At 44.5% G+C, this 115343-nt stretch carries 130 protein-coding genes and 1 other annotated feature (1 of these 131 running past the window's edge); of the genes, 102 read left to right on the top strand and 28 right to left on the bottom strand.

The genetic code is table 11. The features are described from left to right. The 4 genes from BLT91_RS16270 to BLT91_RS16250 form a co-directional block, all read left to right on the top strand. Window positions 1–1059 carry the 3' portion of a Bug family tripartite tricarboxylate transporter substrate binding protein gene (locus tag BLT91_RS16270; RefSeq protein ID WP_090822729.1) on the top strand. It extends 9 nt beyond the left edge of the window, so 1059 of the gene's 1068 nt are visible here — the last part of the coding sequence; the start codon falls outside the window, past its left edge; it ends in the stop codon at window positions 1057–1059. A 73-nt stretch (window positions 1060–1132) separates the two neighbouring features. Beyond that, a complete protein-coding gene (locus BLT91_RS16265; protein ID WP_090822727.1) occupies window positions 1133–1591 on the top strand; it encodes a tripartite tricarboxylate transporter TctB family protein in 459 nt (152 codons plus the stop codon). 55 nt (window positions 1592–1646) lie between these two features. Then, the gene (locus BLT91_RS16260; protein WP_090822725.1) at window positions 1647–3173 is read left to right on the top strand and encodes a tripartite tricarboxylate transporter permease; all 1527 of its coding nucleotides are present in this window, start codon (window positions 1647–1649) and stop codon (window positions 3171–3173) included. A gap of 277 nt (window positions 3174–3450) precedes the next feature. Next, window positions 3451–3693: an HPr family phosphocarrier protein gene (locus BLT91_RS16250; RefSeq protein WP_090822720.1), complete on the top strand. Its 243-nt coding sequence runs from the start codon at window positions 3451–3453 to the stop codon at window positions 3691–3693. A 46-nt stretch (window positions 3694–3739) separates the two neighbouring features. Here the strand turns inward: BLT91_RS16250 and BLT91_RS16245 are convergent, their stop codons facing one another. Beyond that, complete coding sequence (locus BLT91_RS16245; protein WP_090822718.1) at window positions 3740–3946, bottom strand: YrzA family protein; 207 nt, start codon at window positions 3944–3946, stop codon at window positions 3740–3742. A gap of 172 nt (window positions 3947–4118) precedes the next feature. Here BLT91_RS16245 and BLT91_RS16240 point away from each other — a divergent pair, with 172 nt between their 5' ends. The 6 genes from BLT91_RS16240 (at window position 4119) to BLT91_RS16215 (ending at window position 13897) form a co-directional block, all read left to right on the top strand. After that, on the top strand, window positions 4119–5870 hold the full coding sequence (locus tag BLT91_RS16240; protein WP_090822716.1) for an ABC transporter ATP-binding protein: 1752 nt from the start codon (window positions 4119–4121) through the stop codon (window positions 5868–5870). After that, a complete protein-coding gene (locus tag BLT91_RS16235) occupies window positions 5857–7656 on the top strand; it encodes an ABC transporter ATP-binding protein (RefSeq protein WP_090822714.1) in 1800 nt (599 codons plus the stop codon). Before BLT91_RS16240 ends, BLT91_RS16235 begins: the two co-directional genes overlap by 14 nt. A gap of 111 nt (window positions 7657–7767) precedes the next feature. Beyond that, window positions 7768–10002 carry a GDYXXLXY domain-containing protein gene (locus BLT91_RS16230; RefSeq protein ID WP_090822712.1) on the top strand — a complete coding sequence of 745 codons (2235 nt, stop codon included), beginning with the start codon at window positions 7768–7770 and terminating at the stop codon, window positions 10000–10002. 57 nt (window positions 10003–10059) lie between these two features. Beyond that, entirely contained in the window at window positions 10060–10926 is an 867-nt protein-coding gene (locus tag BLT91_RS16225; RefSeq protein WP_090822710.1) for a DMT family transporter, read from the top strand. A 48-nt stretch (window positions 10927–10974) separates the two neighbouring features. Then, window positions 10975–11195 (top strand) — a binding site (T-box leader). Between the two features lie 53 nt (window positions 11196–11248). Then, entirely contained in the window at window positions 11249–13135 is a 1887-nt protein-coding gene (locus BLT91_RS16220; protein ID WP_090822708.1) for an arginine--tRNA ligase, read from the top strand. 132 nt (window positions 13136–13267) lie between these two features. After that, window positions 13268–13897: a hypothetical protein gene (locus BLT91_RS16215; RefSeq protein WP_090822707.1), complete on the top strand. Its 630-nt coding sequence runs from the start codon at window positions 13268–13270 to the stop codon at window positions 13895–13897. 43 nt (window positions 13898–13940) lie between these two features. Here the strand turns inward: BLT91_RS16215 and BLT91_RS16210 are convergent, their stop codons facing one another. The 3 genes from BLT91_RS16210 to panD all read right to left on the bottom strand — a co-directional run bounded on the left by BLT91_RS16210 (window position 13941) and on the right by panD (window position 16462). Continuing rightward, window positions 13941–15161 (bottom strand): threonine synthase, encoded by a 1221-nt coding sequence (locus BLT91_RS16210; protein ID WP_090822705.1) that lies wholly within the window; start codon window positions 15159–15161, stop codon window positions 13941–13943. 160 nt (window positions 15162–15321) lie between these two features. Next, window positions 15322–16068, bottom strand: coding sequence for a YheC/YheD family protein (locus BLT91_RS16205; protein ID WP_175532333.1), 747 nt, complete (start codon window positions 16066–16068; stop codon window positions 15322–15324). Then, a complete protein-coding gene (panD, locus tag BLT91_RS16200; RefSeq protein WP_090822702.1) occupies window positions 16061–16462 on the bottom strand; it encodes an aspartate 1-decarboxylase in 402 nt (133 codons plus the stop codon). Before panD ends, BLT91_RS16205 begins: the two co-directional genes overlap by 8 nt. 176 nt (window positions 16463–16638) lie before the next feature. Here panD and BLT91_RS16195 point away from each other — a divergent pair, with 176 nt between their 5' ends. Continuing rightward, on the top strand, window positions 16639–17373 hold the full coding sequence (locus tag BLT91_RS16195) for an ABC transporter ATP-binding protein (RefSeq protein ID WP_090822700.1): 735 nt from the start codon (window positions 16639–16641) through the stop codon (window positions 17371–17373). After that, entirely contained in the window at window positions 17361–18104 is a 744-nt protein-coding gene (fetB, locus tag BLT91_RS16190) for an ABC transporter permease (protein WP_090822699.1), read from the top strand. The genes BLT91_RS16195 and fetB overlap by 13 nt, the downstream gene beginning before the upstream one ends. A gap of 49 nt (window positions 18105–18153) precedes the next feature. On the opposite strand, the gene BLT91_RS16185 is transcribed toward fetB, so the two are convergent. Beyond that, window positions 18154–18918, bottom strand: coding sequence for a sulfite exporter TauE/SafE family protein (locus tag BLT91_RS16185; RefSeq protein ID WP_090822697.1), 765 nt, complete (start codon window positions 18916–18918; stop codon window positions 18154–18156). A 195-nt stretch (window positions 18919–19113) separates the two neighbouring features. On the opposite strand from BLT91_RS16185, the gene BLT91_RS16180 reads away from it, so the two are divergent. From BLT91_RS16180 to BLT91_RS16140, 8 genes are all read left to right on the top strand, one after another. Further along, entirely contained in the window at window positions 19114–20433 is a 1320-nt protein-coding gene (locus BLT91_RS16180; RefSeq protein WP_090822695.1) for an MFS transporter, read from the top strand. A 28-nt stretch (window positions 20434–20461) separates the two neighbouring features. Continuing rightward, window positions 20462–21112 carry an HAD family hydrolase gene (locus BLT91_RS16175; protein WP_090822693.1) on the top strand — a complete coding sequence of 217 codons (651 nt, stop codon included), beginning with the start codon at window positions 20462–20464 and terminating at the stop codon, window positions 21110–21112. A gap of 34 nt (window positions 21113–21146) precedes the next feature. Beyond that, on the top strand, window positions 21147–21584 hold the full coding sequence (locus BLT91_RS16170) for a GNAT family N-acetyltransferase (RefSeq protein ID WP_090822691.1): 438 nt from the start codon (window positions 21147–21149) through the stop codon (window positions 21582–21584). Between the two features lie 700 nt (window positions 21585–22284). Beyond that, window positions 22285–23121: an electron transfer flavoprotein subunit beta/FixA family protein gene (locus tag BLT91_RS16165; RefSeq protein WP_090822689.1), complete on the top strand. Its 837-nt coding sequence runs from the start codon at window positions 22285–22287 to the stop codon at window positions 23119–23121. Window positions 23122–23167: 46 nt separating this feature from the next. Further along, window positions 23168–24310, top strand: coding sequence for an electron transfer flavoprotein subunit alpha/FixB family protein (locus BLT91_RS16160; protein ID WP_090822687.1), 1143 nt, complete (start codon window positions 23168–23170; stop codon window positions 24308–24310). Further along, window positions 24307–25617, top strand: a complete 1311-nt coding sequence (locus BLT91_RS16155) for an FAD-dependent oxidoreductase (protein WP_090822685.1) — start codon at window positions 24307–24309, stop codon at window positions 25615–25617. Before BLT91_RS16160 ends, BLT91_RS16155 begins: the two co-directional genes overlap by 4 nt. Then, window positions 25614–25901, top strand: coding sequence for a ferredoxin family protein (locus tag BLT91_RS16150; RefSeq protein ID WP_036634482.1), 288 nt, complete (start codon window positions 25614–25616; stop codon window positions 25899–25901). The genes BLT91_RS16155 and BLT91_RS16150 overlap by 4 nt, the downstream gene beginning before the upstream one ends. A 509-nt stretch (window positions 25902–26410) precedes the next feature. After that, window positions 26411–26923 carry a DinB family protein gene (locus BLT91_RS16140; RefSeq protein WP_090822681.1) on the top strand — a complete coding sequence of 171 codons (513 nt, stop codon included), beginning with the start codon at window positions 26411–26413 and terminating at the stop codon, window positions 26921–26923. Between the two features lie 84 nt (window positions 26924–27007). Here the strand turns inward: BLT91_RS16140 and BLT91_RS16135 are convergent, their stop codons facing one another. Both BLT91_RS16135 and BLT91_RS16130 read right to left on the bottom strand, forming a co-directional pair. Then, window positions 27008–27235, bottom strand: a complete 228-nt coding sequence (locus tag BLT91_RS16135) for a 3-dehydroquinate dehydratase (protein ID WP_090822679.1) — start codon at window positions 27233–27235, stop codon at window positions 27008–27010. Window positions 27236–27494: 259 nt separating this feature from the next. Further along, the gene (locus BLT91_RS16130) at window positions 27495–28259 is read right to left on the bottom strand and encodes a helix-turn-helix domain-containing protein (RefSeq protein ID WP_368086809.1); all 765 of its coding nucleotides are present in this window, start codon (window positions 28257–28259) and stop codon (window positions 27495–27497) included. A 175-nt stretch (window positions 28260–28434) separates the two neighbouring features. On the opposite strand from BLT91_RS16130, the gene BLT91_RS16125 reads away from it, so the two are divergent. The 3 genes from BLT91_RS16125 (at window position 28435) to BLT91_RS16115 (ending at window position 31778) form a co-directional block, all read left to right on the top strand. Next, window positions 28435–29211 (top strand): sugar phosphate isomerase/epimerase family protein, encoded by a 777-nt coding sequence (locus BLT91_RS16125; RefSeq protein WP_090822676.1) that lies wholly within the window; start codon window positions 28435–28437, stop codon window positions 29209–29211. A gap of 25 nt (window positions 29212–29236) precedes the next feature. Next, the gene (locus BLT91_RS16120; RefSeq protein WP_090822674.1) at window positions 29237–30256 is read left to right on the top strand and encodes a Gfo/Idh/MocA family protein; all 1020 of its coding nucleotides are present in this window, start codon (window positions 29237–29239) and stop codon (window positions 30254–30256) included. Between the two features lie 142 nt (window positions 30257–30398). Continuing rightward, entirely contained in the window at window positions 30399–31778 is a 1380-nt protein-coding gene (locus BLT91_RS16115; protein WP_090822672.1) for an MFS transporter, read from the top strand. Between the two features lie 59 nt (window positions 31779–31837). Here the strand turns inward: BLT91_RS16115 and BLT91_RS16110 are convergent, their stop codons facing one another. After that, the gene (locus tag BLT91_RS16110) at window positions 31838–33949 is read right to left on the bottom strand and encodes a sulfatase-like hydrolase/transferase (protein ID WP_090822670.1); all 2112 of its coding nucleotides are present in this window, start codon (window positions 33947–33949) and stop codon (window positions 31838–31840) included. 249 nt (window positions 33950–34198) lie between these two features. On the opposite strand from BLT91_RS16110, the gene BLT91_RS16105 reads away from it, so the two are divergent. Then, window positions 34199–35059 (top strand): YitT family protein, encoded by an 861-nt coding sequence (locus tag BLT91_RS16105; RefSeq protein WP_254776988.1) that lies wholly within the window; start codon window positions 34199–34201, stop codon window positions 35057–35059. Here the strand turns inward: BLT91_RS16105 and BLT91_RS16100 are convergent. Next, window positions 35056–35757: a response regulator transcription factor gene (locus tag BLT91_RS16100; RefSeq protein ID WP_254776980.1), complete on the bottom strand. Its 702-nt coding sequence runs from the start codon at window positions 35755–35757 to the stop codon at window positions 35056–35058. The genes BLT91_RS16105 and BLT91_RS16100 overlap by 4 nt on opposite strands. Window positions 35758–35771: 14 nt before the next feature. Beyond that, on the bottom strand, window positions 35772–37130 hold the full coding sequence (locus tag BLT91_RS16095; protein ID WP_090822666.1) for a sensor histidine kinase: 1359 nt from the start codon (window positions 37128–37130) through the stop codon (window positions 35772–35774). A 119-nt stretch (window positions 37131–37249) separates the two neighbouring features. On the opposite strand from BLT91_RS16095, the gene BLT91_RS16090 reads away from it, so the two are divergent. Beyond that, window positions 37250–38173, top strand: a complete 924-nt coding sequence (locus BLT91_RS16090; RefSeq protein ID WP_090822664.1) for a CPBP family intramembrane glutamic endopeptidase — start codon at window positions 37250–37252, stop codon at window positions 38171–38173. 77 nt (window positions 38174–38250) lie between these two features. After that, complete coding sequence (locus BLT91_RS16085) at window positions 38251–39234, top strand: aldose 1-epimerase (RefSeq protein WP_090822662.1); 984 nt, start codon at window positions 38251–38253, stop codon at window positions 39232–39234. Window positions 39235–39331: 97 nt separating this feature from the next. Here the strand turns inward: BLT91_RS16085 and BLT91_RS16080 are convergent, their stop codons facing one another. Next, the gene (locus tag BLT91_RS16080; RefSeq protein ID WP_175532331.1) at window positions 39332–39715 is read right to left on the bottom strand and encodes a YmaF family protein; all 384 of its coding nucleotides are present in this window, start codon (window positions 39713–39715) and stop codon (window positions 39332–39334) included. 63 nt (window positions 39716–39778) lie between these two features. Continuing rightward, on the bottom strand, window positions 39779–41866 hold the full coding sequence (locus tag BLT91_RS16075; RefSeq protein ID WP_090822658.1) for an LTA synthase family protein: 2088 nt from the start codon (window positions 41864–41866) through the stop codon (window positions 39779–39781). A 203-nt stretch (window positions 41867–42069) separates the two neighbouring features. Here BLT91_RS16075 and BLT91_RS16070 point away from each other — a divergent pair, with 203 nt between their 5' ends. Beyond that, entirely contained in the window at window positions 42070–43452 is a 1383-nt protein-coding gene (locus tag BLT91_RS16070; RefSeq protein WP_254776979.1) for an MFS transporter, read from the top strand. Between the two features lie 70 nt (window positions 43453–43522). Here the strand turns inward: BLT91_RS16070 and BLT91_RS16065 are convergent, their stop codons facing one another. The 4 genes from BLT91_RS16065 to BLT91_RS16060 all read right to left on the bottom strand — a co-directional run bounded on the left by BLT91_RS16065 (window position 43523) and on the right by BLT91_RS16060 (window position 45130). Continuing rightward, complete coding sequence (locus tag BLT91_RS16065; protein ID WP_254776978.1) at window positions 43523–44092, bottom strand: DsbA family oxidoreductase; 570 nt, start codon at window positions 44090–44092, stop codon at window positions 43523–43525. A 71-nt stretch (window positions 44093–44163) separates the two neighbouring features. Then, window positions 44164–44301 (bottom strand): hypothetical protein, encoded by a 138-nt coding sequence (locus tag BLT91_RS31665; protein WP_175532330.1) that lies wholly within the window; start codon window positions 44299–44301, stop codon window positions 44164–44166. Window positions 44302–44306: 5 nt separating this feature from the next. Continuing rightward, a complete protein-coding gene (locus BLT91_RS31660; protein WP_175532329.1) occupies window positions 44307–44468 on the bottom strand; it encodes a hypothetical protein in 162 nt (53 codons plus the stop codon). 431 nt (window positions 44469–44899) lie between these two features. Next, window positions 44900–45130 carry a hypothetical protein gene (locus BLT91_RS16060; RefSeq protein WP_090822656.1) on the bottom strand — a complete coding sequence of 77 codons (231 nt, stop codon included), beginning with the start codon at window positions 45128–45130 and terminating at the stop codon, window positions 44900–44902. 830 nt (window positions 45131–45960) lie between these two features. Between BLT91_RS16060 and BLT91_RS16050 the strand changes: the two genes are divergently transcribed. The 10 genes from BLT91_RS16050 to BLT91_RS16005 all read left to right on the top strand — a co-directional run bounded on the left by BLT91_RS16050 (window position 45961) and on the right by BLT91_RS16005 (window position 55353). After that, window positions 45961–46671 (top strand): transposase, encoded by a 711-nt coding sequence (locus BLT91_RS16050; RefSeq protein WP_175532328.1) that lies wholly within the window; start codon window positions 45961–45963, stop codon window positions 46669–46671. Between the two features lie 94 nt (window positions 46672–46765). After that, window positions 46766–47014, top strand: a complete 249-nt coding sequence (gene yidD / locus BLT91_RS16045) for a membrane protein insertion efficiency factor YidD (protein WP_090822649.1) — start codon at window positions 46766–46768, stop codon at window positions 47012–47014. A gap of 370 nt (window positions 47015–47384) precedes the next feature. Then, the gene (gene metG / locus BLT91_RS16040; RefSeq protein WP_090822647.1) at window positions 47385–49382 is read left to right on the top strand and encodes a methionine--tRNA ligase; all 1998 of its coding nucleotides are present in this window, start codon (window positions 47385–47387) and stop codon (window positions 49380–49382) included. A 117-nt stretch (window positions 49383–49499) separates the two neighbouring features. Then, window positions 49500–49907: a hypothetical protein gene (locus BLT91_RS16035; RefSeq protein ID WP_090822645.1), complete on the top strand. Its 408-nt coding sequence runs from the start codon at window positions 49500–49502 to the stop codon at window positions 49905–49907. Window positions 49908–50129: 222 nt separating this feature from the next. Continuing rightward, a complete protein-coding gene (locus BLT91_RS16030) occupies window positions 50130–50993 on the top strand; it encodes a metal ABC transporter solute-binding protein, Zn/Mn family (RefSeq protein WP_254776987.1) in 864 nt (287 codons plus the stop codon). A gap of 40 nt (window positions 50994–51033) precedes the next feature. After that, window positions 51034–51813: a metal ABC transporter ATP-binding protein gene (locus BLT91_RS16025; RefSeq protein ID WP_090822640.1), complete on the top strand. Its 780-nt coding sequence runs from the start codon at window positions 51034–51036 to the stop codon at window positions 51811–51813. A 12-nt stretch (window positions 51814–51825) separates the two neighbouring features. Further along, a complete protein-coding gene (locus BLT91_RS16020) occupies window positions 51826–52626 on the top strand; it encodes a metal ABC transporter permease (RefSeq protein WP_090822638.1) in 801 nt (266 codons plus the stop codon). A 1-nt stretch (window position 52627) separates the two neighbouring features. Then, window positions 52628–53341 carry a cytochrome c biogenesis CcdA family protein gene (locus tag BLT91_RS16015; protein ID WP_090822636.1) on the top strand — a complete coding sequence of 238 codons (714 nt, stop codon included), beginning with the start codon at window positions 52628–52630 and terminating at the stop codon, window positions 53339–53341. A 513-nt stretch (window positions 53342–53854) separates the two neighbouring features. Next, on the top strand, window positions 53855–54280 hold the full coding sequence (gene mntR / locus BLT91_RS16010) for a transcriptional regulator MntR (protein ID WP_090822634.1): 426 nt from the start codon (window positions 53855–53857) through the stop codon (window positions 54278–54280). A gap of 110 nt (window positions 54281–54390) precedes the next feature. Beyond that, window positions 54391–55353 (top strand): patatin-like phospholipase family protein, encoded by a 963-nt coding sequence (locus BLT91_RS16005; protein WP_090822632.1) that lies wholly within the window; start codon window positions 54391–54393, stop codon window positions 55351–55353. An 11-nt stretch (window positions 55354–55364) separates the two neighbouring features. On the opposite strand, the gene BLT91_RS16000 is transcribed toward BLT91_RS16005, so the two are convergent. Then, window positions 55365–55622: a hypothetical protein gene (locus tag BLT91_RS16000; RefSeq protein WP_090822630.1), complete on the bottom strand. Its 258-nt coding sequence runs from the start codon at window positions 55620–55622 to the stop codon at window positions 55365–55367. Beyond that, complete coding sequence (locus BLT91_RS15995) at window positions 55619–56563, bottom strand: DUF1385 domain-containing protein (protein ID WP_090822628.1); 945 nt, start codon at window positions 56561–56563, stop codon at window positions 55619–55621. The genes BLT91_RS16000 and BLT91_RS15995 overlap by 4 nt, the downstream gene beginning before the upstream one ends. A 149-nt stretch (window positions 56564–56712) precedes the next feature. Here BLT91_RS15995 and BLT91_RS15990 point away from each other — a divergent pair, with 149 nt between their 5' ends. The 5 genes from BLT91_RS15990 to BLT91_RS15970 all read left to right on the top strand — a co-directional run bounded on the left by BLT91_RS15990 (window position 56713) and on the right by BLT91_RS15970 (window position 60767). Further along, a complete protein-coding gene (locus BLT91_RS15990) occupies window positions 56713–57204 on the top strand; it encodes a YqhR family membrane protein (RefSeq protein WP_090822626.1) in 492 nt (163 codons plus the stop codon). A gap of 68 nt (window positions 57205–57272) precedes the next feature. Next, complete coding sequence (gene aroQ, locus BLT91_RS15985) at window positions 57273–57704, top strand: type II 3-dehydroquinate dehydratase (RefSeq protein WP_090822624.1); 432 nt, start codon at window positions 57273–57275, stop codon at window positions 57702–57704. An 18-nt stretch (window positions 57705–57722) separates the two neighbouring features. Beyond that, a complete protein-coding gene (locus BLT91_RS15980; protein ID WP_090822622.1) occupies window positions 57723–58796 on the top strand; it encodes a M24 family metallopeptidase in 1074 nt (357 codons plus the stop codon). 15 nt (window positions 58797–58811) lie between these two features. Then, window positions 58812–59375 (top strand): elongation factor P, encoded by a 564-nt coding sequence (efp, locus tag BLT91_RS15975; protein ID WP_090822620.1) that lies wholly within the window; start codon window positions 58812–58814, stop codon window positions 59373–59375. Window positions 59376–59510: 135 nt separating this feature from the next. Next, window positions 59511–60767 carry an aspartate kinase gene (locus BLT91_RS15970; protein WP_090822618.1) on the top strand — a complete coding sequence of 419 codons (1257 nt, stop codon included), beginning with the start codon at window positions 59511–59513 and terminating at the stop codon, window positions 60765–60767. A gap of 8 nt (window positions 60768–60775) precedes the next feature. Here the strand turns inward: BLT91_RS15970 and BLT91_RS15965 are convergent, their stop codons facing one another. Genes BLT91_RS15965 through BLT91_RS15955 form a run of 3 tightly spaced genes read right to left on the bottom strand, consistent with a single transcriptional unit; the run spans window position 60776 to window position 62844 of the window. Beyond that, the gene (locus BLT91_RS15965) at window positions 60776–61240 is read right to left on the bottom strand and encodes a DUF441 domain-containing protein (RefSeq protein ID WP_090822616.1); all 465 of its coding nucleotides are present in this window, start codon (window positions 61238–61240) and stop codon (window positions 60776–60778) included. A gap of 56 nt (window positions 61241–61296) precedes the next feature. Further along, a complete protein-coding gene (locus tag BLT91_RS15960) occupies window positions 61297–62040 on the bottom strand; it encodes a 2-phosphosulfolactate phosphatase (RefSeq protein ID WP_254776977.1) in 744 nt (247 codons plus the stop codon). Further along, window positions 62041–62844 (bottom strand): phosphosulfolactate synthase, encoded by an 804-nt coding sequence (locus tag BLT91_RS15955; protein WP_090822614.1) that lies wholly within the window; start codon window positions 62842–62844, stop codon window positions 62041–62043. Window positions 62845–63179: 335 nt separating this feature from the next. Between BLT91_RS15955 and BLT91_RS15950 the strand changes: the two genes are divergently transcribed. The 27 genes from BLT91_RS15950 to BLT91_RS15820 all read left to right on the top strand — a co-directional run bounded on the left by BLT91_RS15950 (window position 63180) and on the right by BLT91_RS15820 (window position 85450). Then, on the top strand, window positions 63180–63443 hold the full coding sequence (locus BLT91_RS15950; protein WP_057306427.1) for a YqhV family protein: 264 nt from the start codon (window positions 63180–63182) through the stop codon (window positions 63441–63443). Window positions 63444–63515: 72 nt separating this feature from the next. Then, complete coding sequence (gene spoIIIAA / locus BLT91_RS15945) at window positions 63516–64499, top strand: stage III sporulation protein AA (RefSeq protein ID WP_090822612.1); 984 nt, start codon at window positions 63516–63518, stop codon at window positions 64497–64499. Window positions 64500–64505: 6 nt separating this feature from the next. After that, entirely contained in the window at window positions 64506–65024 is a 519-nt protein-coding gene (gene spoIIIAB, locus BLT91_RS15940) for a stage III sporulation protein SpoIIIAB (RefSeq protein ID WP_090822610.1), read from the top strand. 61 nt (window positions 65025–65085) lie between these two features. Beyond that, window positions 65086–65289 carry a stage III sporulation protein AC gene (gene spoIIIAC, locus BLT91_RS15935; RefSeq protein ID WP_029197158.1) on the top strand — a complete coding sequence of 68 codons (204 nt, stop codon included), beginning with the start codon at window positions 65086–65088 and terminating at the stop codon, window positions 65287–65289. A gap of 10 nt (window positions 65290–65299) precedes the next feature. Further along, window positions 65300–65689: a stage III sporulation protein AD gene (gene spoIIIAD / locus BLT91_RS15930; protein ID WP_090822608.1), complete on the top strand. Its 390-nt coding sequence runs from the start codon at window positions 65300–65302 to the stop codon at window positions 65687–65689. 24 nt (window positions 65690–65713) lie between these two features. Further along, window positions 65714–66913 (top strand): stage III sporulation protein AE, encoded by a 1200-nt coding sequence (spoIIIAE, locus tag BLT91_RS15925; protein ID WP_090822606.1) that lies wholly within the window; start codon window positions 65714–65716, stop codon window positions 66911–66913. 13 nt (window positions 66914–66926) lie between these two features. After that, entirely contained in the window at window positions 66927–67676 is a 750-nt protein-coding gene (spoIIIAF, locus tag BLT91_RS15920; protein WP_090822604.1) for a stage III sporulation protein AF, read from the top strand. Between the two features lie 4 nt (window positions 67677–67680). Further along, window positions 67681–68319, top strand: a complete 639-nt coding sequence (spoIIIAG, locus tag BLT91_RS15915; protein WP_090822857.1) for a stage III sporulation protein AG — start codon at window positions 67681–67683, stop codon at window positions 68317–68319. 34 nt (window positions 68320–68353) lie between these two features. Further along, window positions 68354–69145: a SpoIIIAH-like family protein gene (locus BLT91_RS15910; RefSeq protein WP_090822602.1), complete on the top strand. Its 792-nt coding sequence runs from the start codon at window positions 68354–68356 to the stop codon at window positions 69143–69145. A 155-nt stretch (window positions 69146–69300) separates the two neighbouring features. Next, entirely contained in the window at window positions 69301–69792 is a 492-nt protein-coding gene (gene accB, locus BLT91_RS15905) for an acetyl-CoA carboxylase biotin carboxyl carrier protein (protein WP_090822600.1), read from the top strand. Window positions 69793–69899: 107 nt separating this feature from the next. Next, entirely contained in the window at window positions 69900–71258 is a 1359-nt protein-coding gene (gene accC / locus BLT91_RS15900; protein ID WP_090822598.1) for an acetyl-CoA carboxylase biotin carboxylase subunit, read from the top strand. Between the two features lie 168 nt (window positions 71259–71426). Further along, window positions 71427–71840, top strand: coding sequence for an Asp23/Gls24 family envelope stress response protein (locus BLT91_RS15895; protein ID WP_090822596.1), 414 nt, complete (start codon window positions 71427–71429; stop codon window positions 71838–71840). Window positions 71841–71928: 88 nt separating this feature from the next. Further along, a complete protein-coding gene (gene amaP / locus BLT91_RS15890) occupies window positions 71929–72489 on the top strand; it encodes an alkaline shock response membrane anchor protein AmaP (protein WP_090822594.1) in 561 nt (186 codons plus the stop codon). A gap of 14 nt (window positions 72490–72503) precedes the next feature. Beyond that, a complete protein-coding gene (locus BLT91_RS15885; RefSeq protein ID WP_175532327.1) occupies window positions 72504–72731 on the top strand; it encodes a DUF2273 domain-containing protein in 228 nt (75 codons plus the stop codon). Between the two features lie 140 nt (window positions 72732–72871). Then, on the top strand, window positions 72872–73330 hold the full coding sequence (nusB, locus tag BLT91_RS15880) for a transcription antitermination factor NusB (RefSeq protein ID WP_090822592.1): 459 nt from the start codon (window positions 72872–72874) through the stop codon (window positions 73328–73330). A gap of 139 nt (window positions 73331–73469) precedes the next feature. Next, window positions 73470–74336 carry a bifunctional methylenetetrahydrofolate dehydrogenase/methenyltetrahydrofolate cyclohydrolase FolD gene (gene folD, locus BLT91_RS15875; protein WP_090822590.1) on the top strand — a complete coding sequence of 289 codons (867 nt, stop codon included), beginning with the start codon at window positions 73470–73472 and terminating at the stop codon, window positions 74334–74336. Between the two features lie 8 nt (window positions 74337–74344). Beyond that, entirely contained in the window at window positions 74345–75715 is a 1371-nt protein-coding gene (xseA, locus tag BLT91_RS15870) for an exodeoxyribonuclease VII large subunit (RefSeq protein WP_090822588.1), read from the top strand. Further along, window positions 75702–75956, top strand: coding sequence for an exodeoxyribonuclease VII small subunit (gene xseB, locus BLT91_RS15865; RefSeq protein ID WP_090822586.1), 255 nt, complete (start codon window positions 75702–75704; stop codon window positions 75954–75956). Before xseA ends, xseB begins: the two co-directional genes overlap by 14 nt. A 49-nt stretch (window positions 75957–76005) precedes the next feature. Next, complete coding sequence (locus tag BLT91_RS15860; protein WP_175532337.1) at window positions 76006–76863, top strand: polyprenyl synthetase family protein; 858 nt, start codon at window positions 76006–76008, stop codon at window positions 76861–76863. 106 nt (window positions 76864–76969) lie between these two features. After that, the gene (gene dxs, locus BLT91_RS15855) at window positions 76970–78856 is read left to right on the top strand and encodes a 1-deoxy-D-xylulose-5-phosphate synthase (RefSeq protein ID WP_090822581.1); all 1887 of its coding nucleotides are present in this window, start codon (window positions 76970–76972) and stop codon (window positions 78854–78856) included. A 37-nt stretch (window positions 78857–78893) separates the two neighbouring features. Beyond that, entirely contained in the window at window positions 78894–79724 is an 831-nt protein-coding gene (locus BLT91_RS15850; RefSeq protein WP_090822580.1) for a TlyA family RNA methyltransferase, read from the top strand. Between the two features lie 104 nt (window positions 79725–79828). After that, on the top strand, window positions 79829–80281 hold the full coding sequence (locus BLT91_RS15845) for a hypothetical protein (protein WP_090822578.1): 453 nt from the start codon (window positions 79829–79831) through the stop codon (window positions 80279–80281). Between the two features lie 2 nt (window positions 80282–80283). Then, entirely contained in the window at window positions 80284–80733 is a 450-nt protein-coding gene (argR, locus tag BLT91_RS15840) for a transcriptional regulator AhrC/ArgR (protein WP_090822576.1), read from the top strand. 15 nt (window positions 80734–80748) lie between these two features. Then, entirely contained in the window at window positions 80749–82476 is a 1728-nt protein-coding gene (gene recN, locus BLT91_RS15835) for a DNA repair protein RecN (RefSeq protein WP_090822574.1), read from the top strand. A gap of 117 nt (window positions 82477–82593) precedes the next feature. Next, on the top strand, window positions 82594–83934 hold the full coding sequence (gene spoIVB / locus BLT91_RS15830; RefSeq protein WP_090822572.1) for a SpoIVB peptidase: 1341 nt from the start codon (window positions 82594–82596) through the stop codon (window positions 83932–83934). Between the two features lie 233 nt (window positions 83935–84167). Further along, a complete protein-coding gene (spo0A, locus tag BLT91_RS15825; protein WP_090822570.1) occupies window positions 84168–84962 on the top strand; it encodes a sporulation transcription factor Spo0A in 795 nt (264 codons plus the stop codon). Window positions 84963–85222: 260 nt separating this feature from the next. After that, a complete protein-coding gene (locus BLT91_RS15820; RefSeq protein WP_090822568.1) occupies window positions 85223–85450 on the top strand; it encodes a helix-turn-helix domain-containing protein in 228 nt (75 codons plus the stop codon). Between the two features lie 134 nt (window positions 85451–85584). On the opposite strand, the gene BLT91_RS15815 is transcribed toward BLT91_RS15820, so the two are convergent. Continuing rightward, the gene (locus BLT91_RS15815) at window positions 85585–85680 is read right to left on the bottom strand and encodes a YjcZ family sporulation protein (RefSeq protein ID WP_090822566.1); all 96 of its coding nucleotides are present in this window, start codon (window positions 85678–85680) and stop codon (window positions 85585–85587) included. 310 nt (window positions 85681–85990) lie between these two features. Here BLT91_RS15815 and BLT91_RS15810 point away from each other — a divergent pair, with 310 nt between their 5' ends. The 3 genes from BLT91_RS15810 to BLT91_RS15800 all read left to right on the top strand — a co-directional run bounded on the left by BLT91_RS15810 (window position 85991) and on the right by BLT91_RS15800 (window position 87935). Then, window positions 85991–87079 (top strand): MBL fold metallo-hydrolase, encoded by a 1089-nt coding sequence (locus BLT91_RS15810; RefSeq protein ID WP_254776976.1) that lies wholly within the window; start codon window positions 85991–85993, stop codon window positions 87077–87079. Window positions 87080–87180: 101 nt separating this feature from the next. Next, the gene (locus BLT91_RS15805) at window positions 87181–87606 is read left to right on the top strand and encodes a hypothetical protein (protein WP_090822564.1); all 426 of its coding nucleotides are present in this window, start codon (window positions 87181–87183) and stop codon (window positions 87604–87606) included. Between the two features lie 98 nt (window positions 87607–87704). Beyond that, window positions 87705–87935 carry a hypothetical protein gene (locus BLT91_RS15800; RefSeq protein ID WP_090822562.1) on the top strand — a complete coding sequence of 77 codons (231 nt, stop codon included), beginning with the start codon at window positions 87705–87707 and terminating at the stop codon, window positions 87933–87935. 156 nt (window positions 87936–88091) lie between these two features. Here the strand turns inward: BLT91_RS15800 and BLT91_RS15795 are convergent, their stop codons facing one another. After that, window positions 88092–88358: a hypothetical protein gene (locus BLT91_RS15795; protein WP_090822560.1), complete on the bottom strand. Its 267-nt coding sequence runs from the start codon at window positions 88356–88358 to the stop codon at window positions 88092–88094. 105 nt (window positions 88359–88463) lie between these two features. On the opposite strand from BLT91_RS15795, the gene BLT91_RS15790 reads away from it, so the two are divergent. After that, window positions 88464–88718 carry a hypothetical protein gene (locus BLT91_RS15790; RefSeq protein WP_090822558.1) on the top strand — a complete coding sequence of 85 codons (255 nt, stop codon included), beginning with the start codon at window positions 88464–88466 and terminating at the stop codon, window positions 88716–88718. 318 nt (window positions 88719–89036) lie between these two features. Then, complete coding sequence (locus BLT91_RS31655; RefSeq protein WP_254776975.1) at window positions 89037–89219, top strand: hypothetical protein; 183 nt, start codon at window positions 89037–89039, stop codon at window positions 89217–89219. Between the two features lie 79 nt (window positions 89220–89298). On the opposite strand, the gene BLT91_RS15785 is transcribed toward BLT91_RS31655, so the two are convergent. Continuing rightward, complete coding sequence (locus BLT91_RS15785) at window positions 89299–89487, bottom strand: hypothetical protein (RefSeq protein ID WP_090822556.1); 189 nt, start codon at window positions 89485–89487, stop codon at window positions 89299–89301. A 130-nt stretch (window positions 89488–89617) separates the two neighbouring features. On the opposite strand from BLT91_RS15785, the gene steA reads away from it, so the two are divergent. From steA to BLT91_RS15765, 5 genes are all read left to right on the top strand, one after another. Continuing rightward, on the top strand, window positions 89618–90772 hold the full coding sequence (gene steA / locus BLT91_RS15780; RefSeq protein ID WP_090822554.1) for a putative cytokinetic ring protein SteA: 1155 nt from the start codon (window positions 89618–89620) through the stop codon (window positions 90770–90772). Further along, a complete protein-coding gene (locus tag BLT91_RS15775; RefSeq protein ID WP_254776974.1) occupies window positions 90756–91499 on the top strand; it encodes a glycosyltransferase family 2 protein in 744 nt (247 codons plus the stop codon). Before steA ends, BLT91_RS15775 begins: the two co-directional genes overlap by 17 nt. After that, window positions 91469–91780, top strand: a complete 312-nt coding sequence (locus BLT91_RS15770; RefSeq protein ID WP_090822552.1) for a hypothetical protein — start codon at window positions 91469–91471, stop codon at window positions 91778–91780. The genes BLT91_RS15775 and BLT91_RS15770 overlap by 31 nt, the downstream gene beginning before the upstream one ends. Before the next feature lie 32 nt (window positions 91781–91812). After that, a complete protein-coding gene (locus BLT91_RS30720) occupies window positions 91813–91998 on the top strand; it encodes a hypothetical protein (RefSeq protein WP_141225001.1) in 186 nt (61 codons plus the stop codon). 174 nt (window positions 91999–92172) lie between these two features. Beyond that, a complete protein-coding gene (locus BLT91_RS15765) occupies window positions 92173–92370 on the top strand; it encodes a hypothetical protein (protein ID WP_090822550.1) in 198 nt (65 codons plus the stop codon). A gap of 16 nt (window positions 92371–92386) precedes the next feature. Here the strand turns inward: BLT91_RS15765 and BLT91_RS15760 are convergent, their stop codons facing one another. Continuing rightward, entirely contained in the window at window positions 92387–92644 is a 258-nt protein-coding gene (locus tag BLT91_RS15760; protein WP_090822548.1) for a DUF2627 domain-containing protein, read from the bottom strand. Window positions 92645–92815: 171 nt separating this feature from the next. Here BLT91_RS15760 and lpdA point away from each other — a divergent pair, with 171 nt between their 5' ends. The 4 genes from lpdA to BLT91_RS15740 all read left to right on the top strand — a co-directional run bounded on the left by lpdA (window position 92816) and on the right by BLT91_RS15740 (window position 97778). Further along, window positions 92816–94240, top strand: coding sequence for a dihydrolipoyl dehydrogenase (lpdA, locus tag BLT91_RS15755; protein WP_090822546.1), 1425 nt, complete (start codon window positions 92816–92818; stop codon window positions 94238–94240). A 106-nt stretch (window positions 94241–94346) separates the two neighbouring features. Then, window positions 94347–95357, top strand: a complete 1011-nt coding sequence (locus BLT91_RS15750) for a thiamine pyrophosphate-dependent dehydrogenase E1 component subunit alpha (RefSeq protein ID WP_090822543.1) — start codon at window positions 94347–94349, stop codon at window positions 95355–95357. 3 nt (window positions 95358–95360) lie between these two features. After that, entirely contained in the window at window positions 95361–96341 is a 981-nt protein-coding gene (locus tag BLT91_RS15745) for an alpha-ketoacid dehydrogenase subunit beta (protein WP_090822542.1), read from the top strand. A 66-nt stretch (window positions 96342–96407) separates the two neighbouring features. Then, window positions 96408–97778, top strand: a complete 1371-nt coding sequence (locus BLT91_RS15740; RefSeq protein WP_090822540.1) for a dihydrolipoamide acetyltransferase family protein — start codon at window positions 96408–96410, stop codon at window positions 97776–97778. 1 nt (window position 97779) lies between these two features. On the opposite strand, the gene prli42 is transcribed toward BLT91_RS15740, so the two are convergent. After that, window positions 97780–97884 (bottom strand): stressosome-associated protein Prli42, encoded by a 105-nt coding sequence (gene prli42 / locus BLT91_RS33545; protein WP_175532324.1) that lies wholly within the window; start codon window positions 97882–97884, stop codon window positions 97780–97782. 75 nt (window positions 97885–97959) lie between these two features. Between prli42 and BLT91_RS15735 the strand changes: the two genes are divergently transcribed. Further along, a complete protein-coding gene (locus tag BLT91_RS15735; protein WP_090822538.1) occupies window positions 97960–99090 on the top strand; it encodes a M20/M25/M40 family metallo-hydrolase in 1131 nt (376 codons plus the stop codon). A gap of 151 nt (window positions 99091–99241) precedes the next feature. Beyond that, on the top strand, window positions 99242–100342 hold the full coding sequence (locus BLT91_RS15730) for a DUF3866 family protein (RefSeq protein ID WP_175532323.1): 1101 nt from the start codon (window positions 99242–99244) through the stop codon (window positions 100340–100342). On the opposite strand, the gene mciZ is transcribed toward BLT91_RS15730, so the two are convergent. Then, a complete protein-coding gene (gene mciZ / locus BLT91_RS33870) occupies window positions 100260–100460 on the bottom strand; it encodes a Z-ring formation inhibitor MciZ (protein ID WP_175532322.1) in 201 nt (66 codons plus the stop codon). The two genes, BLT91_RS15730 and mciZ, sit on opposite strands and share 83 nt — an antisense overlap. A 95-nt stretch (window positions 100461–100555) precedes the next feature. Here mciZ and BLT91_RS15720 point away from each other — a divergent pair, with 95 nt between their 5' ends. The 17 genes from BLT91_RS15720 (at window position 100556) to sigF (ending at window position 114880) form a co-directional block, all read left to right on the top strand. Further along, window positions 100556–101110: an NUDIX hydrolase gene (locus tag BLT91_RS15720; RefSeq protein WP_090822532.1), complete on the top strand. Its 555-nt coding sequence runs from the start codon at window positions 100556–100558 to the stop codon at window positions 101108–101110. Then, the gene (locus BLT91_RS15715; protein ID WP_090822530.1) at window positions 101111–102289 is read left to right on the top strand and encodes an endonuclease Q family protein; all 1179 of its coding nucleotides are present in this window, start codon (window positions 101111–101113) and stop codon (window positions 102287–102289) included. A gap of 64 nt (window positions 102290–102353) precedes the next feature. Beyond that, entirely contained in the window at window positions 102354–102995 is a 642-nt protein-coding gene (gene spoIIM, locus BLT91_RS15710) for a stage II sporulation protein M (RefSeq protein ID WP_254776973.1), read from the top strand. Between the two features lie 106 nt (window positions 102996–103101). After that, the gene (locus BLT91_RS15705; protein ID WP_090822529.1) at window positions 103102–103587 is read left to right on the top strand and encodes a ferric iron uptake transcriptional regulator; all 486 of its coding nucleotides are present in this window, start codon (window positions 103102–103104) and stop codon (window positions 103585–103587) included. 182 nt (window positions 103588–103769) lie between these two features. After that, complete coding sequence (ald, locus tag BLT91_RS15700) at window positions 103770–104885, top strand: alanine dehydrogenase (RefSeq protein WP_090822849.1); 1116 nt, start codon at window positions 103770–103772, stop codon at window positions 104883–104885. Between the two features lie 57 nt (window positions 104886–104942). Beyond that, window positions 104943–105185 carry a DUF4227 family protein gene (locus BLT91_RS15695; protein WP_090822526.1) on the top strand — a complete coding sequence of 81 codons (243 nt, stop codon included), beginning with the start codon at window positions 104943–104945 and terminating at the stop codon, window positions 105183–105185. 87 nt (window positions 105186–105272) lie between these two features. After that, a complete protein-coding gene (xerD, locus tag BLT91_RS15690) occupies window positions 105273–106169 on the top strand; it encodes a site-specific tyrosine recombinase XerD (RefSeq protein ID WP_090822847.1) in 897 nt (298 codons plus the stop codon). A gap of 110 nt (window positions 106170–106279) precedes the next feature. Beyond that, window positions 106280–107455 (top strand): phosphopentomutase, encoded by a 1176-nt coding sequence (deoB, locus tag BLT91_RS15685; RefSeq protein WP_090822524.1) that lies wholly within the window; start codon window positions 106280–106282, stop codon window positions 107453–107455. A gap of 57 nt (window positions 107456–107512) precedes the next feature. After that, window positions 107513–108340 (top strand): purine-nucleoside phosphorylase, encoded by an 828-nt coding sequence (locus tag BLT91_RS15680; RefSeq protein ID WP_090822522.1) that lies wholly within the window; start codon window positions 107513–107515, stop codon window positions 108338–108340. 18 nt (window positions 108341–108358) lie between these two features. Then, a complete protein-coding gene (locus tag BLT91_RS15675; protein ID WP_090822520.1) occupies window positions 108359–109213 on the top strand; it encodes a purine-nucleoside phosphorylase in 855 nt (284 codons plus the stop codon). Between the two features lie 151 nt (window positions 109214–109364). Beyond that, complete coding sequence (locus tag BLT91_RS15670) at window positions 109365–109802, top strand: hypothetical protein (protein ID WP_090822518.1); 438 nt, start codon at window positions 109365–109367, stop codon at window positions 109800–109802. 179 nt (window positions 109803–109981) lie between these two features. After that, the gene (locus BLT91_RS15665) at window positions 109982–110365 is read left to right on the top strand and encodes a cupredoxin domain-containing protein (RefSeq protein WP_090822517.1); all 384 of its coding nucleotides are present in this window, start codon (window positions 109982–109984) and stop codon (window positions 110363–110365) included. 105 nt (window positions 110366–110470) lie between these two features. Continuing rightward, window positions 110471–111772: a pyrimidine-nucleoside phosphorylase gene (locus BLT91_RS15660; RefSeq protein WP_090822515.1), complete on the top strand. Its 1302-nt coding sequence runs from the start codon at window positions 110471–110473 to the stop codon at window positions 111770–111772. A 161-nt stretch (window positions 111773–111933) separates the two neighbouring features. After that, window positions 111934–113109 (top strand): D-alanyl-D-alanine carboxypeptidase family protein, encoded by a 1176-nt coding sequence (locus tag BLT91_RS15655; protein ID WP_090822513.1) that lies wholly within the window; start codon window positions 111934–111936, stop codon window positions 113107–113109. 207 nt (window positions 113110–113316) lie between these two features. After that, window positions 113317–113670, top strand: a complete 354-nt coding sequence (spoIIAA, locus tag BLT91_RS15650; RefSeq protein WP_090822846.1) for an anti-sigma F factor antagonist — start codon at window positions 113317–113319, stop codon at window positions 113668–113670. Beyond that, window positions 113667–114113 (top strand): anti-sigma F factor, encoded by a 447-nt coding sequence (gene spoIIAB, locus BLT91_RS15645; RefSeq protein WP_090822511.1) that lies wholly within the window; start codon window positions 113667–113669, stop codon window positions 114111–114113. Before spoIIAA ends, spoIIAB begins: the two co-directional genes overlap by 4 nt. An 11-nt stretch (window positions 114114–114124) precedes the next feature. Then, window positions 114125–114880 (top strand): RNA polymerase sporulation sigma factor SigF, encoded by a 756-nt coding sequence (sigF, locus tag BLT91_RS15640; RefSeq protein ID WP_090822509.1) that lies wholly within the window; start codon window positions 114125–114127, stop codon window positions 114878–114880. 227 nt (window positions 114881–115107) lie between these two features. On the opposite strand, the gene BLT91_RS15635 is transcribed toward sigF, so the two are convergent. Further along, on the bottom strand, window positions 115108–115343 hold a 236-nt coding region (locus BLT91_RS15635), incomplete at its 5' end, for an IS3 family transposase (protein ID WP_141225000.1).

Here is a 115343-nt window from a genome sequence, read left to right as displayed (position 1 = left end):
AATGTAGTAACAGCATCATGGAAGGTTACGACCATCGGCGTATTGGCTATTTCCTTAGCAGCATGCGGAAATGGTACAGCCAAACCTACGAACGCCTCAGCGGATAAAGGGAAAGAAACCGCAGCACCAACGCAAGCGGCATCCAAATATCCAGAGAAGGCGTTGAGCATTATTGCTCCATCCGGCGCAGGCGGCGGTTGGGATATGACGGCACGCACCATCGCTAAAGTATTGTCGGAAACCAAAGCGCTCGATAAGCCGATTTCGGTAGAAAATAAACCAGGCGGAGGCGGAGCCGTCTTCTTGGCGGAATATGCGACGAAAGATGTGAAAGACAATTACAAATTATTCGTCAGTTCCCCGCCGATTCTCATTAACAATCTGAAAAAAGAAGGCAACACGCCATACGGTTATCAAGATACGACACCACTTGCTCAATTGACAAAAGATTATGGTGCGGTTGCGGTTGCAGCAAACTCGAAATATAAAGATTTGAAATCACTGCTGGATGATTTGAAAGCGGATCCAACGAAACTGACGGTTGCTGGCGGTTCTGCACCAGGCTCCATGGATCATTTGGTTTCCATTCTTCCTGCCTTTAAATACGGTATCGACCCGAAAAAGGTGAAATACGTATCCTATGATGGCGGCGGGGAAGCGGTAACCGCTTTACTTGGCGGTAATGCAGATGTGCTAGGTACTGATGCTTCTTCCTTGGATCAATATGTGAAAGCTGGCAAGATCAGAGTGCTGGCGGTGGCGTCTCCACAGCGACTTGGCGGCAGCATGAAAGATGTTCCAACCATGAAAGAGCAGGGTGTTGATGCCGAGTTCTTAATCTGGCGTGGATTCTTCGGACCTAAGAATATGGATGCTGGTGCGAAAAAGTTCTGGGAAGATACCATCAAGAAAATGGTTGATTCGGATACGTGGAAAAAAGAAATGACAGCGAACAACTGGGAAACAGATTATAAAAAAGCTGATGATTTCAAAACTTACCTTGCACAGCAAGAAACGCAATTAAAAGATATGCTGACAGCACTTGGTATGCAGAAATAAGAATGCCTTAGATGCAGGGAGAAGTGTTCATACCTTCTCCCTATGCCCCAAGGGCGGGAGGTTGAGAAGAAAGATGAATACAATGTTTGACCGATATGCAGGTATCATTTTTTTCGCCATCGGCACGGCATTTGTGATCGGCAGCAGAAGCATTTCCACTAGCGCATATGGCAGCAATGTGGGTGCAAATATTTTCCCCATGCTATTGGGCGGATTCTTGGCTCTAATGAGTGTACGCCTTATTTACGATACATTTCGCAGACAAAAAGCTGAGAAGTATAAAGAAAACTTGGATTATAAAAGATTCATTATCATTTTCATCGCAGCTGTCCTCTATGCGTATTTTCTTGAAGATATCGGATTTGTCATATCGACATTTCTGTTCTTAATGATCGGATTTCAAACGATGCAGAAGGGCAGCGTATGGGTTTCCCTTCTAATATCAATCGCTTTTTCCTGTGGTGTTTACTATTTGTATGTCAACTTGCTAGATGGTTCGCTTCCGGGGTTCCCAACTTGGTTAGGCTTCTAAGATATTGCTTACGTAGTGGGTTTGCTAAAAAGCAAACTCTAAGGAGGTTATCGAAATGAGCACGATTGATTATGTGCTTCATGGCTTGGGTACTGCGATGCAGTGGCACAATGTCGTATTTGTTTTTCTAGGCGTATTAATTGGTACAGTAGTAGGTGTCCTACCTGGGATTGGACCTATGAGCGGTGTGGCTTTACTAATCCCGATTACAGCGACAATGACCGCAGGATTAGGTCCTGAAGAAGCCGCGACAAGCTCCATTATTTTGCTCGCCGGCGTCTATTATGGTGCCATGTACGGAGGTTCGACGACTTCCATCCTGCTGAATACACCGGGTGAATCCTCATCCGTAGTGACAACGCTAGACGGTTACCAAATGGCTAAACAAGGCAGAGCCGGGGCAGCGCTTGCGATTTCGGCGATCGGTTCCTTCGCCGCCGGCATCATTTCCTTAATTGGCCTTATCTTCCTAGCTCGGCCGTTGTCGGCCGTTGCAATCAAATTTGGTCCTGCCGAATATTTCTCCCTCATGGTTCTTGGTTTGCTCGCGATTAGCGGTCTAGCTGGGAAATCCATGGTAAAAGCTTTAATGATGACGGCTTTCGGACTGCTGCTCGCTACAATCGGGATTGATAACGTATCCGGCGTAGAGCGCTTCACATTTAACATTCCGGAGCTCTATCAGGGCTTGGAATTCCTTACTGTTGCCGTAGGTACTTTCGCTGTCGGTGAAGTGTTCAAGACGATTCTGCAGCGAGAAGGAAACGATGGCGAGTTGGCCAAAATCAATCGAATCCTGCCAACCAAACAGGATTTGAAAGATAGCGCAGCACCTATTGCCCGCGGTTCGGTGCTCGGATTTTTCATCGGGCTTCTGCCAGGTGCCGGAGCCATTCTTGCCTCCTTTTTCGCTTACATCGTAGAAAAGAAAATCAGCAAAAATCCCGAGAAATTTGGGAAAGGCGCTATTGAAGGTGTAGCATCTCCGGAAGCAGCGAATAATGCAGCGTCTGGTGGAGCTATGATTCCATTGTTGACGTTAGGTATTCCTTCATCAGGTACAACGGCGATCTTAATGGGCGCTTTTATTATGTACAATGTGCAGCCGGGTCCCTTGCTATTCCAAGATCACCCGCAGCTCGCATGGGGCGTTATCGCCAGTATGTTCGTAGGCAACCTGATGCTGCTTATTCTGAATATGCCGCTTGTCAAAGTGTTCGCCAAAGTAATTGAAACGCCTACCAAATACTTAATTCCATTGATTATCGTATTTTCCGTATTCGGTGTATACGCTGTTCAATATTCAACATTTGATTTGCTTTTAATTATGGGTTGCGGTCTTGCAGGTTACTTCTTATCGAAAAACGATTACCCATTAGCACCACTTGTACTCGGTCTTATTCTCGGACCTATGTTGGAAAATAACATGCGCAGAGCGCTGACCATTTCTAATGGTGATTTTATGATTTTCTTGCAAAAACCAGTCTCCCTCGTCTTCTTAATTATCGGATTCCTTTGGTTGACGATTCCATTATTCCTGAAATGGAGAGGCAAAAACGTACTTGTGAACGAAGAAGCATAAGCTAGAATTAATGCCCCTAAGATGCTGGGTGGAGCTCTGATACCAATCAGCCTCTATCCGCTGACTAGGGGTTTCATTTTACTGGAGTGAGTCAGAGATGGATGTGCTTTTTCTTATCGTACTCAATGTTATCGTTCCTTGCCGGTATCACAGTCATTATTCCAAGTGTTTTCAATCAAGAGGTGGTCAGACTCATTCGGAAAGGGGTTATTGAAGCGGCGATACAAACCGGAGTGGCTCGGAGAATGCCACGCGAATTCAGATTGGGGGGATCGAAATGAGTGGTTTGGGGACAAAAGCGATTGTGGAAATAAATCAGGCGGTTAATCAATTCAAATCGAGCATAGTCATCAAAGTGGGCAAACGCTTCATCGATGTCAAAAGTATTCTTGGTCTAAGCATAACGCTCTTTTGCAATGAGGTGTATCTGCTAGACATTCACGGTCCTGATGAAGTAGAGGCAAGACTGGCGATGGTTGAGATTTTTAGCAAACATGGACTTCCGCTCAGCGGAATTTAGAAATAAAGTAGGAGTTGCACCTTTACCAAGGGGCAACTCCTATTTTTTACTTCACCTTAAAGTGCACAACAGCACTGTACAGCATTTTACCGGCATTTGGATCGAACACAATATGATGTTGAATCGCGAACACATCGAGCAACAGCGCTTTGTTGTTATCAATTTGTTCGTTAATTTGCCGTTCAAGTGATTTTATATCATAAGCTTGAAAAAATTCTATTTTATTTTCGATGCGGTCAAGAATAAAGTCCATTATATAATCCCCCTAGGCTATGATGTAAAGTTTAGATGGCTTCTTTATTATAACGTCAATTTCTGATATAGGAAGTAAATGTGAATAAGCGTATACTGAAAGAGGATACATGTAAAAGTTCCCTCGGAATACTTCATATTCCAGACAACAAGTATTAGGAAGTGATGTCGTTTTGAAGTCTACACGGTTATTAGTTGATTTCTTCAAAGAGAAATGGCTGTTGTACGTCGTAGCCGCATTGTCCATTTCGGTAGGAAACATCATTCATTCGTATTATCCCAAGCTGCTGGGCATGTTTACAGACCAACTGCATCAGGGCGGTTTGAGCAAAAGTCTTATCATTGAGTACAGTTTACAGCTGCTGGTGATTGGCATTTTGTTCGGTGTTTTGACGGCCATTGGCCAGTATATGATTATGCGAAACGGAAGACGCTTCGAGTTCGTTTCAAGAAACCGCTTGTTTGACCATTTCACACAGCTGGGAGCGACCTTTTACTCGAAGAATGGCGTTGGCAAGCTGCTGAGCTATGTGATGAACGATGTGACCGTGATTCGAGAATCGATTTCGATGGGGATCAACCACATCGTGAACTCCGCAATTTTGATTACGGCTGTGATTGTTACAATGCTCTTCAGTTCGATCCCGCTTTATTTAATTCTTGTTTGCATTTTGCCCTTATTGCTTATTCCTGTTCTGACCGTGAAATTTCAACCTATTATTAAAAAGCATTCCTTACAAGTACAAGAAGCATTAGGCAAAATGACAGAGTCAGCCGAGGAGCAATTCGGCGGCATACGTGTAGCTAAGAAATTCGCGGTGGAACCGATTATGGTTCGAAGGTTCAGCGAAACGGTAGACAGGATTCGCGACAACCAACTGAGGCTGGTTCGGCTTTCTTCCTTATTTGAAGCACTTATTCCGTTTCTGGGCGCAATATCGCTGATTATCGCGATTGCTTTTGGGGGCTATTTGACCATTCTAGGTCGGATTACGATTGGAAATTTTGTAGAATTGACGCTATACATACGTATGATGGTAAACCCACTTCAGCAAATAGGTCGCGTCATTAATGCGATGCAGCGCTCTAGAGCTTCGCTTGAGCGAATTAATGAGTTGCTCGATTTGAAATCCGATGTTGTTCTGAAGGAGCTTGCCCAGATTTCCGATCTCGACCAAGAGGGGATTCGGATTGAACATTTATCTTTTGCGTATCCAGATGATGAGGATGAGGTACTTCATGATATTTCATTGACAATTGAACCGGGTAAGTCAATTGGCATTATTGGAAAAACAGGCAGCGGAAAATCGACTTTGGTGAAGTTGATGCTGCGTATTTATGAACCCCCAGAGGGTACCGTATGGATTGGGGAAACGGATATTCGCGATGTAACTTTAGAAAGCCTGCGCAATCAAATCGCTTACGTTCCTCAAGAGGGCTTCTTGTTTAGCACGACCATTCGGGATAACATCGCCTTTTACAAAAGGGAATCACCCCTAGAGCAAGTAGAGCGAGCTGCCAAGAAAGCACAAATTCTCGCCAGTATTACTTCTTTTCCTGAGAAATTTGAGACGAAGCTTGGTGAGCGCGGGGTCACCTTATCGGGTGGGCAGCGTCAACGAACGAGCTTAGCCAGAGGAATCATTAAGGATTCGCCATTGATGATTCTAGACGATAGTGTTAGCGCAGTAGATTCTGTGACGGAGAAGCACATCATCGATACGATCCGCAAAGAACGATCGAACAAAACGACGATTTGGATCGCACATCGGATCTCTGCTTTGAAGCATACGGATGAGATTATCGTGCTTCACGAAGGCAGGATTGTGCAGCGCGGAACGCATCAAGAACTGATTGCACAGGAGGGCTTGTATGCCGAGCTTCATGCGATACAAGAAGGGGGGAGCCACGATGGCCTCGAATAAAAGCAGCAGCACGCAGGAGCGGCAAACGACGAAAACTTCCTTCCGTTCTTTATCCGTGTATGCTAAGCCGCACAGGCTCACCTTTGTAGCCGTTTTGTTCTGTGCATTACTGGGTATTGCAGCGGATTTATTCCAGCCGTATCTGGTCAAGATCGCAATTGATGATAATTTAATGGTTGGGAAAAATGACTATCAATCGCTGCTGCTCATCTGTTTGTTCTATGCTGGACTCTCTGTCAGCAGTTTGTTTTTCAGTTACCTACAGAATAATTTACTGCAGTTCGCCGGCCAAAGCATTGTCGCTAAAATACGCAAGGATTTATTCGAGCATATCTTTAAGTTGTCGATGTCTTATTATGATCGGACGCCAAGCGGCAGCCTGATTACGCATGTTTCTAGTGACACGGAAACGCTGAATCAGTTTTTTACACAGGTTCTTCTGAGTTTGGTGCGCGATGGAATGACACTCATTTTCATCATTGTGCTGATGTATCATCTGGATCCCCAGCTAACCCTGTACAGTATGATTGTGATTCCTATCATTGGCTTAATTGCTGTTAGCTTTCGCAGATACATGCGCAAAATCTATCAACTCTCAAGGACGCAGCTATCCCAAATGGTTGCCTTTGCTGCTGAAAATTTATCTGGTATGCATCTTATTCAAGCTTTCCATCAAGAGAAGGAACAGATGAATCGCTTCACTGAGCGGAATCTCGGCTATTTCCGTGCTAATTTGCGGGAAATTCGTACGAACGTTTTGTTCAATCGGTCCTTTGATATTTTGGGGAATTTATCTGTAGCCTTTATTACTTGGATTGGCGGCATAGCGGTTTTCGATAAAACGATTGAATTCGGTGTTTTGTACGCATTTATTACGTATATCCGGCAGTTTTTTCAACCGATTAATAATATTACACAGCAATGGAATACCCTTCAATCTACGACGGTGTCTATGAATCGCATTTGGAATATTTTTTCCACTCAACCAGAAGTAAGGGATAAAGATGATGTGAATTCTATTGCATTGACCGATGTGAAGGGTGAGATTCATTTCAATCATGTGCAATTTGGATATCTGAAGAATGCAACTGTCATTGAGGATCTCGAGCTTCATATAGAGCCTGGTGAAATGATCGGCATTGTAGGGACGACAGGCGCGGGTAAAAGCTCGCTGATTAGCTTGCTCTGCCGCTTTTATGATGTGCAGGAGGGAAGCATCCTGATTGATGGCACGGACATTCGGGATATCCCGCAGGCCGTTTTGCATCGTATGGTTGGACTGGTGCAGCAGGAGCCGTACTTATACGCCGGCAGCATTCTAGATAATGTTCGGATGTTTGATGAAACCATTGTGCGTGAGGACGTTATCGAGGCTTGCCGGTTGGTTGGGGCAGATAGCCTCATTGCACGGATGAAGGATGGTTATGAGACACGTATCTCCGAACGAGGAAGCGGACTTTCCGCGGGAGAAAGACAACTGATCTCGTTCGCGCGGATAATTGTTTTTCAACCGAAAGTGTTGATCTTAGATGAAGCTACGGCGAATTTGGATTCACAAACAGAACAGTTGATCCAATCTGCGCTGCAGGTAGTTGCAGAAGGGAGAACGACACTAGTTATCGCTCATCGCATTTCGACAATCATCCATGCAAACCGCATTCTGGTGATGAGTCAAGGGCAAATTGTTGAAGAGGGCAGCCATGCGGAATTGCTTGCACTCCATGGGTATTATGAGCAGTTATATCTACACTCTCAGGGTAGTATGGAAACCGCGCATACGATATGAGATCACCTCTTCCTCCTTTAGGCTAATGATCTGGTACTAGGAATAGATAGTACTTCTCAAAATGAGCAGCTCTAGTACAATTAGAAGTAAGTCGAAAGGAGGAAAACCATCATGAAATCTAAATTTGTTACCATTCAACTAGGCTATGTGTTGGGAGTTAGTAGCCTTTTAACCGCAATTGTATATTTTTTTGCAACGAATTGGGAGAAATTAAACCGCTGGGAGAAATTCATTCCTGTCTTTTTGCTCATCTTGGGCTTCTATGGTTTATCGGTATGGCTTTCTCGCCAAACGGGCAGGAAGTTTCTGAGCAAGCTTAGCTTGTTCGCGTGTTGTATATCCTTCGGTGTAGGAGTCGGACTTATTGGCCAAACCTACAATTCACATGCGGATAGCTACAGCTTGTTCGCAATATGGTTCATTCCGGCTCTGCTATTTGCCATTCTAACCAGATGGCAGCCCTTTTACGTACTCGCGTATATTTTGGGCCATCTCGCATACGGTTTGTATTTCTTCCCGCGGTGGGGTTCGAATTCAGACGCAGAAATCATCCAAATCACCATTTGGCTAGGAATCGTCATTGTAAACGGCATGTTGTATGTGCTCACCGAAAAGAGACGCTTGCAATCGCCATTTCTTAAATGGGTTTCATTTCAAGCTGCCATAGGCATTCTATTATACCTTTCGATTTCACAAGCATTTGAAGACTACGGTGTTTTCATGAATCTGCCTCTTATCGTGCTGCTTGCTGCGGCAGTTCGCTATACACACAAAACGAGGAACAAAGTGTACCTACTGTTTGCCGGTCTCTGGGTTTCGGCAGCGGTTACTGTCAAATATATCGAACTAATTATTCATCATTACAATGAGCTATTTTTCATATCCAGTCTGTTGTTCATTATTTTGTTCATAGGTGCGAATGTGAAGTTCATGAACTATATACGGTCTTGGAACCCATCATCAATGCCATCGGAATCGGGAGATAACTCGGACGTAGTGCTTGCTGATGGGAAACCGGATGGGGATTTTACCAAATGGGTCGTTCGTGTTCTTACCGTATCTGTCATTATCATCGGTTCGCTTCTGGGCAGCTTGACTGTCATTGGGATCGTTACCGTTGTACTAGGATTCGATAATCCGGAAAATGTGCTGATTGGTTTTGGTCTTGTCTTCGTCATTGTGATGATTTTAGCGAAGAAGTTAAATTCATTAGTTCGTTACACGATTCTCATTAGTGGATTAATGCTTGGAGCGGGAGCAGCTGTTATTAAGGAAAGTGTCCCTCTATTGCTCGTATTTTTTGTCCTTACGATTGCTGCCTTTGTTTATATGGCAGGCATGGTGCATCGTATATTTTTCTTCCTTGCTGCTGTCATTATCTCAGCTTTCGTGCTATTTAATTGGATCGATAGCGGTGTAATTGTCCTTACTGTGCTTACTGGCTTATTATTTGTCATGGTTGCCTTAGCACAGCTGATGCGGAATGCGGCAGTCAGACAGCCAATTCTTTATAGCAGTTTTCCTTCGTTTCTGCTTACTTTATTTATCTTAACTTTCATGACGGAGTCTGCGTGGTATTATGTAACTAATGTGTTGTTCTTCCTCATTGTTGTGCTCGCCTTAGTCATTAGTAAACAGCTGAACATCAAATGGATGTTCGCTTGGGCGATGGGATATTGGATTGCTTTCCTCGTGTACAAATATTACGATCTGGCATGGAAGCTTTTGCACAAATCGATTAGCTTCGCCATTATCGGGATATTAATCCTGTCGATAACCGTTTGGTATGAAAAAAGGCATCGTTTGGAAGCCGTTGAACAATCAAAGGCTAACTCCTACTATGCTGTGAATCGTTGGATCATTGCACTTCTGGTACTGCTGCAAGTCTTGGCAATGTCCTTGCAAATTGGCAAAAGTGAGTGGCTGCTTACTCATGGACAGCTAATTAAGCTGCAGCTTCAACCGCTTGATCCACGTTCTCTCATTCAAGGTGATTATGTACGTTTGCGCTATACGATTTCGGAGCCGCCGATATTTGAAGATAAGAATCAAGACGCAGCTTCGAAGGGTAAAATAAGCGTCGTTCTAGCTCCGAACTCGGCGACAGGCGTCTATGAATACAGCCGCGTGTATACCAAAGGGGAAACTCTTGCTCCGAGAGAAGTTCGATTGAATGGAACGAAGATGGGGTATAAGGGTATCGAGTACGGTATCGAAACTTATTTTGTCCCCGAAGGAACAGGCAGGGATGTTGAGCGGGATGCTAAGTTTGCTGAAGTGAAGGTTTCCGCGGGCGGAGATGCAATTCTTGTTCGTCTGCTTCCACAGCCAAATGTTGTTCAGTAAAGATTAATGTGGTAAAATAACCCGATCTTTGCGTGAAAGAAAGGGGTATTTGTTCTCATGTGGCTTATATTTTCAGTACTTGCCGCTTTCAGCTTTGGGCTGCGGGGCATTCTATATCATTGGACCAGTCAGCAATCACTGAATCGGAATGTGCTGCTTTGCGGCACATTTTTTATGGGGGCGCTTATCAGTGTGATGTGCGCCCTTATTTTACACCAAGATTGGACGTTATCTGCTCTGATCGGTGTTCAAATGGGGTTATTATCCTTTGGAGCCAATGCCAGTATGTTCAAAGGCTTTACAGTAGGCAAAGCCTCGCTGGTTGCGATCCTCACCGGATTACCATCGGTCGTAGTGGTCGTCATCGCTTTTCTACTTTGGGGTGAACGTCTCAATATCCTGCAATTTTTTGCCTTCATAGTCATCGTTTTTGGTATATTGCTCGTACGGTATTCGAATGACATCACATTAAAGAATCTGCAAGGCGCTGGATGGGGAGTACTTGCTTTACTTCTTTTTGCTGGAAATGACTTGTCTAGTAAATGGACAACCCTAGTGCATGCGTCACTATTTCCAACGTTATTTTTTATGTTTGCAACGGGTACATGCTGTTTTGGCATATGGTGGTTGAAAGATCGGGCACAAGGTAAAAGTAAGGATACTGGTCCTGATAGATGGACAGAACGACGAACCTTCCTCATTGGGATGGTAGTCGGGATTACGAATGTGGTCGGAATGATTTTCATCATTCATGCTTTTGATCATGGCAAGGCGGGCTTAGTTTCTGCGGTAGTTGCACTGAATGTGTTGATTGTGCTGCTGTATACACGGTTTGTTTTGAAGGACAAATTCTCGAAACTTGAACAATCCGGTCTTGCCTTGGCTATGATAGGCATTATGATGATGAAATTGGTTGTATCTTGACAATATGCCAGTGTTGCTGTAATATTCAGTCAATTCATCATTTCATAATTAACATTGATGAACAGGACAGTAGTTCTTGTCGGACAGTCGCAGCGAGCCGGAATAGGTGGGAACCGGTACGGATGTCAAGAGCGAAGCGGGCCTGGGAAATGGTCTTCCGAAGCATATTGTAGGGAGATCCGGCGAAAGCCGTTATCGTTGGAGTGGTTAAACCAGTTGGTTTAACACTTAGAGTGGTACCGCGGGAATGAACAGCTCTCGTCTCTTATTGTAGAGATGGGGGCTTTTTTGTATTCTTATCAAATTTAGGGAGGGATGTTTCATGATTCAGCAGCTTTTAACCTTCGAAATCGAGCTCCAGGTAGATGCTTTATTCCAAGAAAACGGGATCGAGCGTCCTACGACTTTGAAAATCTTGACCGAGCATCCGGCTCATTCAGAGCACGGTGATTACAGCTCGAATGTCGCCATGCTTTTGGCAAAGATAGTACGTAAAGCTCCTCTCCAAATTGCTGGGGAGCTTCAGAAGCGCATAGAGAAGAGTGGGCTTGTTCATGGATTGTTTAGCAAAGTAGCCGCTGTGCCACCGGGTTTTCTAAACTTTTATATCAATTGGGAGACATGGTCTTCCGGTGATTATTTGGTGTCAAAAGGGCATGCTGATCAAGGAAACCAAACAAAAGTTTTAGTTGAGCATACTTCAATAAATCCTAATAAGGCGGCTCATGTTGGCCATTTGAGAAATTCCTGTATCGGAGATTCGTTGTCTCGCATGCTTTCTCAAGCAGGGTATCAGGTTGAAGTGCATAACTATATTGATGATCTGGGCAATCAGCTGGCAGATACGGTGGTGGGCATTCTTCATACACAAACAGAGGATACTTTTGCTCGATTCGGTGATTTTTGTTGGGAGACATACGCGAAGGTGAATCAGGCTTACAAAGTGCAGCCAGACCTCGTCGAGCAGCGTTCTACGGTCCTTCATGCGTTAGAGAGCGGGCAATCCAATCTTGCGTGGATGGGCGCTCTGGTGGCGGAACGAATCGTTCGTGAGCAGCTTGACGAAATGAAGCAGTTTGGGATTCATTATGATGTACTGGTTTGGGAAAGCAGTATCGTGAGAGCGGGGTTCTGGGATACAACTTTCGAGCTGCTGAGCAAAACAGATATGTTCCATAAAGTGACAGATGGGAAGTTGGCAGGCTGTTGGGTGCTGAAGAATCTGGAAGAAGGGGCTGATTCGGCAGCGGATAATCAGGATTATCAAGGGGATAAAGTGCTCGTTCGTTCCAATGGCATTTTAACCTACACAGCGAAGGATATCGCCTATCATCTGTGGAAATTCGGGCTGCTTAAGAATGATTTTGTATACAAGAAATGGGGGGATGGACTATGGTCCACGGCTTCCCAGGGAAGCAAGAAAACAATTGGGCAAGCGGATGTTGTCATTAATGTCATTGACTATCGTCAGCAATATCCACAGGAGATGGTTAAGCTAGCACTAGAGGTATTGGGTTATGAGGAGCAAGCGAGTCAGCTCAAACATGTGAGCTATGGGGTCGTTTCCCTGAGCCCAGAAACGGCGGCAAGGCTAGGCATCGACATTACGGATGGCAAGAGCTCATATGCGATGTCTGGTCGACAAGGAATCGGGATCAAAGTTGCCGATCTCCTTGATCGCATGGAGAGAGTGATTGATGCAAAGCGCTCAAGAAAAGCGGGGATTTCCAGCAGATCAATCGCAGCGGCTTCGATCCGTTATTATTTGTTGAAATATCAGCTGCAAACCGAAGTTATTTTCGATTTGGATCAGGCGACGGAAATTACGGGGAATACAGGTGTTTATTTGCTCTATGCTTACACGAGATCGAACAGCATTTTGGATAAAGCGAAGAAAGATACTCAGCTGCAAACGATAAAGGCAAAGTTTGTTCTGAACCTGCTGGAAGATCAAGAATATCAGCTTTTGAGACACATCGCCTATTGGCCAGAAACGCTAGATAATGCCACCAAGCAATTGGCACCTAGCTTACTTTGTCAATATGCCTTTGAATTAGCATCGCTTTTTAACCATTTCTATAGCGTTTGTCCGGTCTTAAAAGGTAGCGAGGAACGCATCGCCCATCGCCTCTGGATCACTCAAATCGTTAAACATACACTGCATCAGGCGCTTGAAGTGCTGGGTATGCCGACACCAAAACGATTGTAAAGGGTAACCATCCTATTGTGTACAACTTATGTAAAGGTGTAAAAATGTAACAATAGCTTTCTGATCTTGTCCAAATGCGGTACAATAATGATATTCGTGCAAATTTGAATGATTCAGGAGGATTTAACCACAATGACAGAAAAAGATATCGATACACAAGCGGAAGTAGATAACGAACAAGAGCAAGAACGCGAGCAGGCCCAACTCATTATGACTTGGTTTCAGCATATTCAGGAAGTAATGAAAGAACAATTTCCAGAATATGAAGTTGAAGGACAAATCGGTAATAATCCAACCTATGGTCCAATGTTTGCCTTTACACTTAAAAAAGATGAAAAGTCCACTTCATGCGGATTTTTCTTGAATGAAATTATGAGAAACTTCCAAACGAATCCGAATGCGGGTCTATGGCTCACATCCTTCTTTGTAGATTTGCTGAGAAGTCCGGAAAATCATCCGCTCCCAAATCCTCCACAATCGGAAGATGAAGCTAAAGAGCTGCTGGATAAACAAATTGTTCCTTATTGCGCGTCAACCCTGCGCGAAGAGTTCCCTGATCAAAAGATCTACGTGGACTTGGAGCTTCATGAGGAGCACGGTCCAGTCCTAGAGGCTGGCTTCGTAGCCGTGGAAGATGGCAATAATACTTGTGCGTTGCCGCTGCAATATTTAATGACGTTATATTTATTGAATCGTGATCCGGCAGAGCCTATCATTCAAGCCATGTATCGTTTGTATGAAGAAAATAATTTAGGTCAATAAATGTAAAGATGAAAGCCAGGAGGATGTCCTCCTGGCTTTTTGTTTAAGATTGAGGGGAATGGTATTGAATATAATCTTTATAACTTCTGATAATCGGCAGCCGGGAGTTCGAAGCAAAATTCGCATATTTCATTGCGTGAGAGGTATTGAAAAGCACGACAGAATCACTCGGACGCAGCCATCCGCTATCGCATAGAGTAAGCATGCCTGCCCAAGTTGCCGAGCCCTCTGGGGACGAGGAAATGCCTTGCGAGCCCAAGGTACGTGTGGCTTCGGCAATTTGGCTCTTGGACAGGGCAATCGCTGTGCCGCCGCTTTGTTCAACAATCGCCAGAATGAATGCCAAATCCGGCGGATTCGGTACTCGCATACCTGTCGGACTGGCCTCTCTGGCAGCTTGGGCACATTCAGCTTGGCCGTGTGCTACAATGCCCTTGACAATGGGCTGGCAGTCCTCTTCCTGCACGCACACGAATCTTGGCATGGGACCGTCTATCCAGCCCATTGCTTTCAGTTCCTGGTATGCTTTCCACATGCCAATAATACCGGAGCCGCCGCCGGTTGGATAGATGATAACGTCGGGGAAAGTCCAACCCAGTTGTTCAGCGAGCTCCAGCCCCATTGTTTTTTTGCCTTCTACACGTCCTGGCTCCTTCAATGTGCCGACATTTACCCAGCCCTGCTCCTGTTTACCAGCTTCAATAATAGCCGCTGCATCATGAATGAAGCCATCAACGAGGTAGGTAGCTGCCCCGTATAATGGACATTCCTCTACGATTAATGGCGGGCAATCCAAGGGAATAAACACAGAAGCTTCAATACCGGCACGTCCCGCGTAGGCAGCTAATGCACCCGCGGCATTGCCGTTTGAAGGAACGGCTGCTTTGGTCGCACCCGATTCTTTGAGTAGAGAAACAGCGACAGAGAAACCCCTTGCTTTGAAGCTCCCAGTCGGGTTCTGTTCCTCCCTTTTGATCCATAGCTGTTTTATTGGCAGTTTCTTCTCCCATTCTTGCATACGAACTAATGGCGTCCAGCCTTCTCCTAAGGTGATGATACAATCCGGGGTGCTCACTGGAAGCAATTCTCTGTATCTCCACATAGATGGGTAGCGAGACTGTAATGCTTCCTTCGTTAGCGTTCTAGTCATGAGCTCCAAGTCGTAATCGACCAATAAAGTGCCACCGCAAGCGCATTTCATCTCATGATAGCGGAAAGGGAGCCTTGCAGAACATCGTGAGCAATAGAGCCCCAATCGGTTCATCTTCGGGCCTCCTAACAGTTTTCAGCGGGAAAACTTTTGTAGTGGTAACTTGAATTCACTTTTGCAAACTCTTATTTAGACTATTATTAAGAGCCGAAGATGGAGACGGCTTGTGTCATTTGATTTGGTTTATTTTTTAATAGGCTTACTTTTGTTCCCATTATTTCTTTGTCCTATTTTGTGAAAAAGACTTGATTTTGTGGTATATCGATTTATCTTTAAGTTTCAAAAACAGCTCAAGCATCGGAGCGAAATTAACTTCAATAATCCAAACGTTCCCCTGCTTGTCAAAAGCCATATCAACCCCCATTGTTCGCACCCAACCATAGGAAGACATTAATTGGTTAGCGGCTTGTAAAGCGACTTTATCTAGTTGTGAGAGGAGATCAGCTGCTCGTTTGGTATTGAGTTCCGAGTGTTTAAGGGCATGCTCTGCCGAAACCACTTTTCCGTTGCTCATGCGGATATTCGTAACAATAAAGCCTTTTCCAGCGATTTTGGCCAGCTTTCCGGTCACCTGCCAAGGCGAATTGGGACGGCGCTGCACCATCACTCTTAGATCAAATGGGCGGCCACTCACCGTGGCAAGCGGAATACGCTGCTGTACGATATTGTTCTTTCCGGCTTGCTTTTTGATATAAGCACTTAACTTTGTTTGCTCTGTAAAATTTATCTTCTTACCTCCATCTTGCACCTCATATGTGTGTGGAGCGATCTTTTTTATCCGTATAACGCCATTGCCACCATAACTGCCAGTCGGTTTAATGATGACCTGTCTGTACTTATTTATCATACGCCAGAAGGAGGATTCTCTCAGCCATGCGGTTTCAGGGAGATTTGCTTTAAGCTTTGCCGATTTACGAAGCAACTTATATTTTGTCCATTTGCTTGTATTTAAACTAGTCATGGGACTTCTCTTCTTGTTGTAAAATGACCAAATCATGTTCTTCAACCCGAAGTAATTGATTACGGTCATCGACGAAAACCACTTGTGGCTTCAGGGTGTTAATTTCGGCTTCGTTCATCAGACCCATGCTAAGAATAATAACAAGGTCACCAGGCGCAAAAAGATGGGCAGGTGGACCATTCAATCCAATTTTGCCGCACCCTTCTGGTGCAGGAATTGCGTATGTTTTCCACCGTGTGGCATTTCGCAGACTTGTGACTTGAACCATTTCATAGGGGAAAATATTCGCTTTGCGCATCAATAAACCGTCAATCGTTATACTTCCTACGTAATCTAGATCGGCTTCCGTTACAGTTGCACGGTGGATCTTACCTTTACACATTAGTCGCTGCATATGAAGAGCTCCTTTATTATCACAATGGGTGTTCATCACAACGTATGAAAAAGATCAGTCTTCTGGTGTAGGTAAGTGCCCAGTTCCTGCTAAAAATGGGTAAATGCCACTTAGAATTATGGCTGTGGTATACTAATTAAACAAATGTGAAGACAAAGTTGAGGGAGTGAACTGTAATGCAGCAGCCTATTCTCGTTATTGAACAATTACATAAAAAGCATCCAAACGGAACTTCGGCGCCTTTATTTGAGCAAATAAGTACGAACGTTTTACCGCAAGATCGCATTGCAATTCTGGGACCTTCCGGGCAAGGGAAGAGTACGTTACTGCGAGTTATAGCCACTTTAGAACACTCGGATGGCGGAAGTTTATCCTTGTATGGTCGTCTTATTTCAAGCTGGGGCCCAAGTGAATGGCGGAAAAGGGTTTGCTATGTCCCCCAACAGCCGGCTATGCTGCCTACAACCGTTGGTGACAATCTGGCTGTGGTGAGTAAACTTCATAAACGTAATTTTGATCAGCCATTAGCTAAAAAGTTGATGGGGCAGGTTGGGCTTGATGATCTCGATTGGTCACAAAAGGCGGCTGATTTATCCGGGGGACAGAAGCAGCGTGTTCAGCTTGTACGCTCTATGCTCTTAAAAGCAGATATTCTACTGCTTGATGAGGTAACTTCTGCGCTGGATGTAGAGAGCAAACAGGCAGTGGAAAACACACTGATGAAATGGCATGAAGAACAGGGAACGGGGCTTATTTGGGTGACGCATGAGCATGAGCAAGCAAGAAGAATAAGCAATCGATTCTGGTATTTGGATAATGGGGCATTGTCTGAAGCTGCACAAAATGACATCGCTGAATCAGTCGACTCATCCCCCGTTGAAGGAGATGAGGATTATTCATGTCTACGCTAGCCTTAGGCTTCACACTGACTTTTGTGATGATTACTATGGCCTTATCCAGATGGCAAAAACTTGGACTTGAGAAAGACATCGCCATTGGAACAATCCGCGGTGCCTTGCAGCTGCTGTTCATTGGGTATGTGCTTCACTTTGTTTTTCAGAGCGAGCATATTGGACTTATATTTGTTATCATCGCAATTATGATTATGATTGCTACACACAATGCAGGCAAGCGTGCGGAAGGTTTAAAAGGGATCCACTTACGAATAGCTGCGGCCATTGCCGTTACGGAAATATTAACGATGTCGCTCATGCTTGGCCTACATATTATAAAACCAACAACCCAATTCATAATCCCCATAAGCGGAATGACGATTGGGAGTTCGATGATTGTTTGCGGATTATTTTTGAACCAAATGAACCGTGAGGTACATTCATCACGTGAGGAAATTGAGGTGCTTCTTGCTCTTGGATCTTCGCTACGACAAGCTATTCAGCAAGCTTTGCAGCGCTCCGTGAAGGCCAGTATGATTCCGACGATAGATGGCATGAAGACAGTCGGATTGGTTCAACTGCCAGGAATGATGACGGGGATGATAATCGCGGGTGCGAATCCCGTGGAAGCGGTTCGTTATCAAATTTTGATTTTGTTTGCTTTCACGGCATCGGCTGCTATTACAAGTATCATGTTGAGCATGCTTAGTTATAAACTATGGTTTACTCGTGAAATGACGTTGAAATGATCTTTTATATTTCCCGGGGAATCGCAGAAATCGACATGGGTTTAAAGCATTAAATTAATTTAAGGCCGCTAATTAATACCAGACTTGCAATAATCGTACGCAGAACATTTGTCGGTGCTTTAGTGGATAACATGCTGCCAATGAGGACGCCAGGGATTGAACCAATGATTAGATTGAATACGAGCATATAGTTCACATTTCCCATACTCGCGTGCAGAAAACCTGCCGTTGTTGCAAGGAAAAAAGCGTGAGCGATATCTGTCCCGACAAGCTGGGCAGGAATCATGCGGAAAAAATAAAGCATGGCAATGGCGTATAAGGAGCCAGATCCAATGGACGTAAGTCCTACAACAAAACCAAGCACGGCACCGATTGTGATAGTTAGTCCTCTTTTCTCCTCCAAGCTTTTGAGCTGCCAACGGTTTTCTTTAAGCTTGTGGCCGAAAAAAACTTTAAACATTGTGGCAAACGCCACCAGAATCAAGACGTAACCAAGCGCATGCTTAATAATGACCTCCTGATTATGATAGTACGAATTGAATAATTTAAGGAAAAGTATGGCAATGATCACGCCTGGAATACTACCCATAGCCAGCATTTTGACAAGTTTAAAATCAATTGTTTTCTGCCGCCAATGCTGGATCATGCCAAAAAGCTTCGTTATGGAATTATAAAGAAGGTCTGTTCCAACAGCAATCGAAGGATGAATTCCCATAAGGATCAAGATAGGGGTGAGCAGCGAAGCTCCGCCTACGCCGGTTAATCCGACCAAAAAACCTACGAATACACCCATAAGTAAAACACTTAAAGTCATGTTGTCATGTCCCCAATCAGATTACCCACTAATCATATTGGATTAATTCTATTCTATAGAAAAGCATTATGTAAAGAAAAATTTAAAATTGGTTTCTATCTGGGCTTAATCAATCTCAGAACATGCTATTCATTAAACATGGAATCAGTTACAATATGTGGATGTGACAAAAAGTCAGCATTGGGAGGAATATCCATGAATAATCGAACAACAGTCATGCTCAGTATTGTGTTGGCGATGTTAGTGGCGTCTATAGATACCACGATTGCGAATACGACGATGCCGATTATTGTGAAAGAAATTGGCGGTAATGACTTGTATGCTTGGGCATTTACCTCATATATGGTCCTGTCTACGGTTTTAGCTCCATTAGCAGGCAGATTGTCTGATTTATTCGGTCGGAAACGGATCTATGCAGCGGGTATTCTTTTATTTCTTGGAGGATCTGTCCTATGTGGTCTATCCGAGAGCATGCTGCAGCTTATCCTGTTTAGAGCGGTTCAAGGGATTGGCGCGGGAGTGATGATGCCCTTTCCTTCGATTATCGCGGGGGATATTTATCCGGTGGAGCAACGCGGTAAAGTTCAAGCGTTATTCACAGGGATGTGGGGGTTATCAGCTGTATTAGCTCCATTACTAGGTACGTTTTTTGTGACCTACCTGAGCTGGCGGTGGATTTTCTTCGTTAATATACCGATATGTTTAGTTGCTCTTCTTGCACTGCTGCCTTATAAGGAAGTGTACAAGCCGAAGAAGTCAGTAGTCGATTATGGCGGAGCGATTTTGTTTGCCTGCGGGATTTCCTTTCTGCTGTTAACGACAACGGTTGCGCACTACAGTTACCTATATGGGGGGCTTGGGGGCATATTGATCTTTGCTTTCTATTTATGTGAGAAAGGGCATAGCGCACCGATCGTTCCATTAAATTTACTGCGTAATCGTCCTATTGCCATCATGATTGCTGGCTCCTTCATAAGTTGCGCAGCCTTGTTTGGGACTTCCAGTTTTATACCGCTGTTCTTGCAAAATCAAGGCTACTCGCTATTCATCAGTGGCATTGCTTTACTGGGAACGTCTGTAGGGTGGATGGCAGTTGCTGTCCCATGTGGTAAATGGGTGATTCGTTTCGGATATAGACCGCTGCTAATAGCAGGTAACTTTTTACTCGTTATTACAGCTTTCATGCTCTATTTCATTCGAGAAAACACATCGTTTTGGTACTCATTTGGTGCATTGACGATGCTTGGACTTGCATTTGGGCTGATTTTCACGGTCTCCACCATTGGTTCGCAGCAGCTTGTAGAGGCGCATCAAAAAGGAATTTCCACTTCGCTTCAATTGTTTGCGCGTAATATTGGAACGGCTGTCAGTGTGACCATCATGGGGGCGATACTGACCAAATCGAGTGCCTTTTATAGTGGATTTCATGGGATGTTCGTATTTGGGCTCTTAGTGAGCTTTCTCTCCTTCGTAATCCCTTTCGCTATTCGATCTACATCTAAACAGACAGCGTAATATGGTAGTTAGTGACTTGGGAGTGCATATGAACAAACTCAAAGATATTCAAGGCATTATTTTCGATATGGATAATACACTGCTTCAATCACATATTGATTTCAAAGCAATGAAACAAGAGATTGCTAATTTCTTAGTTAATAAGGGTGTCTTACCTGGAAATTTTTCCATCGACGCTCATACGACTTCAACGATCCTCGCTCATGTCAAAGAAAATGGGGCTCCTGATGAAATTCTAGACGCTGCTTTGCGTATAGCTGAGCAGTATGAACTTCAAGGTATGGAAGGAGCGGATCTCGAGCCGGAAGCGATGGACCTTTTAGAGGCACTTCGGGGTCAATTTAGGCTGGTCATTGTGACGAACAATTCACATGCAGCCGCTATTCAAGCTCTAGAAACGACCGGGATCAAGGACCGATTTGATCTCATTGTTGGGAGAGAACAGATGGTGGCTATGAAGCCATCACCTTCCGGCTATTTAGTCGTAAAGCGGCATTTTCCTTCAATACATGAGAGCGAGTGGATCTCGATTGGTGATTCGTGGCTCGATGGCAGAGCTTCAATGGACGCGCAGATTCCTTTTATTAGTTACGGTAGGACGGCGTATACGATGGAAGAAAAGGGAGTCAGACCTGTTGCTCACATTGACAAGCTGTTAAGTCTGTTAGATTATGTATAGATTAAAGAAGATAATGAGAAAGAAGTGATTGTAAGTGCTTATAGATGTTAAATCCAAGCTTCGGGAAAGTAATATTCAAGAATTGCTCAGCTACAGCGTGTTTCCCGATCCCGATGAATTGGAACAGACGATCAGTCTCTATGAGAATGATTCGAGCATGTGGTTGTACGGTTACGAATCGGAGGGTGTTCTGGTTGGTATTATTGGTTTTCGTATCAACGATGCTCAGGAAATGACCATCACGCATCTGGCTGTTGGACCTGAGAGCAGAGGGGTTGGATTCGGACGCGGTATCATTCTTGAAATCATTGAAGAGATGCATCCTGTAAGAATCGTGACAGAAACGGATGAAGAAACCGTTCAATTTTATAGAAATATTGGATTCGTAATTCGAAGCTTAGGTGAAAAATATCCCGGTGTCGAAAGATTCTTATGCACCTATGAGGTAGAGGGAAATCTAGAAGAGGAATAAGAGGAAAGAGTACTTTCGTGGCTTATGGCTGACGAGAAGTACTCTTTTTTCTTTTTGTGGTCACAGATAGAAGCCACAAAACGGAAGCTAAGTAAAGCCAAACGAAACGGGGATTGGGATGTCGGACTGCCATAAAATAAACAGGGGAGTATCCCATTTACTTCTTGAGATATCGGTCCTAACCAAATGGAACCACGATTCGCTATTTATTGAAAACATCCGCTATTAGCGGAGTAGAGTGAAAGTCAGTGCGCTATTCTGCCATTTTGGCTAAAATGCCGCTGTTGGAGGGGAAATAGGTGATTGATGTTCCGATTCGCCAGATTACAACTCCGATTTCTAGCCAAATAGCGCACGGACGCTCCTTTCACGAGGCTTTTGGATTACTACACCCAATCCCTGCCACTCTGGCGCCCAAAGCAGAAATGGTCTTGGGTTATTTTTGTGCGATGGGCATTCAACCTCCTACTTAGCGCGCATTTAGGCATCGGTTAGATTTCTTTAGAGCCTTGGACAAAAGTAAGTGTCATGTTAGGAAGCTTTTCGCATATATTGTTGTAGGTTATTAACTTTGAAAAAGAGATTTGGAAGCGATTTCTGTTATTCATTTAAGTGACATAATTCACAATGATGACAAGCTAATCTCCGATTTTGTCAAAAAGTGCAAGAAAGTTTCCTAAAGAAACAGGAGGGCGCAGAGATGCTGCATATTGTTGTTTGTATTAAGCAGGTACCTGACTCTAGAGAAATTCGTATTGATCCGAAGAATAATACGTTAATTCGCCAAGGTGTCCCGAGCATTGTTAATTTCTATGATATGCATGGCCTGGAAGAGGCGCTGCGCATTAAGGATGAACATGGCGCGAGGATTACGGTTGTAACCATGGGACCTCCGCCGGCTGAGAAGGGCTTAAAGGAATGCATCTCCTTAGGGGCCGACGACGCTGTATTAGTAACGGATCGAGGCTTCGCAGGAGCGGACACGCTGGCCACCTCGTATGTGGTTGCCCGGACGATCCGCAAAATTGCTGAAACGTGGGGGCAGGTCGATATCGTTTTTTGCGGAAAACAAACGCTGGATGGCGACACGGGGCAAGTAGGGCCAGGAGTCGCTTGCAGATTGGATTTGGAGCAGCTTACTTATGTGAATAAAGTGGTTAACGTCGATGAAGCGGGTCGCAAAGTGCGCGTGCATCGGCTTTTGGAAGATGGTATCGAAGTTGTTGAGACAAGCATGCCGGTGTTGATTACCGCGCTAAAGGAACTGAATAAGGTACGGCGTGCCACACTGCCGGGTATGATTCGAGCAGCGCGTTATAAGCCAACTGTGTGGACGACGGCGGATTTTCCTGACCTGGAACGCGCGAAAATCGGGCTAAAAGGCTCACCGACCATTGTAGCCAAAACATGGGTACCCGAAATAAAGGCCGTAAAAACGCAAATGATTGCGTTCGATTCACCGGAAGCGGCTGCTGCTCAGCTAGCCGATCAGCTTTGGACGAAAGAGATGCAGACTTTGTTGGATTGGTCTTCTTGAGACCATACAACTCAGTATCACTGTTAAGGGAATGGGGGAAGTAAAGATGACAAATGAACAATCACCAGATCAGCAGGAAGCGTCAATGCCCGATTGGTCTGCTTATCGGGGTGTATTAATCGTTGTGGAGCAGCGAGATGGAGCTGCGAAGAAGGTTTCCTGGCAGCTGCTAGGCGAAGGCAAGAAGCTGGCGGCAAAGCTTGACGCGCCGCTCATGGCACTCGTCATCGGCGAGAATGTAGCCCATCTCGCCGAGGAAGCCGTGCATTATGGCGCTGACCGGGTGTTCCTATGCGAAGCGCCAGAGCTTCGTACATATAGGACTCGGCCCTACAGCCGGGTCTGCTTGAAGCTAATCGAGGAAGCGAAGCCCGAGATCGTGCTGTTCGGCGCGACAGCGACGGGCCGCGACTTGGCAGGTGCGATAGCGACGCACCTGCCGACAGGGCTGACGGCCGACACGACGCAGCTCGACGTGGAGCCGCCGCCGTCCAGGCTGCTGCTGGCCAGCCGGCCGGCTTTTTCCGAGAAGATGATGGCGACCATCCTCTGCAAACAGTACCGGCCGCAGATGGCGACAGCTCGCGCCGGGGTGTTTCAGGCGCTGCCCAAGGACACGGCGCGCCAAGGCGAAATCCTTCGCATCGAGGCCACGATGCGGGAAGAAGAGATCGCCGCGCAGGTTCTCGACTTCCTGCGCGAGACTGGCAAGCTTAATCTCGAGGATGCCGAGATTATCGTGGCTGGGGGCCGCGGACTGGGCGGACCCGATGCTTTCGGGCTGCTCGCCGAGCTAGCGGATGCGCTCGGCGGCGTCGTTGGCGCATCCCGCGCAGCGGTCGACGCGGGATGGATCGGGCATGAGCACCAGGTCGGTCAAACCGGTGCCACCGTGAGGCCGAAGCTATACTTCGCCATCGGCATTTCAGGTGCTGTGCAGCATACCGTAGGCATGAGCCATGCTGACGTCGTCGTTGCCATTAACAAAGACGAGAAAGCACCCATCTTCCAGTTCGCCCATTATGGCATAGTTGGCGATATGTTCAAAATTGTTCCTGCAATTACGAATGAAATTAGGAAGCGCCGAACATTATTTGGCAAACAACTACCTAGTTTTAACACCTCTTTGCAACCCGACGATTCGAAGACACGGGTAAGCGCAGCCCTTGAAAGGAGTGAAGCCAAGTGAATGAGAAATTTAATGCGATAGTCGTTGGCGGAGGTCCAGCGGGTTCAGCAGCAGCTTTGACGATGGCGCGCGCAGGTTTATCCGTTGTGCTGCTGGAAAGGGGCGAGTTTCCCGGGGCCAAAAACATTTTCGGAGGCGTTCTATACCGTAAACAAATCGAGGAGCTGGTTCCAGAGTTTTGGAAAGAGAAAAACTTTCCCATGGAGCGTTATATCGTTGAACAGCGCATCTGGATGATGGGCAAAGAGTCCATGGTTACGTTCGGTCATCGAAATGAAGCCTACAAGGAGCCTTATAATTGCTTTACAGGCCTGCGTGTGAAGTTCGATCAATGGTTTGCGGATAAAGCCGTTGCCGCTGGAGCTATCCCCATTTACGAAACTGTTGCCCTTGATGTGATCCGCGAAGGCAATCGGGTTGTCGGCGTGCGTACGGATCGAGATGACGGTGATTTATATGCCGATGTTGTTGTTATTGCAGATGGCGTAAACTCCTTGCTTGGCAAGGCGATGGGCATTCATAAGGAATGGATGCCGGATGAAGTGTCCTTGGCCGTGAAAGAAGTGATTGCACTGCCAAGAGAAAAAATCGAAGATCGATTCGGGCTCGAAGGTGACGAAGGCGTTACGATTGAGTTCATGGGCGAGACCTCACTCGGCATGGCGGGCATGGGATTTCTATATACGAATAAAGAAACGATTTCACTAGGCGTAGGTGTGATGGTCAATCATCTGCGGGACAAAAAAGTGAAGCCCTATGCGGTATTAGACGCCGTTAAGCAGCACCCTATGATTCGCAAATTGATTCAAGGGGGAGAAACGAAAGAGTACTCTGGACATTTAATTCCCGAGGGAGGCTTTCACTCAATCCCGCCGTTATCGGGAGATGGCTGGTGCGTCTGCGGGGATGCAGCGCAGTTAATCAACTTCGTGCACCGTGAAGGCACCAATTTAGCAATGACTTCGGGTCGACTAGCCGGTGAGGCGATTGTTGAGGCCAAGGAGCGTGGGGATTTTACAGCCGCATCCCTAAAAGTCTACGACCAAAAAATACGCGAATCCTTTGTCCACAAAGATTTGCAGAAATACAAAGGAATGCATCAATTCCTTAAGGAACAGGACCCTGAGCTATTGTTCGATAAGCTGCCTAGAGCGCTGAACGAAGCTGCTTACAACATGTTCCTAGTGGATGGAATTCCCAAAGCAGAGAAGCAAAAAATGGCCATGAAGCTCATCAAAAATGCTGCAGGCGGAACGGTGAATCTGATGAAGCTAGGCTACAAGGGATGGAGGGCGATGAACGGATGAGCCAAAGTGACATTTCAGATAAGCTATTTACCATTCGTTACAAATGCGACGATAAGTCACACCTTGTAATCAAAGACACACAGACCTGTTTAAATTGTGTAACGAAGGATTGTAATTACTTCTGTCCTTCCGATGTGTATGAGTGGGAAAAGAAACTCAAGATTACAACCGTTGCGTTTGAGAACTGCATCGAATGTGGTACCTGCCGAATTGCATGTCCATCTTATAATATTGATTGGGTCTACCCCAAAGGCGGTTATGGCATGACATATAAATTTGGTTAAATTTACCGAAAAGTAGATACGGAGCAAAGGCTTTCACAGCCTCAGCTCCGTTTTTCTTTTCTCTTTCCCTACGAAAAGCTTCTTCTAATCTATCTAATAAAAACTTCATTCCTCCATATGTATGTGCAAATCCTCCATAGTTTTGTTCCTTACGGAATACGATAATAAAAGATAGGAGGGATATCATGCATATTTCGTTTGAACCGACTCAAGGATTATTTCATTTACAAAACAAGCACATGAGTTACGTGATTCAACTTATTCAAAACGCGTATCCAGCTCATGTATACTGGGGCCGCCCCATCCGATCAGGTCAATTAGCTTTTTTTCGTAGAGGTCAGTGTTTCTCTTTTGATAGGTCTCTATGAACTCTATCGCTTTGACTTAGGAAGTAGGAGCCTTGAGAGGACCCGATACTACAATCCCTCTAGCAATACTCAATCTGATGAGGAGAATTTGTAGATATCACAGAATGGCTGAAATCTAAAATTGGAGGGAGATTAATCGATATGCTGCAGCGACCTGATCAAGAAGAGTACACACCTTTTTTTGATACGTATATCAGTCAAGTTCCTGAAGGCAATTATTTGTCCTTTTTACACAGTCAATTAGACGCAATTGTAGCTTTGTTTTCGCCGGTTAGCAATGAGCGAGGACTTTCGCGATATGCGCCTGGAAAGTGGAGTTTGAAGGAAGTTTTGGGTCATATGACGGATACAGAGCGTATTATGAGTTATCGGATGCTGCGTATTGCTCGGGGGGATATAACGAATTTACCGGGATTTGATCAGGATCTATTCATCTCAAATACGTCCTTCGATGAACTGTCGATCGAAGATTTATTGCATGATTTTCAAACCGTACGTCAATCTACTTTCTCTTTGATAAAAACAATTTCAGAAGCAGCTTGGTCGCGTAAGGGTGTTGCTAATAACAATGAAATCTCTGCACGCGCGCTTGCCTATGTGATAGCTGGTCATGCTCAGCATCACCTTGGCGTTATCCAGAATAAATACGTATAAGCAATCCCCAAATAAAGAACAAACAAACCTCCAAAAACCACTAAGAAAGTGGGATTGGAGGTTTATTTATTGCTTGATCTCATTTTAATAAAGGGATAAAGCAAGAGAGTCACGTTCATTAAAGGAATGGAGAATCGCTTCACAACCAACGATTTCAATACTAATGATAGAATCCAAGCATTTCTTAATAGTGGCCCTTCCCTTGATTACTTTGGCTTCAAGAGCGGATTTCAATAAGTTGAATTTCTTTTTATTTTTCTCATCGGAGTAGACAGGCACGGGTTTGTTATGAATCGTAATAAACATTTTCATAGTTTTTCACCATCCTTGATTTGGATATAGTTCTAGCATATAGGAATATTATTAATTTAACCTTAAAATAGTTTTACAATTTTGAAACAAACCTTGTATTTCTATGTAATTGTTTATAATTATTCGTGGAAATCCTTTATTTTCGGTCTTTCTAACTGTCAGCTATTTCCTTCCTTCTCTTAAGTTTATACGAATGTGAGAGAAGAAATGTTTCACACTCAACGTGCAGCTTGTTGAAGAATTTGTGAATCTTTTGAAATCACTCGTTTTGTGGAGCCTTTTGGCGGAACAGTTTTGGAGATATTCCAAATCTATGTTTAAAAGCTCTGTGGAAGTAGGGATAGCTGCCGAAGCCGCAGCTTAAAGCAATTTGCTCCAGGGACATTGAGCTATCATGCATACGTTCCACAGCGCTAGATAAACGTACTTCTAGGGCGTATTGAATCATGGTCTTGCCGAAACACTCTTTGAACAAGTGAACTGCGCGAGATACGCTGAGACCAACATGAACGGCAACATCATCGACTTTAAATGTGGCGGTAGCGTGTGCCTCAATAAACCTCTTCATTCGTGTACCCGTGAAAGGGCGTCCTTGTAAGGAAACGGTTTCGGTTGCCGCGCGCTCAACATATAGGCAAAGTGCTTGCAGCAAGTAACCGCTAAGCTCGTGGTTCTCTTCTTCCATTCTTCGTTTCTCGAGAATAAGCTGCCGCCAAAGTGAAATTAATCGAGCATCCAAGTCGATGCGAGTACAAGTTTGTTTGGGGCAGCGTTTCCACCACGCATCGATCCAAGTGCCTTTACAGAATAAATAATAGTCGCCGCTGGCGATTTTACTGTCTTGGCGATCTATCTCTTGTTCGATACGAAGTTCATAAGGGTCACCTGGTTGATAGAGGAGTAAATGGCCAGCTTCTATTCGCTGCATACGGCCATCCACTAAGACCTCGCACGTGCCTTCTGTTTGTAAACGGAAAAGATAAGAATTGAGTCCCGATTTCGTACTGACATTAAACGGTTCCATATGAAAAGAATAGCCGCAGGTTAAGAGCTCTGTTTTCATCATAAACACCTTTCATAGCCAAATAAGAGATGTTTTGATTATATCGTGAATGGTCAAATTAGGCTATTTTCCATTATACTATTTCCAATAGGACATTATTTATCAAAATATGGATATTGAGAAAAGAGGAGAACAAATGGGACGTCTCGGAATTGGTCTTCAATTGTATACACTAAGGGATGATATGGCACAAGATTTGGAAGGCACACTTCGTCATGTAGCGAAGTTAGGGTATGAAGGCGTTGAATTTGCGGGTTACTTTGACAAGCCTGCTGCGGAACTCAAACAACTGCTTGATGAGCTGGGTTTGAAAGCGATCGGCAGTCACATAAGTCTGGAGAGATTTCGGAAAGATCTGCAAGGGGAAATTGCCTATCTGCACACGATCGGTGCGAAGTATGCAATCTGTCCCTATGTTGGTGCTGAAGAACGCGAGTCGGCAGAACAATGGAAAGCACTTATTGCTGAATGCGAAGCGATTGCGGTAGAAGTAAATAAACAAGGCTTACAATTCCTGTATCATAATCATGATTTCGAATTTCATTATAAGGTGAATGACGAGTTCGTTTTTGATGCGATGTATGCTAAAACGGGTATAGATGCAATTAACGTAGAGATGGACGTATGCTGGGTTCAATTCGCTGGTCAAGACCCACTGGCTTATATAGCTAAATATACGGGCCGGTTGCCATTGCTCCATTTCAAAGATTTCACGAAAGATGCCGATGGTAAGATAGTAACATTGGAGCTAGGCTTAGGTGATGTTCCTTTAGAGAAAGTGATTAAAGCGGCTGAGCAAGCAGGCGTGGAATGGCTCGTTGTTGAGCAGGATAACTGCCAGAAACCGCCGCTCACAAGTGTCGCCAACAGCTTGAACTGGCTCAAAGAACATTATACGAGTGTTACTAACTAACAATCTAAAGGAGTGTTAAATAGACATGAGTAAAATTAAAGTGGCCGTAGTAGGGTGCGGTTCCATCTCCAAACATAGACATATCCCAGAATATGCTTGGAATTCTAATGTTGAACTGGTTGCCTTCGTCGATCCTATTCTGAAGAGAGCTGAGCACTATGCACAGCTGCATGGCGGAAAAGCATACAGCAGCTATACGGAAATGCTAAAGCAGGAGAAAGTGGATGCAGTTAGTGTATGTACACCGAACTTTCTTCATGCAGAAGCTGCTATCGCCGCGGCAAATGCAGGCGCTCATGTTCTTGTTGAGAAGCCGATGGCTTCAACCGCTGAAGAAGCGACGGCGATGATTGAGGCGGCAAAGAAAAATGGCGTATTTTTAATGGTGGGTCACAACCAGCGGCTGATGCCTCCACATGTCAAAGCCAAAGAAATTTTAGATTCCGGTAAACTGGGCAAAGTACTCACATTCCGTACGTCCTTCGGTCATCCAGGACCGGAAGGGTGGAGCGTGGACGGCCGCGAAAGCTGGTTCTTCCGCAAAGAAGAAGCAACGATGGGTGCAATGGGCGATCTCGGAGTACATAAGTCGGATTTAATTCGTTGGTTGCTTAGTGATGAGGTTGCTCAAGTGGCTGCTTTCGTCGGCACTCTGCATAAAGAAGGTACAGATGTTGATGATAATGCAACATGCTTGATACGAATGAAGAGCGGTGCAACAGGTTCCCTAGTTGCAAGTTGGACATATTACAAGGGTCAAGACAACTCAACTGTGTTATGGTGCGAGAACGGTGTTATCAAAATTGATACGGATCCAAATGACCAAGTCATCGTTGAACTTCGCGACGGTACTGTCGAACGTTATAAAGTCGGACAAATCGCAACGAACGAGAAACAAGTGCATAGTGGTGTCATTGACGAATTCGTAACGTGCATCTTAGAAGGGCAAAAGCCGCGTATTTCCGGCGAAGAGGGGCTTCGTTCCTTGCAAGTCATCCTTGCAGCATTCGAATCTGAAGCAACAGGAAAAATTATATCGTTGTAAGTCAGGTTATACTAGCCATCTTTAAAAGCTCTTCCATTCGTGGAATGAGCTTTTTATTTTTTTCCTTGTAGTGAGAAAAAGAATATGATAAAGTTCTATTATTCGATAATTATCGAACAATATAAAATGAAGGTGGTTGAATATGAAGACGAGTACGGATTCGCCAATTGCTTCATCTCAAGATTCGGAAGTATTGAGAGAAAGGCTGGTTCTTGGTCTTTGGAGTGTGGCAGTCATGCTGATCACTATGAATACTACGATGTTCAACGTGGCTTTACCGCAAATTATGAAGCAGTTCTCGCTATCCTCGACGACGGCATCTTGGATCGTGACGGGGTATTCCATAGTATTTGCCATCTCTTCGATTACATTCAGTCGATTATCCGATTACTTACCTATTCGCAGATTATTAGCCTTTGGGATTATATGTTTAAGTGTCGGTTCACTGATAGGTATATTTAGTCATCACTTTATTATGTTATTTGCTTCGAGGATTTTACAAGCCATTGGTGCAGGTTCTGGCATATCCTTAGGCGTCATGCTGGTTACTCGTTATATTCCTATGAGTAGACGCGGACGATCCATGTCTGTCATCATTTCAACGGCTACTTTCGGTATGGGTCTTGGGCCTGTCCTCGGCGGTGCCATTACTGAGTATTGGGGATGGAATGGGCTCTTTGTCGTAACTGCCCTCATTGTTTTAGTACTCCCATTGCTTTTCCGACTACTGCCCAAAGAAGAAGCCGTTCATGTCCGTTTTGATTTCGCAGGAGCGCTCTTTATCGGTGTCGGTGTAACGGGACTGTTATTATTTATGACAACAGCTTCTTTGTTTGCACTCGCGGCCGGCATCCTATTCATCATTGCATTTTGGATGAGAATTAAACGTGCAAAGGGACCTTTCGTTCAGCCTCAACTACTAAGAAATATGCCATATATGCTGCTTAGCTTCATCGTATTCGCTGCTTTTGCCGCACATTTTGCTACGCTGTTCCTTATGCCGTTAATGCTGAGTCGATTATATGGCTTGAGTTCCGTTTACACAGGTTTGATCATATTCCCAGGAGCGATATTATCGGCGCTATTTTCTAATGTGGTTGGTCGTATGATCGATCGATATGGCAATCACCTTATTCTTCGTGGAGGGAGTATTTTTATGCTGCTGGGGGCAGTATTGTTCGGATGGTTAAGTTCGATCTCGCCTATTGCCATATTATTCGTTTATATTCCGCTAAGCATAGGTGTCACGATGTTGACGACAAGTGTGTCTAACGAGATGTCGCGCATTCTGCCGAAAGAACAGATAGGCGCGGGCATAGGACTCTCACAGCTCATTCAGTTCGTTGGAGGTGCCTTTGGTGTGGCCTTGAGCGGCAGAAGCATAGCTTGGCAAAAGTCGATTCCTCTTTCCGATGCCTTCACCCATATTTTTTGGGGTGTAGCTGTCATTGTTCTACTTGCGGGAATGAGTTACCTCACTTACCACTCCAAGGAGCAATCCAGTCTATCTCTGGCTAAGTAAAAAATAAAAGAAAACCCCTTATTCTCAATGAGAAAAAGGGGTTTTTGTGTAATTTTCAATTAACGCCCGCCTATATCTATCGGCAAGGTGTTCGATTTACCAACAATGGTTTCCTTTGAATCCTTCACATTCACTTGGATGTCCCAGATACCGGCCTTAAGTAAATTGCCTTCGACCTTGGCTGTTAGAATATGCTCATCTTGCCAGGTTGTTGGAACGGCTTTGCCATTTAAGGTTACATACCCAAGTGGCGGGAAATTGCTTCCTCTCGCTGTTAGCGTCACGCTAGAGCGTCCTGATAAGTCTTGCGTATCAGATTCTACTTTATCTAGTGCAATCGGTCCAAATCCAAGCATATATTTCGAATTGATAATGGGAACTTTATAATCCTTGTACGCATGTCGATCACCGAAAATGATATCGTATTGCAAAGTCTCATAATCCTTGAGGTCCTGCTCATTAATATTCATCGCCTTGTAATAGTCTTTCGGCGGGATGACAGGGATCTTTTTTGAAAGTTGACTTAAATAATCGGTATAATAGCTGCCTTGCTGTTTGGATAATTCAATCAGATAAGGGCCTAAGAAAGAAGGACTAATATTTAAATTATCTTTGTGTTGGGTGTCAAAATTATTCCATACGACGAGAGGAACGCTGTACATTTTTTTCAGGAAATCTGGGTCGTCTTTGCCGCTAATATACTTGGTGTCAATGTAAGTGGCATAATCATCGCCTAAGGCTGGTAGGTGATCTCCCCAGAAAGCAATAATCGTAGGTTCTCCCTTTTTCTCGTAGTACTGGACTAATTCCTTCAACATATTATCGGAGGCACTTATACCTTGGGCAAGTGTTTCTAGCATACCTTGAGAAGAAGGTGACATATTGCCGGTGACATCTATTGTATTCTTTGGAAATTTACCTGGAAAAAAATGAAAATGGTTTTCCATCGTATTAGCGAAAATAAAATCGGGTCCTTCACTCTGTTCGGTTGCATGAATAATATTGGCAGCAACTTCGCTGTCTGCAATATAAGGGCCTGAATAGTGAGGCTTAAAGTATTCAATCGGGATATACTTGGCGAACCCAAAATCTTGATATATTTTATTGCTATTGAAATACCAGTTGTAGAAAGGACTTACGGCTGTTGACGTGTAACCTTGTCTCGCATAAATACTAGCTAAAGAATCTACTTCATTTGTTATGAATTGATTGTAGGCAATTGACCCTTGCGGCAGGAAACGCATGGAGTTTCCTGTTAAAACCTCGAATTCCACATTGGCTGTACCCCCGCCATATTGTGGAGAAAGCATTGTGCCACTTGTCCCAGTCTGCTGCAGCTTGTGGAAGAAAGGGATAGGATCTCGACTGAATTCAACGCCTTTTATAACTGTGGGGTCCCAGAAAGCTTCACTCAATACGACAATAACATTTGGTTTTACTGGATTGCTTGAATCGCCAGCTTTTATCGGCTTTGGTGAATTCTTAACGATAGCATCAACTGCTTTGTCGTCGTAGCCTTCTCGCTTATCGCTAAGCATCGACTTCGTATTTAGAAAAGTTGCAAGTGCGTAGCCATTCATTGTTGTATTCTCTACTTGATTCCAGACGGAAGCTTTGATACCGAACCATTTCTGCACGGGAAGGGGCAAATCGGTGTAAACCGCAGTTAACATAGCAATTGCAATAATAGCAAGTATTCCTCGTTCTTTTAACGCAACTTTTTTCATAAATAAGGGTGTGCGGTATAGCAAGAAATAACTGGTCGTGAGGAATAGAACAATCATAATCAAAATTTTAAGGCTTAAAATATTCGATATATACTTCACCATATCCGACGCTTCGCCGGCTAAGACAATATCCCATGGTGTCAAAGGGACACCTAATATTTTCAGCTTAACGCCACTAATGAGGGCCAAAGAAAGAAGAATACCGGATATGACCCAATAGGCAATTCTAGTTCGGCCAATCAAGGCGATAAACAACAAAAGTAAGCTCATAACGATCCATGCATTGAAAAGGAGCTCAATCACATGTTTGTAACTCCAAGAGATCATTTCTATATAATGCCCGCGGCTCAAGATTTCCATAATCACAACAGGAATAAAAGCAAGGAGAATTATTGGTAATCGTTGCCGGATCAGAAGCAATAAGCGATTAAGTTGAAGTTTCATATATTCTCCTATGGTTTTGATATTTTAAGAAATTGTAAATGACAACTGTCATTATACCATGAGCGATTTCAATATTCGATGGAATATTATCTAAGAATTATTATATGAAAGAAACAATGAAATGGGTGTTAAAGGCAGGAAAAAGCTGGCTTTGTCGAGAAAAAAGATTGTATAGACGTTATGAGAGAAACGGAGGGGACTAACGTGGCCAAGGAACAAATTCAATTGCAGAAGAAGACAGCCATGCAGATGCAGCATCGAAGAATGACGAAGAGAACCCTGCTTAGGCGCGGCGTGTTTTTATTCCTGGGGGCAGCCTTAATGTCGGTCGGATTGGAAATTTTCTTGGTACCAAACAAAATTATTGACGGAGGTATCACGGGTATCTCCATTATTTTATCGTATTTGACCCATGTGCAAGTGGGGATATTTTTGACCTTATTAAATATGCCATTCCTATTTATTGGATATAAAATGATCGGAAAAACGTTTGCTTTATCTACACTTTTCGCGATTCTGATTATGTCGATAGGAACGGCGCTGCTGCATCCGGTTCCAGAGCTTACGAATGATCCCTTGTTAGCGGCTGTTTTTGGAGGCATAATTCTGGGAATTGGGGTAGGGATGGTGATTCGGTTCGGGGGTTCACTGGACGGCACAGAAATTATTGCTATTCTGGTGTCCAAAAAAATTCCGTTTTCCGTTGGCGAGATCGTGATGTTCTTCAACTTATTCATTCTCGGAAGTGCAGGCTTTGTATATAGCTGGGATCGTGCGATGTATTCTTTAATTGCTTATTTTATTGCTTATAAAATGATTGATGTAACGATTGAAGGGTTCGATGAGTCGAAATCCGTCTGGATCATCAGCGATCACTTCAAACAAATTGGGGAAGCTATTTTAGACCGATTGGGACGTGGCGTTACGTATCTGGAAGGGGAAGGCGGCTTCTCCGGAGATAACAAAAAAGTCATTTTCTGTGTAATTACAAGACTGGAGGAAGCAAAATTGAAATCCATCGTGGATGAACTCGATCCTTCGGCATTTCTCGCTGTGGGCAATATCCACGATGTCAAAGGCGGACGATTCAAAAAGAGGGACATTCACTAGTCCCTTTTGTCGTCTCCGTTGGTTTTTGTTTTTCCTCGCTCAAACAAACCTAAGTCTCTTATTTTCTGAGCGGCATCTTTGCTGCTCGGACTGCCGAGTTTTTTCAATATATGCCCCACATGAATTTTGACCGTTCGCAAAGATATGAAAAAGCGGTTCGCGATTTCCGTTTGCGTGTGGCCTTGATCTATCATCTCCAGGACCTGAAGTTCAGTTGGCGTGATCAAATCGCTGATTTCTTTGACTTTGAACTGCTGCTCCAATCGTTTGAGCCTGCGGAATTCCTCTCGCATCTGTTCTGCTACGGCAGCGTTAATCGAGGCTTGACGGGCATGTACGGCTCGAATAATGGCGGGAAGCTCTTCAAATCGGGATTTGATCTGGTAGTCGATGGCGCCAGCTTGAAACGAGCGAAAGATGAAATCTTTCTCTTCCATTGAAGTAAGCATGATTACTTTAACTCCCAAAGATAAAAGCGCTTGCTCAGCAAGTCTGATCCCAGCAGGTTCATCCTGCAGCATGATATCCATAAGAACGACATCAACCCCTGATTCAGCCGAAGTAAACAGTTCGCTAGCTTCTTCTGAAGTAGATACCGTGCCCACAACTGACAGATCAGGCTGTCGATTCAAATAAGCTTTTAGGCCGCGTAGCCAGTCAAGGTCATCCTCAACAATTAATATGCGAATTGGATCCAAGTACAAATCCCCCTCTATGTCAGTAATCGGTTGCCGGGGAATGTCAGAAATACGCTGGTGCCCTTCCCTGGTTCACTGCTTAATTCCAAGGTTCCCCCATGTTTCTTCATAACACTGTAGCAGTAAGCGAGTCCGAGTCCAAAGTTGCTATGACTGCCGCTTTTGGTTGTATAAAACGGTTCTAATACTTGCTTTAACACGGCTTTCTCCATACCAATTCCGGTATCTCTAATTTCCAAAACGATGTTCTTTTTGGCAGGATAAGCTTTGATGATAAGATCGCCGCCTTTTGGCATAGCTTCTGCCGCATTCATAAGTACATTCGTTAACGTTTCAGCGATTTGAATGCGATCCAATTGAAGCGTAAGGTTGTCAGAGATGTTCTGGCTTACCTTGACCTTAGTGACGTAAGGAGTAAGAGGAAGAAGTACCTCATCCATCAGCTCCACTAAATGGACAGGAGAAACACGCAGCGGTAGCTCCTGTGTTTGTTCGTGAACACGGCTAATCATGTCACGTATATGCGTGGAAGATCCCATAACGACATCGATGTCCTGAATGAGCTCAGCTTGGTTCGTTTCCTCGGCATACTGCTTCATCTTCTCGAGGAATAATCGCATTTTTCCTACATCATTTTTGATCGCATGGTTTAAAATCGCGGTTCCCGATGTGATTGCCCGGAGTGTCGAGTCAAGCTTACGTCGTTCGATGAGGAGCCTCATCCCGAGAAAGCCGTATTTGAAAAAAGTAAACACGAAAAAAGGCACAACGAAAGTCAAAATCCACACATGATATACCCACATCCGGTAATAACCGAAGCTCGGCATGACGTAATTAAGTACGCCAACACAGAGAATTGGCGGAAGAAGAGATAAACAGGTAAACAAGTGCGTTCGCCTCATGGCGGGTAGCCGCTCGGTTTTGATCACGATAAGAACTGCACCAATGAAAATATAAGGAACAACCCAGGAGGCTACTATGGGAAAGGCAATGGGCATTTCCTCGGTATAGCCAGGTGTAAACAGTAAGCAGGCAATAGGAGGAATTAGAAGACCTATGGGCAGCCACATTCGAATGGCTGGTTTCTGCCAGGATGTGTTATATTTCAAAGAAAGCATGGCAAATGAATACGGCAAGCCATAGTACGAGATCAGTGAGCAAATGCCCATGAAGCGGTAGAGCAGCATGCTAATGGAAGGATTAGGCACCGTTTGCTGGATATATGGGATACAGATTTCGGATAATACAGCGGCAAGGGCACCGAAGCCACCAGTAAAAGCAACGGCGCTCATCCAGCGCATCGTGCTTGATCTTGGATCCACCATGACAAGTCCCAACGCGATGATCCAGAGTGCAAATAGAACGAAAAGCATATGTCCTCCGTCAATCGAATTGAATGTTTCTTCTATTGTGGCATGGAGCCAACATTTGCACAAGAGAATCCTTTCCGCCAAGACTTGGCAGGAAATAGGCGATTATTCTCGAATAGGTGGTGAGAAAGGAGTGGAACTTCATCAATATAAAAAAGCAAACGTCCTTATCCATTCTTACGATTGTGGGCAAAGTATGGTTAACCCTTGTTTTCATTGTTGTGATAACGGTGGTTTTATCGATTGCGGCGGCGGTTGTAACGATTCGAAGACATCCTGCTCAGGAGTTAAGTTTGGCAGGAGTAGCTGGAGATCCATTCTTTATTCAGGCGGCTTTGTGGGCGCAAATTATAGGTTTTATTAGCGGGGTTTTCCTTGCGTACGCGATCTTCGAAAGACGTAAAGGATGGACACTAGGATTTCTTGCGCACCAGCCCGGACAACGATTCGGAGAAGGCTTCACTGCAGGCGCTTTGCTTATCACCATCAGTTGTGCCGGGATTTGGCTAATGGGTGGAATACAGATCCAATCCAGCCAATGGACAGAAACGTTGGGGGTAGAACTGATAGGCGCTTTCTTACTCTTTATCGGTGTAGCTGTAAATGAAGAGTTGTTCGCTCGCGGCTACCTACAGGGGCTTGTAAAATCGAGGTTCGGCTTCATTCCTGCCATAACCGTATCGACTATTGTATTTGCGATGATGCATACATTTAATCCGGGTATGTGGAGCACTCCGATGCCGCTCTTGAATTTACTTTTGGCAGGGCTGTTATTTGGCTTGTGCCGGGAGTACTCTAGAGGCTTGTGGATGCCGATTGGCATGCATTTGTCCTGGAATTTCTTCCAGGGCTGTATCTTCGGATTCGAGGTATCCGGCACACCGATGCCGTCATTAATCAAGACTCAGACACAAGGAGCTGCACTTGTTTCTGGAGGAGGTTTCGGAGCGGAAGGCAGCTTTATCACCACCGTATTCCTCGTACTTGGAACTGTTTTGATATCTAAGTACTATCAAAGACGATCAAGAAAAAAGCTTGCGAGCTAAGTATTGCTGGCGAAAAAATCAAAGCGTATGCTTACGATGCCATTTTTGCTAAAGCAAAACTCTAAGGAGGATTCATCATGAATCAATATGAGATTATCACGAGTGAGTGGGACGGAGAGTCGACCCTGCGCCTAGTCGACCACCATGCTCAGGCCGAGGCCGAAGTCATCCCGGCCATTGGACTGCATCTGTTCCGCTTCGATGTACGGAACCATGCCTACATCGCGAAGCCAGCCAGCGCAGCTGAGCTTCGCGTCAAGTCTTCGCGCTACGGCGTGCCCATTCTGTTCCCGCCGGGTCGCGTCAAGCTTGCGGCCTTCTCCTTCGGAGGCCGCGAGTACCGGCTCCCCGCGAATCGGGAGCCGGATCACGCCCACGGCGAGCTGCGCGAGCGGCCGTGGAAAGTCGTCGCCAGCGGCGCGGATGCCGCTGGCGGGGCGTATGTCTCCGCTGAGTTCGACTTCGCGGAGCATCCGGATATGCTGGCGTATTATCCACACGCCGCATGCTTTCGCTTCACGTACCGTCTGAAGGACGGTACGCTGTCGCTCAGCGGTGAAATCGCCAACCATAGCGGCGAAACGATGCCGCTATCTCTTGGCTTTCACCCGTACTTCGCGTTCGCGAAGGGCGAAGCCAGCCGCGTGCGGGTCTTGATCCCCGCGGCGGCAGAATGGCCGCTCAGCGCGGATGGCTACGCGGCAGCCGAGCCCGCGCCATCACCGCTCACAGCGGCGCTGCAGCAGGGCGCGCTCGTCACAGCGCTGCCTAACTACCCCGGCGGCTCGCAGATGCTCAGCATCGAGCCGGGACCGCAAACCTGCGAGCTTCATTATGAGGCTCGGGGTACGAAGCTCGTGTACAACATGGGAGACAAGTTTCCCATTCATGTTCTTTTCACTGCTCCATGGACGGATGCGGTGTCCCTCGAACCTTATACGAGTATTATGAACGTGTTCAACGAACCTTTTTCACCTGAAGTATCTGGCGCCCAAGGCTTAGCAGTGGGTGAATCGTTCACATTCAATTGGTCTATCCATATCGAACCATTACTAAAGTAACCCCAAAAAGAGTCTAGAAGAGGCTTATCAGACTTATCAGCCATCTTACTAGACTCTTTATCATTCCCTTCGTCGTTTTCCGACTCCTGCCGATCACTCACCAAGGCTCATACCCAAAACCAATTGTAGAATATCCAGAGTACGTATGCTGGTGCAGTTCTTTAATTAGTCCTTCCATTTTGGCTGATATCTCCAGCGCATTTCGTCGTGGTGTGTTATAAGCATTCAACTCGACTGTACCTTCAAGTAGATGAAAGTGAGTTCCATCCTGGAGTGCAATGGCTGGTCCTGTCGTGCCGTAGTAAGCATGGTAATGACCATACTTAATGCCAGTAATGCCTTGGTATTGATGGACGTGTCCATCGCAGGCTGTACCGTTCACATTAAACGTATATAGACGCAATAAGTGTTTATGCTTTAATTCTTCCGATGACATCACCTCGAAAAAATGAACGTGCGCAGGCGGGATACGACTATGCATGCCAAAAACCCCCTCGGCAACAGGATATGGTTTCATCCTATTCCAAGGGGGCTAGAGTCATGACTAGGGCAGCGGATAAAGGTTTGATTGGCCGATCTTCATCTTTTTATCATCATATATTCGTACTTCGACTTGATGAGGTTTACCAGTCTCTGAAAGTGGGTTCTCTGACAGATCGACATAAAGCGTATCTTTCCCATCGAAATTGGATTTGAACTGCACGCCATCAATATAAACATTGCAGGATGAATAAAAAGGGGTGCCAACAACCTGGAGCTTGTTTTCACTTTGAATCACTTTAGTTATCACGGGATCACCATAGCCTAAGGTGTAGTTAGGCTGGATGATTGTGTTTTTGAAGCCCTTGGCTTCGTACCCATAACGACCTCCGAATAAGTTATCGTATTGAAGCTTCATGTAGTCGGAGAGATCGCTCGGTTTTATTTGATACTTGTCCCACATCTCATTCGGCGGAATAACAGGTATTTTTTGCGACAAATCATAGAGATAGTCTGTGTAGTAACTCCCCTGTACACCAGCCATATGAAGAACCTTAGGACCTAAAAACGAAGGGCTCATTTTAAGATTCAACTTCTCCTGATCCGCGGGCAGAAAATTGTTCCAAATTAAGAAAGGCGTGTAATGTGTCTTCGTATACAAATCTGGATCATCAGGCAGCACGTACTTCGCGTCGCGGTAAACTTTATAATTTTCTTCAAAGAACGGTAAATGATCCCCGAAAAAAAGGATGATTGTAGGCTCGGATTTTTTAGTGTAATAATCAACTAAAGACTGGAGCGCTTTGTCTGTACCCGAAATACCCTGGGCGTACGTTTCCAAAATGCCTTTGGATTCAGCCGTGATATCCCCGTTAACTTCAATCGTGTTTTTGATGAATTTTCCTGGTTTAAAGGGATGATGATTTTCCATCGTATTCGCGAAAATGAAATCAGGCCCCGGGCTTTTCTCAGTTTCCTCGATAATCTTCTTTACAACAGCTCGGTCCGCATAGTTCGGCCCTTCAAAATCATTTGGGAAAAACTCACTAGCAATGAACCGCGAAAAACCAAAATGCTTATACACCTTTCTGCTGTCGAAGAAATAGCTAAAGAAAGGGTTGATCGATGTAGCGGAATACCCCTGCCTCGTCGCGATACTTGCTAAAGAGTCTACGCCATGGTTCATGTACTCGATATAAGGTAATATTTTATCTGGGGATTTCCCAAAGAATCGCATGGAATTACTCGATAAAACTTCAAATTCTACATTTGCAGTGCTGCCACCGAATTGCGGAGATAACATCCAACCACTGGTGTAAGTTTTTTGTAATTGATGCAAATTCGGTATAGGATCCCGACTAAATGAGATGTTTTTCATTATTGTTGGATCCCAGAAAGCCTCTCCGAGCATGACGATGATGTTCGGCTTTTTGTCACTGGCTGCTTTTTTCTCAGGAATCTTCTCCAAAATGGAGGTGACTGCTTTTTTACTATACCCATCCGGTTTTGCGACATTCAGAAACCCAAGCATTTGCACGGAGGAGTACAGATACCCATTCTCGTCATAGGTGATCGTTTGATCCCAAGGCACCGTGTAAATGCCATATAAATTCATGAAAGGAATGGGCTTGTCCATATAAAGGCTAGTCGCCATAACTAATGAAATGACTGCATAAATACTTCGTTCAATCCATGTGAATTGGATACGTCCATGCAGCAAAACCAAACGAAATAATAGAGCGGCAATCGCAAGGAAAATGGCAACAGTACCAAGTATTGTAAGGTTTAAATACCCATGAAGAAATGCTTTGTACTCGATAATTTGATTATTAAAAGCGAGGTCCCATGGATAATATGGCGCTCCAATGGCTTTTAATTTACTGCCGCTAATTGCGCCCAGAGGAAGCAGAATGGCACAAAGAAGCCAAAAGGATAAGCGGCTTCGACCGGTTACTGCGATAAGGAACAAATACATAGTACCTACAACAAAGTAGGCAAGAACCATAGAAAGTGGGTGAATCATGACCCATTTATGAAGTTCTTCATAGGAGCCTCTTTCTAAGTATTCAACCATGCCCATCAGTAGAAATGGTAATACAATGATCATGATGCGAGAGGGTACATGCTTAAGTGTTTGAAGTAAAGTAGTCATTCGTTGGACTCCTATTCTATAAGTGCCATTCCATTCATCTATTATCTTATATCTTGAAAAAAGAAGAAAGATATCCCTTGACAGTCTTAACTATAACATTTATTATTACAGTTAATTGTAATGGAAATTTTTACAGTTCCAGTCTGTAGCAGAACTTCTTATGATAAGATGGCTGGAGACATAGAAAGATCGAGGTGGAGACCATGCAACATGTTGCTACTGCAACAGACATGACACAAGAGAAGGTTATAGATGCCAAGAAGGCTGTGCCATGGATTATTTTTCTTATTTTTTTCGCCGTGCTGAACGAAACGGTTTTCAACGTTTCTACACCCGAAATCGCCAAGCAATACGCGATTACACCGACTGGCGTGAGTTGGGTACTTACAACGTTTATTATTTTTTTCGGGATTGGGTCTGTCATTTATGGCCGCTTATCCGATATTTACAGCTTAAAAAACCTGATTGTTGCAGGAATCGTCATCTATAGTGCTGGTTCCGCACTAGGCTTTCTTCTTCAGGCTTGGTATCCGGCGGTTATTTTTGCCCGCGCAGTTCAAGGGGCTGGCGCATCAGCCATTCCAGCCTTAGTCATGGTCGTCGTTGCACGTTACTTTTCTCCTTCGGATCGAGGTAAAGTATTCGGGCTGTTAACATCCACCGTCTCATTTGCCATTGCGGTAGGTCCCGTTGTGGGCGGATTTATCTCGGCAACCTTTCATTGGACTTATTTGTTTATCATTCCGTTATTCACACTCATATCCATTCCTTTTTTCAGACAGATTTTACCGGAAGAGAAACGCAAAGAAGGCAGTGTTGACATTCTGGGCGCGGTACTCGTTGCTTTTTCCGTTGCCGGTATCACCGTATATTTATCCTTCCCTCATTGGTACTATTTGGTCGCGAGTGTGGTCTTATTCATTTGGTTTGTTGCTCATATTCGCCGAGCCAAAGAACCATTTATAGAACCTGCCTTGTTTCGTAATCGGCTGCTGCGTGGCGGTTTGATCGTTGGTTTTCTCATTTTCTGCACGGTGATGGGTATCATGTTCGTTATTCCTCTGATGCTGGCGACAGTAAATGACTTAAGTACGAGCACGATTGGTCTCATTCTGTTCCCAGGTGCCATTAGTGCCGTAGTATTTGGTACGATAGGCGGTAATTTAGCTGACAAAAAAGGAAATAACTTCGTAGTGTACATTGGAATGGGGCTTCTATTTGTAAGCCTCGCGGCTATTGCCCTAACAGTAGGTCAATCCCCTTGGCTTATTTCAGCGGCATTGCTTCCCACTTATGTTGGATTTTCCTTTATTCAGACTGCTTTAGCTAACCGTGTTTCATTAACATTGGAATTACATGAGACGGGTGTGGGGATGGGACTGTTCAACCTCATTAGCTTTATCTCTGGTGCGGTAGGAACAGCACTTGTTGCCAAACTTTTAGATGGCGGCATCATGGAGTTCTATACGAATCCGGTATTGAAAACCCTTAAAGCTGTGCCGTATAGCAATCTTCTCCTTATCTTTGCCGCTATAGTGGTTATCAGTGGAGTAGTTTATAAGCAAATTTTCGGTAAAAAGGTCTAAACAGTTTAATCGTGCATAAAACAAAACCCGACTACTCTTCATCCGAAGAGAAAGTCGGGTTTTGTCATTTTTAAGCTTCTTCGCTCGGTTGTTCCTCACTAATTTGCTGAAGGGCTTGGAGGAAAGTATCTGAAGACTGAGCGACGGTTAGTGCATATTTACGATTGATTACGAAAAAGGGGACTCCGGTAACACCGGCTTGTCTGGCGAATTCAAGATCATCTTCGACCTGCTCTAACCCTTCTTTTGTGCTCAAAAGAGTGGATGTTTGCTCCCGATTCATGCCTAGCTGTTCAGCAATATCCAGCAAAACATCTAAATGCCCAATATCTTTTCCCTCTTCGAAATAAGCTTTAAACAAGTCGTCAACAAGATCCTTTTTGTACTCATCCGGTGCGATAGCTATGAGTTGATGAGCATTTAATGTATTCGGCATCTTCTCAATTTTGGAGAAATCGAAAAGTAAGCCTGACGCTTGACCTTTAATGGGTGTTGAGGGGTCGAGTTGGTAAGCGCGATAGTGAATTTCAACAGGTTCGGATGTGAAATTGGCTAACGCATCAGTTAAATTCTTTTTACCGATACGGCACCAAGGGCAGACGATATCTTGAAATATTTCTATAAGGTGTGAGTCCAACAAGTTTACGAAAGCTCGCCACAGAGTGGCCTGCATCTCGGAAGCCAACTTGCTCAACCACTCCTTAAATGTTCTTATGCAGTTGATTCAGCAGCATCTACTTCGATTTGCTTTGCCGCAACATAATTAAAAAAGGAGTAAGGCAAGAGTCCTAAGGCATCCTGGAACAACGTATTCATATATCTAGGCATCACCTCTAGAATCCCTGCCATATCTTCTAGTAACGCCCATATTTTTTCCCTTCCAAAGCGAATTCGCCGTCACCAGCAAAAGTTTGCAGCCCATGATAATATGGAAATCCCTGAGGTCTATCTAACTTTTCCTGATCCTCATGGTGACCAATACTTTTAATTTGAAACTGTTGCGCTGTTGAAGGCATTACGATCCTGTTCCTTTTTGTAATATAAGGGTGCAAGAATATTATATTTTAAGCTGAACAATAATCCAATAATGTAATTTTTCTTATATTAATCATAAATTCAAAGGGACAAAGAGGTCATAAATGAAGATCTGCGAATTGGTAATTTATGCAAAGACAAAGAAATCATTGCGCCAATAGCCCCTGCTCCTGGTGTAGAAATTTCACAAAGAACCAAAAATAAGGAATCGTATCTATTTATTCTGATTCATAATGCTCAGAAGGCTAATGTAGAACTTTGAGGCTTTCGAGCTATAGATTTGTTAACAGGGCAGCTTGTAGCCAATTCCGTCACACTTCCAGCGAAAGGTGTTCTCTTTCTAGTGGAAAATATAACATAATCATAAAAATAACCTCGGTCGTATTTCAAAAGAATAGAGGTTTTTTGTATTTTAGGTAAAAATTTCACCTATAGCGATTTGCCTAAGCGCAACAGGCTTATTGCATGAAAAAAAGATGCCGACAACTTCCGCAGAGTGGATGTAGTCGAATTCGCCGTCAAATAAAACGATGGCAAAGATAACCGCGGCACGCTTCAAGCCGAAGTAATACTGATCTGCTTCCCAGAGGGCTCTCAATACGACACATTCGCTGTATCCCTTTAAGAACTCGACTACGCGCAAACCTCCATCATGCAGTAACGCAACTGCACCATTATCAACGTAACCAACAAAACCAACAAAACCAATAAAACCATCAAACCATCAAACCATCAAACCATCAAACCATAATCATGACCACAAACCTGAAACCATCCAAGTCCAATTCTCTTAAACCTCAGTACAATCATAAATTACATTTGTTTTCCCGATCCCATACCCTCAAGTGCAAATTCTGTTATATCTACAAAGATTAAAACAATCAATTACACTAAGCAAAGCTAAATTATATTCTCAAACGATATCATCCAAATTACTCGAACCTCCAGAACATGGAGAACCATAACTAACTCGGCTACTAGAATTACCAGGATTACCAGAATTACCAGAGCTTCCCGAACTGCCCGAACTGCTTGAACTACCCGAACTATCAGAGCTACGAGAGCTACGAGAGCTACAAGAGCTACGTAAACTACGAGAACTGCCCGAACTGCCAGAACTGCCGAACTACGTAAACTACGAGAACTGTCAGAACTGCCAGAACTGCCAGAACTCCCAGAGCTGCCAGAACTGCCCAAATTCCCCAACTTATTCATAGATCTTCTGCAAACCAAAATTCATTTTCATTACCGATGATTTTAATGACGCTTTTTGTATATGTCGCAGAATCTCGTTTAACCAAGATCCTGTCTTCCCCATAAAACTATGCACGAAAAATATAATTTGCAGATAAAACAGAATCTAATAAATTACTTAGATTCTATGAGAAAATTGATTTAAAAGCACTTCACATGGAACACATGTTTGATATAATATCAATAAGAACAAACGTTTGTTTTTTTGGGGGTGAGGACATGGATCTACAAATTATGGATGTTCAGTCGTATAGATTTCAGACAGAAGAGGATTGCGAGAAATTCTTGATGGAATTGCGCTGGTCAAATGGGTTTTGTTGTCCTCGTTGTGATTATCACGAAGCTTTCACTATCCGAACTCGTAGATTATTAGAATGCAAGGATTGCAGAATGCAGGTCTCTATAACTGCTGGGACGATTATGCACAAATCCAAGCTCTCTCTACTTCATTGGTTCCGAGCTATCCAACTTCTCATTCAAGAAGGGAAAGATTATACAGCTAGTTCTCTATCTCAAATCCTTCAAATTAATTATAGAAGCGCACAATTGTTGCTGAAGAAAATTCATTTTGCACATTTGTTTAAAGAAAATAGACTTAATTTATTTCAAAAAGCAAGAAATTCAGTATCTCCTGATTTTAAAGACCATACTAATCAGGAAACTGTTGAGGGAACACCACAAAGCAATAAAATCAAAACCTTCCCCAAAGAGTGGGATCTATGCTCATACCTAGAGTCTAAGATAAATAGACTGAATTCCAAATTGACGATACGAAGTATTTTACCAAACGATTACCAGAAATATGTTTATAATAAGAATCGATCCCGATTTGTGAACGTTAGTTCGGAATCGTTTGATAATTGGATCAAGACGTTTATTTCGGTCCAATTATATCCTACTTTTCTTAAGTGTTTTCAACTTCCTTTCTAAGAACGACAACATGAATTGACCCAGTCCCTTTTTTCAGGCATTATGGAGGAGTAACATGTTCTGAAAAACTAAGGATTTTGGGAGAGAGGCTATTATGAGAAGGACTTTACAAGTTCCTATTCATTTCTATCGGAAGTTTATATCGCCGTTGAAGCCTCCTACTTGCCGATTCTATCCCACTTGTTCGCAATATGCTTTAGAAGCTATTGAAGTTCACGGTGCGTTGAAGGGTTCATGGCTATCAATGAAACGGATTTGTAAATGCCATCCTTTTCATCCAGGTGGTATTGATTATGTACCAGCACGATCGGAGAATTTAACGCATAACGATCAGTCTGCTTGACATGTAGCTCTTCTTTTCGATATATTTGCCTTGAGATGTTATATATGGTTTCGATGAACGGATAAGTACAAACGGAGTCCTATAAACAGAGAGCCGGGTCAGGTGAAAGCCGGTATAGGAGTAAGTTTGGAAGATGGTCCCGGAGAATAGGCCTTCGAGCTGCCCAGATTGCGTTTGTGAAGCAAACATGCAAGCGTGGGAGTAAGCTGGCTTCGTGTCCCAGCGTTAATGGGCAAGTCGTTATAGACTTACTGAGCCCCGAGCTTGTGAAAGGCGGGGGAACCTGGGTGGTACCGCGTGAGTTCAGCTCTCGTCCCAAGATGGATGAGGGCTTTTTGTGTTTTTTACTATTTGCTAGGAGGAACGAATGATGTCTACACCATCGAAAACATTTTACATTACAACGCCGATTTATTATCCAAGTGACAAGCTGCATATTGGTCACGCCTACTCGACGGTAGCCGGTGATGCAATGGCCCGCTACAAAAGGCTGCGCGGCTTTGATGTAAGGTATTTAACAGGTACCGATGAACATGGGCAAAAGATTGAACGTAAGGCACAGGAGAAAGGAACGACACCACAGCAATTCGTAGATGAGATTGTTTCAGGGATTAAAGAACTATGGGGCAAGTTGGATATTTCCTACGATGATTTCATTCGAACAACTGAGGTTCGTCATAAGGATGCCGTTGGAAAGATTTTTCAAAGATTACTTGATCAAGGGGATATTTATCTAGGCGAGTATGAGGGTTGGTATTGTATTCCGGATGAATCCTTTTTCCCGGAGAACAAGTTGGTAGATGGGAATTGTCCGGATTGCGGGCGACCTGTGGAGAAAATGAAGGAGCAAACGTATTTCTTCCGGATGAGCAAGTATGCAGACCGCTTAGTGCAGTACTATGAGGAAAATCCAGATTTTATCCACCCTGAGTCGCGTAAAAATGAAATGCTGAACAACTTCATTAAACCAGGTCTTGAAGATTTGGCTGTATCTAGAACGACGTTTGACTGGGGAATCAAGGTTCCAGGGGATCCAAAACATGTGATTTACGTCTGGATCGATGCCCTATCTAACTACATTACCGCGCTTGGCTATGGTTCGGACGATGAAAGCAAATTTAAGAAGTATTGGCCTGCTGATGTGCATCTAATGAGTAAGGAAATTGTTCGTTTCCATACGATATATTGGCCAATTATGTTGATGGCTCTAGATTTGCCGCTCCCGAAAAAAGTATTTGCACATGGTTGGTTGCTCATGAAAGACGGTAAGATGTCGAAGTCCAAAGGGAATGTTGTTGATCCTGTTACGCTGATCGATCGTTATGGATTAGATGCGCTGCGATATTATCTGATGCGTGAGGTGCCTTTTGGGGCTGACGGTACGTTCACGCCGGAAAGTTTTGTTGAGCGAGTAAATCATGACCTCGCTAATGATTTGGGGAATCTATTGAACCGTACTATTGTGATGATCGATAAGTACTTTGCAGGGAAGATTCCCGCTTATATAGAGGGAGCTACTGAATTTGACGAAAGTCTCCTGGAGACTGTCCGATCTACGGTAGCGAAGTACGAAGAGGCGATGGAAAAGATGGAATTCTCCATCGCACTTTCAGCCGTATGGCAGCTCATTAGCCGTACGAATAAATATATTGATGAGACACAGCCGTGGTCGATGGTGAAGGATGAGGCCAAGCGCGAAACACTTGGCTCCGTGATGTATGTGCTGGCTGAGTCCCAGCGCATTTCATCCGTGCTGCTGCGTCCGTTTTTGACAAAGACGCCGCAACTGATCTGGCAGCAGCTCGGCTTAGCTGCCGAAGACCTCCAACGCTTGACCGCGTGGGAAAGCGTGCAATCCTTCGGGCATCTCCCTATTGGCATTAAAGTGCAAAAGGGAGAGCCTATGTTTCCAAGACTGGACGTGGAGGCAGAAGTCGCCTACATCGTCCAGGCCATGGGAGGCGGCGCTGCATCTAGCGCCGACGAAGGAAAAACGGCAGCACCTGCAGCTGCTGCCACCACCGCAGCCGCGCCGGAACCGAAGGACGAAATCGCGATTGACGATTTCGCTAAGGTGGAGCTGCGAGTAGCGCAAGTGCTGTCTGCGGAGCCTGTGAAAGGCGCCGATAAGCTTCTAAAGCTGCAGCTCGACCTTGGGTACGAGCAGCGCCAGGTTGTTTCGGGCATCGCGAAGTTTTACTCGCCCGAAGAGCTTGCTGGACGCAAAGTGATTTGCGTCACGAACTTGAAGCCGGTCAAGCTGCGCGGCGAGCTGTCGCAAGGGATGATTCTCGCCGCTTCACACGGCGATCAGTTGACGCTAGCCACTGTACCGGACTTGATGCCGAATGGTTCTATTGTGAAATAGAGGTAAACCAACAAAAAACACCCCATCCCTTATATTTCAGGTATGGGGTGTTTGAGTTGGTATTTGTTTTAATACGAGTGGGGCAACCTAAGGGAAACTAACCACGGAGTGAGACAGATGAGTATACGATTTATTTTAAAATTAGTCAGTATATCAGTTATGGTATTTCTTCTGGCGGCTTGTACGCTATTCGGTGGAGACTCGTCTAAGAAGAAGGATGACGCCAAGAAAGATACAGAATCCAAAGCACAAAGTACGAAGGGAAAAGAAAGTATCATCAATCAAGAGTTGAAAAAGCAATATGAGATGTACAATGAGATTATTCAACATAAGATGGAGCAGGATCAAAAGCTTATTAAGCAGTCGGAAGAACGTTATAAGAAGTTAAAAGAGGAAAGTGAGAAACCATCGGATACCAAAAAAGACGGCGGAACCAGTAAAAAGAATACAAGCACCTCGGATGGGGATGGTTCTGATAGTTCAGGGGATCAAGGAGATAACGCTGATCAATCGAAATCGAAATAAACGGACAGAAAACAATTCATTGTTAAAAGTGGGGCCATGCTGGGAAATTCACAGTTGGCTTTTTTATTTACACTATCAAATGTATTGACTTCGGGTATGGGTACTCGTATAATCAATTCGTTAATAAAAATTATTACGATTTAGAATATGGGCGGAGTGATTTTGATGATACGAAATAAGAGGTTCCTTTACATAGTCGTTTTGGCTATTTTCACCGTTGTTATGGCTGGTTGTGGAAATGCTCCAAGTTCAAATGCGAAGTTGGTTCAAGGCAAAGTCAATGTGGTTACCAGTTTTTATCCTCTTTATGAATTTACCCGCAACATTGGCGGGGAGTATGTGAATACCATTAATTTAGTCCCAGCAGGAGTGGAACCGCATGATTGGTCGCCAAAGAGCAGGGACATCAAAAATATGACACAAGCTCAAGTATTTGTGTATCAAGGAGCTGGGTTTGAGGGTTGGGTGAAAGACTTCCTTGGAAGTCTGCCAATAGATTCAACATTAAAGGTAGTAGAGGCCAGCAAAGGGGCAGACTTAATAAAAACGACGGAAAATAAGGAAGAATTTGATCCTCACGCGTGGTTAAGCCCGTTAAACGCTGTGAAAATGGCTAATAATATTAAAATAGCGCTAATTAGTGCAGATCCTGCCCACAAGGATGTTTTTGAACAAAATTATACGAATTATGCAGCGAAATTGGTTGATTTAGATGCTCGTTACAAAAAAGAACTCGCTCAAACTTCGAAGAAAGAAATTGCTGTTTCCCATCAGGCTTTTTCCTATTTATGTAGAGATTATGGCTTAACACAATTGTCGATTATGGGATTATCACCGGATGCTGAGCCCACAGCTCAGGATCTGAAGAAAATGAATGAATACATCAAAGATCATGGTTTGAAATATATTTTCTTTGAAGAGCTTGTATCGGATAAGTTGGCAAAAACATTGGCCAAAGATGCTAAAGTGGATACAATGGTGCTTAACCCAATTGAGGGATTGACGGATGAGCAAGTGAAGGCTGGTGAAAATTATATTTCGATTATGGACAAAAATTTGAAAAACTTAGTTATTGCCTTACAATAAGGAAGAATAGTTCCATTCCTATGGAGTCAGGAGTTAGAAAATGGAGAATAGCAATAAAGAGTTTTGCCATCAGAGTGTCGTATCTATTGATAATATTTCTTTCTCCTATGAAAATAAGAAAGTCATTGAGAAGCTTCGTTTTGATGTGCTTGAACGGGATTTTGTTGGTGTCATTGGTTCAAACGGGGCTGGGAAAACAACGCTGCTCAAAATGCTTGTCGGTCTGTTGAAGCCGACCGATGGCGAAATCAGGTTATTTGACCGACCGCTGAGCCAATTCAAAGATTGGGAACGTATCGGCTATGTTCCCCAAAAGAATGCGTTCAACCCCTTATTCCCTGCGACTGTACGTGAAATTGTGCTATCGGGGTTGTATAGCAAGAAACAGGTCTATCGTCGGTTATCGAAGGCCGACCGTCAAAAGGCCGAAGACGCGATGCTCGCTATGCGCATCGAGGACTTGGCTGACCGACGCATCGGTCAACTGTCGGGGGGACAGCAGCAGCGCGCTTTCCTCGCGCGCGCGATTGTGAACAACCCGGAGCTGCTCATTCTGGATGAGCCGACGGTTGGCATCGATGCTGAAACTCAGGTCGGATTTTTTCGGATGATCCGTCATATGCACCAGCATCATCATATGACCTTCATCATGGTATCCCATGATATGGACATGATGCAGTCTTACCTAGGTACAGAGCCGCAGCGGGTAAGTGGCGGCATTAAGTTTTATGTGAAACATACCCATGATCCCGAGGATTGCCGTGAGACGAATTTGACACACTCGCTCGGCCAGATTCGTGAGATGATCGGAGTTCAGTAAGGAGCGGGCGTTTTGGACATATTCACGGAATACTTTTTTCAACGTGCATTATTGGGTGGCATACTGATTGGGCTTACGGCGCCTTTAATGGGCGTTTTTCTTGTCCTTCGGAGGTTGTCGATGATTGGGGACACACTTGCGCATGTTTCAATTGCAGGTGTAGCGCTTGGATTTCTCATTAACGTGTATCCATTGGGCGTCGGACTCGTCTTTGCTTTGCTGGCATCTTTCGCAATTGAGCGGCTGCGTAAAGCCTACAAAACCTACGCGGAGCTCTCTATTGCTATTATTATGTCAGGGGGCGTTGCGCTTGCAACTCTTCTTTTTACACTTGGCAAAGGCTTTAACATGAACGTTATGAGTTATTTGTTCGGTAGTATTTACACGCTGGATTCAACAGATTTGTGGGTTGTTTTGGGTGTTTGTGTACTTGTAATCGGCGTAATAGCATCACATTTTAAAGAGTTTTTTCTCATGTTTTTCGATGAGGATGCAGCGAGTGTTAGTGGACTTCCCCTCAAATATTATAATATGATGATTACGATGCTTACTGCGCTTGTTATTTCAGTAGCTATCAAAATTGTAGGAGCACTGCTTGTTTCATCTCTATTAACCATACCTGTCGCATGTAGTTTGTTAATCGCGCGCAGCTTTAAGCACTCGGTCTTTTTAGCGATCCTATTTTCAGAAATTGCTGTTATTATTGGACTTGTCGTAGCGGGAGTTTGGGATCTTGCACCGGGTGGAACTGTTGTTTTAACACTCATAGCGATGCTGATCGGGATTATTCTAAAAAGAGGATTGAGGTTTTAACGTGGACTCTGTTAATTTATGGATCGCCTTATGGGCGGGAATTGCTTCTTTCATATCACCATGCTGTTTGCCATTATATCCTTCTTACCTATCCTACATAACGGGAATTTCAGTTAGTGAATTGAAATCAGGGGAACCTTCTTCTCAGGTTAGACGCCAGACGATGCTTCATACATTAAGTTTTATCGTTGGGTTTTCGATCATCTTTTATGCATTAGGGTTGACGGCGGGCTTCCTCGGCAATTTTTTCATCGATTATCGTGATTTGCTTCGGCAGATAGCTGCTTTATTAATTTTTATTATGGGTTTGTTTCTACTTGGTATATTTCAGCCGCAGTGGTTAATGAAGGAAAGAAAATTGCAGATCAAATTTCGTCCCGCGGGTTATATTGGCTCTGTTCTAGTGGGTATGGGGTTTGCTGCAGGTTGGTCCCCTTGTGTAGGGCCGATTCTGTCGGCTATCCTAGCATTGGCTACGACGGAGCCAGGTACTTGGTTCCAATTAACGACCGCTTATTCACTAGGCTTCGCGATTCCATTCTTCGTTCTTTCCTTTTTTATCGGTACAACCAAATGGATTTTACGCTATTCCAACCTCATTATGAAAATAGGAGGGGGTCTGATGGTCGTGATTGCTGTTTTGCTCTATACAGGTAAAATGACGCAAATCACGCTTTGGCTAAACACCATAACCCCTGATTGGTTGAAGTTTTAAGATCAATAGTTTTAAAAGTAAGTTTACGTAAATGCTCGATATCGTTTTTCGATGATATTTGGCTGTTCTCGTGAATCGATGCTAAATCATTTCAAATGTTAAATTTGCGTAATGAAACCAAGTGGATAGCCGAATTTGTCTACTTTACCTGCTGCCACGAATCGAGTGATCTCGGGTTTTCGCTCCTCAATGTACAGTTTGGCGGCTTCGTCTCAAAGCCTTGCTGTTTGGCCCATTCATAAGTATGTTGTCCCTTAGGCTAGTTCATCGCATCAGGTTCGAAATAAACAAGTTCTGGTACGAAAACAGTCGTACTTGGCACGGGTCTGGGGAGTAATTTCGTAGACATGTGAGACTCGTTTAAGCATCTCGCGATCGTATTCGTTCCTGTTCATTAGTGGGCCGGGGACCTGACTTGATGAACCATGGGATATTTGACCGCATCTGGGTTGATGCATTATGATAGGTAAGCAATGGACAGGAAATAAAGGATAAGCAGGGGGAAATAAAGCAATGGCTACACCAAGCATGGAAGATTATCTGGAGAGAATATATAAGCTTATTGACGAGAAAGGTTACGCTCGTGTCTCCGACATTGCTGAAGGGCTTGAGGTGCACCCCTCTTCCGTGACTAAAATGATACAAAAGCTGGACAAAGATAATTATTTGATCTACGAGAAATACCGCGGACTCATGTTAACACCAAAAGGGAAGAAAATGGGCAAGCGTTTAGTAGACCGTCATCAACTTCTGGAAAATTTTTTAACGACAATTGGTGTCCAAGAGGACAATATATATAAGGATGTTGAAGGGATTGAGCATCATCTAAGCTGGGATTCCATTACTTGTATTGAAACGTTGTTGGAATATTTCCGAAGGGAACCGAGCCGAATGGATGAACTCATGAATGTTCGTAAAGATTTAGAAGCTGATAACTAGGCAGAGGCCGCAATTCGCGGTGCTCTGTCTTTTTTATGGGTATATAACCAAACTGCTTCTGCATACATAACAAAGTAAGCCCTAAGTTCCATTCTGGGAGGTGTGTCGAATTGCAAATAAACGGTGTTTTCGAGGGTGGGGGCGTAAAGGGGATTGCACTGGCGGGTGGAGTAAGTGCGGCCATGAAACAGGGGCATGTCTTCCATCAAGTCGCAGGTACAAGCTCAGGATCCATCGTAGCGGCTCTTTTGGCCGCAGGCTATACAGGAGAAGAGATGAAAGAATTAATCCTGAGAGCACCTTTCAGGTCGTTTTTGCAGCGCTCACCTATTTTTAATACCAAAATCATTGGTCCAGCAGCGCGGCTGCTTATCAAAAAGGGCTTGTACTCCGGAGAAGCGCTTGAGTTTTGGGTAAATCAACAGTTAACTGCGAAGGGTATTCGTACATTCGGTGACTTGAAACCCAAACAGCTGCGCATCATTGCATCAGATATTACACAGGGTAAGCTTCTTATATTACCTGATGATATTGAGCAATATGGGATTGATCCGCGCAAATTCTCTATCGCCAAAGCTGTGCGGATGAGCACAAGCATTCCATATTTCTTTGATCCCGTCATGATTCGGCGCAAAATAAAAAGCTCTGCAAAGGCAACGCCTTTCACAGAGCAATTTTATTATATTGTAGACGGAGGGTTGTTAAGCAACTATCCCCTATGGGTGTTCGATCGTGAAACAGATCGCGATGATATCATACCTGTTATTGGTTTCCAATTAGTTGGTAAAAGTGAAACCCCCACACATAAAATTAAAGGACCGATTACCATGTTGGAAGCACTATTTGGAACGATGCTCAGCGCTCATGATGAGCGTTACATTGAACAAAAGAACCGGTTCCGAACAGTCAAAATCCCTACATTAGGTGTGGGAAATACGCAATTTAACTTATCAAAGGAATTGAGTATCTCGCTTTACGAATCAGGGTTCAAGGCTTCCAATGACTATTTCAACAACTGGTCCGCTGAAGCCTATGAACAGAACTATGAAAAGTACGTACTGCGAATTAATTAAAACTAAGCGGTTTAATGATATTTCGGGAAATCATCTGATTCGGACTCTTTCGTCCCGTTGATGACACGAAATTTTGCGTTTTTCCTTTTTCCTTTGGCAGGACCCCGACCAATCGAAGTCTTTTTCCAACGAGAAGGCGGGAATTTATAAAGAAGAAAGATAATCCCTAACACGAGAATAGGAATGAATAAAGTTCGCAAACTTACTAGCAAACCAATCGCAATCAAAATCGAAATGGCGACCTCGATCGGGGAAAATTTTCTTCTCATGCCCGTCCCTCCAAAATTCGTTGTTCCGCTTCACGCATGCGGTTGAATGAGGCGATGGACACCTCAACCTGACTGTCCTCAGGTTCTTTGGTTGTAAGCAGTTGAAGCCAAAGTCCAGGATAACCTAAGTAACGAAGGACAGGAACCTCTCGAAGCGAATTGGTGAATCGTAATACCTCATAGGAAACACCAATAACAACAGGAAGTAACAATAAACGCTGCAGGATACGCTCGACATATCCATCGTAGTGTAGGAAAGAGTAAATAACTACACCAATCAAAACTGTGAATACGATGAAGCTGCTGCCGCAACGGTAATGAAGCGTGTTGAATTTCTGTACATTGCTAACCGTAAGCTCTACACCTGCTTCATAAGCGCTAATGACTTTATGTTCAGCTCCGTGATATTGAAAAAGTCTGCGAATCATAGGTGTTAGGGATATGAAATAAATATATCCAACAAGCAAGATGATCTTGATAACACCTTCTATAAGATTATGAAGAAATTGATTGCTAAATACATTTTGAAACAAAAACTGTTCAATGACAGCTGGGACCAAAGTGAACACGAATTTCCCGAAAAGGAACGAAATTACACCCACAACAGCCACACCAAGGATCATCGAGATATTAGAAAAGAAGCCTGATTTCTCTTCTTTCTTGGTACTGTTGTTGTCCTCACCTTCTTGTTCAGCGAAGGATTCAGCCGAAAAGTTCAGATGCTGCGCGCCTTTAGCGCTTGATTCTATGATCCCCACAATACCGCGAACGAACGGAATTTTCTTGAGCGTTTGGACCCAAGGAATCACTTTCTTCGGTACTTCTAAGTAATCAAGGGAACCATCTTTTTTGCGCACGGCGGTTACATGCACATTTTTTCCTGCGAACATGACGCCTTCAATGACGGCTTGTCCTCCGTATATACTGTTTTGTTCTGCCATGAGATCCACCTTCTTATCTTTCTCAAATTCGGTTTTTGTACTTTCTTATTGTAACGGATTCACAGGCTGAATGCTACCGATAACGGTAGAACATACTATTCTTACCTGAGAAAACATTTGAAGCATTTGTAGAGAAAGGATGAGAACGGATGATAAAGGAGAAGAACGAAGGGAAACTCAAAACAAATCGGTGGCTTTTTGTCCTTTACATCGGTTTTTTCGCTGGATTTATATGGGGAGCATTTAAAATTGTTGAGCAGTATTTGAAATTCACCAAAATTGTGATTGGTTTTCTTGTGGAGCCTTTTTTCAAACATGATTTTCTTCTGACTTGGCAAGGAACGCTTATTGGTTGGGGCTTCTTTACCTTATTTTCAATAGTTGCAGCTTTCATTTATATGGTTTTCATGTGGAAACTACAGGGTCCTTGGTGGGGGCTGGGATACGGAGCATTTTGGTGGGCTGCGATATATTTATTCATTGGTCCTTTAGCGGGGATGACTTACTGGATAAATAATCTAGATGTAGATACCATTATAAGCGACTTTTGTTTGTTCCTGTTATGGGGGATGTTTATTGGATATTCTATTTCGATTGAGTACACGAATATAAGAACGAGACAACCTATACACAAGACATGAAAGTTATGGTAAAATATCAAAGGTTAAATAGGTTGTTATAGTCTGCTTCACTGGGGAGTGATTTCCTGTTGAAAAAGGTTCTAGTTATAAACGGCCCCAACTTAAATATGCTGGGCGTACGTGAACCTGGCGTGTACGGAACGGCTTCACTTTCAGTCATTATTCAAGGTTTAATTGAATTAGCTGAGGTTCTGTCAATTGAGATCGAGAGCTTTCAATCGAATCATGAAGGTCAAATTATTGATAAAATTCATGAAGCTTTCGGCACGAAGGATGGCATTCTCATTAATCCTGGCGCGTTTACGCATTACAGCTATGCGATTCGCGATGCGCTGTCTACGGTTCAATTACCTACCGTTGAAGTTCATCTTTCGAATATTCATAAACGTGAAGAATTTCGCCATCACTCGGTTACCGCACCGGTCGTTATCGGTCAAATTTGCGGATTCGGCGCACAAAGCTATGAACTTGGTTTAAGAGCTTTACTATCCCATATGTAAGAAAGATTGGTGATTTGGATGCAGGAGAAACGTATTGAACGTCTTCGCAAGGTTATGCAGGAGCAAAATTTACCAGCACTACTCATAACGAACGCATATAACCGTACATATGTATCTGGTTTCACTGGTTCTTCCGGCTATGTACTTATAACGTTAGACCGTGCCTTATTATTAACTGATTTCCGTTATATGACACAAGCGCCTCAGCAAGCTAAGCTTTTTGAAGTTGTTGAGCACAAGGCTAAAGCAATTGAAACCGTGAAGGAACTCTTGCAGCAGCAAGGGATTACGAAGCTTGGTTTCGAGCAAGTTGATGTTACCTATGGCGACTTCCTGAACTTCAAAGAAGGATTGCCTGGTATCGAACTCGTACCAACGGCTCGCGTTGTTGAGTTGATTCGAATGATCAAAGATGAGGCTGAATTACAGATTATGCAGGAAGCAGCAGATCTGGCTGACCAAACGTTCTCACACATCCTGTCTTACATCAAGCCAGGCATAAAAGAGAAGGACATTGCGCTTGAGATTGAGATGTTTATCCGCAAAAATGGCGGGACTTCTACATCGTTTGAATCGATCGTTGCTTCTGGAGAACGATCTGCGCTTCCTCATGGCAAAGCAAGCGATCGCGTGCTACAATTAAACGAATTTGTCAAATTGGATTTTGGAGCGTATTATAAAGGGTATTGCTCTGATATTACTAGGACAGTTATGCTAGGTATGCCTACAGACAAGCATAAAGAAATTTATGACATTGTGCTGGAAGCTCAATTGAATTGTTTAGCAAACCTCAAACCTGGTATTACGGGCAGAGAAGGCGATGCTTTTGCAAGAGACGTAATTGTGAAGCATGGCTATGGCGATTACTTCGGTCACGGGACCGGACATGGTTTAGGCATGGAGGTCCATGAATCTCCGCGCTTGTCGAAAACCGAAGAAATGATTTTAAAACCAGGTATGGTGGTTACAGTTGAACCCGGCATTTATCTCCCTGACTTTGGTGGAGTTCGAATTGAGGACGATGTAGTAATTACTGACACCGGAATTAAAATACTTACACATTCTACCAAAGATTTTCTTATTATTGACTAGCGGAGGGATTTACAAGTGATATCAGTTAACGATTTTAAAACAGGTCTTACGATTACAGTTGAGCACGACATTTTTACCGTTTTGGATTTCCAACATGTTAAACCAGGTAAAGGTGCTGCATTCGTACGCTCCAAGCTTAAAAACCTGCGTAACGGGAATACGGTTGAACGTACATTCCGTGCTGGTGAGAACGTTGGCCGCGCACACATCGATAACCGCGAAATGCAATACCTGTATGCTAGCGGTGACGAATATACGTTCATGGATACAGAAACGTTTGATCAGTTCGCTCTTTCACACGAGCAGCTGAAATGGGAATTGAACTTCCTGAAAGAAAACATGAACATCAAGATTTTGAGTTACCAAGGCGAAATTCTGGGGATCAACCTGCCGAAAAGCGTGGATTTGAAGGTTGTTGAAACAGAGCCGGGAATCAAAGGCAACACAGCACAAGGCGCTCTCAAAAGTGCTAAAGTAGAAACAGGACTTATCGTTCAGGTTCCACTTTTCATCAATGAAGGCGACGTTCTTACGGTTGATACCGAAGATGGCAGATACATTTCCCGTGCCCAGTCTTAAATAGGACAAGTCTCTCTGACTCCAACGAGTCAGGGAGTTTTTTTATATACACCGTGTATTTCTTACCACTGGGTTTCGTTTTATGCTATAATATTGAATTGTTATGCACTAGTATGCGTTAGGAGTGGGTCAGCTTTGTCTCTTATAGTGATGAAATTTGGCGGAAGCTCTGTCGGTGATGCGGAGCGAATGAAGCGTGTTGCAAAAAGAATCGTAGAGCGAAAACAAGCAGGACATAGCTGTGTTGTTGTCGTATCGGCGATGGGAGATACAACGGATGATTTGATCGACCTGTCTAAGCAAATATATGATGGAGCCCCACCGGCTCGTGAAATGGATATGCTGTTAACGACAGGAGAGCAGGTTTCTGTCGCACTCTTATCGATGGCGATACATAATTTAGGAGAGCAGGCGGTTTCTTACACCGGTTGGCAAAGTGGTATTTACACCGAACCTGTGCATGGGAAGGCGAGAATTACGGATATTCAGCCTGAGCGCGTTCTAAATGCTATAGAGCAAGGAAATGTTGTCATTGTTGCCGGGTTCCAAGGGATGTCGGAAGCTGGTGAAATCACCACGCTTGGTCGCGGCGGATCGGATACGACGGCTGTTGCGCTTGCTGCAGCTATTAAAGCAGATCTGTGTGAGATTTATACGGATGTAGACGGTATTTACACGACAGATCCACGCATCGTGAAAGTAGCGAGAAAACTAAATGAGATTTCGTATGATGAGATGCTGGAGCTTGCTAATTTAGGGGCTGCTGTACTTCATCCGAGAGCCGTTGAATATGCCAAGAACTATAACGTTACTTTAGTGGTGCGTTCTAGCTTTACTTACAATGAAGGTACCAACGTGAAGGAGGAAGCAGTGATGGAGCAAGGAATCGTCGTTCGAGGCATCGCTTATGATAAGAATGTGGCAAGAATTAGTATTCTGGGTGTACCTGAGAAACCGGGTCAGCTGGCCAAAGTATTTATTTCGCTTGCCGAAGTGCAAATAGATGTAGACATTATCGTACAAAGCGGTGTTATCAACGGTTCGGCTGATTTCTCTTTCACAACGACTCTTGCAGATCGTGAAAAAGCATTAGACGTGATTGAACAAATTCGTCTTGACATCGGTTACCGTGAAGTGACTTCCGAAGTGGACCTTGTGAAAGTGTCAATTGTCGGTGCTGGCATGGTAAGTACACCAGGTGTTGCTGCAACGATGTTCAAAGTGATTTCAGATTTGGGTATCTCAATCTCATTAGTGAGTACATCTGAAATTAAAATGTCCTGCGTTATTGATAACTCGAACCTAACAGAAGTTATCCGTGCCCTGCACACAGCTTACGGCTTGGACGCTTTGGAGCAAGCATTTGTTGGTGGACCTGAAAATCGCAGATAATCAGAATCTTAACTTATTTTATCCGAAATAAAATATGCCAGCTTTAATAAGAAAGCCGTAATTCCGGCTGCCATTAAGGGGCCAACCGGAATTCCGCGCATAAATATAATGCCAAAAATAGAACCTATCACAAGACCCACAATTAATTGTGGGTCTATTTTTAGCAGTTCCAATCCTTTTCCATTCATATAAGTAGCAATAGCTCCGCCAAGAAGTGCGATAACTCCTGGCCAAGTCGTAAATACCGACAGGATATCCTTTAAGGAAATTCGCTCGCTGGCAAAGGGGACCAGCACCCCAATCGTCAGAAAAAGCAGCCCGAGTTCCAGTCCTCTGCGTTCCATTGTGGGAAAATAACGATCTAACCCAATGAGTTTAATAGCAAGCAAAATACAAGCAGCCGTTGTAATGATTGGAGATCGGCCAATGAGTCCAATAATAATGAGAATAACTAAGAGTAAATCGCCATTCATAATCAAAACCCCTCGCCCTCATAACTTCCATCTTAGTTTATGAGAGGGGCTTGTATTTAGAACGTAGGGCGAGGTAGACAGCGATGCAGCAGAACCATTTGGTCTCCTTCCAGGACAGGAACTTGATCTGTAATATTCGGTTTTGCACACCAAACGATATCAGCTTGGAAACCTAACTTAGTCATTTTTTTTCCATTGCAGCAAGTAAGAAGCGTCTCATACAAGGAATCCTTTGTTTTCAAGTAACATCCTCGCATAGCTAGACCAAAGTCATTGATAACGACATTTTTCTCGCCTATTTCTAAAGCTATTTCCTCAAGGATAAGACCTGCACAGAGGCCATCTTCCAATGAGAAAACATCCTGCGTACCAGCACATACAATCACAGTGTCTCGTTTGAAATCAATCGCTGCCTTTGCACAGGCTCTACTATTTAAAAGAGCGCCTGCTAACACTTGATCGGCTTTCATCGCTTTCTGAATGCCTCTTGTTCCGTTCGTGGTTGTGAGGATAATCCGCTTACCCTGAACAGCTTCTCTTGTGTATTCCAGTGGCGAATTACCGAAATCGAAGCCGGGAATCTTCTTGCAAAACCGCTCCCCTCCAAGCAGATCATCCTCATGATATAGTTCTTTGGCTTTCAGAACAGTTTCCACAGGAACAATGGCTTTGCAACCGTTTATCAGTGCGGTGATGATCGTGCTGGTTGCACGAAGAACATCAACGACAATGACGGTTTTATGAAGAAAATCGTCACTTCTAGCTTCGCCGATGTTGGCGACAACCTCGATATGCATCATTTAATCCTTTCTGGTACCTAAGGACAACGTATCGGAACGGAGCCCTCTCCGCAATGCTTCTAAGGCAATTAACTCATCCGGTGAAATATTGCCCAAGTGGATATCCGGTCCTAGCATGCTAATTAAATGCACCTGTTGACTTTTGAGCGGTGCTTCCCATAAGAGCTGATGCCCAGCTATGGCGGAAAGCACCTTTTGCAGTTCCTCGTCCTTACATTTCCCGTAATTATCAAAAATACCTACGCCCATGCCCGATTCCCGAGCTTCAATGGTAACCAAGTTTGCTCCTAATTGTGTGTCGATCATAACGGTTTCAATTAATTCCTCCAATTCAATCGATGATCCCCAGCCTTTTTTACCATATTCGGTTACGACCTCTAAACCCTCATCCAACCCTCTTCGAATAAGCTCATTTCTAAGCTTGCGTTCCATATCGATGGTCCCGTTGGAAATTTCAACACCATTAAATCCAAACGCAATGATCATATCAAAAAAGGAATCTACCGCATGCTGCGTAATGGCAACCTCAAGAAAGGTGCCTCCTGGGTAAATGCAAATCCCGCTTTCTTTTGCCGAGTTAATTTTACTTTTAAGCACATGCTGCGGATATAGTGGTGAAGTGCCAAAGCCAATTTTGATCATATCCAAATGGCTACTTGACGTGCTGAGTAAATCTTGAAATGCGTTCATGCCTAAACCTTTATCCATCACCATCGTTTTGCCCAGCGTTCTTGGTTTGGCCTGCCTTTGTCCTGTGGGGTCGACAAGAACGGGGTTCCAATTCAAATAAGAGGTCACTTCCATCGGTAATTCTCCTCACTGTCCTTTGTAGGATCAATTATGTGACAGCATATGCATCTTGATAAATGGTGGTGCCCAGCATGCCTAAAATCAGACGAGCTTGCATAAGGTAGGGTAAAAAGCATTGACCCTACCTTATGCGTTCTGTCGAATAAACGGTCGCTCCGCGAATTTATAAAAACCTCCAGGACTCCATTGTAAAGCTGTTCCTTTTATTGGATTAAGTCGGTAGGAACAGCTTTACAAAAGTCGCTCTTCAGGCCTTTTATAAATCCGCTCCGCTAAATATTCGACGACACATAGAGCTCAAACATTTTTACGAGGAGGAGTAGAAAGAAATGAACAAAATTGTCCTAACGATGGCATCGCTGAGGATGATGTCGGGGAGCATTGAGATTATCGCCGCCATTGTAATGCTGAGACTGGCGACGGTGGAGAAAGCGCTGCTAGTGAACTCTGGTTTGGCTCTAGTAGGTCCTCTAGTACTACTAGCAACGACTACGATTGGATTAGTAGGCATTGCAGAGAAACTATCATATGGCAAAATGCTCTGGGTGATTGCGGGAGTAAGCTGTCTCTTTATAGGCATTTTAAAAAAGTAATCGGTCATATTTCTTTCTATTAAGCATAGAAATGAGTATAGAAGACTGGACAACTTGGAGGGATGTCTCCTTATGCTGGATACAATAATGCACTTGCTCCCTCAGACTTTCCGATTTTTGTTAGCCGAACTGCCGCCGGACGTACAAGCTAGCGTCGAGGAAATAAGGGTGAGAGAGTCGCGTCCCTTTGAAATTAGCTGGGGTGATCGATATGCTTTTCTCGATGAACAAGGTCAGATGGTGACTCAAGAGGCGAAGGCATATAAGCCATCCCGGCAGGATTGCCTTACGCTGCTGGAGATGCTTACGAATCATTCCTTGTACACCTTCGAGGAAGAGCTGCGAAGAGGCTATATTACGATTGCCGGCGGCCATCGAGTGGGACTAGCAGGGCGTACGGTATTGGATCAGGGTCATGTCAGACAAATACGTGACGTAAGTTCGTTTAACATTAGGATCGCTCGTGAGATTCAAGGGGTCGGCCAAGAGGTATTACCGTATTTATTCGATCCTCCCCAGAGAAGTATCCATCATACGCTCATCATATCACCGCCGCAGCAAGGGAAAACAACGCTAATCCGCGATCTGGCCAGACTAATCAGCCGAGGGGAATGGGGAGTGAATAACCTTACGACAGCCGGTAAGAAAGTGGGGGTGGTGGATGAACGATCGGAATTGGCCGCATGTGTCAAAGGGGTGCCACGATTCGATTTGGGGCCACGTACTGACGTTATGGATGGTTGTCCGAAGGCGGAAGGTATGATGATGATGATTCGTTCGTTATCACCAGATGTCCTTGTAGTTGATGAGATTGGGCGTCCAGAAGATGCACAAGCGATCCATGAGGCTGTTCACACTGGGATACGCGTCGTGGCAACCGCGCATGGTGCTAACTATGAAGATGTGCGCATGAGGCCTGTTCTGAAGCAGCTTTTGGAAGAGGGTGTGTTTACGAGGTATGTCATCCTGCATCGGACAAAAGGTGCGCCGGCTTCATTTCGCATTTTGGATCGTCAAGGCAAGCAGTTGGAACTGTATCCTGCGCTTAAAGGATGATGAAGGATGCTGAAGTTTGTTGGAGGGGTTCTTATTATTGGTGCCGCTACATTGTTTGGCTTCCTAAAGGCTGCTCACTATGTAAGGCGTCCCAAGCAAATCCGAGGTCTTATCAGTGCTTTAGGACGCATGGAGACTGAAATTACTTACGCCCTTACACCGCTGCCTGAAGCTTTCTCTTCCCTCAGCAAGCAAGTCGCTGAACCACTTGCTTCCTTATTTCGATTAACTTCAGAGCGATTATTGACTAGTGATGGTACATCCACCCGTGAGATTTGGCAAAAGAGTGTAAATGATGTATGGACAAGAACTTCAATGAAGCAAGCGGAGCAAGATGTAGTCCTACAGCTGGGATCCGTTCTTGGATTGACAGATCGAAGTGATCAGATCAAACATTTACGGCTCGCTATTAGCCAACTTCAGACGGAAGAAATCGAGTCAAGGGAAGATCAGCGGCGCTACGAGAAAATGTGGAAAAGCCTTGGAGTCTTAATAGGAGCATTGATCGTGATTTTGATGTATTAAGGGTAGCAGGGGACTTGTAACGCGAAGCAACGTTCCTTGTCAACAGAGTGAGGTGCCTGGAATGAACGTAGATGTGAATGCCATTTTCCAGATCGCCGGCATCGGTATCATCATCGCGATGATCCATTCGGTGCTCAAGCAGATGGGCAAAGAGGATATGGCACACTGGGTCACGGTCATTGGCTTCGTGGTCGTACTCTTTATGGTCGTCAGTATGCTCGATCATTTATTTAAAGAAATCAAAACAATCTTCCTATTCCAATGAGGTGGGCCTTATGGAAATCATCCAGATTGTAGGCCTAGGGCTCATTGTTACGATATTAACCCTCATCATCAAAGAGCAGAAGCCCATGTTTGCTTTCTTGTTGGCAGCATTTACGGGCATCATGATTTTCTTGTTCCTGATCGGTAAAATCTCCACGGTCATCCAGGTACTCGAGGATTTAGCTCAAAAATCCAGTATCAATATGGTTTTTCTCAAAACGATTCTAAAAATTATTGGCGTTGCGTACATTGCTGAGTTCGGTGCACAAATCGTTCGAGATGCCGGACAAGAATCCATTGCATCCAAGATTGAACTCTCTGGAAAAGTGCTCATTATGGTGATGGCTATTCCGATCATTACCGTCATCATCGAGACCGTTGTTAAGCTGCTCCCTGCTTAGATGATTCATATAGGAGTGACAGGTATGAACCTACTTTATTCGCACCAGAAGCTGAACAACCGTTGGATCATTTTGTTCATCATGACGATGGGCCTGTGGTTAGGAATGACGAGCTCCTTGGCCGCTGAGTCGCCTACGGATGCCATTATCAAGGAGCAGGCTAGCCATTTGAACACGGAACCTGTCGAGCAATATTGGGATAAGCTCATGAAGGATTACGGCGGTTTCTTTCCTGAAAGTAAGACGCCAACCTTCATGGAACTGCTTCTTGGGACGAAGGGAATTAGCCTGAAGAACATTTTCAAAGGACTGCTAAGCTATTTGTTCCATGAAATCATTATTAACGGAAAGCTGCTGGCTTCAATTGTTATTCTAACCATTTTCAGTATGATACTCGAGACATTGCAGAGCTCCTTTGAGAGAAATACCGTAAGTAAGCTCGGGTATTCGATCACCTATATGGTTATGATCATCATTGCAATCAACAGCTTCAGCATAGCCATCGGTTATGCCAAGACAGCCATTTCATCCATGATTCAATTCATGATTGCCATTGTTCCATTACTTTTAACACTGCTAGCTTCAATGGGCAATGTTACATCTGTAGCGATTCTGCATCCACTGATTGTGTTCATGATCCATTCGGTTGGCACAGCGATTTATGTGTTTATATTCCCGTTATTGTTCTTTTCGGCTGTTCTTCATATTGTCAGCTCGCTTAGCGAGAAGTACAAGGTCACACAGCTGGCAAACCTGCTGCGTACGATAAGTCTTAGCATGCTCGGAGTATTCGTCACCGTTTTTCTCGGTGTTATTTCGATTCAAGGGACTGCTGGAGCAGTTAGAGACGGCGTAGCGATTCGAACTGCAAAGTACATCACCGGTAATTTCGTTCCTGTTGTGGGGCGGTTATTCTCGGATGCCACCGAGACAGTCATTGGGGCATCGCTGCTTGTGAAAAATGCCATTGGACTCGTAGGGGTTGTCATTCTTATCATGTTGTGTGCTTTCCCGGCTATCAAAATATTAACGTTAGCTTTCATTTATAACTTATCCGCAGCGATCATGCAGCCCTTGGGAGATAGCCCGATTATTGCTTGTTTGCAAACGATTGGTAAGAGCTTGGTTTATGTTTTTGCGGCTCTTGCAGCCGTCAGCTTAATGTTCTTTCTAGCCTTAACGATCATGATAACCATCAGTAATGTTTCGGTGATGATGCGGTGAAAGGAGCGTAGGTATGACTTGGTTAGCTGGATGGCTGAAAACCGTCATCATGGTCATTATGCTTGCCACATTCGTTGATCTTCTGCTTCCCAGCAACACCATGCAGCGATATGTCAAAACGGTCATGAGTTTATTCATTTTGCTTACGCTTTTATCACCCGTTATGCAGTTGTTTCAGAAGGACTGGAATATCGATCAATTGATCGGTCAAGCGGAGAAACAGCAGAGTGAGAAGACAATGCTTGCAAGCGGCCGTGAAGGCAATCAACTCATGAAATCGCTAGAAGTGATCACGAAGGATGCTCAGAAGCTTCAAGCAGAAGGCCAAAAACAATCACAGCAAATGATTCAAACACAGTTGGCTGGTCTGATGAAAGAGGATTTACTGAAGCAAACGGAGTTGGTCATCAAAGACGTTCAGGTACAAGCACAAATTGACAATAACGGGCAACCCATCATTACGAAAGTCAGGGTAACCCTTGATGATATAGAGGCGAAGAATCAGGCACAACCCTCTGGAGTCTCCAAAAGCATTGCTGCCATGGAGCCAGTCAAGCCCATTGATCCGATAAGGATCGAGCCAGCAACAAAGCTGCAAGGAAGTAACGCAATTGACAAAGAAGTAGCTGCTTTGCCTAAGTTATCGGCTCGAATGGAACAAGAGGTTGAACGGCTCAAGCAAGGAATTAAACGTGATTGGTTAGTGGAGCCCGCAAAGATTAATATCCAATTTGAACAACAGAATGGAAGGATTGCGAGGTGAATCGATGGGAACATTGCTGCAATGGATGGAGCAAAAATTCGGCGGAGGTCCGGGAGGACCCAAGCGTAAGAACACTCTCCTATGGGTCGTTATAATTGGACTTTTGGGAGCTGCGCTGATGATTATGAATGCATTTATGACTGTAAAAGAAGTTGATCCCATCAATGCGGGCAGAGCCTCTCCGCCACCTAGCAAAGAAACATTTCTCGGCAGCACAACCAAGGAAAATTCTGCCTTTCACGATTATGAAGTGGCCTATCAAACACAGTTGAAAGATATTTTACAAAAAATTGTCGGCGTAGGCGACGTTGAAGTGCTCGTTACAATTGAATCGACGGAAGAAATGACAGTCGACAAAAATTATAATGACAATCAGCAAATGACGACAGAACGCGACAATGGCGGGGCGACTCGGAATATATCCCAGGTAACGCGGAGTGGTGAAGTGGTTGTCTATCAGGTGTCAGGTGACCAGAAACCGCTTGTGCTCAAATACATTAAACCGAAGATCAGAGGGGTCATCGTTGTCGCTAAAGGCGCCGAGAATCTCACTGTGAAGAAAATGATTACAGAAGCGGTTGAGCGAGGACTTGATGTCCCAACCCATCGCATCTCTATTTTACCCCGCAAAACAGGTCAATGATAAGATGTAATCCAAAATTGAGGAGGAATATTCAATGAACGCGAAAAGACAAACAATTTGGCTCGTATCTATGCTTAGCTTAATGGTGGTACTTTCCGCCTATTATCTGTTCACTGAGGATGTAAACAAGGTAAATAAGCTTGATTTAGCGTCAACAAAAACGATCGATAAAGCACAAGAAGTGAAGATTGATATGAGCCAGGTTGATCCTGCAAATGCTGCGAAAACAGATGTGAAAGCGACGACAAACGCAGATACAAAAGTCGATACAAAAGCTGTAACTCCGCAAAATTCAACAAAAACAGACGTGAAAACAGATATGAAAACAGGCGTGAAAACAGACACGAAAACAGACACGAAAACAGACGCGAAAACATCAACAACGTCTGATGCATCTAAAACAACAAAACCAAGCACGGCCAAAACGGATGATCAGGTTCTAAAACAAGTGGAAGAACAAGCGAGAACGACATCTGCTAGCGACTACTTCACGAATGAGCAAATGAAACAAAGAGATTATTTTAGCAAAACTTCTTCCGATTTAATGGAAATTATTATTGATGCGAAGAAGACACCGGAAGCTGTTGCTAAAGCGACGAACGACTTATCGAAACTGACAGATATTCAAGAAAAAGTAGAAAATTTGCAAGATGTTCTCATGAAAGATTTCCCGCAAGCCATTATTAATCAAGATGGAAACAAGTGGAAAGTAACCGTTCAAAGCGATAAATTGGAGAAAAGTCAAGGCGTAACTATCGTAGATATGGTTGTGAAAGAGCTCGGTGCAGCCCCAGAAAATATCAAGATTCAATACGTACGTCCTTAGTATAAAAAGATATGACCGCCTATTGAGGATGGCGATGGAAAGGGTCCGGACAAACTGGACTCTTTCCATTTCTTGCGTTTATAGGTATAATACATACGTTGCGGCTATGAAACCGCATTTTTTACTGGTTCACCAACTTTGAAGGAGTGACATGAATGTTCAAATTGAGTGAAATCAAAGAGTTGATCAAACTCGTCGATCAATCCTCTTTACAAGAACTTGAAATCGAAAATGAAGGTGCGCGTCTTTCTATTCGCAAGCCGAATAAAACTGAGCCAGTATACGTAACGGCTCCCGTACAACACACTTATGCTCCTATCGGTCAAGCAAGCATTGCTAACACAGCTGCTGCATTCGAAGCCTCTATACCTGCGACTACCGGACATGCTAAGCAAGAGGACTCATCTTTACATAAGATAGTTTCACCGATGGTAGGAACTTTCTATCAGTCTGCTTCCCCTGGCTCTGCTCCTTTCGTAAGTGTTGGCTCCAAAGTAGGCGATAAAACTGTCGTCTGCATTGTAGAAGCAATGAAATTGATGAATGAAATCGAGGCTGAATTTAAAGGTGAAATCATTGAAGTACTCGTAGATAACGGCCAGCTTGTTGAGTACGGACAACCTTTATTTTTGGTAAGACCGGAGTAAGCGCGTTTTAAGCTTATGCTTTTATGACGCCAGTTTTGTTCTAGCAAAACTCCGTCCACGCTTACGATGCAAGTTTTCCTAACGGAAAACTCTTAGGAGGAAAAACAATGAAATTTCAAAAAATCCTAATAGCGAACCGAGGAGAAATAGCTGTTCGTATTATTCGAGCTTGTCGTGAGCTTGGTATTTACACTGTGGCTGTTTATTCGGAAGCAGACCGTGAAGCGCTGCATGTGCGTCTAGCCGACGAAGCCTATTGTATTGGGCCAACTGCATCCAAGGACAGTTATTTGAACTTCACGAACCTGATGAGTGTTGCCACACTGACAGAGTGTGATGCCATTCATCCCGGCTATGGGTTTCTAGCAGAAAATGCGGACTTCGCAGAAATTTGCGAAAGCTGTAATATTACTTTTATCGGTCCATCCCCGGATGCCATTAGCCGCATGGGCGATAAAGCGGTTGCAAAGCAAACGATGAAAGAAGCTAGAGTGCCGATCATTCCAGGTTCAGACGGTTTGGTTGAGAACATTGAAGACGCAATCGTCATTGCTAGAGATATCGGATACCCTATCATCATCAAAGCAACTGCTGGCGGTGGCGGTAAAGGTATTCGTATTGCCGAGAACGAGGAAACACTCGTACAGCAGATTACGGCAGCGCAGCAAGAAGCTCAAAATGCTTTCGGTAACGCTGGTATTTATTTGGAAAAATATTTAACAGGTATGAAGCATGTTGAGATTCAAATTATTGCTGACAAACATGGTAATGTTGTTCACTTGGGTGAACGTGATTGTTCCGTTCAGCGTCGTAGACAGAAGCTCGTTGAGGAAGCACCTTGTCCGATTCTGACTACTGAAACTCGTACAGCGATGGGGCAAGCGGCCGTTCGGGCAGCGAAAGCCGTAAATTATTCCGGCGCAGGAACACTTGAATTTCTACTTGGTCCAGACGGTAATTTCTACTTCATGGAAATGAATACAAGAATTCAAGTTGAGCATCCCGTAACTGAAATGATTACAGGGATCGATATTATCCAAGAGATGATTCGTGTCGCAGAAGGTAATCCGTTATCTTTTGCACAAGAGGACGTTCGTATCAATGGATGGGCTATCGAATGCCGTGTGAATGCAGAGGATCCGAATCGGAACTTCATGCCTTCTGCGGGTCAAGTGAAATTTTACTTGCCGCCAGGTGGTTTTGGCGTTCGAGTCGATAGCGCCGTATATCCAGGTTACACTATTCCGCCTCACTATGATTCCATGATTGCAAAGCTCATTGTTTGGGGAAGTACGCGAGAAGAAGCGATTGCCCGCATGAAAAGAGCGCTCACCGAGTTCGCGGTTGATGGTGTAAGCACAACGATTCCATTCCATTTGAAGCTGCTTGAGCACAAGAAATTTATCAAAGGTGACCATGATATTAAATTCTTGGAAGAGCATGATGTAAACGATTCCGATTCGTAGAGACAAACATTTGTCATATTTTTGGTGAAATGGTATAGTAATAAATTAAGATAGCCTATCCAAAAAAAGGATTAAGCTAGAGTATTTACGATGCAAGTTTGTTTCACAAACTCAGTTTATGCTTACGACGCCAGTTTTGCTGGCGCAAAACTCTAAGGAGGTGCCACAATGAGCACAATCGCTCCGGATTACGTCAAAACAGACATGGGCAGCATCCAAATTGCCCCCGAGGTTATCGAAATCATTGCCGGATTGGCAACGGTGGAAGTGCAAGGAGTAGCGGGGATGAGTGGCGGGTTAGCTGGCGGCATTGCTGAATTGCTTGGACGCAAGAATTTGTCCAAAGGCGTAAAGGTAGAAGTCGGACAACGTGAAGCAGCCATTGACGTCTCCATTATTATTGAATATGGTAATCGAATTCCTGAGGTTGCTAGCGACATTCAACAAAATGTGAAGCAAGCGATTGAATCGATGACGGGACTCCACGTAGTTGAAGTCAATGTTCATATTCATGATGTTCATTTTAAACAGGCAGATAAACCGGTTGAAGAAGAAACAGCAGCTGCCCATCGAGTAAAATAGGCGGAATTGCTGTATCCATATGGATCAATTGAAACCCCCTACAGGTTGCAGGGGGTTTCCTCTAACTATTGGAAGGGGACAAGCTTACGTGGGTAAAATTGTGGATAGGCTCTTGTTGCTTCTCTATAGCCTAATTATTTTCGTTGCTTCTATCGTTATATTGTTCACTGCTTCGAGCTGGATCCCTCTAGAACAAGCAGGTCAAACGCTGAATAATTTTTATTTCGAGAAAAATTATGCGTACCCGGGGATTATTGTTAGCTTGATCATGCTTCTAATTTCTGTTCGGTTTCTTATTTTATCGCTGCGCCGCGGTCGTTCTCAAGCGCCATCTATCGACCAACGGACTGATTTCGGTGATATTCGCATCTCGATAGAAACCGTTGAGAATTTATCTTTGAAAGCTGCTGGACGTACGAAAGGCGCCAAAGATCTCCGTGCGCGTGTAAGGGTGAATCAATCCGGTCTGGAGATTACGATTAGAACGATTGTGGATGGGGAAAGTTCGATTCCTGAACTTACTGAAGACATGCAAAGTACTGTGAAAAGTTACATCGAAGATATTACCGGCATTCCTGTAGCTTCCGTAACCGTATTCGTAGCGAACATCGTGCAATCAGCCCCAACATTTAAAAGCCGAGTCGAATAGAGGTGAACCCACTCATGTGGAATGAGCTATGGGAGTTTCATAGGGGCAAAGTGATCGGAGTGGCAGCAGGGGTTTTCTTCGGCTTCATTTATTTATTTTTTGGTTTTTGGAATATGCTGATCTTTGGATTCATTGTTCTCTTAGGATTTTATGTTGGGAACAAATTAGATCGTAAGGAAAGTTTCGTCATGCTTGAAGACATTTGGCGCTATCTCACGCAAAAATGGAGAATGTTTCGCTAAAATCCCTGGTTCAACCATGGATTTTTTTGTTTGGATTCATTCCAATATGACGTATACTAACAGAAAGAGCTTTAAAGGGTGATTGACATAAATGAATGCTTACGAAGTTAGTTTTGTACGAAAACTTTAGGAGGACCACAATGAAACGCAGAGTTGCACGAGAAATAGCTGTACAAAGCCTATACCAAATCCAGATGAATGAGGCCACGCCTCAGGAGGCTGTCAAAACCGCGATTCATGAAGCAGAGAATGACAATGAAACGCAGTTGGATTTTTACGGAGAAAAAATTGACCCCGCCTACATTTATGAGCTGGTCGAGGGAACATACAGTAACAAAGTTAGAATCGATGAGCTTCTTGAGGAGTATTTAAAAGGTTGGGCAATGGAAAGGCTCTCACGGATTGACCGTGAAGTTTTGCGTTTGGCTGTATATGAAATGCTGTACAGAGATGATGTTCCACCTAAAGTTGTCGTGAATGAGGCCATCGATCTGGCCAAGCACTATGGCACGGAAGAGTCCGGTAAGTTCGTAAACGGTGTTCTTGGTAAAATGATTAAAGAAGTTGACGATTTAAAGAGCAAGGTAACTCCGTCTTAATTAACATTGAATATTCAACCATTCCTATATAGCTATAGTTGAAACACTTAGTTAGGCTTATGCAGCAAGTTTTCTGTAAAAACGCTATGTTAAAGCTTACGAAATAAGTTTTCTACGAAAACTCTGAGGGGGAAATAACATGTCTGGACAAGTTATTAATGGGAAAGAATTGGTAAGTTCCATTCGTGAGGAAATTAAGGCGGATGTAGCAGCACTTTCGGCACAAGGCAACCAGCCAGGTCTAGTTGTTGTCATCGTGGGAGAAGACGCAGCTTCACAGGTTTATGTAAGAAATAAAGCGAAAGCTTGCGATGATGTAGGTATTTATTCCGAAGTACATCGTTTGCCTGAAAATACGACCCAACAGGAGTTAATTGCACTCATCCATAAATTCAATAGTGACAATCGAATTAACGGTATTCTAGTTCAATCACCGCTGCCTAAGCATATCAATGAAGAAGCCGTTGTGGATGAAATTGATCCGCTCAAGGACGTGGATTGTTTTCACCCAATCAATGTCGGTAATTTAATGATAGGTAAAGACGGGATGAAGCCTTGTACACCTCATGGTGTCATTGAGATTCTGAAACGCATAGGTGTAGAAATAGCTGGCAAACATGCTGTAGTGGTAGGAAGAAGCAATATTGTTGGAAAACCAATGGCGATGCTGCTTCTACGTGAGCATGCGACAGTATCGATTGTTCATTCACGTACACCGAATATGGAAGAAATCACAAAACAAGCCGATATTCTCGTTGTTGCTGTGGGCAAAGCGCATTTGATTAAAGCACATCACGTGAAACCGGGTGCTGTTGTTATTGATGTAGGGATGAACCGTCCTGCTGATGGTAAGCTGACGGGGGATGTTGATTTTGAAGCGGTTAAAGAGATTGCGAGTGCAATCACTCCCGTACCAGGTTGCGTAGGCCCAATGACCATTACCATGCTGCTTCGCAACACGGTTGATGCAGCTGGCCGCGCAGCTAAAGCGAATGTGAGCGTTTAACAGGGAGTATGGCGAGAAACGATACGAAGATCTTATCTGTCAAGGATTTGAACCGATATATTAAATTACTGCTGGAAGGCGACTCCCGTCTTCAGGATGTTTGGGTTCGCGGGGAAATCTCTAACTTCACACATCATTCCAGCGGTCATATGTATTTTACGCTTAAGGATGCCGATGGCAGGCTTAAAAGCATTATGTTTGCTTCACATAACCAGAAGCTCGGTTTTATGCCAAAAGAGGGAACGAAAGTGATCGCTCGCGGAAATATTTCCGTATATGAACGAGACGGAGCTTATCAGTTCTATGTGACTGCGATGCAGCCGGATGGTATCGGCAGTTTATATATGGCCTTCGAGCAGCTCAAGAAAAAGCTCGAAGGAGAAGGGCTGTTTGCGGCGGAGCGCAAGAAACCGATTCCTCGGTTTCCGCGTGCGATCGGCGTGATCACGTCACCGACGGGGGCCGCCATTCGTGATGTCATTATCACGCTTCAGCGGCGCTTCCCTTCGGTTCAGATTCTCCTGTACCCCGTGCTGGTACAGGGGGCGCAAGCGGCACCTTCGATCGTTAAGGCGATCGAAGCCATGAACAGGCTCGGTGAAGCCGATGTGCTCATCGTGGGCCGCGGAGGCGGCTCGCTAGAGGAGCTCTGGGCGTTCAACGAGGAAGCTGTTGCGAGGAGCATCGCGGCCTCCGCGATTCCCGTTATCTCGGCCGTCGGGCACGAGACGGACTTTACGATCGCGGACTTCGTCGCCGATCTCAGAGCGCCGACGCCTACGGCGGCGGCCGAGCTCGCAGTGCCTAGCCGCCTCGAGCTGAAGCAGCAGCTTTCGCAGCTAGCGCAGCGGCTGCACTATGGGCTGCTCCAGCAGCTGCGCCGCAAGCAGGAACGATTGGAGCGCGCGAAGCGCTCCCCGTTCCTGACGAACCCCCGCAGGCAGCTGCTAATGCAGCCTGCTGAGCGGCTTGACCGGCTTGCGGAGCAGCTCGGTTACCGCATGCGCCAGCGCGTAGCACGGCTGGCGGAGCGGCACATGAAGCTGGAGCGCAGCTTATCCAGCTTCAATCCAAAAGAGCAGGCCGTGTTCGCGAAGCGGCGCTTGGAAACCTCCAAGCGGCAGATGCTCACGGCCATGCAGACCCTCCTGCGCGCGAAGAAGCAGGAGTGGCAATCCGGCGTCCGTCATTTGGACGCCCTCAGCCCGCTAAAGGTCATGCAGCGGGGCTACAGCTTGGCGTACGACGAACAAGAACAGCAGCTCATTCGTTCCGTCTCCCAAGTGAAGGTTGGGGATTTCGTGAAGATTCGCCTCAAAGACGGCAGGTTGAATTGTCAAGTATCGGGGATGGAGGAGAACAAAGATGTCAACGAGTGAAACTGAAGTTAGCTTTGAACTGGCCATTGAGCAGTTGGAACGCATTGTTGCCCAATTGGAAAGCGGTGACGTACCATTGGAGAAAGCGATTGAGCTGTATCAGGAAGGCGTTCGGCTCTCCCATCTGTGCGGTGTGAAGCTTGAACAAGTGGAGAAGAAAATTGAGATGCTGGTTGAAGGGGAAGCAGGCACTGTGAGCAGGAAGCCTTTCCAACCTGTCTTGGAAGATAAGGGGAATTAGGTTGAATACGACGTCCACAATCAGTGAATATATAACTTCTCATGCAAACATGGTTGAAGCGGCATTAATACAAGCGCTGCCTGCGGCCTGGAATGTTCCTGGTTCTCTTCGTGAGTCCATGAACTACTCCTTAATGGCTGGAGGCAAGCGATTGCGGCCCATCCTGGTGCTAGCAGCGGCAGAGGCACTTGGAGGCTCTAAGTTGGCGGCGCTGCCGGTCGCTTTGGCGATTGAGATGGTCCATACCTATTCTTTGGTTCATGATGATCTTCCTGCGATGGATAATGATGATTATCGCAGAGGAAAGCTGACCAATCACAAGGTATATGGTGAGGCTATGGCCATACTAGCAGGGGATGCACTGCTGACACAAGCGTTTTATAGTATTACGCAAGCCCACAAAGGTCACGGCATTCCAGCAGAACGTGTGCTGGCCATCACCGAAGAACTCGCCATGTATGCAGGTGCTAGGGGCATGGTTGGCGGTCAAGCTGCTGATATGCTTGGGGAGCAAGGGCTTACAAAGCTTGAAGAATTAGAGTTCATTCACCTGCATAAAACGAGTGATCTTATTGTATTTTCCTTGCGAGCCGGTGGTTATATTGCCGGTGCAACGGATGCTCAGCTAACCGCGCTCAGTGATTTCGGTAATGCGATTGGCCTTGCTTTTCAAATTCAAGATGATATTTTGGATATTATCGGAGATGAGAAGAAGCTCGGTAAACCAGTGAAGAGTGACGAGAAGCAGCAGAAGGTAACTTATCCCTATTTTATAGGGATTGAGGCTTCGGAACAAAAGGTCAAGGAATTGACGAAACAAGCCAAAGAAGCGCTGCTTCAGGCAAACATTGCTAATCCTGAGAGGCTGCTGCAGCTAGCTGATTACTTAATGCAAAGGGATCATTAAAGCAACTTAATTTGTTCCTTCGCTGTGCGGTTTTACACGATTTACCCAAAACTATGATATAATGGTGAAATCTTAGCATTTTCACATTGAAAGTGAGGAAACAAGCGTGCTGCTCGAACAAATCAATCGGCCTGAGGACTTGAAACGGTTATCCTTGACGGAGCTTGAGACATTGGCTGGTGAAATCCGTCAGTTTCTTATTGAAAAGCTGTCCGTTACAGGCGGACACCTCTCCTCGAACTTAGGTGTGGTTGAGCTCACCATTGCTTTACATACCTTGTTCCACAGCCCCTATGATAAATTGCTTTTTGATGTGGGTCATCAAGCTTACGTACACAAAATTTTGACGGGTCGCAAAGATAAATTTGATACATTGCGTAAATACAAAGGCTTGTGTGGGTTTATTAAGCGTTCTGAAAGTGAACATGACGTCTGGGAAGCTGGGCACAGCAGTACTTCCTTATCCGCAGCTATGGGAATGGCATTGGCTCGAGATTTGAAAGGCGAGCATAACAAAGTTGTTGCGATCATCGGAGATGGTGCAATAACAGGCGGTATGGCTTTAGAAGCGATGAATCACATTGGTCACGAAAAGAAAAATATTATGGTCATTCTGAATGACAATGAAATGTCCATTGCGCCCAATGTCGGGGCTATTCATAATTATTTAAGCAAAATTCGTTCCGATCGTCATTATTTGAAAGCCAAAGAAGAAGTCGAACATTTACTGAAGAAAATTCCTGCCATCGGCGGTACGCTGGCCAAAACAGCGGAGAAGCTGAAGGACAGTCTCAAATATTTTGTTTTGAACGGAGTTTGGTTTGAAGAGCTGGGCTTCACCTATATGGGACCTGTTGACGGACATAATTTACCCGTTTTGATGGATACACTCAAACAGGCTGAGAAAGTGATCGGACCTGTTCTTGTGCATGTAATTACAACCAAGGGGAAGGGTTACACACCCGCAGAGCAGGATTCTCATAGTTGGCATGGCCCTGGACCTTACAAGATTGAATCGGGCCAGGTGCTCAAATCGGTTGGTTCTCCGATGTATACAGAGGTTTTTGGCAATACATTGATTGAACTGGCAGAGAAGGATTCCCGCATTATCGCAGTAACACCTGCTATGCCAGGAGGTTCTGGCTTACTGAAGTTTGCTAAGCAGTTCCCGAATCGCATGATTGACGTTGGAATTGCAGAACAGCATGCCGCCACGTTATGCGCAGGTCTTGCAAGCGAAGGACTAAAGCCAATCTTTGCGGTATATTCCACGTTCCTGCAAAGAGCTTACGACCAAGTTGTGCATGATATTTGCCGTCCGAAGCTGAATGTCACCTTTGCCATTGACCGTGCTGGATTCGTTGGTCCTGATGGTGAAACACATCAAGGGGTGTACGATATTGCTTTTATGCGTACACTGCCAAACATGGTGCTGATGATGCCTAAGGATGAGAAAGAACTTCGGAATATGATGCAGACAGCTCAGGAATATAACGACGGTCCCATTGCGTACCGTTACCCACGTATTAGTGGCACTGGAGCGAATATCGAAGAGGCACCGAAGGCAATTCCGATCGGAACCTGGGAGACCTTGCGTGAAGGCGATTATGCCGCTGTGCTAGCTGTCGGCCCGATGGTGCAGGTTGCCGAAGAGGCAGCGGAACAATTAGCGAAAGAAGGTATCAACCTTCGTGTTGTGAATGCACGGTTTATCAAACCGCTTGATGAAGACTATTTACTCCAATTAGCTGGTGAATCGCTGCCGATAATCACAATGGAAGAAGGTTCAATCCAAGGCGGACTCGGAAGCGCAGTTTTAGAATTTTACGCAAGCAAAGGTGTGGTGGGATCACCTGTCCATTTGATGGGAATTCCGGATTACTTCGTTGAACATGGAACCGTTAAACAGCAGCGTGAGGAAGTTGGTCTTACTTCACAAAACCTTATAGCTGAAGTGAAGAAGCTAGTGCCACGTAAACGACAAAGGGCATAGGCAAAGGCACTATACGAATAGGAGTAAACACATTCTAATGTCATCGGATAAAGAACGATTAGATCTATTGCTCCTCGAGCAAGGTTATTTCGAAAGTAGAGAAAAAGCAAAGGCCGCCATTATGGCTGGCCTTGTTTTTGCTGATGAAGAACCAGTAGATAAAGCGGGTATGAAGATCAGCAGGAAGGCCGTGCTTAAAGTCAAAGGCGCGCTTCATCCGTATGTAAGTAGAGGCGGGCTTAAGCTTGAAAAGGCATTGAAACAGTTCGACATTGATTTAAATGGCGCTGTTATGCTGGATATTGGAGCCTCTACTGGCGGATTTACGGATTGTGCACTGCAAAATGGTGCTTCTTTGGTGTATGCTGTCGATGTTGGCTATAATCAATTAGACTGGTCGCTTCGGAATGATGAGCGCGTCCATGTTATGGAGAGAACGAATTTCCGCTACACGAAAATGGAAGATTTGAACGGTCCACGTCCTACATTTGCAAGTATAGATGTATCCTTCATTTCACTGCGAATTATTTTGCCTCCTCTCAAGGAGATTTTGTTGGATCAGGGAAGTGTTGTTGCCCTTATTAAACCGCAGTTCGAAGCAGGCAGAGAGAAAGTTGGCAAATCCGGCGTTGTACGCGATCCAGAGGTGCATGTAGACGTACTGACCACGGTATTATCCTTTGCAGAGGAGCTTGGTTTCCGTTTGAAGGGGTTGACGTACTCACCAATTACCGGTGGGGAAGGGAATATTGAATTCCTTGCCTATTGGTCAAGTAACTCTGAGGCTGCTTCTCTTATTGGCGCATCTTCGATGAAAGCATTAGCTGCGGACACCGTCAAAGAAGCCCAAAAATTGCATGGCAAATAAACTCATCTTTGAGAACGCCTTTTTGCGGCCCAAAGATGGGTTTTTTCACTTCATAAAAAGGATTTTCGGAGTAAATCCTCGAATACTATGGCGAGGTGAGGGACATGGAGAACGGCGATGTCACAGTCATTTTATTAATTCTAATTATGGTTGTAGGTTATCTCATTTGGCGAATCCAAAGATGGCTAGACAGATCGACTCAGAAACGAATGAGGATCCCGAGGCAGTCAGATATCCCACAAGACGAAGTTGTGGAGCTACTTGAGGGCGCAGGCTTCGATGTGCTTGCCGGTAAAACCAAAATTCCTATCACCATGACCATTAACGACAGAGAGCAGTTGGAAAGTCGGTTATTTATCGACTATTTTGCCCAGAAAGAAGATCAAATTTATCTGGTAAAAGTAGCCAAGGAACGCAAACCGCTTGAGATGACAGGAAGCTCAGTTCGAGATATGCTGCTGGCTTATAGTCTGATTTATCCAGAAGCTGGCGGGGTGCTTTATGTAGATATGGCGCTGAACAAAATCAAAAAAATCACATTTCATATAGAGGTGTAAGCATGAAAGGTCAAAGGCATGTAAAAATCAGGGAGATTATCACAAATCACGAGATTGAGACACAGGATGAATTGGTGGAGTCCCTTCGGGCAGCGGGTTTTCATGTTACACAGGCGACGGTATCCCGCGATATTAAAGAACTTCATCTGATTAAAATTCCCCTGGATGATGGCAGATATAAATACTCGATGCCGGCTGACCAGCGCTTTAATCCGATGCAAAGGCTGCGCAGGGCTTTGAGTGACCATTTTGTAAGTATTGATAACACAGATAATCTTGTTGTCATGAAATGTTTGCCGGGTACTGCGAACACCATATGTGCACTTATAGACAATTTAGAGTGGAGTGGTGTCATGGGGACAATTTGCGGCGATGATACGATTCTCGTTATTTGCCGCGGCAATGAGAATAGCGTTATTTTTGTGAATGAAGTTATGTCGTTACTATCTTAATGCCAGGAGGAACACATGCTTACAGAACTTTCGATTCGTAATTTGGCCGTTATTGAACATGTACATATTCGTTTCAAAGCTGGATTTCATGTTCTAACAGGTGAAACAGGTGCAGGTAAATCAATCATTATTGACGCTCTTACGCTCATTGTTGGCGGTAGAGGTTCTTCGGAACTTGTCCGATATGGGGCAGATAAAGCAGAGATTGAAGCAATGTTCGAGCTGCCAGCCATGCATCCAGTTTGGCATACGCTTACAGAACTCGGCATTCAAGCTGATTCAAGTGAGCATTTGGTTATACGTAGAGAAATCACGGCTACAGGTAAAAGCTCCAGCCGTATAAATGGTCAGCTTGTTAACTTGACAATGCTGCGGAAAACGGGGGAGTGGTTAGTTAATATTCATGGTCAGCATGAACATCAATCCCTGTTGAATGTAGACGAGCATATTGATTCTCTGGATTTATTCGGTGATTCCGAAATTGAGACTGCTAAGAAGACCTATCAAGCTGCTTATGACCAATATATGAAGCTCCAGAAAGACCTGCGTGAGCTCCAAGAAACGAGCAAGCAGGCGCTTCAAATGCTAGATTTATACCGCTTCCAAATCGATGAAATTTCTGCTGCAAAGCTCAAAATTGGCGAAGATGAAACATTGGCGGAAGAGAAACGTAAGCTGGCTAATGCAGAAAAACTATATCAAAGCTCTTCTGAGGCATATGATTTCCTCTATGCTACGAATCGCGGTTTAGATGCCGCAGGAAAGGCTATTTCCAGATTGCAGGATATCGTGCAGCTTGATCCTACAAAGCTTAGCCCTCTTCTCGAACAGGCGCAGTCTGCTTATTATCAAATGGAGGATGCGGCTTACCAACTGCGTGACTATCGAGATGGCATTGAATTTAACTCATCCCGATTGGATTTTATTGAACAAAGATTGGATACGATCACGTCTTTGCGTCGTAAATATGGAGAAAATATAAAAGAGATATTAGCTTATGTGGATAAAATAAAACAAGAAGTCGATACCATTGAAAATAAAGACGAGCATATTCGTAACTTGGAAGATAAGCTTGCCACCTTGGAGAAACAGTTGGGAGTGTCGGCTTTGGATCTCTCCAATCTCCGCAAAGGGATCGCTCAACAGTTGGCCGTTCAAATCGAGCATGAGCTTCGTGACCTGCAGATGGAACGCACACAGTTCCGTGTGCAGGTTGAACAGACACTGGATGAGCGTGGGATCGAGGTTGAAGGGAACAAAGTGCGTTACTCACGTCAAGGGATCGATCAGATTGAGTTCCTGATGGCACCGAATCCAGGTGAACCGTTACGAGGTCTCAGCAAAATTGCATCTGGCGGGGAGCTCTCAAGGATAATGCTTGCGATGAAAACTATTTTTGCACGTATTGATCAAATTCCTGTACTTGTTTTTGATGAAGTCGATACAGGTGTAAGTGGACGCGCGGCGCAATCTATTGCTGAGAAAATGTCTATATTATCTACAAGCTGTCAAGTTTTCTCGATTACACATTTACCTCAAGTCGCTAGTTTTGCTGATGTTCATTTCTATATTCGTAAGGAAGTAGATCAAGAAAGAACGTTCACACGCGTTCAAGATATGCCTGATTCTGGGCGAATTGAGGAATTGGCTCGCATGCTTGGCGGGGTAGAAGTGACTGAAACCACCCTGCATCATGCTGGGGAAATGCTTGCCATGGCAAGAAATAAGAAATCAAGGGCATGAAAGTATAGATAGTCATCATTTTCAGTTATAAAACAGTGAGAGTGAGGTTAACTTATAGGTACGCATTTGACGACGTTGATCGTCAGGGCTCAAGATGTGTGAAGGAGCGTGAAGATATTGCAATCCAGCAAAAGAAAAAGATTGTTCGGACTCCTGCTCGTCTTCTTCGTTTGTATGGTAAGTTTGTCTCCGCCTTTTCAAAGCTTTGCCTCCTTCCCTCAGGAACTTCGCTTATTCAGCGGGCAGGGGAAGCAGCTTCAATTAACAATGCCGGTCAGCGCCCAAGTAACGGTCAAAGATACGGACATTGTAAAAGTGAACGGCAATGCCAAGCACTCATTTCAAGTTAATCTCAACGAACCCATTTCTTTGCAATCCGATCATTCTGGGCAAACAGAAATGAAGCTCAAGCTGTTCGGTGCAATCCCAATCAAGACAGTTAAAGTCAATGTAGTACCCGATTTGAAAGTCATCCCGGGTGGTCAAACGATCGGTGTGAAAATTAAGTCTGCCGGTATTTTGGTCGTAGGTCATCATTTAGTAACAGTTGCCCCCGACCAAAAAGTTTCACCTGGTGAAGAAGCGAAAATTCAAGTCGGTGATTTAATTACAAAGATTAATGGCAAAGATTCGAAAGATGTAAGTAAGGTTGCTGACCTCGTTGCCAAATCTGGTGAGAGCAAAACACCACTGGAGCTAAAAATTCTTCGTAACAACGAAGAGATTGCTGTAAAACTTCAGCCTGTCTACGACGTTGTAGATAAGTCCTATCGCTTAGGCCTTTATATACGCGATTCAGCTGCAGGTGTGGGCACCTTAACCTTCTACGCGCCTGATCAAGGCGTATACGGAGCACTGGGACATGTTATCACCGATATGGATACCCAAACGCCAATCATCGTTGGTGACGGCGATATTGTGTACTCCAATGTAACGTCGATTTCTAAGAGTCACAATGGAGATCCTGGTGAGAAGCATGCTACCTTGTACAAAGACAGTAAAGTGATAGGTAATATTGAAAAAAACACGGCTTTCGGTATCTTCGGAAAAATGTATGCTGCGCCTGACCACAGCTTGGACAAAGAAGCCATTCCTGTTGCTTTCGCTGAAGAAGTGAAAGAAGGCCCAGCCCAAATCTATACCGTTGTGGAAGGACAGAAGGTCGAGAAGTTTGACATTCAGGTTGTTCATGTATCCAAACAAGATTTTCCTGGAACAAAGGGCATGGTGATTAAAATCACAGATCCAAGATTATTAGATAAAACAGGCGGAATTGTTCAAGGGATGAGCGGCAGTCCCATTATCCAGAATGGTAAATTAATTGGTGCTGTCACACATGTGTTTGTCAATGATCCTACAAGTGGCTATGGCTGTTTCATTGAGTGGATGCTTCAGGATTCAGGCATTATCCTTAGACCTTCTTCAGGAGGCTCTTACAAAGAATCAAAGGCGAGTTAAAAGCCTTTGATTCTTTATTTTATTTTAACCTCATTCTACAAGGGAATACCCATTTGGCTTGATTTTGTCGAAAAATGTAGGATGTAGAAGATAAATATAATATTATATAAGAAAGTCAATTAAAAGAAAAGAAAAATAATATTCGACAGAAGGAATTTAAGTTAGGGTGTCGAATACCTTTACTTAAGAGAGAAATTACAAACTTGTACTAGTAGCTAAAGGAGGATTTTAAGTTGCAAAAAATTCAAGTATTGCTAGCAGACGACAATCGTGAGTTTACCCATTTATTATCAGAGTTTATTGGTGAGCAAGAGGATATGGAAATTGTGGGAGTGTCGTACAACGGTAACGAAGTTCTTCGTTTTCTCGAACAACAACGGGAACTGCCGGATGTACTCATTTTAGATATTATTATGCCTCACTTGGATGGTCTGGGTGTACTTGAGAAAATGCGTGAGATGAATCTTCCTTCACAACCGAAAATCATCATGCTAACTGCTTTTGGGCAAGAAAACATCACTCAAAAAGCTGTACAACTTGGAGCCTCTTATTACATATTGAAGCCTTTTGATATGGAAACGTTAACGAATCGTATTCGCCAGCTTGTTGGCAGCAATCAAACATCGTCTACAACTTCCACGACCCGTGCAAATGTTGTACATATGCCAAAAGGTAAAAATTTAGATGCGAATATCACAAGCATCATACATGAAATCGGAGTTCCTGCGCATATTAAAGGGTATCAATATCTTCGCGAAGCGATTACGATGGTCTACAACAATATCGAAATTCTCGGAGCTATCACCAAAACGTTGTACCCTGCTATCGCTGAAAAGTACAAAACAACACCTAGCCGCGTTGAGCGTGCAATAAGGCATGCGATTGAAGTCGCATGGACGCGCGGCAACATTGATTCGATTTCGTTCATTTTTGGATATACGATTAACATCTCAAAGTCAAAACCAACAAATTCTGAATTTATCGCCATGGTGGCAGATAAACTTCGCATCGAACACAAGGTTTCTTGAGAGGGTTAGAATCTTTGTGTGGTAAAGGTTTTAAAGAGCTGGAAGTCCCTTGTTACCAGTTAGCGCAAATCGATAAACTTTGATTTCGAACCTATCAACTTTTCCCATCTCACCCAATAAACCTTATGGTTTGTTGGGTGTTTGTATATAGGCTCTTCTGATTTTGCGGATACTCTTGGAATGAGTGTGCATGAATTTTCTAATTAAGTGGTAGAATAGGGTGCATATCGGAGAATGAATGATTCGGAGGATACCAGCATATGAAATATGATCTCGGTCGTTGCCTGCTTAGTGAACGATTACATGAATCCGGCATGACCGTTGAAGACCTTGCACAAACATTGCTTTACAAACCAGAGCGGTTAATCGACTTTGTGGAAAACAAGAGAATCATGCCGCTTAAGTCTGCCATATCCATTGCTGACACCCTAGGGTGTGATGTGAATGATCTATACGAATTAATCACGATTGAGGCTAATGTGCATTAACTAGTTATATATCAAAAAGGGCGCTCTGCTCAGCGCGTTCTTTTTCAATTTTATTATTTCGCCATAAGGCAGCCAGACAAATGTCAGGAAGACTACCTAAGTGACTAGGTAGTCTTCCTGTATTTGTTTTAGAATTACCAAACAAAAGCGCTAGTGATAATTACCAGTAAAATGAAAAGTACTAAAATTGCTGCTGAAGAAGTATAACCTACGCCAGGTGCACAACTCATCCGAATCAACCTCCAACTGATATTGGTTTTGTGTTTCGAGATAGCTTATGACTATTTTTAAGGAATGTTTGGGCAAATTGACTGATTGTGCTATTGTCCCTAATGTGGTGAAAAAAAATGTGTCTTTCTTTGATTTAAATGGAGACTTTTCCAGGCTGAAAAATCAGGAATGTTAATAAAATCTTGGAACCACACGATGAACATTTACGTTATTACATCTAGTCAATTAATTTTCAAAGATAATACTTCGAATATAGGCATTGAAAAATTAAAAGACTAATCCATAAAGTTTAAGCTTGGGGGCGCGAAGTTGTTACTAATTTTGACAAGTATTGTTATTGGAATTGTGATTGTTTTTGTTCTATTTATGAACGTTTACCCGGTTTTTGGGCAAAAACCGTCGAAGGCGAAGGTGCAAGCATTCTCTCGTTCGTCTCAGTATGTTAATGGGAAATTCCAAAATCCTGTGCCTACGATGACGGATGGGAGCTTTAAAAAAACGATGGGTATATTGCTTGATTTCGCCAAAAGTAGTCCAAACCGTCGTCCTAAAAGGCCATTAGCGATGGAAACACCATCTTTGATAAAGGATTTGGAAACGAAAGTGACTTGGTTTGGCCATTCTGCTTCTTTAGTGGCGATTGAAGGGAAAGCCCTGTTATTAGATCCGATGTTTGGAAAAGCGCCTTCGCCATTTCCAAGGTTCGGTAAGGGAAGGTACAGTGGCGGGTTGCCTTTTGAAATTGCGCAGCTCCCTGTGATTGATGCTGTTCTTTTGTCACATGATCATTATGATCATTTGGATTATGGATCTATTATGAAATTAAAGCATAAAGTGAACAAGTTTCTTGTCCCGCTTGGGGTTGGAAGTCATTTGATCAGATGGGGTGTCCAGCCGGATAAGATCGATGAGTATGATTGGTGGGACGAGTTTACGTTTGAAGGACTCACATTAGCTTGTACTCCGGCTACGCACTTCTCGGGGAGAAGCATCACGGACCACGGGGCTACGTTATGGTGCTCGTGGGTGATAAAAGGAAAACAATCCAACATTTTTTTCAGTGGTGATAGTGGGTATGCGCCTCATTTCAAAGAAATTGGGCAAAAATATGGTCCATTTGATCTTACGTTGATGGAGTGCGGTCAATATGAAGAACGCTGGGCTGATATTCATATGATGCCGGAAGAAACGGTTCAAGCCCATATAGATGTGAGAGGAAAGCTGATGATTCCAATACATTGGGGAGCATTTACATTATCCCTGCACGACTGGTCAGATCCGGTGGAGCGTGCAACAAGGGCAGCACATGCCAACAATGTTCCAATCGCGACGCCGAAAATTGGTCAAACCGTCCTCTTACACGCGATGGAGTATCCTAAGGCAAATTGGTGGAAATAGCGGAGTTGACATCACGGGACGTATGGAACTGGATACTGGGTCGGCCTCATGGTATTATGGATAAGGCTGGTAGATAAGTGATCAGGAGAGTAGAAAAATCTATGGTTGAACAAAAAAGTGAACGAAAATTTCATTTTCTGGGTGTATTGCTTGGTGTAGCCGTTGATAATTCGGGTACGTTTTTATCGACTGCGTTAATTGGCAGTATATATTTTGCCAATCGCCCAGTGAATGAGCAGGATGTAAGTGTTATTTATTCGAATGTAGGTTTTTTACTTCTACTGTTGGTAGTTGGCTTGTTCTGGTCGTTTCTTGGCGGATACATCGCCGCTAAGGTTGCGAAGCGTGCTGAATATTTCAACGCGGCTTGTATTGGTGTCATTGGGGCAGCTATTGGATTTGATTCGATGTTAACCAATCATAGCATTCCGTTATGGTATGAGTTGATTGGCCTCTTCGTTATCGTACCGGTTACCTTATTAGGTGGATATTTGGCCTTGAAGAGGAAAACGGTGCCCTTAAAATGAATATGAGATCGTAAAAAAGAGACTCGGTGCTGCACCGGGTCTTAAATACGCAATAATAAGCACCATTACATTGCCAAATAAGTGAAAGGAACCTAACCATGCCTAAATATGCGAATTTGAGTACAGAAGCAACGGATTTTTTGCGTAAAAAAACGGGAAGCACTCAACTAGAATGCTATACCTATATTGACTCGGAGCGTGCAGAAGATAGTTTTTTTGTAGTAAAGACGAGCAATAAAGTGATTCATGTTTCTTTCGCCGAGATAACCTTTGAACCAAGCAGTTACCAGAGTTTGATGGAAGGGCTTTACCGAGCCATCTATGAATAAGTGGAGAGAGGGTCAAGACATTCGTTAGCAGCCGATTTTAAGAAGGTATCCCTACACTCGCTGGATCCGGTGGGTTTAAGTTTTACCGACAACGTCACAACTAATCATGAAACCCCTTAGCTTAGTAAGCTAGGGGGTTTCGTTCTGCATCATGTATTATTTTATGAGTGTTAAAGCTTGATCCGCAATGGAGTCTTTATAGCGGTCAAGGCAGTTGCAAAGGTAATCTTTGCGGCAGATCGGACATGGTTCTTTCATCAATCTATTCAAATCAGTCACTTTACCGATGCCGGTTTCGGAATCTCTCTCGAAGAAAAGGCGGCATTTGTTCCGGTCTTTTAGTGAGACGACGACTTCGAAAAGACCATTTTTTTTATTATCACTAACTATTGTTGCATCTACTACCTGCGGATCGTATGCCATAAGTAATTCCTCCTCAAACTAGCATGCCCTCATCTTTGTTAGCTTGGGTGCATTAGTATATTATATAAATAAAAAAGATTTTATTCAATAGGAGGACCTATACCAGTGATCATGGACTATTGCGAGCAGGAAATTGTCGAAGATAAGGTTCAACTTCACATCGGTCTTCAGTTCGAGGACGAGCCTGATTCCTTATATGTAGCGGAGCTTCAACTGAGTGATGATGGAATTGTGAGGGAGTGGAAGCTGTTCTTTAATGGGTTTGATTGCAGCTATATATTTCGTCCTGAGGAGAGAGAAGCATTAATCCGATTTGCAGCCGAACAAGGCGTAACGATCCATGAGAACAATGAAACATGAAAAAAGGAATCATCACCATGCGAATGGATCAAATTCCTTGATTTATGTTTATGAAGTTGTTTGGTTAGTAATGCTTTCCGTGTAGGCGTCTTTTTGGATACTGGATTCATTCCATGCCAATGTAAGCGTTGGATGGTGGGATCGAGCTTGCCTTCTCGTAAACAACGTTGTCGATTTTTTTGTGCTTGAGAGCGGGACATTTGTATTCCTCTTTTCATCTTATATTCGATGTTCTTCTTTATTGTAAATAATCAGTTGGTCAGCAGCAATGGAAAGTTTTCTTATAAATCATAGATTCAATTTCTTTAGAAAAGGGTGATGGCTTTGCGTATTCAAATTCAACTAGCCGTGTCTGGCGAAATGGTCAAACAGGATGTCCTTGAAATAGCAGAATATAAACTAGGTGAAATGACGGACGAAGAAATCGAAAGCGCGATTGAAATTAAAATCCGCACATGGGTAGATCGCACGGTGCAGGTTGAATGGGAAGTTCTTGAATAACGAAGTAAGGAACTTAATAAAAAGAGCTCCGAAGGCGGTTAATCCCTCTCGGAGCTTTTTATTTACGCACTTATGTATGTTAGTGAACGTTGTTGTTGTTGACTCCTGTCTTTTGCAAGGCATGCTCCCAACTTGGGTAGTAATACAGCGCGTTTTTCATTAGATCAGGATGCAGCTTCTTCACATTCTTTTTGGCTAGTGATTCCCCGGTGTTGTGAAGCTGCACAATTTGGCCTAACACTTCGTCTGCACTCATGTTTAGCTCCATGGATGTTTGGTCTCCTTTCCATAAGAGTATAACCCAATGCTTGCCATTTAAAGGGTAAATTATACATAGAATTTCATGGTAAAGGACAAAATAAGCCAATCATGAGACGAAAGGAAAGTCGGTGTCTATCATGAATTGGTCCTCGCTGTCATTGTTTTCATCTAAGCCGCTGCCTCTCTGCAAAGGGAAGATTAGCGTAGGCGCAATTACGAAAGTCTTACTGCGTGATTTGCCGCCAGGCAGAATCGTCGTTATTCAGCATCGTGACCTGGACGAAGTGGTTGCACAAGAGCTAATCGATCATAAAGTCAAGGCTGTCATTAATTGCCAGATTACGATGAGTGGCGCTTATCCGACCCAAGGTCCGCTTATGCTGCTTCAACAAAATATACCTATTTGGGAAGCGGAAGCCGCCATTTTCCAAGATTTCATACCGAATTCGGAAATTGTGATTTATGAAGATAGGATCATCTTGGAAGATCGGCACATTTCCTGTTCCGCGTTCACGCGTGAGAAATGGTTAAATTTGCAGCAGCTCGCGAATGATCAATCGACGAGGCTATTGGAGCAATTTATTGAAAATACGTTAACCTACGCGATGCGTGAGAAGAAAACTGTCATGGAGCCGCTGCCATTGTTATCTCTGAGAACGAATTTCGAGGGTAAACATGTATTGATTGTTTCCAGAGGGAAGGGTTACAAAAAGGATTTACTTGCTGCAAAAGCCTTTATCGCAGAGGTCAAGCCGATCCTCATTGGGGTAGATGGGGGAGCTGACGCACTGCTGGAATGCGGTTATCAGCCGCATATGATTGTTGGCGATATGGACAGTGTGACGGATCGAGCGCTTTCGTGCGGCGCGGAGTTAATCGTACATGCTTATCCAGATGGAACGGCACCAGGCTTGACTCGCACGAACGCTCTGGGAGTATTCGCCCATGTGCTGCCTTGTTTCGGGACAAGTGAGGATGCGGCGCTTTTACTCGCTTTTGAGAAGCGAGGTGAGTGGCTCGTCACAGTTGGCGCGCATACCCACATGATTGATTTTATGGAAAAAGGAAGGGAAGGCATGGGAAGCACGCTTCTAGTGCGGATGAAAATAGGGGCACGGTTGGTGGATATCAAGAGCATAGGTGTTTTTTATAAGAAGCCGTATGTATGGACGAAAGAGGCATGTTCGACTGTTTTTCTTTCGCTCTTTTTCATCGGATTGGGGCTTTTTCAATTGCACTGGATACTGAAACGGGTTACTCACGTCGTTTGGAAGCTTGGAGGTCAAGGATGAAGCCGTACCTTTCCATTATTATTCCTGTTTGGATGAAGCAGGCACAATTCAGCGAACCCTTCAACACCTACAGTGGCAGGCAGACCTCATATGGCCTAAGGCGCTGAGGTTTGAAATTATTGTTGTAGACGATGGAAGTGAGGATAACACTTATGAAGCCGCTTGGCCTTGGGTGGACAAGCTGGTGAGGCATGACCGCCGCCGTGGTAAAGGAGCGGCGATGCAGTCAGGTGTCGCCGAGGCGCGAGGCGACCTACTGCTCTTTCTTGACGCCGACCTGCAGGCTACAGCTGGAGAGGCGCTCGTCCTCATCGAGCCGCTGCTGCGGCACGAAGCGGACATGGCGATAGCGAAGCTGCCGCCGTCCGGCGCCAAAGCAGGCTTCGGCATGGCCAAGGGCTTAGCCCGCCGCGGTATTCACCGGCTCAGCGGCTATGAGACCGAAGCTCCCTTGTCCGGACAGCGCGCTGTGCGCGCTGATCATCTGCGGGAGCTAGGTAGGTTCGCGCGCGGCTTCGGCGTGGAAGTCGCGCTCACGATCGATGCGGCACGGCACGGCCTGCGCATCGTGGAGCTGGACGTGCCGATCTCTCACCGAGAAACGGGGAGAGATTGGCACGGGTTCATGCACCGCGGCAGGCAATTTGCAGCGATTGGCTTCACACTTCTGACTCGATTGAAGGAGAGGAAGCAGGTATGGTACTCATCGGATCGATCCTCGATCTGATTGTTCTTGGAGCGGCAGGACGGTGGCTGCTGCCTCACGTTCAGAAGTTTCTAGAGGTCCATGCTCAATTGGAGACGAATTATGCAGGCCGTTTGATTCCTCGCGGGCTGGGGATCGTTCTTTGGCTGCTTTTGTGGTTTCAGGAGCTTATTTTACAAGGGGCTGTGCGGCTAAATTCTTCTGGACTGATAGGTTCAATTCCGTTTGTCAGCTCTCTACGTACCTTTGAAACGAATAATCGGATGTATACCTTTGCAGCTATACAGTTATTTTCTTATTAGGCTGGACAGATGATTTAATAGGCAGCAAAGCCGTGAAAGGTTTAAGGGGCCATTATCGGTATTGGAAAGAAACCCATTCTTTTTCAATGGGAGCGGTTAAGGCGTTTGGAGCCCTAACTGTTGTGACGTGGCTTGTGATATCCGTACGGAACGGACAAACCCCCATCTGGCGGATGGGGGTTGAGCTTGTCCTGGTGATGCTTATGACGAATGCGTAGAATTTGTTTGACGTTCGTCCAGGGCGTTCATTAAAGGTTTTTTTGGGTGGTTCCATAACCGTTTTTTTACTTGGTTTGCTTTTTTTAGGTGTCAACATAAGCATGCTTTTTCCGATGATGCCAGTCTGTTTGGGAGGTCTTCTTTTATATGGGCCTGATATAGGGGGGCGCGGAATGCTCGGTGATGCCGGAGCAAATCTGCTCGGTTTTACCTTAGGTTATGGGGTTATCATGATCTTGCCTTGGGAGGCTCAAATCCTGATTGTTGTTATACTCAGCTATTTACATAAGTACGCTGAGGTGAGTTCCATAACGCAAATGATTGAAAGGAACCGATTCCTCAATTGGTTAGATCGTCTAGGCCGGACTTGAACGTTGAGAGTTCGGTCTATTTGCGGCGATTGGCTTTAAATCTTGGAGCGACATAATTCCGTTTGCGATCGCGGAAAAAGGTCCATCCTCCAATAAAAGCAACGCCTAAGAGGAATAAAATAAGGCCAAGTATAAATTTCCCCCAAAGGAAATGACCGTCCTCAGCGAATTGGGCAAAAAAAGCGTCTTTCATAGCAAGGAACCCATAGGTGGCTGTCAAACCGGGAATAACGAGAAGAAGAATAGCAATAAATCGATAAAATGGCGCTCTCATAGCTGCTCCTTACTTATACGGCTCATGTTTATTTCTATCATCATACTCCGAAACTGTTAGTGTGTCTAATTCACAAATAAGACTATGATTTAGGGCACGAAAAAGGGTAATATAATAGAGACAGGCGTATACATATGAGGTACCCAATGTTTAATAGGGAGGAAATACATAATGAGTGAACATAGATATGATGTCGTTGTCCTTGGCGGAGGGATTGGTGGATATACCGCAGCTATAAGGGCCGCGCAGCTAGGCAAATCAGTGGCCATTGTTGAAAGGGACAAGCTTGGAGGCACATGTTTACATCAAGGCTGCATTCCGAGTAAGGCTTTGCTTCGAAGCGCTGAAGTGTACGCAACAATGAAGAAAAGTGAGGACTACGGGATCACGGCAGGATCTGTTGAACTGAAGTTTGACAGCGTGATAGGTCGGAAACAACGTATTATTGATCAACTACATCAAGGACTGCAATTCCTGATGAAAAAGAATAAAATCACAGTCCATTTCGGGAATGGCCGCATTATTGGTCCTTCGATCTTCTCCCCTCGCAGCGGAGCGGTTTCCGTGGAGAAGGAAGATGGTGATATCGAGACGCTTCTATCAAGCAATTTGATTATTGCTACAGGATCCAGACCGCGCAGCTTGCCAGGTCTAACGATTGATGGAACGCATATTTTAACAAGTGAAGACGCTTTGCGTATGGAAGAGCTGCCGAAGTCGATCATCATTGTAGGCGGCGGTGTTATTGGTGTAGAATGGGCTTCTATGCTACGTGATTTCGGTGTAGAAGTGACCATAGTTGAGCTTGACAAACGGTTAGTGAGCTTAGAAGATTCAGACATCTCCAAAGAACTGGAGCGATTGTTTAAAAAACGTGGAATTAACCTTGTTACAGGAGCTAAAGTGCTGCCGGAATCCGTAAATGTGACAGAAGGTACTGTTACTTTACAAGTGGACAAACAAGGGGAAATGATTGAATTAACAGCGGATAAGGTACTTGTCTCTGTTGGACGCATAGCCAATATTGAAGGAATCGGACTTGAGAATACCGATATTAAAATAGATAAAGGTGTTATTCGTGTGAATCGGTTCATGCAAACGACAGAATCACACATCTATGCGGTTGGCGATGTAATTGGCGGTCTCATGCTGGCCCATATGGCTGGTCATGAAGGGATCTTGGCATCCGAACATATTGCTGGTCAATTACCACATGAACTGCAAGCACATCTTGTGTCAAGATGTACGTATACAAGGCCGGAGATCGCCAGCGTAGGTTGGACGGAGCAGCAAGCAGTTGACCAAGGGCATAAAGTGAAAATTGGAAAATTCAGCTTCAAGGGGATAGGGAAAGCTCTTGTATATGGAGATACGGATGGCTTCGTGAAGGTTGTAGCAGATAGTGAAACGAATGACATTCTTGGGGTTCACATGATTGGCCCGCATGTGACGAACAGTATAACTGAAGCTGCACTTGCCCAAGTCCTGAATGCGACACCGTGGGAAGTGGGACAAACCATTCATCCACATCCTACTTTGTCGGAAGCATTAGGAGAAGCGATGCTGGCTGTAGACGGGATTGCAATTAGCGGATAAAAATTGTAATCATAACCATTTGCGTTTATAATATGCTTATAGAGTCAAGTCTTAGGACCAGGTAACAATTTAATGAACAACTAAATTTCTAAAGGAGGCAACCTCCATGTCCATTGGTCAGCTTTATAAGCATAAAACATTAGGTTTATCTGACGATGAAGTCGTTCGTATGTATACAGTCATGAGTCTTGCAGCTAAATATGATGAACGAGCTTTTATGCTCCAGCGCGCAGGTAAAATACCCTTTCACGTATCTGGAATGGGTCAGTATGCAGGTCAGGTAGGGATGGCTTTCGCTATGAAAGCGCAAAAAGATTATTTCCTGCCTTATTATCGTGATTATGCATTTGTTCTTTCAATTGGCATGACCGTGAAGGATTTGATGCTTGCCGTTTTTTGCAAAGCAGAAGACGTCAACAGCGGTGGCCGTCAGATGGCCGGGCATTTCGGCGACAAGAAAAATAATGTGGTGACGGGTTCGTCCCCAGTAACGACACAAGTGCCTCATGCTGCAGGTATCGCGCTTGCTGCAAAAATGAAAAAACAAGATTTCGTTACGTACGTTTCTTTCGGTGAAGGTTCCAGTAATCAAGGGGATTTTCACGAGGGTTGTAATTTTGCTGGTGTGCATAAACTGCCTGTCATTTTTGTTTGTGAAAACAATCAATACGCTATTTCAGTTCCTCTTCATAAACAAGTTGCAGGGAAAATCGCAGATCGTGCTCTGGGGTATGGGTTTCCGGGTATTCAAGTTGATGGCAGCGATGTATTAGAAATGTATCGGGTTACCAAGGAAGCTAGAGATAGAGCGATTCGCGGTGAAGGTCCAACCCTTATCGAAATGATGTCCTACCGTCTTATGCCTCATTCGACATCGGATGATGACATGCTGTATCGGACGAAAGAGGAAGTCGAGCAGAACCGTCAAAAAGACGGCATACTGAAATTCAAAGAATATTTAATGGAATGCGGCCTTTGGAGTGAGGAACAAGATCGGAACCTTCAGGAACAGCAAAAGCAAGAGATCAATGAAGCAACGAAGTATGCGGATCTTGCCCCTTATCCAAATCCGGAAGATACACTCCTCCATGTTTACGCAGAAGGAGATGGCAAATAAATTATGGCTGTAATTACATATTTGGAAGCAATCCGCTCTGCGATGCAGGAGGAAATGCATCAGGATGATAACGTTTTTGTTCTCGGCGAAGATGTTGGAAAAGGCGGTGTCTTGAACACAACCAAAGGGCTTCGCGATCAGTTTGGGGAAGACCGGGTGCTCGACACGCCTCTGGCGGAGTCTGCTATAGTGGGTGTAGCCATTGGTGCGGCAATGTACGGTATGAAACCGATCGCCGAGATCCAGTTCGCTGATTTCATTTTCCCAGCAACGAATCAAATACTAAGTGAGGCCGCGAAGATTCGCTATCGTTCTAATAATGACTGGACATGCCCGATCGTTATTCGTGCACCTTATGGCGCGACCGGCGCAGGTGCTTTATACCACTCTCAATGTCCGGAGTCTGTTTTCTTCGGCACACCGGGTATTAAGATTGTAGCGCCTTCTAATCCGTATGATGCGAAGGGACTTCTGAAGGCAGCCATCCGCGATGCGGATCCTGTGCTGTTCTTCGAGCACAAGAAGGCCTATCTTGCTTTGTCCGCGGACGTGCCGGATGATGATTATATTGTGCCGATTGGCAAGGCAGACATTAAACGTCAGGGCACTGATATTACAGTCATCGCTTATGGCATGGTTGTGAACTATGCACTACAAGCAGCTGAAGAGCTTGCGAAGGAAGACATTTCTGCCCACGTACTGGACCTGCGCTCCCTACAACCTCTCGATAAAGAGGCCATTTTGGAAGCTGCTAAGAAGACAGGCAAAGTGCTTATCGCGCATGAGGATAACAAAACAGGCGGCGTTGGCGCTGAAGTGTCAGCGATTATCGCAGAAGAAATGTTGTTTGAGCTCGATGCACCTATTGCAAGACTGTGCGGCCCAGACGTTCCGGCAGTAGGCAGCAATCCACCGATGGAGAAGTTTTTCTTACTTAATCCGGATAAGCTGAAAGAAGCAATGCGCCAGCTTGCCATGTACTAATTTAGTAGAATCCTTAGGTCTGATTCCATTCCATTGAGCATTTCCTGAATCTTAGGAGGTACACTTATGAACCAAACGAACAGTCGACTAACCGAGGTTACGGTTCCGCATCTAGCAGAGAGCCTCGTTTCGGCTACAATCGGCAAATGGCTCAAACAGCCAGGCGATTATATCGAACAATATGATGTGCTGTGTGAGCTCTTCACAGAGAAAGTGAATACGGAAATGCCTTCACCGATTGAGGGTAAGCTTGTTAAAATTATTGTCGGCGATGGGGAAACAGCTGCAGTTGGTGAAGCGATTTGTTTGATTGAGGAGCCGGATGCAGCTTCTGTGAATTCTCCATCACTCTCAGGTGCTGAAGCTGCTAGTTACGGCGGAGCAGCACTGTCTGAAGACGCGGACCAAAGCATGCGGGGACGTTTTTCACCGGCTGTTCATCGTCTTGCTCAAGACAACAATGTCGAATTGGCACGTGTTCCGGGGACAGGGCTTGGCGGAAGGATTACACGCAAGGATGTCGAGCAATTCATCGCCTCAGGAGGCGAAAATGCAGTTCCTGCCGCTATGCAGACGCAACAAGCAGCTCCTGCCGTTTCACAGTCGCCAGCGGGCAACCAAATCGCTTCACAAGGTGAAATGAAGCCAGCCAACCTGCCTGTTCGGAGCTCCGGCATCCACTTGTCAGCCAATCCGCAAACGCCGCTGATTGAAGCGGAAGGACATTCGCTGGACGCTGGCAATGAGCATTTCATTGACGTTACGCCAATCCGTAATGCCATTGCTTCTCGTATGCGCCAAAGTGTCACTGAAATTCCACATGCGTGGACGATGATTGAAGTGGATGTAACGAATCTCGTTGTGCTGCGGAACAAGGTGAAGGACGAATTTATGCGCCGCGAGGGCATTAACTTAACGTACTTAGCTTTCATGTTGAAAGCTGTTGTCAATGCGATTAAAGATTATCCCATCATCAACTCCGTCTGGGCTGTAGATAAAATTATCGTGAAACGTGATATTAACATCTCCTTGTCCGTTGGAACCGAAGATTCGGTTATGACACCTGTTATTAAAAAAGCGGATCAAAAAAATATCGCCGGACTTGCCAGGGAAATTGATGAATTAACGAAGAAAACACGTGCGGGGAAATTAGCGCTGAATGATATGGTAGGCGGGACATTTACTGTAAATAATACAGGCTCCTTCGGTTCGATTCTGTCTTATCCAATCATCAATTACCCGCAAGCAGCAATTGTGACCTTCGAATCCATTGTGAAGAAGCCTGTCGTTATTCAAGATATGATCGCAGTTCGCTCAATGGTTAACCTTTGTTTGTCGCTTGATCACCGAATTCTGGATGGTGTCATTTGCGGAAGGTTCCTACAGAGAGTCAAAGAAAATTTAGAAAGCTATAACGCGGATACTAAGATTTATTAGACTATAAATGAAAAAATAATCCGGCCGTAAACAATAGACTTGATAACAGCATTGTGATCAGCATAATGTAAATCACTAGTTTAAACCAACGCTTATTCTGTAACAATGAAGATTCACTCCTTTTAGGTAAAAAGCTTGTACCATTTTATTGTAACTCAAAGTGAGTATTGGAGGAAAGTATATGATTCAGCAAAACCGTTTAGTGCAAGAATTCATTTCGCTTGTAAAGGTAGACAGCGAGACCAGATTTGAACAAGATATTTGTGTCGTTCTTAAAGAAAAGTTCAGCTCTTTAGGCTTACATGTGATGGAAGATGATTCAATGGCGAAAAGCGGTCACGGATCAGGCAACTTGATCTGTACACTTGAAGCAACGGACAGTAATTCTGCGATTCCGACTATTTTCTTCACTTCCCATATGGATACAGTAGCTCCAGGGAAAGGCATCAAGCCGCAAATTGGTGATGATGGCTTTATCCGCAGCGACGGAACAACGATTCTAGGCAGCGATGACAAAGCAGGTATCGCGGCGATGATCGAAGGCATCCAAGTGTTGAAAGAGCAAAATATTCCTCATGGCCGCATCCAATTCGTTATTACCGCAGGTGAAGAAAGCGGTCTAAAGGGCGCACGCGCTATGGATCGCAGCGTTATGGAAGCCGAATTTGGCTTCGCGCTTGATTCCAACGGCAGCATTGGAGATATTGCAACAGCTGCGCCAGGCCGTGCAGAAATTGAAATTATTTTCCATGGGAAGTCGGCTCATGCCGGTGTTAATCCGGAAGATGGCATCAGTGCCATCCAAGTAGCTAGTAAAGCTGTTGCGCGCATGTCGCTGGGCAGAATCGACAGCGAAACAACGGCGAATATCGGAAGCTTCTCTGGCGTAGGTCCTTTGAACGTTGTATGCGACAAAGTGATGTTGGAAGCGGAAGCTCGAAGCATCGTTCAGCACAAGCTGGAAGCGCAAATCGCCGCGATGAAAGAAGCTTGTGAGTCAGCGGCAGCAGATGCTGGAACCACATGCGAGTTTAACTCGAATATCGTGTATGCATCCTATATGCATGATGACTCAGCACCTATCGTACAGCTGACAGCTAGGGCACTTACTACGCTCGGATTGAAAGCTCGCACCTTCCATTCCGGTGGAGGCAGTGATGCTAACATCTTTAATGGTATGGGTATTCCTACCGTGAATTTGGCTGTTGGTTATCATGAAATTCACACAACAAAAGAACATATCGCCATCAGCGATTTAGTCAAAACGGCCGAACTGCTCGTTGCCCTCGTGAAGGAAACCGCGAAAGTTTAATTCACCATTTTTCATAGAGAACCGATTAGTCTGCCAAAGTCATGGCGGGACTGGTCGGTTTTTTTGTACCTTCTATCCAATAAAATTGGGGTAAAGCTGAACCAACCCACATATGCTTCGAGTAAGACAGGTCCAGGAAGGGGAAACTGGCATGATGATACGGGATGAGGGCACAGTTGTAACGATTATTTCGGTCAGAGAAGGACAACAGATTGTCACCGTATTGATGCGGAGTGGTGAGCTTGAACGCGCTGTACATTACACAGATACATCGCCTTTGTTAGTCCCGGGGGACATGGTTGACCTAAATGTAACAGCCATGAAGCTGGGGTTAGGTTCAGGGGTTTTTCATATTGTTATATCAGCACGAGGCCGAGGGAGCGTTAACGATTCAACACATAGCTCAGCAAATGGACACATCATGAAGCTCAAATACACCCCTATGCAGCGGAGTGTGCTTGCTATTGAAGAGCCTGCCAGCGCGTTTCATTCTTCGTTTCAAGATGACGCAAATGTTGAGGGGATGCCTGTTTTACTAGGAGAATTACATAGTATGCTGCCTGTAGTGATGTGTTGGTTGCAGTATCGACATCAACAAAGTAAATCTCCTGAACGTGCTTTGGAGGTTGCCTATATCATGACTGATGGAGGTGCTCTTCCACTTGCTTGGAGTCGGCATGCGGCTATGCTAGAGGGGATGGGATGGCTTAAGACATCCATTACCTATGGTCAGGCATACGGAGGGAAGGTGGAGGCGGTAAACAAATTTAGCGCTTTAATTGCGGCGAAACATGTGGCGAAAGCGGATATTTGTCTTGTAACCATGGGACCGGGAACCATAGGTACGGGTACGCGCTATGGTTATACAGGTATTGAAATTGGCGAGCTGGTTAATGCTGTACATGCCCTTGGCGGGGTACCGGTCGTTATTCCGCGAATTTCATTTGCGGATCCACGATCACGGCATCAAGGCATTAGTCATCATACGCTTACAGCGCTCCAGCTGGCTGCTAGATGTCCTGCTGTAGTACCTCTGCCACTTTTGGAGTCACACGAACATGCTCTTGTTCAGGAACAGGCGCAGGGCCTGCAGCTTCATCGAATCATTGCGATGCCAAGCATTTCAATAGAGGAAATCGCTAGAGCTTTAGAGCTGTATCCACAGCCCATTACCTCGATGGGAAGGGGATTATCCCAAGACCCTGCTTTTTTTCAAGCGATTTGTGCGGCTGCGGATTGCGCAAGCCAATAACATAATCCATTAATGTAATGTTGCTTCCACCTTGCTGCAGCATGAGCTGCAATTGACGCTTGATTTCCCAAGCCTTCCCTACAAGCCGAATTTGACGATCGGTTACATAGCTCTTCATATCCATTTTCCTCATTTCAGATAAAATTTTGATATAATGAACGATATGCGTGAATGGGACAAGATATACCAATTTGATCAAAATGAGGTGTTCGTATGACAATACACAAAAAATTCGAAGAAGTTACCATCAAGACCGAACCCATTTTCAAGGGGAAAATTATTTCGCTGCAGGTGGATCATGTTCTCTTGCCTAATGGAGAAACTGCGACGCGTGAAATTGTGAAGCACCCAGGCGCTGTGGCCGTGATTCCTCTGCTAGGGGATAAAATGATCGTTGTGGAACAGTATCGAAAGCCGCTCGAGAAAAGTCAGGTGGAGATCCCTGCGGGCAAGCTGGATGCGGGAGAATTGCCGCTTAAAGCGGCCATACGCGAGTTAGAGGAAGAAACGGGTTATCGGACTGAAAATATCAAGCTGGTTAATTCCTTTTATACGTCTCCCGGGTTTGCAGATGAAATTATTCACCTCTATATCGCCGAAGACCTAGTGAAGGGCGATGCGAATCCGGATGAAGATGAATTTCTTGAATGCGAAGCGATTACACTGGAACAAGCACAACACTACATGCGTGAAGGGAGAATTAGTGATGCGAAGACGATTATGGCTGTCTATGCTTGGCAGGTATATCTGTTAACGGGTCAGATATAAATGAATTCTTATTATGTAGATCTTCATATCCATATAGGTCGAACGGAGAAGGGGCAAGCAGTGAAAATTAGCGCTGCAAATGATCTTACTTTTTTCAATATTGCACATGAAGCTGCCGTCAGAAAAGGGATGGAGGTCATCGGGATCATCGATTGCCACTCGCCTTCTGTACAGGATGATATCATGACGTACTTGGATCGGGGAGAGATGGAGGAACTGGAGGGCGGCGGCATCCGCTATCAGGATACGGCCATCATGCTGGGAACCGAAATAGAGGTGCGCGAACCTGGAAGGGGTCCAGCTCATTTGCTTGCCTATATGCCTAATCTTGTGGCGATGCAGGGGTTCACTCAATGGATGAAAGGGCATATGAAAAATGTGGAGTTAAGCTCACAACGCATTTATGTACCTGCTCGGATACTTCAAGAAGAAGTACTCGGGAGAGGTGGTATCCTTATTCCTGCGCATATTTTCACCCCGCACAAAAGTGTGTATGGCAGTGCGTCAACTAGAATGGAGCACCTTCTTGATCTGGACGGTATCTCTGCGGTTGAGCTTGGACTAAGCGCTGATTCCGATATGGCTGGATTGATTTCGGAGCTTGATCGGTTCACATTCGTGACGAATTCAGATGCGCATTCCCTTGGTAAAATAGGACGAGAATACAACGAAATGAAGTTAGCCGCTCCAACGTACGAAGAGCTTGTCAAAGCTCTGCATTGTCAAGAAGGACGGCGAATAGCAGCCAACTACGGGCTTAATCCACGTCTAGGCAAATACCACCGAACCTACTGCAGCTTATGTGAATCCATTCTGGATGAAAGGGCAGTGACGGTGGAGCGCTGTACCGATTGTGGCAGCAATAAAATTGTTAGAGGCGTCATGGATCGAATCTTGGCTTTAGCGGATCGTGAACAGACCTATCTCCCTCCTTATCGGCCTCCATATCACTTTCAAGTTCCGCTTGAATTTATCCCAGGCTTGGGGCCTAAAAAGTTGGATCAATTGCTGCGCCGCTTTGGGACGGAGATGAATGTGCTGCATCGCACGACGCCGGAAGAGCTTGAGAGTGAAATTGGCGAAGAGATCGCTTCTTATATTGTAAAAGCGCGTGAAGGCAACCTTTTGCTAGAGGTTGGAGGCGGGGGAAGATACGGAAAAGTTAAAAATCGTTCATAGTTTCTAGCACTCGCTCATAAGCTTGTCTTTGTAGAGGTTGTTTACAAGGGAAGGAGCAGCGAGGGTGAATAGGAACCTAACGATGAAACAATATATGAGAGATAATTTGCCGCTATTTATATTCGTTTCCGTGCTTTTCGTCATCGGGGTCGTGTTTGGCGCTGTGATGGTAAATGCTCTTTCATTGGAACAAAAACAAGAGATGACTCGTCATTTGGGCAGTTTTTTTCATGAAATTAATGATGGGGCCGAGTTTGACAGCAGGCAATCGTTCGTACAAGCTTTTGGCATGCATATGAAGTGGATATTGTTGATTTGGCTCTTTGGTTTGTCGATTATCGGCCTGCCGTTGATCCTCGTTTTGGACTTCCTTAAAGGTGTGCTGATCGGCTTTACGGTCGGTTACCTTGTCGGTCAAATGTCATGGAAGGGCATGTTATTTGCGCTTGTTTCCGTTGCACCGCAAAATCTGATTGTTATTCCAGCTATCCTATTTTGCAGCGTAGGTGCTATGTCATTCTCCATTTATATGATCAAAAATCGCTTTATGAGCCGAAATGGAACGATGTACCAGCCGTTCATGCGGTATACTTCGATTACACTCCTGATGGGAGTATTCCTTATTGGAGCAGCGCTTTGGGAAGGATATATTTCGCAATTAATGATGAGATGGGTAACTCCCATGCTTATTGGCCTTTACGGATAACTTGCCCCGTGTTGTTTTCTGTTTGACTTTGTCAGTAAGCTCCCCCTATAATAAAAAGAGTGGCTAAAATTGGGCTTGGATGCCCACCTTTCTGAGGGGGAGGCATATGGAAGCAAGGATCGAGAAGATTAAGCAGCAGCTGCAATCCCAAGGGTACAAGCTTACGCCTCAACGGGAAGCGACTGTGCGAGTACTGTTAGAGAATGAACAAGATCATCTTAGTGCCGAAGATGTGTTTATGCTTGTGAAGGATAAAGCTCCAGAGATCGGACTGGCAACGGTATACCGAACATTAGAGCTGCTGAGTGAGCTTCATATCTTGGAGAAAATGAATTTTGGCGATGGTGTGGCGCGTTACGATCTGCGTGATGACAGCACACGCCATCATCACCATCACTTAATCTGCGTACAATGCGGGTCCGTGGATGAAATTATGGAAGATTGGCTCGGCCCTTTTGAAGAAAGGTTAGAGCAAGATTTTCATTTTCAAGTGCTAGATCATCGACTTGATTTTCAAGGTATATGCTATCGCTGCAACGAACGAGGGAAACCGGACTCATTGGACAAATCCAAAATAACAGTGACTGAGTAGAAGCTGTTTATACAAAGAAAATGCCTGTAAGCACAGTTCGTGCATACAGGCATTTTTACGTTTTTTTCATATAATAGGTAATAAGTAAAGCCGGACTGAGTTCACATAATTGCACTGGAAGCATGGGCACATTATGACTAATGATAATGAGGAAGAAGGTGGCCGCATTGACTCAGCAATCTATTGTGATCGGCGTTCCAAAAGAAATAAAAAACAATGAAAACCGGGTCGCACTGACGCCAGGCGGAGCGAGCATGCTCCTGATGGCAGGTCATCAAGTGCTGGTTGAGTCTGGAGCAGGTGTTGGCAGCGGCTTTGGAGATGAGGATTATGCCAGAGAAGGCGCCTTTCTTATTGCAAACGCTGCTGAAGTATGGGCTCACAGCGATATGATCATGAAGGTCAAGGAACCGCTGCCCGGGGAGTATGGTTTTTTCCGGGAAGGGCAATTGCTGTTCACTTATTTGCATTTGGCCGCTGCGGGAGATTTGGCTGACCATTTGCTTAGTAAGAAGGTGACTGGGATTGCTTATGAGACGATACAGCTTCCTAATGGTTCACTTCCGCTTTTGACACCGATGAGTGAGGTAGCCGGCCGTATGTCGGTGCAAATAGGCGCCCACTTTTTGGAGAAGTATTATGGGGGGCGTGGAATTCTTCTCGGTGGTGTACCTGGTGTGCCGCCAGCCAATGTGGTTATTCTCGGCGGAGGAATCGTAGGAACGAATGCGGCTAAAATGGCGCTTGGCCTGGGAGCCAGTGTCGTCATTATTGAGCGGAATGCTGATCGGATGCGAGCCTTGGACGATATATTCGGAGGTCGACTTAACACATTGATGTCTAATCCTTACAATATTGCGAGTGCTGTTCAGAAGGCGGATCTCTTAATTGGCGCTGTTCTTATTCCTGGGGCCAGAGCTCCGAGATTAGTGACAGAGTCTATGGTAAAAGATATGAAGCCAGGTGCTGTCATTGTGGATGTCGCAGTGGATCAAGGAGGATCGATTGAAACGATCGACCGTGTAACAACGCATAGCAATCCCACTTATGAAAAACATGGTGTGCTTCATTATGCTGTTGCAAATATGCCAGGTGCTGTTCCAAGAACTTCGACGCTTGCATTAACGAATGTGACAATACCATATGCCTTAGAGCTAGCCAATAAAGGATTTACACAGGCGATTACAGCAAATTACGCTCTTCAATTGGGAGTGAATGCACACAAGGGGAGCATAACCCATCCAGCAGTCGCTGAAGCGTTAGGAATGCCTTATGTGAAGTTATCCGATCAGTCATAAACACGGCCCCATCCTCATATCTTGTCCTTAAGAAAGGGATAGAAATGAGGACGGGCTATGATCTTATTTTCGTATCGAAAATTACTTGTTCGTTTGCGGTTTATTTTGCTTTTCATGGCGTTGACCGTTATCCTATATCAAGTCATGCTTGTTCTTAGCGGGTGGATTCAGCCTGTCAATAGGTACAGAACACCATCAGGAAATTCAGTTAAGGTGTTTGGCCACCATGAGCATGCCTCGGTTTCCGATTCAGGTAAAATGAGTGATCGACTGCGTTTATTTTATTGGTATGGTGAATAAAGCATAAAAAAGAGGAGTTCCCAAGGGAATTGTTGAATGCTATCCTTAATAAGATATGGCATGATAACGAGGGAGCATAGTAGCATGATGACGAATGACCTGCATTCCTTCATCCAATTTTTGTCTGTTGAACGGGGACTATCAAGGAATACGCTGGAATCCTATGAAAGAGATCTGCAACAATTTGTTGATTATATACAACTCCAAGGCATCACAACTTGGAAAGATTCAGGGAAAACTCACATTATTGGATACCTGTCACAGCTGAAATTGTTAGGCCGTGCATCAGCGACCTTGTCTCGTAATATGGTTTCCATTCGAGCATTTTACCAGTATTTGGTTAAAGAACGATTGATGGACTTGGACCCCTCAATTTACGTGGAAGCACCCAAGTTAGAAAAAAAGCTGCCCAAAGTGCTTTCGATTGGGGAGGTAGAGAAGCTGCTCGATGCCCCACAGTCTGAGCTGGTTAGCGGTGCGCGGGATAAAGCCATGCTGGAACTACTCTATGCGACAGGGATTCGAGTTTCAGAGCTTATCTCTCTAAATGTGGCTGATGTCAATTTACAGATGGGATTCATTCGCTGCATCGGTAAAGCAGATAAAGAACGCAATATTCCTCTTAGCTCGATCGCCATTCGGTGTTTAACCACCTATATACATAACGATCGAAAGAAGTTGCTGAAAAAAGTGGCGGATGAAGAAGCCTTATTTTTTGGACACTTGGGAACACGCATGACAAGGCAAGGTTTCTGGAAAATTTTGAAAAGTTATGCTAGTAGGATGAATATCACAAATGATATTACACCTCATGCACTAAGGCATTCCTTTGCTGCTCATTTGATTGAGAATGGTGCAGATTTGAGATCTGTTCAAGAAATGCTCGGACATTCCGATATTTCCTCGACGCAAATGTATGTGCAAGTTACCAAACTCAAAATGAAAGATGTTTACAATCGAGCTCATCCAAGAGCGAATTTGTAACCGATGACAGCGGCATTTCCCACAAGGAGAAGCTGCTGTTTTGCATTCAAAGAGTGGAAATGAGATAATCGGGGGTGGACAACATTAGGAATCGATTTGGAGGGACCAGAGTGCGCTTTGAACGTATTAGTGTCATCGTATTGGATAGTGTAGGCATCGGCGAATTACCGGATGCAAAGGAGTTTGGCGATAGTGGAGCTCACACACTTGGACATATTGCAGATAAAGTTAGCGGATTTTCACTCCCCAACTTACAGCGTATGGGTCTAGGCAGCATTGCTGATATTAAAGGAATTCCTGCAACAAATTCACCAGAAGGTTATTATGGAAAAATGGCTGAGGTGTCTGTCGGTAAAGACACAATGACAGGACACTGGGAATTGATGGGGCTACGGATTTCTACGCCATTTAATGTATATCCGAATGGATTTCCGGAGAAATTGATTTCTCAATTCGAGCGGGAAACAGGCCGTAAGGTGATTGGCAATAAGCCGGCCTCAGGCACAGACATATTAGATGAGCTTGGTGAAGAGCAGATGAAGACGGGAGCTTGGATCGTTTACACATCTGCCGATAGTGTGTTTCAATTAGCTGCGCATGAAGACATTATTCCGCTTGAAGAGCTGTATCGGGCATGCCAAATTGCCAGAAGATTGACCTTGCAGGATGAGTTTGCGGTGGGCAGAGTTATTGCTAGACCGTATATAGGGGAGCCCGGCGCTTTCAAACGCACTCCGAACCGGCATGATTATGCCGTTAAACCGCCAGCGCCTACCGTCATGAATCATTTGAAGGATGCTGGATTTGATGTGATCGCCATTGGTAAAATTAATGATATCTTTGACGGCGAAGGTGTTACGAATGCCACATCTACGAAAAGCAATCTAGATGGCATTCAGAAGACGATTGAGGTAATTGGCTCCTCATTTAAAGGGCTGGCTTTTACGAATCTTGTGGATTTTGACTCATTGTACGGTCATCGGCGTGATCCTGAGGGTTACGGCAGAGCACTGGAGGAATTTGATAGCTATTTGCCTCAGCTTAAATCGGGTCTAGGACCGAAGGATTTGTTAATCCTTACTGCGGACCATGGCAATGACCCGGTGCATGCGGGAACGGACCATACACGGGAGTATGTGCCTATTTTGTTATACAGCCCGAGTTTTCAGTCACCTACTTCGCTTGGCATTCGCGGAACCTTTGCTGATCTGGGTGCAACCATCGCAGAGAATTTTGGCGTGAGTGCAACTGACCAAGGCGAGAGCTTCTTACATCTTTTAAAATAAATACTTACGAAATACGCTGTTTATGTAAACTGAAAACGCTTAGGAGGAATCAAAACCATGTCCGATAAGACCATGATTCAAAAGATTCAAGAGGCAGCAGCCTTTATTAGCAAGGAAACAAACATTAAACCACAAATTGGACTCATTCTTGGTTCAGGTCTTGGCGTTCTTGCTGACTTAATTGAGAAGCCTATTGTGGTTGACTACTCTCGTATTCCACATTTCCCAGTGTCCACGGTGGAAGGACATGCCGGGGAATTAGTGGTTGGTACGATTCAAGGCAAGCAAGTGTTAGTGATGAAAGGCCGCTTCCATGCTTACGAAGGTTATGGCGCAGAAACCGTTTCTTTTCCAGTCAGAGTTATGAAAGAACTGGGTGTAGAAACATTAATCGTGACGAATGCAGCAGGTGGGATTAACGAAACGTACCAGGTTGGCGATCTCATGGTCATTAGCGATCATCTGAATTTGACATACCGCAATCCGCTCATCGGACCGAACGATGCTGCATTAGGCGTTCGCTTTCCCGATATGTCGGAAGCCTATAGCAAACGTCTGCGTAAATTGGCGCACGAAGTGGCGGCTTCTCAAGAATTCCACCTACAAGAAGGTGTCTACGTTGGACTTCTCGGCCCTAACTATGAAACCCCTGCTGAGATTCGCATGTTCCGCACACTTGGCGGCGATTCCGTTGGTATGTCTACTGTACCTGAAGTTATCGTTGCTCGTCATGCAGGTATCGAGGTGCTTGGTTTCTCCTGTATTTCCAATATGGCATCGGGTATTCTGGACCAGCCGCTTTCCCATGCAGAAGTAATGGAAACGACAGAGAAAGTAAAACCTAAGTTTTTGAAATTAGTGCTAGGCATCATCGAAGCACTTTAATCAGAAGAGGAGATCAACATGGAACTGACTTACATAGATAAAATAAAAGAAGCGGCAAGCTTCATTCAAAAGCATTTAGGCAGTGTTAAGCCTGTTATCGGACTGGTTTTGGGCTCAGGTCTTGGGGATATGGCTAATCAGGTTGAGAACCCCATTGCGATCGATTACAGCGAGGTTCCTCACTTTCCTGTTTCCACTGTAGAAGGTCATGAAGGCCGTTTTGTGGTGGGTACACTGGAGGGGAAACAAGTCATCGTGATGCAGGGACGTTTTCACTATTATGAAGGTTATGATATGAAAAAAGTTGTTTTTCCTGTCTATGTCATGAAAGCGATTGGTGTTCAGACGGTCGTGATGACGAACGCGGCGGGCGGCATGAATCGTTCATTTAAAGCCGGGGATCTCATGGTGATTAGCGATCATCTGAATATGACTGGAGATAACCCGCTTATCGGGCCTAACCACAATGATCTTGGTGTTCGTTTCCCTGATATGTCGGAAGCATACAACCGCGAATACAGGACGCTGGCTCATGAGCTTGCCCGAACGGTCGTTGGAGAAGACGGCGAGCCACTGAAGCTGCAGGAAGGCGTTTACGCGGGGATTACTGGACCAACATACTGTACGCCTGCTGAACTTACGATGTTAGCTCGTATTGGAGGCGATGCTATAGGCATGTCCACGGTAGGTGAAGTGATAGCAGCGCGTCATGCGGGGCTTAAAATATTAGGTATTTCATGTATCACCGATATGGCGGTAGGCGAAGAATTGGAACCATTGACGCATGAACAGGTAGTTGCTGTAGCAAACCGTACGAAGCCGAAGTTCATTGCCTTGGTTAAAGCTTTTGTGCGTGAGGTTCGTCTGGGATAATCGAATCTATTTTTTATCAATTTTTAATGAAAAAGAGCGTCTGGAGACATATTAATTTGGAGGAAGCCATGTTAATATATAGTTAATTAGAACTATATTCGAGGGTTTCATAGTTAATGATACCCATTCCATAACAAGGATGTGATGGAGCATGTCAGTCCCCCAATTAATGGTAGCAAACTGCCCGCGTTGCGGGAAAGTGTTCCAGAAAAATTTGCGAAACCAATGTTCAGATTGCAGTCACAGTTTAGATTCAATCCTGCTCTCCAGTCTTGAATTTCTACGTAGAAATCATCGCTCGACAAATGAGCAATTAAGCGCAGCGACAGGTGTTACGAACGAACAATTGCATGTTTGGATCAAAGAGGGAAAGCTGGTGCTTTCGGATTATCCGAATTTGTACTATTCTTGTACAATCTGCGCGAAGCCGATTCGTCAACAAAAATTATGTCCGGAATGCGCATTCCGAATTAATCGTGATATTAGGGAACTTAAAGAGAGAGATCATTCCTTTCAAACGCTACGTAGAGAGAAACAAAAAGCTTCGGTTGGCGGTTTCCAAATACTTGAAAGATTAAGTGGTGTGTAATTCACAATAAAATGGGTAATAGTAAGGTTAATATCCCCCTCTAAGGGGGATGTTTTTACGAGAGCCTCATTCACAATTTTGTCACAAAATATTCAACGTTTTGCCACTAACCATGTATGTGATTGTCTTGAGTTGTTAGGTAGAATAGATGAAGTGAACATATGATGAGGGGGATATACATGCAAAAATGGATTTTCTTTGTATTATTTATACTTGCGGGCGCACTGGGGCTTGGAGTCCTCTTTCAAGATATTTCTGCACGCCAAGTGGCTAAAGAAGCAGAAGCTGCAGCTAGCAAAAGTCAACAACTTAAGATTACAGCTTCTAACTGGCAATTCGATGCAGCAGATTACACAATTAAAAGCGGTCAACCAACGAAAGTTTCCTTGTCTTTAAAAGAAGGTGTGCACGCGGTTGAAATTGTAGGATTGGATATCAAGCTGGATAAAGAGAATCCTTCCAAGCAAATCACTTTTGATAAACCAGGAACTTATGAAATTCAGTGTGTACTTCCTTGCGGTGAAGGCCATGCTAAAATGAAATCCAAATTAGTTGTTCAATAATAAAATTGGTCATATCAGAGGGGGCTCTAGCAGCTCCCTTTTTCGATTTTGAAGGATATGCTTACAATGCAAGTTTTCTAACGAAAACTTTAGGAGGAATGCAGGATGAGAATGGTTGATTTAATCCATAAGAAGCGCTCTGGTGAAGTGCTTAGTGAGCAAGAAATTACACATATCGTTAGCGGTTATACACGTGGAGATATTCCGGATTATCAAATGTCGGCGCTGCTGATGGCCATTTTTTTCAATGGGATGACAAGTGAAGAGATTTCTGCACTCACACTTGCTATGGCAGGATCGGGAGAAATGATCGATTTATCAGAGATTGCTGGAATCAAAGTGGATAAACACTCAACGGGTGGAGTAGGTGACAAAATTAGCCTGATTGTTGGACCAATCGTAGCTTCACTGGGTATTCCTGTGGCCAAAATGTCTGGAAGAGGATTAGGACATACAGGCGGCACCGTTGATAAGCTAGAATCAATTCCAGGCTTTCAGATTGAATTGACGAAAGAAGCTTTCATCCAAGCGGTGAATACGAATAAAATTGCGATCGTGGGCCAAAGCGGCAATTTAGCTCCCGCCGACAAAAAAATGTATGCGCTGCGCGATGTAACAGCAACGGTTGATTCAATACCCTTAATTGCTAGTTCCATCATGAGTAAGAAGATTGCATCGGGTGCGGATGCGATCGTTCTGGACGTGAAAATCGGTTCAGGCGCCTTCATGAAAACGGTAGAGGATGCAAGGGTGCTAGCCCGTACGATGGTTGACATCGGGACCAAATTGAAGCGTAACACCATTGCGATGATTACGGACATGGAGCAGCCGCTCGGACGCGAAATTGGAAACGCGAATGAGATCCGCGAATCGATTGAAGTGCTGCGCGGCACAGGTGACAAAGAGCTGACAGAGGTGGCGATATCCGTTGCTGCTTACATGACACTGCTTGGGAAAGTGTTTGAGAGCTTTGAGAAGGCGCAGGCGGCCGTTAGAGACATCGTCTTGAATGGGAAAGCGTTAGATACGTTCAAGCGCTTCGTGGCAAGCCAAGGTGGCGATCCTAACGTGGTAGACCATCCAGAACTGCTTCCGACAGCTGCGTATCATTTCGAGGTGTTGGCTGAGCAAGAAGGATTTATCAATCAAATCGATGCTGAACAAATCGGTATTGCCGCGATGCTGCTCGGCGCTGGTCGTGCGAAGAAGGAAGATCAGATCGATTATGCGGTGGGTCTCACCCTGAATAAGAAAATTGGTGACGAGGTTAAGATCGGGGATTCGATCTGCACCATTCATGCGAATCGGCAGGATGTGAAGGAAGTCACAACCATGATTCATGGCGCGTATCGCATCGAGATAAGTAAACCTGCTCCTGTTCAATTAATTTATGATGTGATTGTTTAACATAAAATAAGGACTCAAGCACTTTCCCATTTGGAAAGTGCTTTTTTAATTTTGCTTCTGTTGGAATATTTTGCAGGGAAATCGTCAAGACTGATTAGCAGTCATTCAAGCTGCAAGTGTCAGGTTTTCACTTCATATATTACAGGAGGGGTACAATTGTTATGCGAAAAAAAGGGCTAATAAGTTTAATTTGTTTACAGTTATGTATGATGCTGCTTATCCCGGCTGCTTTTGCGGAGGAAAAGAAAGCGCAGACGGTTGATCTGACACCGAACGCTCAATCCGCTATTTTAATGGACGCGGATACGGGAACAATCATTGCCGAGAAAAATAAGGATGCGAAACTCCCGCCGGCTAGTATTACGAAAATAATGACGATGCTGCTGATTATGGAAGCTATCGACAAAGGCAACATTAAAATGGATGAGAAGGTTCGGGTTAGTGAGTATGCGGCTTCCATGGGCGGATCGCAAATTTTTCTAGAGCCTGGCGAAGAGATGACAGTCGAAGAAATGCTGAAGGGGATTGCCATGGCTTCCGGCAACGACGCATCAGTGGCAATGGCTGAAAAGATTGCAGGTTCGGAAGAAAATTTTGTGCAAATGATGAACGAGCGTGCACAGCAGTTAGGCATGAAAAACACCCATTTTTCAAATTGTAACGGTCTGCCTGTGGCCAATCACTATACGTCTGCAAATGATATCGCCGTCATGTCAAGAGAACTGCTTAAGCATGAGGAAATTACGAAATTTACAGGTGCCTATCAAGATTATCTGCGAAAAGAAACAGCAAACCCCTTCTGGCTAGTGAATACGAATAAGCTAGTGCGTTTCTACAGCGGTGCAGATGGTCTGAAAACAGGCTATACCAGTGAAGCGAAGTTCTGCTTATCTGCAACGGCTAAACGGGATAATTTACGTGTAGTTGCTGTAGTGCTTGGTGAACCAAATACAAAAACACGGAACGCTGAAGTCTCGAAACTGTTTGATTACGCGTTTGCACAATTTACGAACTATCCTTTATTTAAGTCAGGAGATAGTCTTGGGAAATTCACGATTAATAAAGGTGAAGTTTCGACAGTACCATTAGTCGCAAAGCAAAATTATAGCATTTTAATGAAAAAGGGTATCCCTACGCAAAACATTCGACATGAACTCAAATTCGATTCAAGTTTAAAAGCGCCGATTGCAATGGGGCAACGTATAGGTAAAATTATTGTTTACAATGGCGATAGTGTGCTTTCTGAATACCCTCTAGAGTCTCCTATTGCTGTTGGTAAAGCGACCTGGTGGAAGCTATTCAAGCGAACTACAACACAGCTCTTTCACACTGATTAGTTGTGAGAATACGCGAATAAGCGCAGTTTTCTTCTAGTTTTAGCAGTTTTCTTCTAGTTTTGTCGGGTGGCAGGATATTCTAACTCAGCTGTAGAAAGTTAAGTTTCATGACTTAATATAGGGATCTTTGAGTGTAGCTCAAAGTCTCTCCGCTGGAGGGATCTTTGAGTGTAGCTCAAAGTCTCTCAGCTGAGAGGAGTGAACATGTTGAGCCTGCAAATTGAATTCGAGCAAGGCCGAAGAGCGCTGATTGTTAGATTGAAAGGCGAGCTGGATCATCACACAGCCGATGTTGTGAAGGCGAGGATGGAGGAAGCGATTGCCAAGGAGCATACGCACCATTTAATCCTTAGTTTGAAGGATCTTTCTTTCATGGACAGCTCGGGTCTAGGCGTCATTCTCGGTCGTTATAAGCAAATTACAAGTAAAGGCGGCAAAATGGTCGTTTGTGACGTTGCTCCTGCTGTTTACCGCTTATTCGAGCTTTCCGGAATGTTCAAGATTGTATCTATCCAGGATAACGAACGAAATGCAATGTCCAGTTTGGAGGTTGCGCTATGAGTGAAGCTAACTTTATGACACTTCAGTTTGCCAGTCGTTCGGAGAATGAAGCCTTTGCACGTATAGCGGTCGCTGCTTTCGTTTCTCAATTGGATCCTACGCTGAATGAATTGACCGATATCAAGACGGTTGTTTCTGAAGCTGTTACGAATTCCATTATACATGGTTATAACAATAGAACGGATGGCGTTATCACGATTTCGACGCAAATTGATGATGATATGGTCAAGATTACAATTGAGGACAAAGGTTCAGGCATTGCAGATTTAGAGCAAGCGAAACAGCCTCTGTACACATCCAAACCAGAGTTGGAACGTTCTGGGATGGGATTCACGATTATGGAAAATTTCATGGACGAAGTGGAAGTTGTGACGGCCGTCGGAATCGGAACCAAAATAAACATGTTGAAGCGAATTGAATCTAAAAAAGCTTTATACAATTAGGGGTTTGATCTATGGATGTCGATCTGAAGCATGCTTCTCATAGTTATTTAGACGATTCGGAAGTCAAACGGTTAATCGCCCTCAGCCAATCCGGAGATGGACTCGCTAGAGAAACACTCGTCAGCTGCAATATCCGCTTGGTTTGGTCAGTGGTTCAACGTTTTTTGAACCGGGGATACGAAGCCGAAGACTTGTTCCAGATCGGTTGCATCGGACTTCTCAAGTCCGTAGACAAATTCGATCTATCTTATGATGTGAAGTTTTCAACCTATGCGGTACCGATGATTATCGGTGAAATTCAGCGTTTTCTTCGCGATGACGGAACGCTTAAAGTAAGCCGTTCGCTTAAAGAACTAGCGAATAAGATTCGCAAGACGAAGGACGAGCTATCCAAGAGGCTTGGCCGGCTACCTACGATCAAAGAGGTTGCAGAGGAGCTTATGATTACTGCGGAGGAAGTTGTTTTCGCGCAAGAGGCGAATAAGCCACTCTCCTCGATCCACGAGACCGTATTTGAGAACGACGGAGACCCCATTACGCTGATGGACCAAATCTCGGATGAGTCCGGAGATAAGTGGTTCGAGAAACTAGCGCTTAATGAAGCGATCGGGACGCTCTCGGAACGAGAACGGCTCATTGTTTATCTCCGCTATTTCCGCGATCAAACACAGTCCGAAGTCGCCAGCAGACTTGGTATTTCCCAAGTGCAGGTGTCACGATTGGAAAAGAAAATCTTGCAATCGATTAAAGATCAGATTGCTCAATAACAGACTTTTAGGAAAAAATAACCGTTCTTTCCTTGTGGAGGACGGTTATTTTTCCTGTACAAACTATTTTGAAATAGAAACAACTGGAAAAAAAGTGTGGGTTTGAACGAGGAAAGTGAATTATTGTTAACAAGTCAGATAGACCAGCATAAAAAAGAGCCGCTGATTATCCGGATTTCCTTCTGATCTGGACCCTTTGTCAAGGACACTTGAAAAAAGCCTTGTGTCTAGGCGGCTAACAATAGATGATTCCTGTATTGCACAGGTGTCATCTTTTTTAATCCCCACTGATATCGATTATTGTTGTAGTAGCGAATATAACGGTCAATCTCTCGTTGTAGTTCTCCTAATGAGGAACAATTACGATGATCAACATGGTCCTTCATGTGGCCAAAAAAAGACTCTTGAGGCGCATTGTCCCAGCAATTTCCTCGTCTAGACATGGATTGACCTAACCCTTTTT

It is taken from the genome of Paenibacillus sp. yr247, from assembly GCF_900103825.1.
Lineage (GTDB): Bacteria > Bacillota > Bacilli > Paenibacillales > NBRC-103111 > Paenibacillus_E.
This window is presented reverse-complemented; position numbering and strand designations above follow the sequence as displayed.

Coding starts and splice junctions, on each gene's coding strand:
- BLT91_RS16095 (WP_090822666.1), bottom strand. CDS start 37,130: ATGCTTTTCGTTCTATTTGCACTCTGGATCATCGCGTTGGGACTTGTC.
- BLT91_RS31655 (WP_254776975.1), top strand. CDS start 89,037: ATGGCTTTGCGTATTCAAATTCAACTAGCCGTGTCTGGCGAAATGGTC.
- BLT91_RS16195 (WP_090822700.1), top strand. CDS start 16,639: ATGCAGCAGCCTATTCTCGTTATTGAACAATTACATAAAAAGCATCCA.
- BLT91_RS15675 (WP_090822520.1), top strand. CDS start 108,359: ATGGAACTGACTTACATAGATAAAATAAAAGAAGCGGCAAGCTTCATT.
- BLT91_RS15910 (WP_090822602.1), top strand. CDS start 68,354: ATGAACGCGAAAAGACAAACAATTTGGCTCGTATCTATGCTTAGCTTA.
- BLT91_RS15670 (WP_090822518.1), top strand. CDS start 109,365: ATGTCAGTCCCCCAATTAATGGTAGCAAACTGCCCGCGTTGCGGGAAA.
- BLT91_RS16025 (WP_090822640.1), top strand. CDS start 51,034: ATGGAGAATAGCAATAAAGAGTTTTGCCATCAGAGTGTCGTATCTATT.
- BLT91_RS15745 (WP_090822542.1), top strand. CDS start 95,361: ATGGCTGTAATTACATATTTGGAAGCAATCCGCTCTGCGATGCAGGAG.
- BLT91_RS15735 (WP_090822538.1), top strand. CDS start 97,960: ATGATTCAGCAAAACCGTTTAGTGCAAGAATTCATTTCGCTTGTAAAG.
- BLT91_RS15995 (WP_090822628.1), bottom strand. CDS start 56,563: ATGGCAGAACAAAACAGTATATACGGAGGACAAGCCGTCATTGAAGGC.
- xseB (WP_090822586.1), top strand. CDS start 75,702: ATGTCAACGAGTGAAACTGAAGTTAGCTTTGAACTGGCCATTGAGCAG.
- fetB (WP_090822699.1), top strand. CDS start 17,361: ATGTCTACGCTAGCCTTAGGCTTCACACTGACTTTTGTGATGATTACT.
- BLT91_RS15665 (WP_090822517.1), top strand. CDS start 109,982: ATGCAAAAATGGATTTTCTTTGTATTATTTATACTTGCGGGCGCACTG.
- BLT91_RS16160 (WP_090822687.1), top strand. CDS start 23,168: ATGACAAATGAACAATCACCAGATCAGCAGGAAGCGTCAATGCCCGAT.
- BLT91_RS15820 (WP_090822568.1), top strand. CDS start 85,223: ATGAAATATGATCTCGGTCGTTGCCTGCTTAGTGAACGATTACATGAA.
- accC (WP_090822598.1), top strand. CDS start 69,900: ATGAAATTTCAAAAAATCCTAATAGCGAACCGAGGAGAAATAGCTGTT.
- yidD (WP_090822649.1), top strand. CDS start 46,766: ATGAGAAGGACTTTACAAGTTCCTATTCATTTCTATCGGAAGTTTATA.
- mntR (WP_090822634.1), top strand. CDS start 53,855: ATGGCTACACCAAGCATGGAAGATTATCTGGAGAGAATATATAAGCTT.
- BLT91_RS16215 (WP_090822707.1), top strand. CDS start 13,268: ATGACAGAAAAAGATATCGATACACAAGCGGAAGTAGATAACGAACAA.
- spoIIIAG (WP_090822857.1), top strand. CDS start 67,681: ATGGGAACATTGCTGCAATGGATGGAGCAAAAATTCGGCGGAGGTCCG.
- BLT91_RS15715 (WP_090822530.1), top strand. CDS start 101,111: ATGAATTCTTATTATGTAGATCTTCATATCCATATAGGTCGAACGGAG.
- BLT91_RS16260 (WP_090822725.1), top strand. CDS start 1,647: ATGAGCACGATTGATTATGTGCTTCATGGCTTGGGTACTGCGATGCAG.
- BLT91_RS15760 (WP_090822548.1), bottom strand. CDS start 92,644: ATGAGAGCGCCATTTTATCGATTTATTGCTATTCTTCTTCTCGTTATT.
- BLT91_RS15680 (WP_090822522.1), top strand. CDS start 107,513: ATGTCCGATAAGACCATGATTCAAAAGATTCAAGAGGCAGCAGCCTTT.
- BLT91_RS15850 (WP_090822580.1), top strand. CDS start 78,894: ATGTCATCGGATAAAGAACGATTAGATCTATTGCTCCTCGAGCAAGGT.
- BLT91_RS16230 (WP_090822712.1), top strand. CDS start 7,768: ATGAAATCTAAATTTGTTACCATTCAACTAGGCTATGTGTTGGGAGTT.
- BLT91_RS15845 (WP_090822578.1), top strand. CDS start 79,829: ATGGAGAACGGCGATGTCACAGTCATTTTATTAATTCTAATTATGGTT.
- nusB (WP_090822592.1), top strand. CDS start 72,872: ATGAAACGCAGAGTTGCACGAGAAATAGCTGTACAAAGCCTATACCAA.
- BLT91_RS16165 (WP_090822689.1), top strand. CDS start 22,285: ATGCTGCATATTGTTGTTTGTATTAAGCAGGTACCTGACTCTAGAGAA.
- BLT91_RS15860 (WP_175532337.1), top strand. CDS start 76,006: ATGGTTGAAGCGGCATTAATACAAGCGCTGCCTGCGGCCTGGAATGTT.
- xerD (WP_090822847.1), top strand. CDS start 105,273: ATGACGAATGACCTGCATTCCTTCATCCAATTTTTGTCTGTTGAACGG.
- BLT91_RS15980 (WP_090822622.1), top strand. CDS start 57,723: ATGCAGGAGAAACGTATTGAACGTCTTCGCAAGGTTATGCAGGAGCAA.
- panD (WP_090822702.1), bottom strand. CDS start 16,462: ATGCAGCGACTAATGTGTAAAGGTAAGATCCACCGTGCAACTGTAACG.
- BLT91_RS16110 (WP_090822670.1), bottom strand. CDS start 33,949: ATGAAACTTCAACTTAATCGCTTATTGCTTCTGATCCGGCAACGATTA.
- BLT91_RS16140 (WP_090822681.1), top strand. CDS start 26,411: ATGCTGCAGCGACCTGATCAAGAAGAGTACACACCTTTTTTTGATACG.
- BLT91_RS16000 (WP_090822630.1), bottom strand. CDS start 55,622: ATGAGAAGAAAATTTTCCCCGATCGAGGTCGCCATTTCGATTTTGATT.
- spoIIIAA (WP_090822612.1), top strand. CDS start 63,516: ATGCTGGATACAATAATGCACTTGCTCCCTCAGACTTTCCGATTTTTG.
- mciZ (WP_175532322.1), bottom strand. CDS start 100,460: ATGAAGAGCTATGTAACCGATCGTCAAATTCGGCTTGTAGGGAAGGCT.
- BLT91_RS16220 (WP_090822708.1), top strand. CDS start 11,249: ATGATTCAGCAGCTTTTAACCTTCGAAATCGAGCTCCAGGTAGATGCT.
- BLT91_RS16235 (WP_090822714.1), top strand. CDS start 5,857: ATGGCCTCGAATAAAAGCAGCAGCACGCAGGAGCGGCAAACGACGAAA.
- BLT91_RS15655 (WP_090822513.1), top strand. CDS start 111,934: ATGCGAAAAAAAGGGCTAATAAGTTTAATTTGTTTACAGTTATGTATG.
- BLT91_RS16130 (WP_368086809.1), bottom strand. CDS start 28,259: ATGGAACCGTTTAATGTCAGTACGAAATCGGGACTCAATTCTTATCTT.
- BLT91_RS16070 (WP_254776979.1), top strand. CDS start 42,070: ATGCAACATGTTGCTACTGCAACAGACATGACACAAGAGAAGGTTATA.
- BLT91_RS15750 (WP_090822543.1), top strand. CDS start 94,347: ATGTCCATTGGTCAGCTTTATAAGCATAAAACATTAGGTTTATCTGAC.
- argR (WP_090822576.1), top strand. CDS start 80,284: ATGAAAGGTCAAAGGCATGTAAAAATCAGGGAGATTATCACAAATCAC.
- BLT91_RS16030 (WP_254776987.1), top strand. CDS start 50,130: ATGGCTGGTTGTGGAAATGCTCCAAGTTCAAATGCGAAGTTGGTTCAA.
- BLT91_RS15660 (WP_090822515.1), top strand. CDS start 110,471: ATGAGAATGGTTGATTTAATCCATAAGAAGCGCTCTGGTGAAGTGCTT.
- BLT91_RS15720 (WP_090822532.1), top strand. CDS start 100,556: ATGACAATACACAAAAAATTCGAAGAAGTTACCATCAAGACCGAACCC.
- xseA (WP_090822588.1), top strand. CDS start 74,345: ATGGCGAGAAACGATACGAAGATCTTATCTGTCAAGGATTTGAACCGA.
- spoIIIAB (WP_090822610.1), top strand. CDS start 64,506: ATGCTGAAGTTTGTTGGAGGGGTTCTTATTATTGGTGCCGCTACATTG.
- spoIIIAE (WP_090822606.1), top strand. CDS start 65,714: ATGAACCTACTTTATTCGCACCAGAAGCTGAACAACCGTTGGATCATT.
- BLT91_RS16265 (WP_090822727.1), top strand. CDS start 1,133: ATGAATACAATGTTTGACCGATATGCAGGTATCATTTTTTTCGCCATC.
- steA (WP_090822554.1), top strand. CDS start 89,618: ATGAATTGGTCCTCGCTGTCATTGTTTTCATCTAAGCCGCTGCCTCTC.
- BLT91_RS15705 (WP_090822529.1), top strand. CDS start 103,102: ATGGAAGCAAGGATCGAGAAGATTAAGCAGCAGCTGCAATCCCAAGGG.
- BLT91_RS15955 (WP_090822614.1), bottom strand. CDS start 62,844: ATGGAAGTGACCTCTTATTTGAATTGGAACCCCGTTCTTGTCGACCCC.
- BLT91_RS15785 (WP_090822556.1), bottom strand. CDS start 89,487: ATGGAGCTAAACATGAGTGCAGACGAAGTGTTAGGCCAAATTGTGCAG.
- BLT91_RS16180 (WP_090822695.1), top strand. CDS start 19,114: ATGAATAATCGAACAACAGTCATGCTCAGTATTGTGTTGGCGATGTTA.
- BLT91_RS16210 (WP_090822705.1), bottom strand. CDS start 15,161: ATGAACCGATTGGGGCTCTATTGCTCACGATGTTCTGCAAGGCTCCCT.
- BLT91_RS16115 (WP_090822672.1), top strand. CDS start 30,399: ATGAAGACGAGTACGGATTCGCCAATTGCTTCATCTCAAGATTCGGAA.
- BLT91_RS16150 (WP_036634482.1), top strand. CDS start 25,614: ATGAGCCAAAGTGACATTTCAGATAAGCTATTTACCATTCGTTACAAA.
- recN (WP_090822574.1), top strand. CDS start 80,749: ATGCTTACAGAACTTTCGATTCGTAATTTGGCCGTTATTGAACATGTA.
- spoIIAB (WP_090822511.1), top strand. CDS start 113,667: ATGAGTGAAGCTAACTTTATGACACTTCAGTTTGCCAGTCGTTCGGAG.
- spoIIIAC (WP_029197158.1), top strand. CDS start 65,086: ATGAACGTAGATGTGAATGCCATTTTCCAGATCGCCGGCATCGGTATC.
- BLT91_RS15990 (WP_090822626.1), top strand. CDS start 56,713: ATGATAAAGGAGAAGAACGAAGGGAAACTCAAAACAAATCGGTGGCTT.
- BLT91_RS16135 (WP_090822679.1), bottom strand. CDS start 27,235: ATGAAAATGTTTATTACGATTCATAACAAACCCGTGCCTGTCTACTCC.
- metG (WP_090822647.1), top strand. CDS start 47,385: ATGTCTACACCATCGAAAACATTTTACATTACAACGCCGATTTATTAT.
- BLT91_RS16105 (WP_254776988.1), top strand. CDS start 34,199: ATGCAGCATCGAAGAATGACGAAGAGAACCCTGCTTAGGCGCGGCGTG.
- BLT91_RS15950 (WP_057306427.1), top strand. CDS start 63,180: ATGAACAAAATTGTCCTAACGATGGCATCGCTGAGGATGATGTCGGGG.
- BLT91_RS15795 (WP_090822560.1), bottom strand. CDS start 88,358: ATGGCATACGATCCGCAGGTAGTAGATGCAACAATAGTTAGTGATAAT.
- BLT91_RS16205 (WP_175532333.1), bottom strand. CDS start 16,068: ATGACTAGTTTAAATACAAGCAAATGGACAAAATATAAGTTGCTTCGT.
- BLT91_RS15960 (WP_254776977.1), bottom strand. CDS start 62,040: ATGATGCATATCGAGGTTGTCGCCAACATCGGCGAAGCTAGAAGTGAC.
- BLT91_RS15730 (WP_175532323.1), top strand. CDS start 99,242: ATGATGATACGGGATGAGGGCACAGTTGTAACGATTATTTCGGTCAGA.
- spoIIIAD (WP_090822608.1), top strand. CDS start 65,300: ATGGAAATCATCCAGATTGTAGGCCTAGGGCTCATTGTTACGATATTA.
- BLT91_RS31665 (WP_175532330.1), bottom strand. CDS start 44,301: ATGGCAGGGATTCTAGAGGTGATGCCTAGATATATGAATACGTTGTTC.
- folD (WP_090822590.1), top strand. CDS start 73,470: ATGTCTGGACAAGTTATTAATGGGAAAGAATTGGTAAGTTCCATTCGT.
- BLT91_RS16250 (WP_090822720.1), top strand. CDS start 3,451: ATGAGTGGTTTGGGGACAAAAGCGATTGTGGAAATAAATCAGGCGGTT.
- BLT91_RS15815 (WP_090822566.1), bottom strand. CDS start 85,680: ATGAGTTGTGCACCTGGCGTAGGTTATACTTCTTCAGCAGCAATTTTA.
- BLT91_RS31660 (WP_175532329.1), bottom strand. CDS start 44,468: ATGCCTTCAACAGCGCAACAGTTTCAAATTAAAAGTATTGGTCACCAT.
- BLT91_RS16085 (WP_090822662.1), top strand. CDS start 38,251: ATGAATCAATATGAGATTATCACGAGTGAGTGGGACGGAGAGTCGACC.
- BLT91_RS16185 (WP_090822697.1), bottom strand. CDS start 18,918: ATGACTTTAAGTGTTTTACTTATGGGTGTATTCGTAGGTTTTTTGGTC.
- BLT91_RS16120 (WP_090822674.1), top strand. CDS start 29,237: ATGAGTAAAATTAAAGTGGCCGTAGTAGGGTGCGGTTCCATCTCCAAA.
- BLT91_RS16225 (WP_090822710.1), top strand. CDS start 10,060: ATGTGGCTTATATTTTCAGTACTTGCCGCTTTCAGCTTTGGGCTGCGG.
- BLT91_RS16075 (WP_090822658.1), bottom strand. CDS start 41,866: ATGACTACTTTACTTCAAACACTTAAGCATGTACCCTCTCGCATCATG.
- accB (WP_090822600.1), top strand. CDS start 69,301: ATGTTCAAATTGAGTGAAATCAAAGAGTTGATCAAACTCGTCGATCAA.
- BLT91_RS15765 (WP_090822550.1), top strand. CDS start 92,173: ATGCTCGGTGATGCCGGAGCAAATCTGCTCGGTTTTACCTTAGGTTAT.
- BLT91_RS15885 (WP_175532327.1), top strand. CDS start 72,504: ATGTGGAATGAGCTATGGGAGTTTCATAGGGGCAAAGTGATCGGAGTG.
- spoIIIAF (WP_090822604.1), top strand. CDS start 66,927: ATGACTTGGTTAGCTGGATGGCTGAAAACCGTCATCATGGTCATTATG.
- BLT91_RS16050 (WP_175532328.1), top strand. CDS start 45,961: ATGGATCTACAAATTATGGATGTTCAGTCGTATAGATTTCAGACAGAA.
- BLT91_RS15805 (WP_090822564.1), top strand. CDS start 87,181: ATGGTTGAACAAAAAAGTGAACGAAAATTTCATTTTCTGGGTGTATTG.
- BLT91_RS16175 (WP_090822693.1), top strand. CDS start 20,462: ATGAACAAACTCAAAGATATTCAAGGCATTATTTTCGATATGGATAAT.
- BLT91_RS15895 (WP_090822596.1), top strand. CDS start 71,427: ATGAGCACAATCGCTCCGGATTACGTCAAAACAGACATGGGCAGCATC.
- BLT91_RS15770 (WP_090822552.1), top strand. CDS start 91,469: ATGGTACTCATCGGATCGATCCTCGATCTGATTGTTCTTGGAGCGGCA.
- BLT91_RS16035 (WP_090822645.1), top strand. CDS start 49,500: ATGAGTATACGATTTATTTTAAAATTAGTCAGTATATCAGTTATGGTA.
- BLT91_RS15800 (WP_090822562.1), top strand. CDS start 87,705: ATGCCTAAATATGCGAATTTGAGTACAGAAGCAACGGATTTTTTGCGT.
- BLT91_RS15965 (WP_090822616.1), bottom strand. CDS start 61,240: ATGAATGGCGATTTACTCTTAGTTATTCTCATTATTATTGGACTCATT.
- lpdA (WP_090822546.1), top strand. CDS start 92,816: ATGAGTGAACATAGATATGATGTCGTTGTCCTTGGCGGAGGGATTGGT.
- BLT91_RS16245 (WP_090822718.1), bottom strand. CDS start 3,946: ATGGACTTTATTCTTGACCGCATCGAAAATAAAATAGAATTTTTTCAA.
- sigF (WP_090822509.1), top strand. CDS start 114,125: ATGGATGTCGATCTGAAGCATGCTTCTCATAGTTATTTAGACGATTCG.
- BLT91_RS15740 (WP_090822540.1), top strand. CDS start 96,408: ATGAACCAAACGAACAGTCGACTAACCGAGGTTACGGTTCCGCATCTA.
- BLT91_RS15695 (WP_090822526.1), top strand. CDS start 104,943: ATGATCTTATTTTCGTATCGAAAATTACTTGTTCGTTTGCGGTTTATT.
- BLT91_RS16125 (WP_090822676.1), top strand. CDS start 28,435: ATGGGACGTCTCGGAATTGGTCTTCAATTGTATACACTAAGGGATGAT.
- BLT91_RS16080 (WP_175532331.1), bottom strand. CDS start 39,715: ATGCATAGTCGTATCCCGCCTGCGCACGTTCATTTTTTCGAGGTGATG.